The following is a 115,343-nucleotide window of genomic DNA, read 5'->3' as shown; positions in this document are numbered from 1 at the left end:
CCAGGCAATGATCCTGCTCCCCCGCTCGGATGTTCGGGTTGAGGACACCTGGTATGTCGCCGGCATGCGCGCCTCGGGTAGCAACACCATTGTCGCCGAGGACGTGTTCGTACCCGACCATCGATTGATCTCCATGCTCCCGGTGATGTCGGGTACGTACATGGCCGACCATCCCGACTCTGCGTTCTACCGGTCTGCGTTTGGCCCGATGCTGGTGCTCGTGCTGGTCGGGCCTCAACTGGGCCTGGGCCGCGCTGCGCTCGATCTCGCGGTGACCAAGGCGGCCACCAAGACATTGGCCTACACCAACATTGAACGTCAAGCGGATTCGGTGGCGTTTCAACTGCTCATCGCCGATGCTGCCACGAAGATCGATACTGCCCACCTTCACGCATACCGGGCGACGGCTGACGTGCAGCGTTACGCCGAACAGAACATCTACCCCGACTTTGCCGCCAGGGCCAGAATGCGCGCGGATTCCGCTGTGGCGTTGCGCAGCATCAACAGCGCCATCAACACACTTCTCGATGCTTCTGGTGCCGGGAGCTTCGCCGAAGTCAACGCCATGCAACGTATCTGGCGCGATTCGAACGTCGGTGCGCGCCATGCGGTCATGCTGCCGCAGGTGTCGATGGAAACCTACGGCAAAGCACTGCTCGGCCAACGCGACCACATCACCGCCATCATCTGACCCATGCCGTCGTGCGCGGATCTCCCCGCCGGCAGACACGTCATCATCCGTCAGTCACAGACATCCAGGAGTAGCGATGCCCGAGATCACCACCACCAGAACACTTCACACCAGCCAAGAAAAGGCCTGGGCGGTGATCTCTGACCCCTCCCGATTCGAGGAATGGAACACGCTGCACACCCGGTGGGGCGCCGAGCCACCTACAGAACTGGGCCTTGGTACCAAAATCGTGGAGGTGGTCACCATCAAAGGTGTCGTGGACACCATCGACTTCACCACGTCCGCCTACGACGCACCCCGTTATGTGCAATTGGAAGGGTCCGGGAGCACTGGGTCGACGGTGCAGCTCGATTTCACCGTCGAACCCAACGGTGACAATGCCTGCAACGCAACGCTGCACATTATTTTCGACAGCTCAATCCTGTTCGGCCCTCTCGGAAAAATCATCCAGAAGGCGTTCAGCAAACAGCTCGACAAGTCGCTGGACAAGCTCAGCGAACTGGTCGAATAACACACTGCTGACGGATTCGCGGGACGATGCCCGCCAGCGAAAGGGTCACAGCCATGAAGACTCGACTCAGGTGGATTGCCGCGCACGGCGTTGTGCGCCGTATGTTGACCAGTGCGGCGCGTGGCGGCGATGTGCAGGCGATGCTGCTTGCCGATCCAGTCGCCCGAGCGAATCCACAACAGGTGTTCGAAACAATCAGAGCCTCAGGGCCACTGGTCAAAACGCGGATCAACTACATCTCGGTGTCTCATCGCCTCGCACACGACCTCCTGCGATCAGATGACTTTCGGGTGACGGAACTCGGCGCCAATCTGCCAGGACCGCTGCGGTGGGTCGAGACAAGGACCCGTTCGACTGCCCTTCACCCGCTCAAACCGCCCTCGCTGCTGGCGGTCGAACCACCCGAGCACACCCGGTACCGGAAATTGGTCTCCTCGGTGTTCACCCCACGAGCGGTTGCCAGGATGCGCGAGATGGTGCAGGGCAACGCAGACAGCCTCCTGGACGAAATCGGTTCCGGCGCCGGCCAGATCGACATCATCAGCAAGTACTGCGCGCAGCTCCCGATCGCCGTGATCAGCACCATTCTGGGCGTCCCAGACAACGAACGTCAGCGCGTTCTGGAGTTCGGAGAACAGGCAGCTCCCAGCCTTGATATCGGATTGTCCTGGGATCAGTTCAGGCGTGTCGAAGTCGGCCTGGAGCGCTTTGACGCATGGTTGGCCGACCACCTCGCTGAGCTGCGCCGCAACCCTGGCGACGATCTGATGAGCGAGCTGATCATGGCAACCGAGGAGGGCGTCGGGCTCACCGACGAAGAGCTTCGCGCCACCGCGGGGCTGGTTCTGGCCGCGGGCTTCGAGACCACTGTCAACCTGCTCGCAAACGGCATTCGCCTCCTCCTCGACAACCCTGACCAGCTCAGCATTCTGCGGCAAGATCCTGCACTGTGGCCGAACGCGGTCGAGGAGATGCTCCGTCTGGAATCCCCGGTCCAACTGACCGCTCGCAGGGCGAAACATGATCTGACGCTCGAAGGCCGATCTCTGGGGCAAGGCGACCATGTCGTTCTCATTCTCGCCGGAGCCAACCGCGACCCCGAGGTGTTCGACGATCCATACAGCTTCGAGGTCACCCGCGAGAACGCCAACAAACACCTGTCGTTCTCAGGCGGCCGCCACTACTGTCTCGGCGCCTCGCTGGCAAAAGCGGAGACAGAGGTAGGCCTAAAAACCCTGTTCGAACGGTTTCCCCACATCACCTCGGCAGGCGACGCAATCCGACGCGACACCCGTGTGCTGCACGGCTGGTCGAGACTCCCCGTGGATCTGGGGCCGGGAACGCTTCGAGAACCGGTTTAGTCTGGCCCTCAGATCCACCGGCCGACGTAGGCAGTACGCGCAACGTGCAGGGCTCGTCGCCCGGGGATGTCTGATGATGCGCCCTATCGATGGCGCGGCGTTGCCACCCGCTGTCCCGTTAGGATCGGTGGTGTCTGGGGGCGTGGGCAACAATGGTGTGCCACGCCGCGGACGTGACAGCCGCACTGAGGCGAAGACGCTGGCGCTCAAGGAGAACTGATGGAGGTATGTGGTGTCCCAACCTTCAGCTGTCAAACTCGGTAAGCGCGCGGCCCAGAAGGCGGAAACAAAACAGCGGCTGATCTCGATCGCCGTCGAGGTGTTCGCCGAGAACGACTACGACCAGGTGACAGTGGCCGACATTGCCGAGCGGGCAGGGGTTGCCCATGGACTGCTCTTTCACTATTTCAAGAGCAAGCGCGGCATCTACCTCGAGGCAGTACGTGCCTCGGCGGAGCAGATGAACGCCGCTTTTGCTGCAGTGACCGGAACCTCTGCAGGCGAACTGCTGCGGTCGGCCCTCGAACAGCACCTGACGTACTTACGGGACCACCGAGGCCTGGCTCTGCGCCTGGTGCTGGGCGGTCGCAGCGCGGACCCTCAAGCGTGGGAGATCTATGAGGCCGCTCGTTGGGATGTGCTCGGCGGGCTCGCGATGCTGCTCGGCCTCGATCAGAACAACCGTGCACTGCGGTTCGTTGGGCGTGTGACGGTCGGCGCGATTGATGAAGCGAGCATCCAGTGGCTCAACAACCCCGACGATTTCGATCTCCCCCAGCTGGTGAAATGGATGGAATCGCTCATTGTTGCGTGTCTGTCGTCGGCGAGCGTGCTCGACCCAGGCGCGGATATCGCGGCCGCGCTGGCGTCCTTGAAGTAGCCCCCGCCCCCATTCGTTGACGTTCCGTTCCCCTCTGATCACCACGCGCGGTCGCCGCCTGGTTTGCTATCCGATCAGCGGGATGCGGTTGGCCGTCATCGCGGTGAGCTCTTGATCCATCACTGCATGAACACGTCGGCTGAGGACTTCGGCATTCTCTCCATCTTCAGCACGCATCACTGGGAGCACGGTGGTTGTGATCTTCGTGGGCAAAGGCAGATACGGCACTAACCCGACGAACCCAGCATTGAGGCCCCACGGCACTGAGACGGTGACAGGAAAGGTCTTCAGCCGCAACACCTTGTCGAGACCAACTCTTTGTGCAGCGCTTCGTCCGCTACTCAGGACGAACAACGACTCCCCCGCGCCGGCGGTGACCACGGGAACAATCGGGACATCGGCGTCGATGGCCAGCCGCGCGAAGCCGGTCCGACCTTCGAACATGATCTTGTTGCGATTCCTCCATGACTTGAAGCCGTCGACGTCACCCCCGGGGAAGACGAGGACGTGATCACCCGAGTCCAGCGCGCGCAATGCTGTGTCGTGGTCGGCGGGTATCCCATCGAACATGTTGACCAGCTTGCCGACACCGAGCTTCCAGGCAATGGCGTGGGTCAGGACCGAGACTCGACGACGCTCACCTAGCCGTTCATACGCCGCGGCGAAAGCCAGCACGTTGAGGTCGAACACTCCGCCGAACCCGTGATTGGCCACGAACAGTACCGGCCCTTCAGGCATGTGGCAGCGCTGATCGATCTCCATTCGATGATATCGACGCGCAAGAGCGACAGTCATCCCCACGAGATGTCTCGGTACAACGTCCATCCCCAGAGCTTAAGGTCGATTGCTCTGCACCACCGGCTTTTTCGGCACCTGGCGCCACTCGTCGGCGACGACGCAATCGCCCGGTAGACCGGGCTGATGGAATGGGGGTCGACGGCTACGCGTCGGGGATCAGCTGGCCTACCCGGTGTTCGATGAGCTCACGCATCACCAGCGAGGTGGTGGTTCGTTTCACACCCTTGATGTCGAGGATGGTTCCGGCGATGCGGTAGAGGTCATCGGCGTCTCTGGCCACCACCTGGATGAGCAGATCGCTACCTCCGCTGAGCCCGTCGACCGACGTGACCTCGGGAACCTCTCGCAGAGCCTCAGCCACAGGCGCCAGACGTCGCTGCTTCACCTTTGTGAAGACATACGCCCGCAGCGGATATCCGAGGAACGCCGGCGCGACACGGCGATCAAACCCCCACAATGCGGCCTGACTGTCCCATTTGTTGAAGCGTGCCTGCACGGTATTGCGTGATACCCCGACCCGCTGCGCCAAGGTCACAGCAGCAGCCCGTGGATCGCTGATGACCGCGCGTAGCAAACGACCGTCGATGTCGTCGGCGATCACCGTCGTTGCCATATTGCCCACGTTTCCCTACTCCGACGAGGCACTGGCTGTGCAATGTGCATAGCGGCCGGGCGGATGTTTGCACAATTCTAACCCCCGTGATCGACTTGGTCGACGGTTTTGCACACCCCTGGCCGTCGCAGATGACCGCAATCCGGTCCATGGCGCTGCCGCGCGGCACGTGCTCGCCTTGGCAGTGGTTCGGCAACGTCGATAACAACCATCTCCTGTTCTCGACTGCCGGATCACTGTCAGGGGACCCCACTGCTGTCGTCCCCAGGAGGACCTTGACGTGACCGAACACCCCCGAAATGACACCGCAGGCACCCCCGACGATCCGCTCTCGCTGATTGCGCAGCGTGTGCTCTGGACCTCGACAGCCATCATCCACCACGCCAATCATGTTCGTCCGAACACTTCGGGCCTCAAGGTCGGTGGCCACCAAGCATCTTCAGCGTCCATGGTGACAATCATGACCTCGTTGTGGTTCGAGCAACTACGCGCCGACGACCGGGTGTCTGTCAAACCGCACGCCTCACCGGTCCTGCACAGCATCAACTACCTTCTCGGTCTTCTCGACGAGGAGTACCTGTCCACGCTGCGCGAGTTCGGTGGCCTGCAAAGCTACCCGAGCCGAGCCAAAGACCCCGATCCGGTCGACTATTCCACCGGGTCGGTGGGAATCAGTGCGACAGCACCGATCTGGGGAGCGATTGCTCGACGCTACGTCGACACGACCCTGGCAACCACCGGCACCGGGCGTCAGTATTCCTTGGTCGGCGACGCCGAACTCGACGAAGGCGCGGTGTGGGAAGCAATCCTGGATCCTTCTGTCGAAGCCCTCGGCGAGATCGTATGGATCGTCGACATGAACCGACAGTCTCTCGACCGCGTGGTGCCCAACATCGCCGCCAATCGGCTCGAAGCGATGTTCGCCGCGGCAGGCTGGCAGGTAATCACGGTCAGATTCGGCCGGTTGCTTGAGGAACTGTTCAGCCGTGACGGCGGTGATGCACTACGAACCCGCATCCTGCAGATGCCCAACGCCGAATACCAACGCCTGCTGCGGTGTGACGCCGACGAGATCCGCACTCGACTGCCCGGCAACTCACCCGAGGCGGGCTCAATCGCCGGCCTCATCGGCGAATTGGACAACACCACCTTGGTGCAAGCGATAGCGAACTTGGGCGGGCACGACTTCGAATCGATGCGCCAGGCCTACAACCAGATCGACGACAACCGACCAACCGTAATCATCGCCTACACCATCAAGGGCCACGGGCTACCCACACAAGGCCATCCCCAAAACCACTCCTCGTTGTTGAGCCCCGCCCAGTTCACCGCACTGGCCAAGCAACTCGGCGAAGACCCGACCCACCCGTGGCGCCGATTCGACGAACAATCACCCGCCGGGATCGTGTGCCGGGAGGCAGCGAAACGGTTGCAGCGCAGACCTGTTCCCGTCCCATCCGAGCTCGGATTCCCCTCTGATATGGGTCGAACCCCGACCACGAAATCCACCACCCAGGCTGCTCTGGGACGAGCCCTGCTCGACCTCTCACGCGAAGCGCCGGATGTGGCCAAACGCGTGGTCACAGTCAGTCCTGATGTCAGCTCCACGACGAACCTGGCGGGCTGGCTGAACAAGGTCGGGGTGTGGTCTCCCTCCGAGCGACGAAACTGGTTCGACGACGACGGTGAAACCATCATGCATTGGCGGGAGAACCCGACGGGCCAGCACATGGAGTTGGGGATCGCCGAAACCAACCTGGTCGGTCTGATCGGGGAGTTGGGTACGACCTGGAGCCGGTGGGGTGAGCGCCTGTTTCCGATCGGCGTGCTCTACGACCCTTTCGTTGAGCGCGCGCTGGAGCCTTGGTCGTACGGGATTTACGCTGGGGGTCAATCGATTCTGGTCGGCACGCCCTCTGGGGTGAGTCTGGCCGCCGAGGGCGGGGCCCATCAGTCGATCAAGACGCCGTCAATCGGCCTCGAACAACCTGGATGTGTCAGCTACGAGCCCGCGTTCGCCATCGACGTGGAATGGATTCTGCTCAAGTGCATCTCGCAGTTGGGTACACCCGAGGGACGATCGGCGTACCTTCGGCTGTCAACTCGTCCGGTGGAACAGGCTCTGGCCGAAGTGCCCTCAGATCCTGCGGCCCGCGAACGCCGCCGTGCGCACGTACTTGCCGGCGCCTACACGCTACGGGCTCAACGTAACCCGGCGGCAACGATCGTGACCATGGGCGCCATGGTCTCCGAGGCGATCGCTGCGGCAGACCGACTCGCCGATATGGGAACGGCCGCCGAGATCGTGTGCGTCACCAGTCTGAGCCTGCTGTTCGAGGCCAAACAGGCCCGCCGCGGACAAAGTGCTGGTCCTTCCTGGATCCTGGATCAGGTGTTCCCCCCGGACAAGGCGGCCCCGATGGTCACCGTCCTGGATGGACATCCGAACGCAATGTCGTTCCTACCATCGATCAATCACGTCAAGAGCATCGCTCTGGGCGTCTCGGGCTTCGGCCAAGCCGGTTCCCTCGAGGATGTGTATCGCTATCACCACATCGACTCCGATGCCATCGTGGCCGCAGTACTCGACATCGCATCCTGAAGGGTCCGGCAGCCGCACCCGGAACCAACTGCCCCGGTCACCCAGAGAGCGCAGTTCGCTCATGACTAAGCGGGTGGGTAACACCGCCCACCCGCCAAAGTCGTATCAGCGGCGAAGGCCGTGCGACCAATTGCTGAGCCGATTGACGCCACCTTCGGTCAGCGCCCTGCGGGCCGCAAACGCAAGAGGTGCACGGCTTCCGACGGCGTAGAAGGAGCGCGGGCGTCGATGTTGAACCGCCGAGACTATTGTCTGCGCAACGCGTTCGGCGGAAATCCCACGCTTTTCATTCCGATCGAGGGCGTCGAGCACCCTCTCGAAAGCCGGGCGATACACCGAGTCGTCGGCGATGTACTTGGTGCGGCGCTCACTGATGCCTGTGTTGATCGAGCCCGGCTCCACGGTGATGAATCTGACGCCGAACGGGGCGACTTCACCCCTCGCTGCCGTCGAGAAGGCCTTCAATGCGGCCTTGGATGCCACGTACGACGACCGGTACGCCAGCGGGAAGCTGGCCAACATCGATCCGACCATCACCACCCGCCCGTATCCGCGTTGTCGCATCCCGGGTAGCACAAGCTGCGTCAGCCGCACCGGCGCAAGCACATTGACGGTGAAGAGGCGCTCGATCGCGTCCATCGGCAAATCTTCGAGCGGACCGTTCTGGCTCTCACCGGCATTGTTGATCAACACGTCCACCGCGCCCACCTCTGCGATGCACTGCTCCGCGCTGTCGACGCTTCCCAACTCGAGCCGCACATAACGCACGCCCTCGATACGCGCGCCATCGGGAATCTCAGCGGGGTTCCGGCTGGTGCCGTACACCCGAAAGCCCTCTGCGACCAATCGTTCGGCGGTGGCCTGACCAATACCCGAGGATGCCCCGGTTACCAAAGCAGTACGGACATTCACAACTATCTCCTAAATCGGGGAACCCGAAATGTAAAACTGACGAGGACGCAGTGGCTCTTGTCGCGTCCGGTGGGTCAGCCGACTATCCAGCCGGCAGCGACGAAGGCCGCGAGGGCGCCGCACAGTACAGCTGGCGCAGCGGGTTTGACACTCTTGTCCACGTGCAGATGCAGAATGGCTGCTCCGACCAGAAGCAGCAGGATGGCCAGGGCGCTGATCACCCCGAGTGCGGTCCACCAGTTTCCTGCGATGAGACCGATTGCGCCCGCAATCTCCGCCAGGCCCAGCAACTTGAACGCTTGCATACTGAAACCGAAGTGCTCGGCGTTGTCCCGCATAGATTCGTGCCCAACAACTTTGAGAATGCCGGTGACCGCCACCACGACTGCCAACAACCCCGACGCGATCGCAACAATCACTGACATCGAATCCCCCGTCTCCGAGCCTTGCCTACAACGACCGAACGAGCTCGGTCCGGCCCGCCCGCGTGCCAAAGCTGAGGTCACCGGATGACATTGGTTTGCGTTCCGAGGTCGATGTCGCCGTCAGCGGTCGCGATACGTGCGGTGACCACGTCGTCCGTGGACAGGTATTTTGGGTTGCGTGCCTGGCGGGAGAAGAACAATTTCCACTTGATCGTCGCGGGCAGTAGTTCGCCGATCTTCTGCACGATGGCGGGAGGCGCCGAGATTGCCGTTCCGATGGGTGTTCCTGTGAGCAGCAGGTCCCCGGGTGACAATGTCTGGAAGCGTGCGAGCCGGGTCAGCGCAGCCGCAGGTGGGGTGAGAAGGTCGTCACCGATGAGTTGATCTTGTCGTACCTCGCCGTTGACTGAGAGCGTCATCCGAAGTTCGGGGATGCGGGCGAACTCATCTGGTCCCAGCAGCACCAGACGTGGGCCGACAGGGGTGAATGTCGGGTACGACTTGCTCTCGTAGACCTGCACCTTCGTCAGCTGTATCTCCCGGGCGCTTACGTCGTTGGTCACGACGATCCCGGCCACGAACTCGCTCAACGACTCCGGGGTCACCACCTGGTTGATCGGAACGTGCGCGCCGATCACGAGACCCAATTCGATCTCGTAGTCGAGCAATCCGACCTCGGGTGGTCGACAGATCGGGTCGGTGGGGCCGCTGATCGATGCGGACGATTTGCGAAAGAAGGTCGGCTGCAGGTTGTCCACGTCGGCGCCGGCATCGATGGCGTGTGACCGGTAGTTCAGCAACTGAGCAACCACCCGGCACGGCGCGGTGACCGGTGACACCGGCGCTAGCGTGCCGACAGGTGTGTCCCCGCCGACCGCAGCTTCTACCGCCGGACGGTCTTCCAGCAGCTCGGCCGTCGTGGTTGCGGCCGTGTCCACGCGAGTCGCGACCTCACCCTCGACCCGCCACCAATCCTCGGCTGTGCGTATCACGCTTGTGCTCAACGGACTTCGACCTCCACCAGCTCTTGTTTACTCACAACGTCCTGAAGTTCAGTGTTTTCTTGTTTGCGACGATTTTGCGACCGGGACGGACCCCCGCCTCGCGGCGCCTCAAAGATTCCTGCGTGGCGCCGTTTCGGAGCTGACTGAGCAGATAGTCAGGGTCGATGTTCACACCGATCGGGTTCTCGCTGAACTCGTTGCTGGAGAAGAACTCGGCCGTCTCTTCTGGCGTTGGGAAGTTCTCGACCTGGAACTCAAGACGCACGCCGTCAGGATCCTCGTAGTACAACGAGATCGTGGGCCCGTGATTGATCGCCCAAACAGGCCTGACGCCCTGCCTTTTGAGCCGGACGTAATCTTCCAGGAGTCCCTCGAGGGTGGGAACGGTGAAAGCGATGTGGTCGAGACCAAGCACTTTGCGTCGCAGCTTGGCGAACGGGAACAGGTACCGGACCACGGTGGGAACCGAGACGATGGCGAGGCGATGAGACTCATCATCCCAGGTCAGAAAAGTCACCTGCCCATCGTCATGGACCACGCGTGCACCGAAAACCCGGCCATACCAGTCAATCAGCTCAGTTCGCCTGGTGGACTTGACTACCCAATGCGCGATCAGAGCAGGCGCGATGCGACCGGCTTCCACACCATATTGAGCAGGACGAGTAGCCACTGTCATCTCCTACCTACGTAGACGTAAATCGGAATCGGCGAACGTAAGTGCTCGCACGCGATCGCCTGCGACTCCGATGCCCCTTCAGAGTAGGACATTGGTTGACTAACAGTCAACGAATTGTTTGCTGGCCCGGATCAGCCACAGCGGCGGTCGTTATCAATCCTGGTCGCGGACCGCTACCGCGAAGTGCTCTCGACGGCAAGGCTCGTCGGGTTACTTGCCACTTGGACTTGAATCTCTTGTGCCGCCGGTCGTTAGAGCCATGGTCAGCCTGTGGATCGGTTTGCCGACCACATATCGTGGGCACCGAATGCGGGACTACCAGCGCCACATAGCGTCAGGTGCCGCAGAGCACATCTGTCCCTGGCCAGGGTTTCGCCGTCTAACCTAGCGGCCCGACGTACTGTTCGTGCCGTTGTCGAATTGCTTCTGTTTGACAGGCAGGCGAGTGGTGTTTTGCTGCGGCAAACTGGGGGGTAAGAGATTGGTGATGATTCCCTCGAACCAGTGACCGTTACCCAGTACGTTGGCATACAACCGGAACATTGGTGCCATGTACGTGAGCGATTGACGCAGGTTCTCGTTCTGGTCGTTGAGGATCTCGATCACCTGACGCAGAGTTTCCAGCGTCGGGCCGATCTGCTCCTGGTTGTCCTTGACGATTCCGCTGAGGGCATCGGAGAGCGTGATCGTGCTCGAGAGCAGCCGTGAGATCGACTGCTGACGATTGTTCAGTTCCTCGAGCAACTGGCCCGCACCGTTGATCAACCGCTCGAACTCCTGGTTGCGGTCGGCGAGGATCTTGGAGGTGTCCTTGGTCGCCTCCAACAGTTCCTGGACCTTCTGGTCGCGGCTCGCGATGGTCTCCGACAGCCGGGTGAGCCCGTCGAGCGAGGCACGCAGGTCGGCCGGCGTGCCCGAGAAGGCATCCGACAACGTGCGCATGCTGGTCGCCAGCTGGTTGGTGTCGACTTCCTCGATCTGATCGGCGGCGTCGGAGAACGCCTCGATCACGTCATACGGCGAGGTGGTACGACTCAGCGGGATGACGTCCTTGGGATCGGCGAGTTCACTGCCCTGCGGATCGAGCGCAATGTACTTCTGGCCCAGGACAGTCTTGATCTGGATCGACGCCGTGGTCTGGTTGCCGATCCAGGCCTTGCTGACCTGCATGTCGACGCGGACCTTCTCGCCGTCGAGTTCGACGGCGCGCACGTTGCCGACCTTGACCCCGGCCACTCGCACCTCGGCGTCCGGTTTGAGACCGGCTGCTTCGGAGAAGTCGGCGGAGTAGATGACACCGGCACCGATCATCGGCAGCGAGTTGAGGAAGAACGCAGAGGTCGACAGCATCAGCAGCACGAGGATGCCGATGAAACCCACGGTGACCGGACTACGTCCGGAACTGGAACGGTCGCTCACTTGCTCACCTCCCCTTCTCGCCTTGCATGGTGGGTCATCTCGTTCACGGTGGATCCTCGTTCGCCCAGCAGCGGGTAGCTGCGCTGGTGTACAGGACGTGGTTGATGTCGGGTAGCGGGATCAGCGGCTGCGTCAGCAAGCTGCTGGTGCCGTTCCCCGCGGTGACATCCAGTCCACAGAGGTAGAACTGGAACCACGAACCGAATGTGGCTGCCCGCCCGATCTTCTGGAGCTTCACCGGCAGGTTGGTCAATGTTTGCTTGATCTCGTCCTGGCGCTGCACAACGGTCTGCCCGAGATCGTTGAGCGCAGCGATCGAGCCCTGGATGGACGGGCGCGTCGGCTGCAGGATCGAGGCCGTCACCGCCGTCAGGTTGGACAGCGAAGTGATCGCCGATCCGACCGAACCACGCTGTGCCGCAAGGCCGGTGACGAACTTCTCGGTGTTCGTCAGCAACGCGGTGAACTGGTCGTCGTGGTCGTTGAGGTTCTTGAGCACCACGGTCAGGTTGTCGATCAGTGTGCCGATCACCTGGTCGCGGTCGGCGATCGTGTTGGTGAGGCTGGCGGTGTCGCGGACCAGCTCCGAGATCGTGCCGCTCTCACCCTGGAACACCTGGATGATCTCTGCCGACAGCTTGTTGACGTCGTCGGCGGTGAGCTGCTGGAACAACGGCCGGAAACCGTTGAACAGCTCGGTGAGGTTGATGGCCTCGGTGGTGTTCGGCAGACCGATGGTGCTGCCGCCGCCGATGGTGTCGTCGGGGTCGCCCGGCCCCTTCTCGAGGGACAGGTACCGCTGGCCGGTGAGGTTACGGAGCTTGATCGCGACCCGCACGCCGGCAGGCAGCCGGCCACGGTCGACGGAGAAGCTGACCTGGGCCTCGTCGCGGTTGACGATCTCCACTCCGCTGACCTGTCCCACCCGGACGCCGGCGATGCGGACGTCGTCGCCCTTGGCGACCTGGGTGGCGTCGGTGAAGATCGCCTTGAAATCGGTGCCGCCACCGCCACCACCGTTGGCCACCGCAAAGGCGAGGACCGAGGTGGCGAGAACCGTGATGACGGAGAAGACGATCAGCTTGACGAGGGGTCCGACAAGACTCTTCATCGAATGCTCACCTGCTGTCCCTGCATCGTCGGTGCCGCGACCATCGTGATCCATCCCGGTATCTCGGCCGGGTCCTTGCCGGATGACGCCGCAACGATGGCGCGCACCTGGAGTTTGTTCCTCGGATCGCTGTAGTTGGTCGGCGGATCCTGCTGCTGCTCGGCCTCACCGATCGTCCCCGAGGGGATACCGGAGAACTGCGGCTCGGGCAGGACGGGCAGGTCTCGAGGACCGGCGTTCCGCGACGGGGGCTGGTACGAACCGTCATTGACCGACCCGTAGGGGTACTGCGGGAACGGCCGGCCGTTGCGGGCCTGCGGGTAGCAGATCGGTCCGCGCTGGTCGAACAGTCGTGGTTCGTCCTGGTTCGGAAGGTAACGACCACGCGGGTTGACGAACTGGAGGTTCACGCGCACACCGGGGTTCTCGGTGTCCTTGCCCGTGATGACGTTCGCCTCGGGGACCAATCCCGCGAAGTTCTTGAACGTGCAGCCGAAGGTCGGCGAGTACCTCGCCAGCGCGGTCAGCAGCGGCTCAGACTGAATTGCCAAGTCCACGAGGTCTTTCCGGTTTGTGGTCAGGAAGTTCGTGCCGTCCACCGCAACCTGGGTCACCGAGGCGATCAGTGTGCGGAGGTCGCCCTGACGCTCATAGAGCGTGTTGGTGGTCGTGCGCAGGTTGTCCAGCGAGTCCACCAGATCGGGCAGTGCCTCGGAATAGGTCTCAGAGAAGCTGGCCAGGCCACGCAGCGTGCCCTGCAGTTCAGGCATGTTCGCGTTGATGTCCTTGAAGATCGTGTTGAGCTGCTCGAAGCTCGTGCCCAGACGTTCGCCGTTGCCCGACAACGCCTTCGACAGCGCCGACAGCGTGATGTTGAGGTCGGCCGGCGGGATCGCGTCGAGCACCGGCAGCAACTGGTCGAACAGCTGTTGCAGTTCCACCGCGTTACCCGACACATCCTCGTCGATGGTGTCGCCGTTGGTCAGGTGATTGCTCGGCGATCCCTCTTGACCGTCGGGCACCTGCAGCGCGACATAGCGTTCACCGAAGAGGGTCTTCGGCAAGATCCTGGCCGTGGTGTCGGTGGGCAGCATCTTGACCTTGTCCGGCTGCAGCCCGAGGGTCACCACAACCGAGCCGTCCTTGATGTCCGGTTCGACACTGCGTACCTGCCCCACGATCAGGCCACGAGCCTTGACGTCGGCGTTGGCCGGCAACGCATTTCCGGCCGAACTGGTCGCCAGCTTGATGTCGACGAACTTCGTGAACGACTTGTTGTACTGCATGATCGTCAACGTCAGGAACAAGATGACAACGATGAAGAACACCAGACCCAGAGCCCGGCGGCGAAGAGCTTTCATCGGTTATCCCCCTACTCGCACGGAGGTGGTGGTCCCCCAGATTGCGAGGCCCAGGAAGAAGTCGAGCACCGCGATGATCACCAGAGCCGCACGCACCGCGTGACCCACCGCCACGCCGACGCCGGCCGGACCACCGGTGGCGTAGTAGCCGTAGTAGCAGTGCACCAGGATGATCACGAACGCGAAGATCATGACCTTGCCGAACGACCAGAGGACGTCCGCAGGTGGCAAGAACAGATTGAAGTAGTGGTCGTACGAGCCCGACGACTGCCCGGTGAACTGCGTGGCTATCAGCCGTGAGGCGAAGTAGGCCGACAGCAGACCCAGCACGTACAGCGGGATGACGGCGATGAAGCCGGCCAGCACGCGGGTGGTGACAAGGAACGGAATGGACGGCACGGCCATGGTCTCGAGTGCGTCGATCTCCTCGGAGATGCGCATGGCGCCGAGCTGAGCGGTGAAACCACAACCGACAGTTGCGGAGAGAGCAAGTCCGGCGACGAGCGGGGCGACCTCACGGGTGTTGGCATAGGCCGCCAGGAACCCGGTGAGGGCCTGAGACCCGAGCTGATCGAGCGCGTTGGCGCCCTGCAGACCGACGACGACACCGGTGAATCCCGACATCAGCACCATCACACCGATGGTGCCGCCGATGACCGCGAGTCCACCGGACCCGAATGCCACCTCGGCGAGAAGCCGGAGCAGCTCTTTGGGGTAACGGCGAATGGTGCGCGGCGACCAGCCGATCGCGCGGCCATAGAACGACATCTGGTCGCCCGCGCCGTCGAGGACGCGCAGAGGAACACGCGCGACTTTGGCCGCCCGATATCCCAGGTCTCCCCGACCTTTGGCGATGGTCACTTCCGAAGTCCTCCTATGAACCCTTGGCGGGAACGATCTGCAAGTAGACCGCGGTGATGATCAAGTTCGCGAAGAACAACAACAAAAATGTGATGACGACACTCTGATTGACCGCATCACCAACGCCTTTGGGGCCACCCTTGGGGTGCAGGCCCTTGTAGGCAGCGACCACGCCGGCGATCACACCGAAGACGGCAGCCTTCACCTCGGCGACGTAGATGTCGGGCAACTGCGCCAGTGCACTGAACGACGCCAGATACGCGCCTGGCGTTCCGTCTTGGATGATCACGTTGAAGAAGTAACCGCCGCCGATACCGACCACCGAGACCAGCCCGCACAGCAGCACGGCCACGAGGACCATGGCGAGCACTCGCGGAACCACAAGTCGCTGAACCGGATTGATGCCGAGCACTTCCATCGCGTCGATCTCTTCGCGAATGGTGCGGGCACCGAGGTCGGCAGCCACCGCTGATCCTGCCGCGCCCGCGACCAACAGCGAGGTCACGAGCGGCGCACCCTGCTGGATGACCACCAGGACGCTGGCCGCACCGGTGAAGGATTCGGCACCGAGCTGGCGGATCAGCGACCCGGTCTGCAGCGAGACGATCGCGCCGAACGGGATGGCGACGAGCGCCGTCGGCAGGATCGTGACGCTGGCGATGAACCAGGCCTGCTGGATGAACTCACGCCACTGAAAAGGGCGCACGAAAGTCTGGCGTGCGACGTCGATGAACAACTGGACGATGTTGCCGGTCTGAGAAAGTGCCCCGGAGCCGGCTTTCGCCACCCTGTCGACGCCACGTGTGGTGGCACTGGTCATCTAGAGAGCCTTGTCACCGGCGCGGTATGCGGGGAACTGCTCTGTCTGAGCGTCCGAACCCTGGTAACTGGAGTCGTCGTAGGAAGAGGATGTGGAGGCGGTGCCGGAACCGGCGCCCACCTTCTGTGTCTTACGCGCAGCTTCGCGCCCGTTCTCCTGAGCTCGCTCCTCTTCGAGGAAGCTCTCCTCGATCGCGCGTTGGGCGGGCTCGGGCAGGGTGTGCAGGATCTCGCGGACACGGGCCTGACGGCGTCCGACCGCCTTGCGCTCGGGCAGTCCGGGTGTGGCCTGCAGCTGCGGGACGATACCGCGGACATCTTCCGCGGTGCCACCGTCGGAGTGGCCGGCATCGACCATCTCCTGCTCCCGGCGTTGCTGAGCGTCGTCCTTCTCCTCGGACATACCGATCGGTCCGATGCGGCGACCGTTGAGGAACTGATCCACCACCGGCTCGTCCGAGGTCAGCAGCACCTCACGCGGACCGAACATGACCAGTTCCTTGCGGAACAGCATGCCGATGTTGTCCGGGACGGTACGAGCGACCTGAATGTTGTGGGTCACGATCAGAATCGTGGCATCGATCTGCGCGTTGATGTCGATCAACAGCTGCGACAGATACGCGGTACGGACCGGGTCTAGACCGGAGTCCGGCTCATCACACAGGATGATCTGCGGATCCAAGACCAGAGCACGGGCCAGGCCGGCGCGCTTGCGCATACCACCGGAGATCTCACCGGGAAGCTTGTTCTCCGCGCCCGTCAGACCCACCAACTCGATCTTGTCCATGACGATCTGGCGGATCTCGTCTTCCTTCTTCTTGGTGTGCTCACGAAGAGGGAAGGCGATGTTGTCGAACAAGCTCATCGAACCGAACAGCGCGCCGTCCTGGAACAGGACACCGAACAACTTGCGGATCTCGTACAGCTCGCGGCTGGAACATTTGGTGATGTCGGTGCCGTCGATGATGACCGAGCCCTGCTCCGGATGGAGCAGACCGATCAACGACTTCAGGAACACCGACTTGCCCGTACCCGACGGGCCGAGCAACACGCTGACCTCACCCTGGGGCAGGGTCAGCGACACATCACGCCAAATATTCTGCGAGCCGAACGACTTCGTCAGATTCTCGACACTGACCTCAACGCCCACTGATTTAGTCCCTCCAAAACGAAGTCCGCCCCCGCGCGGAGCCTGTGGTTCGGCTCACTCTAACGCACACAGCGTGACGAATATACGAGCTGTCGATCTTTCTCAGTTTCGTCGCACCCTCGCCGACCCACCTGCCCGAAGGCTTCTTCCCGATCGCCGCAGGTAGATCAAACGAACAGTTACTCGCGAGTAACTTGGATCACCGTAAAAAGTTTTTCCGCGCGACGCAAATCCAGGTCGGAGCGGGTTCTACTCGTCAGTAGCCAGGGCCGCCGACACCCGATCTGTGGCACCACACCCCCACCCGAGACGCAACGATGGCCCGTAGCTGTCGCTACGGGCCATCGTTGTGGAGCGATCGACCCCTACGCAGGGATCAACAATCGCTTTTGACGTGCTTGTCTTACTTGACCGAGACCTTGGCGCCGGCTTCTTCGAGTTTGGTCTTGGCAGCCTCGGCAGCGTCCTTGTCGATCTTCTCGAGGATGGCCTTGGGAGCCGACTCGACGAGATCCTTGGCTTCCTTCAGACCCAGTCCGGAGACGACTTCGCGGACGACCTTGATGACCTGGATCTTCTTGTCGCCGGCCGATTCGAGGACGACGTCGAACTCGTCCTGCTCGACAGCGGCTTCGGCGGCAGCGGGTGCACCGGCGGCGGCAACGGCGACCGGAGCAGCAGCGGTGACCTCGAAGACCTCTTCGAACTTCTTCACGAAGTCGCTGAGTTCCAGCAGGGTGAGTTCTTTGAACTGATCGATGAGCTCGTCAGCGGAGAGCTTTGCCATGGTGGCAATCCTTTCTGTCTTCCCGTCGGCCACGAGGTGATGTGACAGACGGAGGTTTGTGGGGTTTTATTCGGCCGCTTCTGCGGGTGCGCCCGCGGCTTGCTTTTCCTGCAGTGCGGCCGCAAGACGTGCGACCTGCGAAGCGGGCTGACTGAACAGACCCGCGGCCTTTGCCAAGTTGCCCTTCATGGCACCGGCGAGCTTTGCAAGGAGAATCTCGCGTGTTTCAAGGTCGGCGATCTGGTTGACCTCGTCCACGGACAGCGCGCGGCCGTCCATGTACCCGCCCTTGATGATGAGAGCCTTGTTGTCCTTGGCGAAATTCTTGATCGCCTTGGCAGCCACCACGGGTTCGCCCTCGATGAAGGCAATTGCGGTGGGGCCAGTGAACAGCTCGTCCAGACCGGCCACGCCCGCATCGGCAGCAGCGCGCTTGACCAGGGTGTTCTTGGCGACGGAGTAAACAGCGCCTTCGCCCAGTGAGCGACGCAGCTCGGAGATCTGCTTGACGGTCAGGCCACGGTATTCCGTGACGACTGCCGCAGTGGCTTCCTTGAACTGCTCGGTGATCTCCGCAACCGCGGTGACCTTTTCACTATTTGCCATACTTCGCCTCCTCTCATGACGTGTCGGTTGGCACCTCGTCCGACTCGTACGATCGGCCGCGGGCCCCACCAACGACAAACGCCCCGGCACAGGGCACGGGGCGCACACGAGCAAAGCGACTGTGACGCCGCTTCGAAAGCGAATCCTCGTTCTCCCTGCGTGGGCCGCCGACGTGTGTCGGGCCTTCGGCCGGTCGCGCGATGCGTACCGGTGACCAACGGTCTCTGGTTGAACTGACGCTCGCAGGCCGATGACCTGCGAACACCAAGACACAACAGTACCGGCACGGCGGACCGGATCACAAATCAGGCACATCGGGGTCAAGGACCGGCGGCTGTTCTGGCCCGACAGTCGCGACCGAGCACCCGCTCGGCTACATTGACATCAAACCATCCGGTGTGAGGTCGGTCACGAATACCTTCTGACTCACCCGGTACCGCAGCACGACGGAGTGTTGCCACAGTTTTCAGGATATGCCCTGTTCAGAAGGGGTATTGCTGGAAGGCGTGGCCTCGCTCGACGCAGAGAGGGGAACGCCGTGGTCTACCAGATCAACCCGTTCGAGAACACCGAGCCGCGGATGAGCGCGGTTCCACACTCTGCACCAACTCTTCCGTTCGGCGACCCGACCGGCGGCGCCAATGCCCGTTGGTGGCGCGAACAGGTCGACGGCCGTCCTGCGTTTCCCAAGGTGACGATCGACCGTTCGCTGGAACTGACCATGTCCGACGGCGTCCGATTGCGAGCCACCCTCGTACGACCGGTGAAGATGTCGGGCGAACCGGTGCAGACGCCGTTGCCGACGGTGGTGACCATCAACCCGTACAACCGCGCCCTGCTCGACGCGATCGATCAGGCCACCCATCGCCTTCCCCTCCCCCCACTGTCCGGTGGCGCCCTCGACGTCTTCGGCATCAACCGCAAGCTCGTGCAGAGCGGATACACCCAGCTCGTGGTCGACGTCCGCGGCACCGGTGCCTCGCACGGACGCTGGCAGATCCTGGGTGAACGCGAGCAACGCGACTCGATCGAGGTCATCGACTGGGCCGCTGCGCAGAGCTGGAGCAACGGCAACATCGGGATGGCCGGCTGGTCGTACTCGGCGATCAACTCTCTGCAGGCCGCCGGCAACGGTTCACCGCACCTCAAGGCGGTGTTCGCCATCGAGGGATGTGAGGACATCGTCCGCGACATCTACATCACCGGCGGCGCGCCGTCGGCGTTCATCCCGATCTGGCTCTCCGCGGTGAATCTGCTCAAGTGGCTGCCCAACCCGTCCACAGCGGTGGGTGATGCCCTCAGCACCAACGGCGTCCGATGGCTGAAGGACCGGGTCGGCTCCCCCGCCACCGAGATCGGCTCGCTGGCCTGGGGTTTCCTCACCGGGCGCGATCCACGGATCTACGACGATCCCTATTTCGACGAGCGCGACCCCAAGATCGACGAGATCACCGCCCCGACATTCGTCTTCGGTGGGTGGCACGACCTCTTCGGCCGCAGCGCAACCCGCATCTACAACCAGCTCAATCTGCCGCCCGGGCAGAAGCAGCTGATCATGGCCGACGGCTACCACCTCGATGCCGGGCTCGGCTTCGGCGGCCGGGTCAGCCCGCCGCGCGTCGACGTGCTCGAACGCGCGTGGTTCGACAAGTGGCTCAAGGGCCTCGACAACGGCGTGGACGAATACGGCCCGGTGACCCTGCAGCAACAGGGCGGTATGTGGACCTCGGGCCAGAGCTTCCCCCGCCCCGAGGCGCGGGTCCGGCGGCTGTACCTGTCGCCCGACGGCTCGGACACCGCTGGGCACTGTGTGCACGACGGCAGTCTGGGGGTGGAGGCGAACATCTCGCGCGCCGAACTGAAGGTGAAGCCGGGCGTGCGCGGCTTCATCTCCCGGGACATGACCCAGGTGACCGCCGGCGCCACCATGGTTCTCGGCAAGGCCTTCACCACCGATGCCCGGTTCCAGGAACGGGGCGCTCTCTCGTTCACGACGGCACCGGTCACCGAACAGGTACAGATCTCCGGCGCGCTCAATCTGCACCTGCACGCGACCTGCGCCGGTAGCGACGCCCTGTGGGCGGTGACCCTCAATGATGTTGCGCCGGACGGAACCTCGACCGTGCTCACCAACGGCTCACTGACCGCGTCCAACCGATCTCTGGACCCAGAACTCAGCGATTACGCCGAGGACGGCTCGCTGCTCGTCGCCCACCACCCGCTCAGCCGCAAACGCAAACTGAAGGTGATCCCGAACGTACCCATCGACCTCGACATCGACCTGGTGTCCACAGATGCGCTACTGGACGTCGGGCATCGGCTGCGGGTAGACGTCTACGCGGCGAGCATGCCCCGTTTCCTTGCCGTGGTCCCCGATCTGGTGAAGTCCGGATTCCGTTCGCAGAGAATCGTTCTCGACCCGTTCCACCAGAGCCACCTCACGTTCCTGGCGGTGGGCGAGCCAGGCTGGTAGCCGGGCACCGGCCTCTCAACCGACCGCGATACCGCTGTCGCCGAAGGTCACCCGGTAGATCAGTGCGGCTTCAGGTCCGAGCACCAGCCCCACCAGGTCGATGAGGGTGCCCGCGAATCGTGGGCCGTGCTTGTCCTGCGCCGACCCCGGACTCAGGTGGTGGGCTATCTCGTGGAGCACCACCAGCTCGCGCATCGCCCAGCGCCCCTCGGCTGCATCGGGTACCGCGATCACGCCGTCGTCATCGGCTGACCGGTACTCGTAGTGGGCTTCGCGCTGCCCCCGGCGGGATCGAACCCTCACCGGAACCGCGGCCCGCGGAAACCTGTTGATCACGCTGTCCAGCGACAGCACCCGGTCCACGTAGTCGCGTACCGAGTCAACCGAGCCGAACCGAGCCTCCGGAGGCAGTGTCACCGAGGTGCCGGCGATCTCCAGAGTGGAGCCACCGCGTGCGGCGCGCTCGAAAAACGTTGTGCACCAGCGCTTCTGCGGAGTACAAGGCCGAACGCTGGCTGTCACGCTGCGTCAACGCGCCCACTCACGGTTCAGCACGCCCACTCACGCCTCTAGGGCCCCACGTGCAGCACCCAACTGGTTGTCCTCGCCGATACGTGCCCGGCGTCCGGCCCGGTCCCCTGCCCGCCGCGCGCCCTCCGAGTAGCCGGCCGACGCGCTCTGCGACCGCCAGGTGCCCCGTGCGGTGGACGTCTCCTTGTGGAAATCCCGGACCTCTACCTCTTTGTTACGCAGGACCAGCGCCGTTCCCGAGTCGGAACGGCCCCCGTCGGCGGCGACCGCAGCCGCACGCGCCTCATTGCGGGCTTGCGTCAAACGCTTGCCGATCCGTTCGGCGAACGCCGACTGGAAGTTCAGCCGGGCCGTGATCGGTGACAGCGGCTTCTCCTCGACCACCCTGCGCTGAACCCAGCCGCGGCGTTCGGTGACCACACGAGCAAAGGTCTCGCCTTTGTACGCACCCGACTTCAGATAGCTGTCGCTGGCGGCGACCATCTGGACCACCAGCGAGCTGTACAACGCTTCACAGGTGTCGATGTCGCCGGGGAATCCGTAGGCGTAGACAAACGTCGAGTTGCTCGCGACGTCACAGGTGATGTCGTTGGCGTGAGCGATGGCCACGAACAGCTGGACATATGTGCGCAGCCCTCGCTTGCCGGCCGTTCCGATCGCGATGTTGCGTTGCACCGGGGACGTGCGCTGTTCGGGCTTTCCATGGGCCCGCGCCACGGCCAGATCGATGGACGCTGCGGTGGCCAACCGTTGCGCCGCCTGCATGAAGGCTTGCGCCTCGTGCTCGTTGTCGGTGCCTTCTGCCTGCCTGAGCAAACCGGAGATGCGGGTCAGGAGTTTGTCGTCTTGCACGCTCACAACCCTAAGGCGTCGGTGTGACTGCTCCCCCGCCTGCGGCCACGTCATGTGCACAACGCGGCTTCTGTGGACAGACCACTCGTTGGCAGAATTAGGAAATGGTGATTTACTAACTGCGTGGCGCGTCCTCGAGTGAACTCAGATGATCACCTGCTCGATGCAGCCGACGCCGTCCTGTCGCAGACCGGCTCGGCCCGGTTCACCCTCGAGATGGCTGCCCGGGCGGCCGGCGTCTCGGCGGCGACCTTCGTCAAAACGTTTCGGATCCAAACGCGGGTTGCTCATCGCCTCCTCACAGCGCTGGGTCGACGCGATCGATCTCGACGACGCCGGACGCCCGGGCGAACCGATCCTGGCGGCGCTTCGCCGGTTGTCGGTCGAGTCCTACACCGACAGCGACGACCCCGACCAGGCCGGCAACCACGTGTCCTCCCTGGCGATGGATCTCGGTGATCCGGAACTGACTCGACTGCTTGCTGCCGGCTGGGACAAGAAGCGCCGACAACTGCAAGCCGTCATAGCCCGGGCGGTCGACAGCGGTGAACTACCCGGCGCGCCGCTTCCGCCGGCCGCAGCCCGAACATTGTTCGCGCTTCTGGAGGGCACGTTCCTCGGCTGGACCGTGCAACCGCACGGCTCCCTCATCGATGCCCTCGGAGACGAATTCGACCGACTCATCACCACCTGGACATGAAAGGACAACAATGACCACATCCCCTTCCCCCGCACCGAGTCCTGTCACCGGGGCGGTGTTCATCGCCACCAGCGTCGACGGTTACATCGCCCGCACAGACGGCGGTATCGATTGGCTGCTCAGTCGCGACGAGAACCTCGGCGAGACCGGTTACGACGCCTTCATCGCGACCACGGATGCGATTGTCATGGGCCGCAACACATACGAGGTCGGGTGCAGTTTCGACACGTGGCCGTACGAGGGAATGCGCGTGTTCGTGGTCAGTACCACCCTCGAGCCCGGAGCCGACGACCGGATCTCCGTGCACCGGGGTCTCGACGAACTCTTCGAGGCTGCCCACGACGAGGGTGTGCGCCATGTCTATGCCGACGGCGGCCGTCTGATCACCAGCTTTCTCCAGCGCGGCCTGATCACCGAGATCACGATCACCACGGCACCGGTGATCATCGGATCCGGTCTGCCGTTGTTCGGTGCCATCGATCACGACATCCCGCTCGATCACGTGCGCACCACGACCCTCGGCAACGGGATGACCCAGAGCGTCTACCGGGTGTCGGCCGGATGAGCCACGTCTGAGCGCAGGACACCAGCCGCACGACGCCGTCGTGCGGCTGGTGGAATGCTGGACGAGTGAATCGAGATCTCGACGAAACCCTGGCCGGTCGAACGCTGTTCGACCACTCCAACACCTCCACGCGTGACTTCTACAAGCTGATCACCGCCGCGATCGTCCCGCGGCCGATCGCTGGGTGTCCTCGCGCGGCGCCGGAGGCGTGGACAACCTCGCACCCTTCAGCTTCTTCTCCGTCAGCTCCACCGATCCGATGGTTGTGCAATTCACGGCGGTCGGCGGCAAACACAGCGCGGACAACGCGGCGGCCACCGGTCAGTTTGTCGTCAACATCGCCACGGAGTCGATGATGGACCAGGTCAATGCCACATCAGCCGGTTTTGCCGAGGACGTCAATGAGTTCACGGCTGTGGGCGTCGCCTCGGCACCGGCCACGGTCGTCGACTGCCTGAGGGTCCGCGACAGCCCGGTGGCCATCGAATGCGAACTCCACCAGATCATCGAGGTCGGCAACTCGCAGGTGGTGATGGGGCGGGTGGTCGCGGTGACGGTCGACCCCGCTGTCGCGGCCGCCGATGGCCATCCGGACTTCACGAGGCTCGCACCGGTCAGTCGCCTGGGCCGGACCGAATGGGGTCTGCCGGGCCGGGTGGTCGAACGCGAACGACCCTGACGCTGCTCTGGCTGCGCAGTCCGGACGGGTTTTGATCGGTTTCGGGAAGGTAGTGGCGCGCTCAGGCGTTGTTGCACACGTACAACTATTTCGCGTGATGACTACTTTCCAGCAGTGAAGAAGGCCCGTCTATGTCCTTGACCCTGTCGATTCTCGATCTTGCACCGATTGCGCCCGGCGAGTCCGCTCGCGCGAGCTTCGAGGCGAGTGTTGCGCTGGCCCAGGCCGCAGAACGCAACGGCTACAAGCGAGTCTGGTACGCCGAGCACCACAACATGGAGTCGATCGCGTCATCGGCCACCAGTGTGCTGATCGCTCATATCGCCGCGCACACCGAGACCATCCGTCTGGGTGCCGGCGGCATCATGCTCCCCAACCATGCTCCGCTGACGATCGCCGAGCAGTTCGGAACCCTGGAGACGCTGCACCCCGGTCGGATCGATCTGGGTCTGGGTCGCGCACCCGGTAGCGACCAGGCAACGATGCGCGCGCTGCGCCGAGACCACAGCTCGGCCGAGAGCTTCCCGCAGGATGTCCTCGAACTGCAGGCCTACCTGCGCGGCCAGTCCCGGATCCCCGGAGTTCAAGCCGTTCCCGGCGCGGGCACGGACGTTCCGCTCTACATCCTTGGTTCGTCACTGTTCGGCGCTCAACTGGCCGCTGCGCTCGGGCTCCCCTACGCCTTCGCGTCGCACTTCTCGCCCGATGCCCTGGAGCAGGCGGTGACGCTCTATCGTCGCGAGTTCAAGCCCTCGGCTCAGCTGTCAGAGCCCTACGTGATCGCGGGCGCGAACGTTGTCGCGGCCGAGGATGCCGACGAGGCGGCGCGGGACTTCGAGGCGTTGCGGCGGATCCGGGTGCGGATGTTCATCTCCCGCGGCCCGTCGACGCCCGAGTACAGCGATGAGGAGATCGATGCGTTCCTCACCACCCGCGAGGGCCGCGGTATCGCCCACATGATGAAGTACACCGGCGTCGGAACGGGTGCGGACGTCCGCGGCTTCTTGGAGGACTTCGCCGAGTTGGCCCAGGCCGATGAGGTCATCGTGGCCCACCAGTCGGTGACGAGTGCGGGACGTATCCGTTCTCTCGAACTCACCGCCGACGCCATGAAGGCCACCAGCGTCTGACCGCACAAAGCACAAAAACCGGGACTCCCTGCGGAGTCCCGGTTTTGTTGTGCCTGGCCTAGAGGAAGACTTCAGTCCTCTTCGAGGTAGTTGCGGTTCACCGCAGGATCCACCGGGATGCCCGGTCCGGTGGTGGTCGAAACGGTGACCTTCTTCAGGTACCGGCCTTTTGCTGCTGACGGCTTCACACGCAGGATCTCGTCGACGGCTGCTCCGTAATTCTCGACCAGCTTCTTCTCGTCGAAGGAAGCCTTGCCGATGACGAAGTGCAGGTTGGCTGCCTTGTCGACGCGGAAGTTGATCTTTCCGCCCTTGATCTCGTTGACGGCCTTGGTCACGTCGGTGGTGACCGTGCCCGTCTTCGGGTTCGGCATCAGGCCACGCGGTCCGAGGACACGCGCGATCCGGCCGACCTTGGCCATCTGGTCAGGGGTGGCGATCGCGGCGTCGAAGTCGAGCCAGCCGCCCTGGATCCGCTCGATCAGATCCTCGGCGCCCACTTCGTCGGCTCCGGCGGCGACGGCCTCGTTGGCCTTGTCGCCGGCGGCGAACACGATGACGCGGGCGGTCTTGCCGGTGCCGTGGGGCAGGTTGACGGTGCCGCGCACCATCTGGTCTGCCTTACGGGGATCGACGCCGAGACGGACGGCGACCTCGACGGTTGCGTCTGTCTTGGTGGAAGCGGTCTCCTTGGCAAGCTTGGCAGCCTCCAGCGGGCTGTAGAGCTTGGACTTGTCGACCTTTTCCGCAGCGGCTTTGTAGGCCTTACTGGTTTTACTCATGTTTGCTCTGTCTTTCTCCGCAACTCATGCGGGTTGGTGGTGCGGACCGAGCCGGCCCTCCCACGTGATGTCTGTTCGAGGAAGAGACTCAGGCCTCGACCGTGATGCCCATGGAGCGGGCGGTTCCGGCGATGATCTTGGCGGCCTGTTCAACGTCGTTGGCGTTGAGGTCTTCCTGCTTGGTCTTGGCGATCTCGCGGACCTGGTCCATCGTGACCTTGCCGACCTTGGTCTTGTGCGGCTCTCCCGAACCCTTCTGCAGACCGGCGGCCTTCAGCAGCAGTTTGGCGGCCGGCGGGGTCTTCAACTTGAAGTCGAAGGAGCGATCTTCGTAAACGTAGATCTCCACGGGCACGACATTGCCGCGCTGGCTTTCTGTCGCGGCGTTGTAGGCCTTGCAGAACTCCATGATGTTCACGCCATGCTGGCCGAGTGCCGGACCCACGGGGGGTGCGGGGTTGGCTGCGCCGGCCTGGATCTGAAGCTTGATGATCCCGGACAGCTTCTTTTTCTTCTTGGGGGGCATCCTTTTCCCTGTTTCTGATTGATTGCGTTTGGGCTGACAACACTCCGTCAGCCCGGTTTCGCGCCCGCTGGAGACGCGAAAGTCTTAGATCTTCTCGACCTGGTTGAAGGCGAGTTCGACCGGGGTCTCGCGACCGAAGATCGAGACGAGCACCTTCACCTTGCGCTGCTCGGCGTTGACCTCGCTGATCGATGCGGGCAACGTCGCGAACGGGCCGTCCATGACGGTGACCGACTCGCCGACCGCGAAGTCGACCTCGACCACCGGTGCGGAGGCGGCTGCCAGATCGGAACCGGCGTCGCTGCCGGACTTCGCCGACGACTTCTTCGGCTCGGCACGGGGCAGCAGGAACTTGAGCACGTCATCCATGGACAACGGCGAAGGACGCGAGGTCAATCCCACGAAGCCCGTGACGCCGGGGGTGTTGCGCACCGCGCCCCACGATTCGTCGTTGAGGTCCATGCGCACGAGGATGTAACCCGGCAGCACCTTGCGGTTGACCTTCTTGGGCTGGCCGTTCTTGATCTCGGTGACTTCTTCGGTGGGTACCTCGACCTGGAAGATGTAGTCGCCCACATCCAGGTTCTGCACGCGGGTCTCGAGGTTGGCCTTCACCTTGTTCTCGTAGCCGGCGTAGGAGTGGATCACGTACCAGTCGCCTGCCGCGCGCTTGAGGGACTTCTTGAGGGCCTCGACCGGGTCCTCTTCTTCCTCGGGTTCGACGACCTCGGGGGCCGCGTCCTCATCGGAGACGTCCTGGTCGCTGCTGTCGGAATCAGCCGGCGCTTCGGGGTCGGAGATGCCACTGTCAACAGCCTCCGAATCACCGACCGTCTGATCGGTGACGTCGGTTTCGGTCTCGCTGATCTCAGCGTCGTTCTCGGGGGTGCTCACTGCAGCCCACGCTCCCTTTCCTCGAAGCGGCCGTGCGGGTGATTACCCGAACAACCACAAAACGGCCTTTGCGAAGAGCAGATCCAGCCCGGAGATGAACGCGACCATGATGATCACGAAGATCAGCACGACGATCGTGTACTGAATCAGCTGCTTGCGAGTAGGCCAGATGACCTTCTTGAGCTCGCTGACAACCTGCTTGAGGAAGATCCACAACCGGATGAAGGGATTGTGGCTGTCCTCGGGCCGGACTCGCTTGCGTTTGCCGTCTTTCTTTTTGTCTTTGGTCTTTTCCTTGGTGGCGACGGCCGATCCCGCTGAATCGTCGTCGTCGCTCTTTGTCAGGTTCGTCCGTTTGCCACGCGGCGAACGCTTACCCGTCGGGCGAGCCGCCGTCTGAGTGTCCCCGTCGGAGACGTTCTCAGCATCGGACTCGTCCACCGAACCGGCTTCGCCGTCGACTGAGGTGTCGACCTCGACCTCGTCGTTCGACTCGGCCGCGCTCTTGGCGCGTTCGGCACGGTCGCGCTTGCTCAACTTGATCCTCTCGTGGCTGAAGTCGGATGTTCGGCGGCAGGCGATGTGCCTGGGCACCGAACAGCTGACATCGGGTGCCCTGAGGTGCCGACGTGCACACCGTCAAGGGCAGGGGCGACAGGACTTGAACCTGCAACCTGCGGTTTTGGAGACCGCTGCTCTGCCAGTTGAGCTACGCCCCTTTGGGACGGCGAGTTACTCGGTGACCACCTTGCGATGATCTCGAGGCCACGTCGACCCGGTGTCTGCACTACACAAAACCAACGCGCCACCCTCAGGGCAGCGCGCAAGTGTGAGTAGAACTCAGACTATTGAAGTGTACGTCACCGGGCGGGTTGAACTCCAACTCGGTGTTGACCCGCGGAAACCGCAGGTCATCCGTACCGACGATCAATTGAACTGCACGCTGACGAGTGCTCGTCCGAAAATCTTGCGGTCACCCTGCTTCGCGACGATCGAGATCTGGCCGCGGCGGGTGTCGGGATCAAGCGACTTCACCTTGCCGGTCAAGTCGACGGCCGCGAAGTCATCAGCCGGTACGTATACCGGGCTGGTGAACCTCACGTTGTATTCATAGATAGCCGCCGGGTCGCCGATGAACTCGCCGATGAAACTGGCTCCGAGACCCATGGTCTGCATGCCGTGGGCCACCACGTCCTGCAGGCCGGCCACCTTGGCGACCTCGTCGCTGTAGTGGATCGGGTTCGGATCGCCTGCCACACCCGCGTAGTTGATCAGGTTTCCGCGGGTCAGCTTGAATGTCCGCGCGGGGAGTTCTTGTCCGACCGTCAGCGTGTCGAAATCGATTGCGGCATAGGGCTTTGGATCAACAGCCGGGTCCGGGTCGGTGTAGCGGGCGAATGGGCCGTTGACGGTCTTGCCCGGGTCGATGCCGGGGGGCTCGCTCATCATCACGTGTTCGATCTTGTCGACCAGCGCAGGGTCGACCTCGATGGCGGCCCTCGCGGCAAGGCTCGTCCACGTGGTCATCACGGGCTCGTTGTGCTGATTCCAGACGACGTTCTTGGTGACCATCAGGTCGGTGCCCGACATCTGTCGGAACGAGTCGAGGGACACGTCGCAGATCAGGTGGTCACCGACCTTGATGGGCCGGTGGAACACCAGCCGCTGATCGCTCTGCATGATCTGCCAGAGGTCGTAGCCGGTGATGACGTCTTCGAAGAGGCGCCGCTGGGCGATGATCCCGAGGACGGATACGAACGTGGGCGCGGCAACGAGGGTGTCGTGACCCATCTCACGGGCCTTGGCCTCGTTCCAGTGGACGGGGTTGGTGTCCTGGACCGCGCGGGCATGCTCGCGCACCTTCTCGCGGCCGACCTCGTAGTAGTCGTCGACGGTGTACTTGTACCCCACCAGCGCCTGCGTGTGTTCGGCGATTTCTTCGGGGGTCAGCTTGACCCCGTCCCGGATCGCCTGGATGCGCTCGGCAGCTTGGGCTTCGCTCACATTCGTCACTAAACCGACCTCTGACTTTCGACTTTTCGTCGACTCCGGCGGCTTGTCGATGTGGGCCGCGCCGCGGGTGCCGTGGCTACTCCCGGACAAATCGTCGGCTGGGAAGAGCCGACTTCGTTGGGGTGCCGCAGTGGCCCCCGCTGCGCAGGCGGCCTAGAACGGCCGCCCGGCGTGGGAGTTAGCGCGATTCCTTGTGGTTCTGGTGCTTGCCGCAGTTCGGGCAGAACTTCTTGATCTCGAGGCGATCGGGATCGTTGCGACGGTTCTTCTTGGTGATGTAGTTGCGGTGTTTGCAAACCTCGCAGGCCAAGGTGATCTTGGGGCGCACGTCTGTTGAGGAGGCCACGGGATTGCCTTTCAGGTGGATCGTGTGGTGTACCACCGTGAGGCGGTACTTGTGGCGCATCGTCGTAAGACGACACTTCGTAGCGCATCGTCGTAAGACGACACTTCGTAGCGCGTCGTCGGAGACGACACTTCGTAGCGCGTCGTCGGAGACGACACTTCGTAGCGCGTCGTCGGAGACGACACTTCGTAGCGATGGCCGGACTCGAACCGGCGACCTAACGATTATGAGTCGTTCGCTCTAACCAACTGAGCTACACCGCCATGGCCCCGATTCCAGGTCCGACAGCGCGTCTGGCATCAGCTGCGCCGCTGCCCAGGATCTGAGTCCAGCGAGCCCCCTGACGGAATCGAACCGTCGACCTTTTCCTTACCATGGAAACGCTCTACCGACTGAGCTAAGGGGGCGTTCGCTTTCCATGTGCTGCCTATCTGGCAACGCACGAAGAGCCTTAACGAGATTACACAGCGGCGCTGGTACACGCCAAATCGCCTCTGTAGTTGTCTCGCCGCACCAAACGACCTCGGGCCGGTTCACCCAGCTCGAGGCCCCCCGTTCTCGAGGTCACTGTCTGGTGCTGTGGCAGGTATAGGATTCGAACCTATGTAGCTTGCGCGACGGATTTACAGTCCGCTCCCTTTGGCCGCTCGGGCAACCTGCCGGGCTACTTTCCGTAGTCTTTTGGACCGGCGGAAAGCAACGCCGCAAAGAATACAACGGGCATGGCCCCTGAGCACAAATGCCCTGCGTATGGGCGCCTGTTTCGGCCCCGGAGACCATCGGGCCCATCACTGCCGAGCGCGGCGACTAGGCTTGTCGGTTATGGCAGATTCATCGTTCGACGTGGTCAGCAAGCTCGATCGGCAGGAAGTCGACAACGCCCTCAATCAGGCGGCGAAAGAGTTGTCGCAGCGGTACGACTTCCGGGGCACCAACACCAAGATCGAGTGGTCGGGTGAAGAGAACATCGTGATCACCTCCGACGCCGAGGAGCGCGCCCAGGCGGGCCTGGAGGTTTTCAAGGAGAAGCTCATCCGGCGCGACATCTCTTTGAAGGCTTTCGACGCCGGCGAGGTCGTCGCTTCGGGCAAGACCTACAAGATCACCGGGACCCTGGTGCAGGGCATCGACTCGGAGAAGGCCAAGAAGATCACCAAGGCGATCCGCGACGAGGGACCCAAGGGCGTCAAGGCGCAGATTCAGGGCGAGGAGCTGCGCGTCTCCAGCAAGAAGCGCGACGACCTGCAGGCCGTGATCACGCTCCTGAAGAACAAGGATTTCGAGATCGCCCTGCAGTTCGTGAATTACCGCTAGTCCCACGCACCGACATCGTCCCGCTTTCAGGGCGCAGAGGGTACATACCCCTTACGCTGCCACCGGCGGGACGATTGTGGTGCTCTCGACGTCGTCAGCGGTGTGGGCCGGCCATCTCTTCCAGACGCCTGATGCGGTCTTGCATCGGAGGGTGCGTGGAGAACAGCTTGCCCACCCGCTCGCCGGCCCGGAACGGGTTGGCGATCATCAGGTGGGACTGGGCGGCGAGGTCGGGATTCGGCGGGAGCGGGGCGACCTGCACCCCGCCGGAGATCTTGCGCAGCGCGGACGCAAGGGCCAGTGGGTCGCCGGTGAGCTCTGCACCCGAGGCATCGGCCTGGTATTCGCGTGACCGCGACACCGCGAGTTTGATCACCGTTGCTGCGATCGGGCCCAGAAATGTGATGAGCAACAACATGATCGGGTTGGCGCCGCCCTCACGGTTGCTGCCGAAGAAGAACGCGAAGTTGGCGATGCCGCTGATCACCGCAGCCATCGCACCTGCCACCGACGAGATGAGAATGTCGCGGTTGTAGACGTGTGACAGTTCGTGGCCGAGGACGGCCCGGAGCTCGCGTTCGTCGAGGATCTGCAGGATTCCTGCGGTGCAGCAGACTGCGGCGTTCTTCGGATTACGTCCTGTGGCAAAGGCGTTCGGCGCCTCGGTGGGACTCACGTACAAGGCGGGCATGGGCTGACGCGCCACCGTCGCCAGTTCGCGGACGATCCGGTACAGCGCCGGCGCCTGCACCTCTGTGACGGGCTGTGCGTGCATGGCTTTGAGCGCCATCTTCGCGCTGTTGAAGTAGATGTAGGCGTTGAATCCGACCGCAGCCACCACGGCGACGAACAGGATGGCGGGACTGCGAAACGCTGCCCCGATCCCGACGATGATCGCCGACATGAAACCGAGCAGCAGGACGGTCTTCAGGCCGTTGGCATGACCACTCATCCATCACTCCCGTCTGTACACACGGCAGCACAACGATCGGGCCCGACCTCACGGTTCCCGACCCCGGGCCGGTCAGAGCCGGACCACGGAGCAGATCAGCCGATTCGGTCGATGGTGTAGCGAACCAGCGAGCTCATCGCATCGTGTGCGGGCCCTTCGGGGAGTTGGGCCAGTTCGGCATCGGCCGCGTCGGCATACCCCTGGAGGGTGGCTCGGGCCTTGGCCAGGCCTGCCGATTTGTTCAGGAGTTCGAGTGCTTCGGCGACCTCGGCGTCGTCGGTGAGCGGCCGGGGCGTGCCGTCGGCGGCGAGGACCAACTCGCGCAACCGGGTTTCGTCGGGGTCTGCGATGGCGTAGAGCACCGGCAAGGTGTGCACGCCTTCGCGCAGATCGGTTCCCGGGTTCTTGCCCGAGTCGCCGGCCACCGAGCTGATGTCGATGATGTCGTCGCTGACCTGGAAAGCGGTCCCGATCGAGTCTCCGAGCCGGGACAGGCGTTCGATCTGCTCTTCGTCCGCACCCGAGGACATCGCCCCGAACCGTCCACTCGCCGCGATCAGCGAACCGGTCTTCTCCCAGACCACTTTCAGGTAGTGGTCGACGGGGTCGAGCCTGCCCTGCGAGCCCACGGTTTCACGCATCTGTCCGGTGACCAGCTCGGCGAAGGTGTCGGCGATTATGCGGACGGCGTGCGGCCCGAGGGTGGAGACCAGGCGCGAAGCCCGCGCGAACAGGAAATCCCCGGACAGGATGGCAACACTGTTGCCCCACCGGCTGTTGGCGCTGACGGCACCGCGCCGCAGCTCGGCCTCGTCCATCACGTCGTCGTGGTACAGCGTCGCCAGGTGGATCATCTCCACCACGGTCGCCGAGATGATGACCTCGTGGGCGTGTGGGTTGGGGCCGAAATGGGCCGACAGGATCGAGAAGATCGGCCGGAACCGTTTGCCACCGGCCTTGGCCAGATGCGTGGCCGCCTCGGTCAGGAAGTCCTCACCAGAGGACAACTCCTCGAGCAGCAGCTTCTCGACGCTTTCCAGCGACCTGCCCACATCTGCGGCGAAGTCTTCCGAACCCATATCCAGACCCGCGAACGTCGTCTTCACGCCTGACCAGCTCCTGTCATAGGACGAGCCTAATGGTGCGCGATACTTGCCGGGTGAGTGCACCCATCCCATGTCCGTCGCGCACCCAGGTGCTTGTGGTCGGCGCAGGTCCCGGCGGCTCGGCCGCGGCGTATGCGGCAGTCCGGGCGGGATACGAGGTGACTCTGCTCGACTCGGCGGTGTTCCCGCGGGACAAGACGTGCGGCGACGGACTGACGCCTCGCGCCATTGCCGAACTCGAGGCCCTCGGCCTCGGCGACGCGTTCTCGGGTCCACGAATTCTCGGACTTGACATGCAGGGCTGGGGCGGCCGTCAACTCGTCCGCTGGCCGTCGAAGTCGGACCATTTCCCCGATTACGGCAGCGCTGTCGCCCGCACCGAACTCGACGACCGGATCCGCGTTCATGCCGTGGAGGCGGGAGCGACGATGGTGTCGGGCACCAAAGCGGTCGGTGCCACGGTCGTCGACGGCAAAGTCACTGCCGTACAGGTCAATACAGACGACGGCCCCACAGAGATCAAGGTCGACAAGCTCATTGTCGCCGATGGGGTGCGCTCGGCGTTGGGCAATGCGCTGGGACGGTCGTGGCACCGCACCACCGCTTACGGCGTGGCCGCGCGGGCCTACGTGCAGTCCGAACGCTGCAACGACCCCTGGATGGGGTCGCACCTGGAATTGCGCGGCACCGATTCCGAACTGCTGCCCGGATACGGCTGGGTCTTCCCACTGGGCTCGGAGACCGGGCTGGTCAACATCGGAGTGGGTGCCCTTGCGACGGACAAACGCCCGGCGAGCATGGCCCTGCGCCCGATCATCGAGCACTACACCTACTCTCAGCGTGAGGACTGGCGGCTCAGCGGCGAGCCGATGCGCATCGCCTCGGCGCTGTTGCCGATGGGCGGAGCGGTCAGCAACGTCGCGGGCGCCAACTGGGTATTGATCGGCGATGCGGCCGCCTGCGTCAACCCACTCAACGGCGAGGGCATCGACTACGCGCTGGAGACCGCCCGACTGGCCGTCGAAGTACTTGACCAGCAAGACCTTTCGGCTCTCTGGCCGGACCTCCTCCGGTCCCGGTATGCGTTGCATTCTCCGCCGCGCGCCGACTCGCCGCCGTCCTGACCGTGCCGCGGGTGGTGCCCGTCCTGGGCCGCCCGGGCATCCGTTCGGCAGCGCTGATGTCGATGGTGGTGCGGGTGATGGGAAATCTGATCACCGAGGACGACAGCGACCTGATCGCCCGGGCCTGGCGCGTTGCCGGCATGACCAGCAGCGCACTCGACTCCCGCCCGCCTTTCACCTGACCGCCCGGGCCCGATTTTGGTGGGTTCGGGTGAGTGTTTGCCCAGGTGGGACTCACCCGAACCCACCAATTCCGGGCTAGCGGGGCTTGGTGCCTCGGTGGAGGGCGGTGATACCGAAGGTGAGGTTGCGCCAGCGGACGTGCTCGAAACCGGCGGACTTCATCCGCTGCGCGAGAGCGGCCTGATCGGGCCATTCGCGGATCGACTCCGCAAGGTACACATAGGCATCCGGATTGCTGGACACCTTCCTGGCAACCGAGGGCAGCGCCTTCATCAGGTATTCCATGTACACCACGCGCATCGGTGCGAACACGGGTGTGGAGAACTCGCAGATCACCACTCGCCCACCGGGTTTGAGAACCCGGAACAGTTCTGCGAACGCCTGGTCGACGTCGTTCACGTTGCGCAGACCGAAGGAGATGGTCGCGGCATCGAAGGACTCGTCTCCGAACGGCAGATGCAACGCATCGGCCCCGACCTTCGGTACCGACCGCCGGGCGCCGGCCTTGAGCATGCCCATGGAGAAATCGGCGGCCACACAGTCCGCGCCCGAGCGGGCGAGCTCTTCGGTGGACACCGCGGTACCGGCGGCGAGATCGAGCACCACATCGCCGGGACCAAGGGCAAGCGCCTTGCGGGTGGCGACCCGCCATCCCCTGTCCTGACCGAACGAGAGCACCGTGTTCGTCAGGTCGTAGCGGCCGGCCACTCCGTCGAACATGGCCGCGACGTCGGCGGGATCCTTGGCCAGCGATGCACGAGACATAACGGCCACCGTACCGGCTGGAGAAGAGTCCCCGTGAACCTCTATGCCGACCGCCGACGCAACAGGTCGTCGCGGCCGAGGACGTCGTCGTAATGCCAGATCAGCTGGTCGGCAATGGCCGACCAGGTGCGTCCGCGCACGCTGCGCCGGGCTGCGGCGCCGAACTCGTCACGGGTCCTCTTGTCCTGCAATGTCGCGATGGCGTCGACGAGCCGGGGCGAGAAGTCTTCGACGCCGAGCAGGTACCCGGTCCGGCAGTGGGTGATCAGGTCTCGCGGACCGCCGGCGTCGGGCCCGATCGCGGGAACACCACTGGCCAGGGCCTCCTGCACCGCCTGGCAGAACGTCTCGTGTTCGCCCGCGTGCACGAAGACGTCGAGGCTGGCGTAGGCGCGGGCGAGGTCGAGACCGCCCAGTTCCCCGGTGAACACCGCGTCGGGCATCAGCTTGCCGAGCCGATCGCGCTCGGGTCCCCCGCCCACGATCACCAGCTGCACATCCGAACGCCCGGACAGCACCGCGAGGCGCTCGACGTGCTTTTCGGGCGCCAATCTGCCGACGAAACCGACGATCAACTTGCCCTGCGGGCTCCACCGCGACCGCAAGGATTCGTCCCGTCGACTGGGATGGAACCGTTCGGCATCAACACCTCTGCCCCACTGGAACACCCGTGGGATCCCGTGATCTCGAAGGGCTTTCACCGACACGGTGGACGGCGCAAGAGTGCGGTCGCAGGCGGTGTGGAGTTTACGGGTCCACGCCCAGGCAGCGCGGGTGCCCAGTTTCATCCCGTAGCTCGCCGCAAAGCCTGCGACATCGGTCTGGAACACGGCCACCGACGGCACGTCGAGGCGCCGTGCTGCGGCAGCCCCCGCGGCCCCGACCACAAACGGCGATGCCAGGTGCACCACGTCCGGCTCGAAATCGGCGAGTGCGCGGAACATCGACGGCGCGGGCACACCGACGGGAAGTGAACTGACCTTCGGGACCATCACCGAAGGGATGTAGTGGACAGGAGCGCCGGAGACCTCATCCGGCCCACGCGACTGCTTGTCGCCCTTGCTCGCCGACCGAGGAAGGGCCGGCGCGATGATCATGACTTCGTGCCCGGTGTGCTCAAAATGCTCGGCCACCCGCAGCACGGAGTTCACCACGCCGTTCATGTTCGGGAGAAAGCTCTCCGCGACGATTGCGACTCGCACGGTGCCAGTGTGGGCACCGGACCTGTCAGGAGGTCTGCGACGCCGTGACCGGAGGCCGAACCGTAGGTGAACGTCCATTGGCGCGGCGACGGTGTGTTTCGGCCAGCAGCACCATGATCGCCGCGATGGCGAGCCACGAATACACCAGTACCGACAGTGCGGGCAGGATGGACAGGCTCGCGTCGCGTCCGGCCACCCGGACCAGCTCGGGATTGGTCGAGGAGTATTCGATGCTGATCCGCTGCCCCTCGGTCAGCCGTCCGGGGTAGAACACCCCGAGCCTGGGACTGCGGAATATGCCGTCCGGCGTCGAGAAGCTGACGGTGGCCTTGGTGGGGCTGGCGCTGACCACATCGGCCACGGCGGTGGCCTTGTCGTCGTCGATCAGCGCATCGTCGCGGTACGACCCGGCGACCATCACGGCCATCATGATGGTCACCAGGACCCCGACCGTGAGTAGTCCGATCTGTACTCGGCGCAGCACGGTAGCGGACATGCAGGCCACAATAGCGACCCCGGCCGCCTCCCCACCGAACCGTGTGACCGCCGACTCATCAGGGCAACAATGTTGTTCATCCAACATTGAGCCCGAGTTACCCGTAATATTCCGGGACCAGTGGCCGCTGCGCTGAAACCCTCGGGCGTTGGTTGCGGTCGCTCAGTCTCGTTGATTGGACCTTTCATGGCCGACCTCAAGCCCTATTTCGACGACGTCCAAGCTCATTACGATCTGTCGGACGACTTCTTCGCACTGTTCCTCGATCCGACGCGGACGTACAGCTGCGCCTACTTCGAGCAGGACGACTACACGCTGGAGCAGGCTCAGCGAGCGAAAGTCGATCTAGCACTGGGCAAATGCGACCTCCAGCCGGGCATGCGCCTGCTCGACATCGGTTGCGGATGGGGCGCACAGTGATGCGGGCAGTGGAGGGGTACGGCGTCGACGCGGTGGGACTCACGTTGTCGCAGAATCAATTCGAGTATGTCGAAGGGCTCATCGACGACCGCGGTTGGCCCTCGGAACGGGCTTCGGTGCGCTTGCAGGGATGGGAAGAGTTCGACGAACCGGTCGACCGCATCGTCAGCATCGGCGCGTTCGAACACTTTCGGAAGGAACGGTACGACGCGTTCTTCGAGAAGTCGTTCTCACTCCTGCCCTCGGGCGGTCGAATGTTGTTGCACACCATCGTCGGTCACAATCGGCACGACATCCGAGACAAGGGTCTGCCGATCGACCGCAAGCTCCTCGAGTTCACGCGGTTCATCACCCGGGAGATCTTCCCGGGCGGGCAGCTGCCGGAACCGAAGTGGGTTGTCGAGGGCGCCGAGCGTGTCGGGTACACCGTCGACCGGGTGCACCCACTGCAGCTGCACTACGCACGAACGCTCGACCTCTGGTCGGCCGCGTTGGAACGCCGACATGACGAAGCGGTCGAGATCGCCTCGCAGGAAACGTTCGACACGTACATGAAGTACCTCACCGGGTGCGCGGAGCTGTTCCGGCAGGGCTACGTCGACGTCATGCAGTTCACCCTGCTCAAGCCGTGACCCACCACCGGCGAACCGAAAGGGCCCGATCGGTCTAGAGGCGCGCCTTGATGGCGGCATGCACCGACCGCAGCGACGCGCGGTCGGTGCGTACCTCCACCACGTCGATGCCCTGGCCGGCAGCGCTCAGTGCCGCGGGTAGCTCGGCCGGCGTCACCAGCGAATGCCTCGTACCGAAGCCCGCGCAGACCGACGCGAGGTCGGTGCGGTGTGGAGTACCGAACACCCGCTCGTGCGCGCCGAGGTAGTCGGGCCCGTCGAAGCGGGGGTCGCCCTGTTCGAGCAACCCGAAGATCCCGCCGCCGTCGTCGTTGGCCACCACGATGGTCAGCCGGCCCGGTCGCGGCTCGGCCGGGCCGATCAACAGACCCGTCGCGTCGTGTACGAACGTCAGATCACCCATCAACGCCACGGTGCGTACATCACGGGCCAACGCGGCCCCGATCGCCGTGGAGACGTTGCCGTCGATGCCTGCCACGCCCCGATTGGACAGCACCCGGACGTCTGGTCCCACCCGGCCGGCCAGGGCGACGTCGCGGATCGGGTTCGATGCTCCGACCACGAGCTGCTCACCCGGCGACATCGCGGCACTGACAACCCGGGCCACGTGTAACCCGGTGGGCAGGTCGGTGGCATCGAGGACAGCGTCCACCGCCCCGACCGCTCGTTGATGTGCGGCGGCGCAGTCCTTCAGCCAGTCCTCGTCGGGCTCACCGGTGGTGATGGCTCGCGAACCCGTCGCCAGGACATTGCCGGAGACGTCCGGCCACCGCGGTCCGGTTGTCAGCGCATACACCCTGATAGACGGGTCGGCGAGCAGCGTCGACACCTGGCGGTGCAGGGTGGGCCGGCCGCAGATGATGGCCTGGGTGGGCCGTACCGCGGTGAGAGCCAGCGGATGCAGCGGGTTCTCGGGGGCAGGTGCGGTCGGTTCGGCGACCGTGGGCAACGCTGCGAGTTCGGGACGGTGTCCGGCACCGTGCCCGGAGACCACCACAGTCGGCTCGGTGAGGTCGATCTCCACCGGTACGTCCAGCTTCCCGACGGCTGTCGCGGTCCACGGCGCGTTGCCGGGTCGGCCGCTGTAGGTGCCGAGGTCGTCGTGCGGTCCGACGCCGGGTTCGGGCACGAGCGGTTCGCGCAACGGGATGTCGAATTGGACGGGGCCCGCGTTGCCGGTGCGGGCTCCGCGCGCCGCGGCCAGCACGCGTCCGACGGCCGAGCGCCACTGACTGTTGGTGTCGAGGTTCTGTTCGGCGAGGCCCAGGCTGATGGCGGCACGCACCTGCGTGCCGAAGATCCCGAACTGTTCGATGGTCTGGTTGGCACCCGAGCCGAGGAGTTCATACGGCCTGTTGGCGCTGACCACCACCAGCGGCACACGTGCATAGTTGGCCTCGAACACCGCCGGGCTCATGTTGGCGACCGCGGTGCCGCTGGTCATCACGATGGGCACCGGCTGCCCGGAGGCGACAGCCAGACCCAGTGCGAGGTAGCCGGCCGTGCGCTCGTCCACCCGGACGTGGAGCCGCAGTCGGCCCGCTGCGTCGGCGGCGTGCAGGGCGAAGGCGAACGGTGCATTACGTGAACCGGGGCACAGCACCGCCTCGCGTACGCCGCCGCGGATCATCTCGTCGACGATCACTCGGGCCTGCAGAGTCGAGGGATTCATTACTTCAGGCTAACCGCGGTCGGGGCGGCGGTCCCGGCCCGATCGGATGCGCCACACGGCCGGTGCTGTCGGGAGAGCACGGGTAGCGTCGGGGCGGTGATTGGATTACCGAGCTCGGTCACTGCGCTGCTGTTCGATCTCGACGGGGTGCTCACCAGTACCGCAGTCATCCACAGCCAGGCGTGGAAGCAGGCATTCGACGCCTTCCTCCAGACCTATCCGGCCGGTGACGCCACCCAGAAGCGGCCGTTCGACCAGAACGATTACCTGCAATACGTGGACGGCCGCTCCCGGGACGATGGCATCACCACGTTCTTGCGGTCACGGAACATAACGTTGCCACCGGGCAGCCCTGACGACGGCCCGCACGACGCCACCGTCGCCGGCATCGGCAACACCAAGAACGCCCTGTTCCTCGACATACTCAAAACCACAGGCGCACAGGCGTATCCCGATGCCGTCGCATATCTGAAAGCAGCCCAGGAGGCACAGTTGGCCATCGCCGTCGTGACGTCGTCGAAGAACGGCGCGGAGATCCTGCGTGCGACGGGGCTCGAGTCCTACGTGCAGGCCCGCGTGGACGGCGTGGTGATCGCCGAACAGGGGCTGGCGGGCAAGCCGGCGCCGGACTCGTTTCTCGCCGGGGCGAAGGCGCTCGGCGTGGCCCCCGCTCAGGCGGCCGTCTTCGAGGACGCCGTCTCCGGCGTGCAGGCCGGCCATGCCGGGGCTTTCGGTCATGTGGTGGGCGTCGACCGCACCGAGGGTGACACTCACCGGCACGAACTGAAGCAGGCGGGGGCCGACGTGGTTGTCGATGCCCTGACCGAACTGCTGGATCCCCGATGACCCAGGGCGGCGGCCTGGAGGTCGCGCCGTGGCAGCTGATCTGGCGCGGAACGAAGGCCGACGAGCTCGCACACATCGAGTCGATCTTCGCGCTCTCCAACGGCCACATCGGTTTACGCGCCTGTCTCGAGGAGGCCGAGCCGGTGTTCAATCCCGGCACCTACCTCAACGGCTATTACGAACGGCGCGAATTGCCCTATGCCGAAGCCGGTTACGGCTATCCCGAGGACGGGCAGACCGTGGTCAACGTGACCAACGGGAAGATCATCCGTCTGCTCGTCGAGGACGAGCCGATGGATCTGCGGTACGGCAGCACTCAGGAACACGAGTGGACCCTCGACTTCCGTGCCGGAACCCTGCAGCGGGTCACCGAATGGACCTCGCCCACCGGGCGACGGGTGCGGGTGCGCACCGAACGACTCGTATCGTTCACCGAGCGTGCGGTCGCGGCCATCCGCTACGAGGTCGAACCCCTCGACCACGACATGGAGCTGGTGCTGCAGTCGGATCTGCTCGCCAACGAGTCGACGCCACAACAGGGTAAGGACCCGCGGGTCTCCGCGGCGCTCGATCGTCCTCTGGTGGCCGACTTTGCCGAAGCGCACGGGCATCGTGCCGTACTCGGGCATCACACCAGGGAGTCCGGGCTGCGTATGGCAGCCGCCATGGACCATGAACTCGATGCACCGAACTCGGTGAGCTGCGAGGTCCTCAGCGGCGACCTGGCCCGTCTCACGGTCACCGCCAACGTGGAGGTGGGGCACAAGATCACGCTCACCAAATACCTGGCCTATGGCTGGTCCAGTCAGAGGTCGCCGTCTGCTCTACGGGCCCAGGTCGACGCTGCCCTGGCCACCGCGCTCGACAACGGCTGGGACGAGCTGCTCGCACGCCAGCGCCGGTACCTCGACGACTTCTGGTCCGCCGCCGACGTCAAGATCGACGGCGATGCCGAACTCCAGCAGGCGATCCGGTTTGCTCTCTTCCACGTGCTGCAGGCCGGGGCGCGCGGCGAAACCCGGGCCATCCCAGGCAAGGGACTCACCGGCCCCGGTTACGACGGTCACGCGTTCTGGGACACCGAGACGTATGTGCTGCCGGTACTCACCTACACGGTTCCCGCCGCAGCGGCCGACGCCCTGCGATGGCGGCACTCCACGCTCGACAAGGCCAAGAGCCGCGCCCGCGAACTCGGTCAGGTCGGCGCGATGTTCCCGTGGCGTTCGATCAATGGCGAGGAATGCTCGAGCTATTGGCCGGCAGGCAGTGCCGCCGTGCACGTCAACGCCGACATCGCCTATGCCGTGGCGCAGTACGTCGCGGCGACCGGTGACGTGCAGTTCGAGGTCGACCACGGCCTCGAATTGCTTGTGGAAACCGCTCGTTCGTGGGTGTCGCTCGGACATCACGACCTGCACGGCCACTTCCGGATCGACGGGGTGACCGGCCCCGACGAGTACTCTGCGGTCGCCAACAACAACCTGTTCACGAATCTGATGGCGCAGAAGAACTTTCGCGATGCAGCGGAGGCGTGTACCCGGCACCCCTCGGATGCGCGGCGACTCGGGGTGAACGACGAGGAGACGGCGCACTGGAAGGACTGCGCGGCCAGGATGTCCATTCCGTACGATTCGTCGCTCGAAGTGCACCAGCAGAGCGAGTCCTTCACCCGACAGGCACTGTGGGACTTCGACAACACCCCGGCAGAGAATTATCCGCTGTTGTTGCACTACCCCTACCAGGACCTGTACCGCAAACAGGTTGTGAAGCAGGCAGATCTGGTACTCGCGATGTACCTGCGCGGGGATGCGTTCACCCCCGAACAGAAGAAGCGGAACTTCGACTACTACGAGTCGCTCACCGTGCGCGATTCATCGCTGTCAGCCTGCGCACAATCGGTGATCGCGGCCGAGGTGGGCTATCTCGACCTGGCCTTCGATTACCTGGTGGAGGCTGCGCTCACCGATCTGCATGACCTGCACCAGAACTCGTCGAGTGGGCTTCACATCGCCTCACTCGCGGGCACCTGGCTCTGCTGCGTCGCCGGGTTCGGCGGCATGCGCGACCACCACGGGACAATCTCGTTCGCACCGCGATTGCCCTCACGCCTGAACCGGATGGTGTTCCGCTTGGCGGTGGGCACAGGGTGCATCGAAGTCCAGATCGATGCCGACGAGGCGACTTACCAACTGGTGCACGGCGACAAGATGGAACTGGTGCATCACGGCGAGGCATTCGTCTTGAACGATGAGCCGATCACACTGGCCATTCCACCGACCCGCGCCGGCGAGCCTCCGACGCAACCCGTGGGACGCGAACCGTATCGGCGGTCATCGCCGGTCTGACGCGAGGGTCGCACGGTCGTCACTCTGCCGACATCGCGACCTTCTCGAGGACCGGCACGCAGAGCATCAGCAGCCCACGTTCGGTGTCGGACAAGTGGTTGACGGCCTCGGCCAGCCACTCGTCGCGTTGCCGGCGGTCGGCTTCGAGCAGGGGCCCGGCGGCCTCGGTCAGTTCGACCAATTGCCTGCGACGATCCACGGTGTCGGTGCGCCGGGTGATGAGCCCGAGGTCTTCGAGACGGTTCATGCTCAACGTCAGTGACTGCACCTTAACCTGCGCTCGTTCCGCCAACTCGGCGACTGTGCTCACCCCGTTGCGGTCGAGGTCGCCGAGGAGGGCCACCTGCGTCATCGTGAGCCCGTGGGCGGGCCGATGTCTGCGCGCCTGTCGGGTGACCGCCATCATCGCCTCCCGAAGACGCGTCGCATCCGCGGTATCCAACACTCGTGCCGCCTGGTCAGCTCTGGACATACCAAGATCATACTTGGTTTTCACACTGTTCTTCCTGAGTAGAGATACAAAAATCGCAAGCGTAAACTTGCAATCGTGATGCGGTGGATCGGATTGATGATGTTCACCGCCGTGGCGAGTGTCGGCCTGTCCGTGGCCGGGGTCCCCTCGGCGGCGTTGTTCGCCGGCCTCGTGGTGGCAGCAATCCTGGCCGTCGTCGGGTGGGCACCGCGGGCCCGTGGCGACAAACCTCCCATGCCCCGGCCGATCGGGCTGGCGGCCCAGGGAGTGCTCGGTGTGTACATCGGCACGTTGATCTCCATCGACACCCTCTCGGGCATCGGCTCGGATTGGCCTGCCGTGCTGTCCATGGCCCTTGCAACACTTGTACTCTCGGTGGTCGGCGGGGCACTGCTCGGACTGCATCGCAATGTCGATTCGCTGACCGGGTCGCTTGCCCTGGTGGCAGGCGGGGCTTCGGGCCTGGTGGCCCTGGCCAGAGAACTGGGTGGGGACGAGCGCATCGTTGCCGTTGTCCAATATCTTCGCGTCGCGATCATCACGATGTCGATGCCGCTCGTGGCGATCTTCGTCTACGGGAAGTCGGTGTCCGGTGGCGAAGGCGAGTTCTCGGAGAATCACGGCAACCCATGGTGGGGTCTACTCGTCCTCGCGGTGTGCATGGTCGTCGGCTATGGGGGCGGCCGAGTCATCCGATTGCCTGCGGCGGGGCTGCTTGGCCCGCTCATCTTGTCGGTCGCCGGAGAATTGCTCGGGATCACCACCGCCGCCGCAATTCCGGTTGTCCTGGTGCAGATCGCCTATGCGGTGATCGGTTGGCAGGCCGGCCTCGGTTTCACCAAGTCGGCCCTGGTGGCCATCGCCAGAATCCTGCCGTTCGCCACCGTACTCATCGTTGCGATCGCCGCGGCGTCAGCTGGGCTGGGCGCATTGCTGAGTCTGTGGACGGGCGAGTCGATGTTCGACAGCTACCTCGCCACCACTCCCGGCGGCATCTATGCAGTGCTCGCGACGGCGTCGGCCACCGGCGGAAATCTGGCCTTCATCGTCGCGGCCCAAATGCTTCGAGTACTCATCATGTTGTTCGTCGCGCCGTTCGCTGCGCGCGCGTATCAATGGTGGCTTCGGCGCCGTCATCCTGCCGCCGCATCAGAGGCCGTGTCGGTGTAGTCACACCTAACCGTCCTCACGGCCCAGGTCACAGCCTATTTGTTTAGCGTTTTGCAACAAGGGTATTCGATCTCATGCGGCTCCCTGGCGCACGAACGGCCAAAACAGCGGGAGACGTGAGTTCGGCCGATCGTCGAAGACATCGACGGGGCATGCCGGGCTGGTACGGGGGCGTAATGGAGCCAAAATGATCATTCTGGGACTGCTTCTGCTGATTCTGGGTCTTGTATTCAGCATCAACATTCTCTACATCGTCGGAGCCATCTTGATCGTGGTCGGGGCTGTGCTCTGGATCCTCGGCGCGACCGGTCGCAAGGTCGGTGGACGAGCGCACTACTACTGACGTCTGCAGCGGCTCTGCCGCCAGACACCACAACTGACGAGACGCGGTTGGCGAGATCTTTCGCCGGCCGCGTCTCGCGTCAGTAAGGTCGGGGTCATGAGTGATCGGGAGTTCGACGTCATCGTTTTCGGGGCCACGGGATTTGTCGGCAAGCTGACTGCCGCCTACCTGGCCGAGCTCGCACCGGCGGGCACCAAGATCGCCCTTGCCGGCCGCAGTGAACACAAGTTGGCCCAGGTGCGCTTCGACCTCCCGGCACCGGCAGATACCTGGCCCCTCGTGGTCGCCGACATCAACTCCCCCGCCTCCCTCGATGCGATGGCCGCTCGCACTCGCGTCATCTGCACCACGGTCGGCCCCTACCTCAAGTTCGGCGAGAGCGTGCTGGCCGCTGCCGCCAACGCGGGTACCGATTACGTCGACCTCACCGGCGAGGTGCCCTTCGTACGCCTGTCGATCGACAAGTACGGCGAGCAGGCCGAGGCGAGCGGTGCACGAATCGTCCACTCCTGCGGGTTCGACTCCGTGCCATCGGATCTCGGCGTCTATCTCCTTCACAAGCGCATCACCGCAGACCAGGCTGGCTCGATGGGTGACACCACCATGGTCGTCCGCAGTTTCCGCGGCGGCGTCAGCGGCGGCACGGTGGACTCCATGCGGGTCATCGCCAAAGAAGCCGCAGACCCCGAGACCCGGCGAACGCTGCTCGACCCTCACGCCCTTTCGACGGCCCCGGGTGAGAGAGCAGGCATCAAACGCAGCGCAGAGCCCAGCGATATGGCAATGATCAACGGTTCCAAAGTTGATCCATCCCTCAAGGGAACGCTGGCGCCGTTCTTCATGGCGAGCTACAACACCCGCATCGTCCGTCGATCCAACGCCCTGCTCGACGGCGCCTACGGCGACGACTTCCACTACGGCGAAGCGATGTACGTGGGCGGAATCCCCGGCGTCTCGACCGCTGTTGCCGGTGCCGTCAGCGCCGGGACGGTGGCCTTCCTCGGCGCCATGTCCGTGGGACCGGTACGCAGCGTACTCGACCGGATCCTTCCCAAACCAGGCGAGGGACCGAGTGAAAAGGTCCGCGAGACAGGTCATTTCACCACCGAGACCTACACCACCACCAGTACCGGCAGGCGTTACCGGTCGCGGATGCGAGCCAAAGGCGACCCAGGGTACAAGGCCACAGCTGTCATGCTCGCCGAGAGTGCACTTTCCCTGGCATTGCACCGGGACGTGCTGCCGAATCGGACCGGCGTGCTGACCCCCGCCGCGGCGATCGGCGACGTTCTCATCGACCGCCTCGAGTCGGCCGGTTTCGTCTTGGAGACCGAAGAACTCACCTGACGGCGCAGCTCGTCACGCCCGGCGAAACGTCAGTCCCAACGGGGGCTTGCTCGGCGGACGAGGTCGAGGATGCTGGTGCTGCGCTCGCTGGTGAACTCACCCTCCGGTTCGCTGGGCCCTCCGGGCACCCACGCGATCTGCGGCACCTCGCAGGACATGACGCGGTCGCGACCGCCGGTCTTCGCCGAGTACACGCATTTGTCCGCGGAACGGGTGAGACCGTCGATGACCAGGTCGATGTTCGGCAATCCTTGAGCTGACCGCGTCACAGGGGCGAAGACCGCCCCGACGCTGATGGTCACCAGGCAGTCGCGCGCAACACCTTCGCGCATCCGTTCGGCCGAGCGCACGAGGTCGTCGATGCCGGACACGGCACACATCACCACGAACTCCTCGCCCCCGAACCGACTGGTCAGAGCCGACGGTCCCGCCTGGCGATCGATGGCGGCCGCAGTATCACGTAACACCGAGTCACCGAATGCATGTCCATGGGTGTCGTTGACGGTCTTGAAATTGTCGACGTCGATCATCATGAAACCGACAGCGTTTCCACCCTTGGTCACCGTGTCGAGCAGTCCACCGCTGCGTGAGAGCAGCCCGCGCCGATTCAAAAGGTCTGTCAACGGGTCTGTTTCGCTGAGTCGGGCCACCTTGTCCATCGCCAACCTCAGGGACGCCCGCAGCGCAGCCACCATGGACACCGGCACGATGACCGTGATGATCGCCGCGGTGGCCGCTACCAAGAGAGCGGTGGACGACGTCACCTCGACGATTGACGACGTGACCGCAAATGCCACCGCGATCAACGTGAACGCTGCCGTCACCCACCTCGATGACCCCATGGCGGCGATCGCCGGGATCACCGCAAGCAACGACACGATCGCGCGGGCGGCCGCCGGATCGGTCACCACCAGCGACGCCCCGAAGATGCACAGCAGGGCGCCCAGACCGATGACCATGAACTCCCGGTCACCCAAACGACCCTGGCGAAGGGTGACCGCGAGGCTCCCGACGGTGAACACCCAGATGACGGCGACGTAGACCATCTCGCCGTCGTTGATGAACGACGGGGCGAAAAAGCGAACAGGGGCAGGCGGGGACACGCCGGCAGTACTCACCAGAACAGCTGTGGACCGAGCGTCAAAACGCCCCCAGAAATGCCTCACGACAAGCGTTTACCAGCCTAACGAAACAACGGCGCCCGGTGAGAGCCGCAACTCCAAGAGTGGACAGCGATGCACCCAGAGCGCGCTCCCCCGCACGGCCCCTGATGCACTGCTGGATGAACGATTTGCAACCAGCTCCGATCACTGTAGTCAAACTTCGCCACACTCGGCGACGGTGATCAGAAACCCGTCCTGGTCGCTGTACAGTGATCCCATCTGACGCATGGGTAAGACCCGTGTGTTCACGTCCAAACCGGGCTGGCAGGGAGGTTCTCGGGTGCCGCGTCCTCCAGTGGTGTCGGGTCGCTCGCTCGACACGGACCCCGACTTCCGGAACGCGGTCGACAGTGTCGGAATGGAGCGCCTCGGGGTTGTCGTCATCGGCCTCGATCCCACCGGCCTCCTCGCCGCTGCAGAAGGCTGGGAGCTGACCGAGCGTCTCCGACCCGCGATGGGTACTGCGATCCGCGAACTGCTCAGCCCCAGGGCAGACGTGTTCCTGGGTCCGTACGACCACAAGTTGCTTGTCGTCTTCGACGCGGTGGCGAACGCTCCGGACAAGGTCGTCACCGAACTCACCGAGCGGATGAGCAGGCCCACCAAGGTCGACGCCGACGAGTACTTCGTGCAGGCCCGTCTAGGCGTCGCGACCACGGCCGATGTCCCGACCGCAGCAAGCCCGAGCCAGCTCGTACAGGCTGGCCTCGCGGCCGTGCACTGCGCCCTCGTGACCGACGTCGCGGTGAGCTATGCAGATTCGGAGTCGATCGGACGACTGCATCGTGAGGTGACGCGCACCACCGAGCTGTCCAAGTCCGTGGGTAGCGATTTCGAACTCTTCTACCAGCCGATCGTCGACATCAACTCGCTCGAGGCGGTGGGGTACGAATCTCTCCTGCGGTGGCGGGTCGGTGGCGAGATCAGGCCGCCTGCCGACTTCTTGGATGCAGCCGAGGAGACGTCGCTGATCGTGCCCATCGGACGCCTCGGGGTGATTGCCGCGCTGCATCAGTTGGCCAAATGGCATGCCGAGTCGGGTGACCCCAATCTCTTTGTGTCGGTGAACTTCTCGGTCCGGCAGTTGAGTGACCCCGGTCTTGTGAAGCTCATCCAGGCAGGTCTCGATGCCACCGGCGTTCCACCGTCCACCCTGTGGATCGAGGTCACCGAACGCGACCTGATCCGGATCGGATCCCCGGCAACCCAGACGCTCGTCGAGCTGGACGAATTGGGTTGCATCGTGTGTGTCGATGACCTCGGAACCGGTTATGCCGCACTGCGTTACATGGTGGAGCAGCCTGTCAAGGTGGTCAAGGTCGACAGATCGCTGATCAACAAGGTCGGTACGGACAACACCATCAGAACCATCGTCCGGGCAGTGTGCTCGTTGTCCGATTCACTCGGGATCACCACAGTCGCCGAAGGCGTGGAGCACGACTCCGAGCTGCAAGGATTACGCGAGTTGGGTTTCACCACGGTTCAGGGGTACCTCTTCGGCAAACCCGCACCTGCCGCCGACGTCTCGAAGTGAACGTCGTGATCGCAGCCTTCAAAGACTTTCGAGAAGAGTTCGCCAGCTAGGGGCGCTCCGATCACGGTCGGAGACGTGCGTGGGTTGTAGGGGCCAATTGATGTCAAGGTCGGGATCATTGAAGGCGACGCTGATGTCCTCAGAAGGATCGTGCGGGCGGTCGATTCGATAGCAGACGTCCGCCGTGTTCGTGAGGGCCTGAAATCCGTGCAGAAACCCGGGCGGGACGTAGAGGTGCCTGAACTCATCGTCATTTAGTTCGAAACTCTGTTGGCGGCCGAATGTGTCTGATTCTGGGCGGATATCCACGAGCACATCGAGAACGGCTCCGTTGGCACACCGCACCAGTTTTTGCCTCACCGCGCCCCGACCGGCCATGCATTCCTCGGACGACTCCTTGAACGGAGCGTGATTGTGAATCTTGAACGAACTCTTTCGCGCGGCCGACTTCACCCAATGCCGCGTCGAAGATCTCGGTGTCGAACGTTCGGGTGAACAACCCTCGCTCGTCCAGATGCGGACGCGGCACCATGAGCAGGACGTCGCGTAGTTCGGTAGTTTCAATGCGCACACCACCAATGCTGCCTTAGAAACGGGGATTCGCGAGATGACTTGCCGAAGCTGCGGCAGCACCATCACCGACCGTGTCCTCGATCTCGGCAATCAACCTGCCGCGGACAACTTTCCGCCGGTGGACGAGCCCATCACGGCGACCGAAACCGACCACCCGCTTGCGATGGATCTGTGCCCAGTCTGCGGTCTCGCCCAGCTGGCCGACGACGACACAGTTGCCGACGAACCGCGCGGGGTGGAACCTCGGGCGCTCATCGAACAGGCGATGGATGCAATTGAGATGGTCGCCACCGAGGGCTGGTTGGACGGGCGCACGTCGGTGGCAGAGTTCACGAGCCCGCATGGCGGGTCATGGCTGCCCCATCTGGTGGACCGCGGTCTGGTTGCTGCAGGGCCCGGGACCGCGGCGGATGTGGTGGTCGACTCGTTCTCTGTCATGCACGACTTCAATCAGTCTGCGGCGTTCACCGCCAGGGCGCGGGCGGTGGCCGACGGCGGTGTGCTGCTGTTGCAATTCCACTCCCTGGCCACCATCGTCGAACTGGGACAGTGGAATGCGCTGCGTCATGGGCACTTTGCCTACTACTCGATGACTGCCCTCGAGCGCCTGCTGAATGGCGCGGGGATGTCGATCGTCGAAGCATGGAGCTTTGCCCTCTACGGCGGAACCCACCTCATCGCTGCAGCCCATGGGAGCCACGAATCCGAATCGCCCAGGGTCGAGGCGATTCTCGATCACGAAGCTGGACTCGCCATCACCGAACCCACGGCCCTGGCGACCCTGCAGGCCGCGGCCGACGGTCACGTCAATCGACTACGCGAATGGTTGCACTCGCAAAAGCGCGCGGGCGTCACCGTGTGCGCGTATGGAGCGGCGTCTCGCGCCAGTTCGGTGTTCTACCGGGCGGGAGTGGACTCATCGCTGATCGCAGCGGTGGCTGATGCGTCAACCGCCAAGCACGGGCGCCGAATGCCCGGGACCGACATACCGATTATTTCACCGGCGGCGTTGGTCGAAATCCGGCCCGATCGGGTGTTGTTGATGTTGCCCGACCTCCTCGAAGAAGTTTCGACGCAGTTTCCGGAACTCGCCGGGAGATGGGTCCTCGACGATCCGGACGGCCGATGACCGGAGGTGATCTTGCCCCGAAGTCACCCCATTGTCCGACTTTGGGGTTAACTGTTCTTGGTCGAGGGTCGGTTCATGTCGGTCTCGGCCGGGCAAGGGAAGGAACTAACCGTTGACGTGCCGTCTGTGTGGCAGCGAGTCCTTGACGAGCGTCTTGGATCTCGGTGCCACCCCGCCATGCGAGAAGTTCCTGCTGGTAGCCGAGCTCGATGAACCCGAGGCGACATTTCCGCTTCACATGCGGATCTGCGAGAAGTGCTTACTCCTCCAGATCCCGGCACTGATCACGCCTGAAGACACTTTCACCGACTACGCCTACTTTGCGTCGTACTCGGACAGCTGGGTTGAACACGCGCGGCAGTTCGTTGACAGCGCGGTCACGCGCGTCGGCCTCGGCGCCGACTCGCTGGTGGTCGAGGTGGCGAGCAACGACGGATATCTGCTACAGCATGTGGTTGCAGCCGGTATCAGGTGCCTGGGGATCGAGCCCTCGGTGAACGTAGGCGCCGCAGCACGGGAACGCGGTGTACCGACCACCACCGCATTCCTCACACCCGAGTCCGCTGACGCCACGCGCGCCGAACACGGGCCGGCCGCCCTCGTGGTTGCGAACAACGTGTACGCACACATCCCAGATCTGTTGGGTTTCACCAAAGGACTACGCACACTCCTGGCGGACGACGGCTGGTTGAGCATTGAGGTGCACCACGCCCTCAATCTTGTTGCCCTGGCCCAATTCGACACCGTTTACCACGAGCACTTTCAGTACTACACGGTTCTCGCAGCGAGCCGAGCACTCAACACTGCCGGACTCACCCTGGTCGATGTCGAACTCCTCCCGACCCACGGGGGATCGATTCGTTTGTGGGCCAGACCGGAGACCGCTCAAGCCACACCTCAGCCGTCGGTCGAACAGGCTCTTGCCCTCGAACGCGACGCCGGGTTGCATGTTCTCGATGGCTACCGGGCGCTTCAGGAACGGACTGACGTGATTCGCAGGGAGCTACTCAAATATCTTCTGGCACAGAAGGATCTCGGTAAACGAGTCGTCGCGTACGGCGCTCCAGGCAAAGGCAACACCCTCTTGAACTACAGCGGAATCCGGCCCGACCTCATCGAGTACATCGTCGACCGGAATCCGTATAAACACGGGCGATTCACGCCAGGAACGCGGATACCGATCTTCCACCCGGATCGGCTCGAAGAAGACAAGCCCGACGTGGTTGTGGTCTTGCCGTGGAACCTGCGTACCGAGCTCACCGCCCAGTTGCAGTACGTACTCAATTGGGGCGGCGAACTCGTCTATCCCCTACCAGAACTCATCGTGATCGGACCGAAATGAACTGGGGAATGACGATATGAAGGTAGTTCTGTTCTGCGGGGGCTACGGCATGCGGATGCGGAACGATGTGGGGGAAGGTCTACCCAAGCCAATGCAGATGGTAGGTTCTAGGCCCCTGCTGTGGCATGTGATGCGGTACTACGCACACTTCGGCCACAACGAGTTCATCCTGTGCCTGGGTTACGGGGCCAAATACATAAAAGAGTACTTTCTGAACTACTCGGAGACAGAGTCCAACGATTTTGTACTCTCCGACGGCACAGTCGAATTGTTGTCCTCGGACATCAGTGACTGGTCAATCACCTTCGCCGACACGGGCCTGGAGTCGCCGATCGGGGAACGCCTACGGCGGGTCCGTAAACACCTGGGCGACGACGAGGTCTTCCTCGCCAACTACGCCGATGTGCTCACCGACGCGCCGATGGACGACATCATCAACCGATTCCATGCCTCCGGCGCTTTGGCGTCCATGATGGTCGTTCCACCACAGTCGTCGTTCCACTGCGTCGAACTCGGCGAAGGCAGCACGGTTCAGGGCATCACTCCGGTCAGCGAGTTCCCGATCTGGGAGAACGCCGGGTTCTTTGTGCTGTCACAGGAGATTTTCGACCTCTTACCTCCGGGCGGCGACCTCGTCGCCGATGTGTGCGGCAGTCTGGCCGGCACGGGGAAACTCTACGCCTACCAGCATCTCGGCTTCTGGAAGCCGGCGGACACCTTCAAAGAGCGAGCCGAACTCGACGAGTCCTACCACCGCGGTGATCGGCCATGGGTGTTGTGGGACCGGCCCGGCACCGACACCTGATGAACCCTCTGTTGGCCTCGGTGTCGGAGGTGGCACTGATCGGTGCCCATTGCGATGACATCGCGATCGGCATGGGTGGAACACTGCTGACGCTGGCCGAACAGAATCCGGGGTTGAAGGCCCGAGCCCTGGTCATGACCGGTGGCGCCACCGAACGGGAATTGGAGGAGCGCGCAGCTTTGGCCGCGCTGTGTCCCGGCGGATCGGTGGAGGTGATGGTGCACGACTTCCCGGACGGGCGACTGCCGGCGCGCTGGAACGACGTGAAAGACGCTGTTGCCGCTTTCGCGCGAACTTCTTCTGCGGACGCCGTTTTCGCACCTCAACGTCACGATGCGCATCAAGATCACCGCCTGCTCGCGGAGATCGTCCCGACCGAGTTCCGCAATCACCTGATCTTCGGTTACGAAATTCTCAAGTGGGAGACCGACACCCCTCAGCCGCAGCTTTTTGTCCCTCTCGAGACTGAGCTCGCCGAGCGCAAGGTCGCCATGCTCGTCGAGCACTACCCGTCGCAGATAGGGCACGATTGGTTCGGCGACGGTTCGGCGTTTCTGGCGCTTTCCCGACTACGTGGAGTGCAGTGCCGATCGCCGCATGCCGAAGCTTTGATCTTGGAAAAGGCACAACTCAGTTTCGGAAGGCCATGACATGCGTGTACTGATCACCGGCAACCTGGGCTATCTGGGTACCGTGATGACCGAAGTCCTCACTGCAGAGGGCCATTCCATCACTGGACTCGACTCCGGATACTTTGCCGATTGCGTGATGGGTTCGGCGCCTGATGACCCCGTCACCAACGCCAAAGATCTGCGTGACGTGACCGCAGAAGATCTGGTCGGCATCGAGGCCGTCATCCATCTGGCCGCCCTGTCCAATGACCCCTTGGGTCACCTCGAACCCGAGATCACGCACGACATCAACCATCACGCGTCTGTCCGGCTGGCACGGGCGGCCAAAGAGGCAGGCGTGAAACGCTATCTGTACGCCTCGACATGCTCGGTGTACGGGGCAGCCGGCGACGGGTTGGTCACCGAGGATGCTGCGCTCAACCCCCTCACGCCGTACGCGGAGAGCAAGGTACGGGTTGAAGCCGATGTCGCTGCGCTGGCCGATTCCTCGTTCTCGCCCGTGTTCCTGCGGAACGCAACCGCATTTGGGTTCTCGCCGCGCCTACGCGCGGACATCGTCCTGAACAATCTCGTAGGCACGCGGTCTACACCGGAGACGTTCGTGTCATGTCCGACGGCACGCCCTGGCGACCACTCGTCCATGCGCGCGACATCGCCCTGGCGTTCTCCCTCGCGTTGTCCGCCCCGGTCGAGACCATCCACTGCGCCGCGTTCAATGTCGGGTCAGAGATCAACAACGTCACCGTCGCCGAGATCGCCGAGGCGGTTGTCGAAGCGGTTCCCGGCTCGAAGCTGTTGATCACCGGCGAAAGTGGCGCTGACCCTCGCTCCTACCGGGTCGACTTCAGCGCCATACGCAAAGCCCTTGGATACGAGGCGAAATGGAGCATCGCGGACGGCGCTGCTGAGTTGACCCGGGAGTATCAGGCCGCCGGCATCACCGGCGACGAGTTCTTCACCCGCTTCACGAGACTGACGCATCTCGAAGAGCTGCGAGCGGCAGGAGTGCTCGACGACTCGATGCGTCGCCTGCCGACCGGTTCCTGATCATGGGTCGTTCCTTCGCACTCTCGACGGAGATGCAGACCCGTCTTCACGCGGTGATTCCCGGCGGGGCGCACACCTATGCCAGAGGGTCTGACCAGTATCCAGAACAGATGGCGCCAGTCCTCGTGCGCGGACAAGGCGCTCGCGTCTGGGATGTCGACGGCAATGAGTACGTCGAGTACGGGATGGGTCTGCGTTCGGTCACGCTCGGACACGGCTATGGTCCCGTGGTCGATGCGGTTTGCGCTGCAATTGTCGATGGGGTCAATTTCTCCCGGCCCACCGAGATGGAACTCGCTGCGGCCGAGGATTTCCTGGAACTGGTGCCGACCGCCGACATGGTGAAGTTCGCCAAGAATGGTTCCGACGTCACCACGGCGGCGATCCGATTGGCCCGGGCCGTGACCGGCCGGGAGGGTGTCGCGATGTGCGCTCAACCGTTCTTCTCGGTCGACGACTGGTTCATCGGTACCACCGCGATGAGAGGCGGCATCCCGGCTTCGCAGACGGCCAATTCCTTTCAATTCGGTTACAACGACCTCGATTCCCTTCGCCGCGTCTTGCGGGAGCAGTCAATCGCCTGCGTCATCCTCGAAGCGGCGACCGCGTTGGCCGAACCGGCGCCGGGCTTTCTCGAAGGCGTCAGAGCCGAATGCGACTCCCACGGCGCCCTTCTCGTCTTCGATGAGATGATCACCGGATTTCGCTGGTCGGAGCACGGGGCACAATCGGTCTACGGTGTCACCCCCGATCTTTCGACGTGGGGCAAAGGCATGGGCAACGGCTTTCCCGTGGCCGCGCTCGCCGGACGACGGGAGTTCATGGAGCGCGGTGGTCTGCGTACCGACTCCGAGCGTGTCTTTCTGCTGTCGACAACCCAGGGACCCGAACGCGGATCGCTCGCTGCATTCCGCGCTGTTGTCGCGGCATACCGCGATGGTGACCCCATTTCCGAAATGGCGCGCGCTGGAACGCTTTTGGCCGGCGGGGTGAACGATGCGGCCCGTGAGGCAGGAATCGGGAGCTTCGTCGAAGTGGTCGGGCGACCGTCATGCCAGGTGTTCGTGACAAGAGATCCCGATGGCCACCCGTCCCAACCGTTCCGCACGTTGTTCATGCAAGAACTTCTCGAACGAGGAGTTCTCGGACAATCGTTCGTGACCTCGGCGGCCCATACCAACACCGACATCGAGGTGACTGTCGAGGCCTGCGTGCAGGCCCTGCGGGTATACCGCCGCGCCCTCGATGCCGGCAGCACCGACGGTCTGCTCCGGGGTCGACCGGTTGCCCCGGCCATCCGCCCTTACGCGGCGCCGCGTCGGCTGCCCGACTCGCAGTGACGGTCAGGCAGTCCGGCGGGCGAGGACTCCGTCGACCACGCGTGACATCCGTTCTCTGAAGTTCGTACGAGAGAAGTTCTCGGCCCACTCGCGGATTGCCCGCGAGTCGAGATCGCGAGCTGTGAACGCCGACATCGCTTCGGCGAGCCCCATCACGACGGCCTCGTCGTCACCGGGAGTTACGAGAACACCTGTCGATCCCGGGATAACCGTGTCCAGCGCACCCCCTTCGCCCAGTGCGATCACCGGCGCACCGCATGCCATCGCCTCCACCGGCACTATTCCGAAATCCTCGACTCCTGGCATCAGCAGAGCCCGTGTCCGTCGATAGAGATCTAGTAACTGATCATGCGGTACCCGGCCGACGAATACCGTGTCTTCAGCCGCCAGTTCCCGGCACGCGTCCATCGACCGGCCGTCGCCCACCACGACCAGACGCTTACCGGCACGCCGCGCGGCTCTGACTGCGAGATCCGGGCGTTTGTAGGGCACCATCCGGCCCGCGAGCAGGAAGAAGTCCTCCCGTTCGACGTCGAAGTCCGGGGTGAAGCCAGCGGTGTCGACGGGTGGATGAACAACCACCGCTTCTCGCCCCCACCAACGCATGATGCGGTCGGCAACGGCAGTGGAGTTCGCAACGATCTGATCGAGTTGATCGACGGCCGCCAATTCGCCGCGTCGCGCAATCCGTGAGAGCGCAGACAACACGGCCGCACCCGCCAGACCGCCGGCCTCCTGTGCCCGAAACGTGGGATCCCACGCCCAGCGCGCTGGACTGTGCACGTAGGCGATCACAGGGGCGTCGGTTGCGAAAGCAACCTGCGTCGCAAACGCATGGTGGCTGACGACCACCGCGTCCACCTCGCCCAGGTCCATGCCGCGGAAAGCACGCGGGAGCAACGGGGCCAGCGGCGCGTAGGACCTGTGTCCGAGCATCCGGTAGGCGCTGTCGACCCAGGTGGTCACGGGCGCTGACGCCAGACCCGAAGGGACTCCAGATGGCCGGGCGATCGGGACATGAACGATCGCCTCGGGCCACGTCTTCGAGAATTGTTCGACGACATGCTCAGAACCCGCAACCTCGGTGAACCGTTCGTGCACTATTGCCATTCGAGGATTGCTCATGTGTGCACCACGCGGCTTGACCCTTTCTGGCCTGGCGATCCCGGCGCCGACGGCACAGGTCCTTTTGCCGAACTTACCACCCTGGTTTGCTGCCGGCAGGATGCTCATCTATCGCCTGACATGCGCAAACTCCACGGCCTGAGCCGAACATCGCAGCGACTGGAAGGATGGACGACGTGCCTTTGCCTCTGCCCCGGGAATCGCGAGACGACGCCGTCACGCAGGTCGATGTGTTGTTCGACGCGCGCCACATCCAGCAGAGCGGCATAGGCACCTACATCCGGACTCAGATTCGTCATCTCGAGAACGTGTCGGCCATGCGCGGCCTGCGGCTCGCGGTCCTCGCCGATCGGAGCACCGCTCCCACCGTGAGCGAGGAGACCATGCTGATCTTCGCCGACCCAGCTGACGCCGCGATGTATTCACCAGGCGAACAGCGCGCATGGGACCGTGCCCTGATCGCGCTGCGACCCAGCGCGTTCTGGGTCCCCCACTACCCATTCCCGCTCGCGTTGCTCCGTCGCCGACATCGCGGCGTCAAGTTCTTCTCAACCGTTCACGACACGCTCCATATCGAGGGCAAGGCGCTCAGCAATCAAGGTCTCGCTCGGAGCTCATACGCCCGCCTGATGCTCCGGCTGACCGCCCGGCGGAGTGCGACCGTGTTCACACCGTCGCAAGCCACGGCGCAGGCACTGACCCGGTTCACGCCATCGGCAGAGGTATTGGTGACACCTATTCCCGTCGACGAGGTGTGGCTGACGCCGGTGGACGGGTCTACGCCATCACCGACTCCACCGCCTTACCTGTTGTATGTCGGAAACATCAAGCGTCACAAGAACCTCCCGGTGCTCCTCGAAGCGTTCACCGAGATCATGGATTCGGTGCCGCATTCGTTGGTGATAGCGGGAAGCGGGGAGTCGCTGCGAACTCTCGACGAGCGGGTCGACCGCCTTGTCAACACGATCGGTGGGCGTGTGAAAGTACCGGGCAGACTGCCGTTCGAACAATTGCGTGCGTTGGTCGCGGGCGCCGACCTGCTGATCATGCCATCCCTATACGAGGGAGCGGGCCTTCCGCCGCTCGAGGCGATGGCGTCTCACACCGCTGTCCTGTCGTCGAACATTGCTGTGCTGCAGGAGACCTGCGGCAAGGGTGCAGAGTACTTCGATCCGCACGACGCCAACGCTCTTGCCCATATGATCCGCAAGTTCGCGGCCGACGAGCCAGCCCGGGCCGCATTGCGTGAACGCGGTTGGTTGCATGTGATCGAACGCCAGGCCGCGACGGACCCGACGGCAACCGCCGAAGCGATATGCCGAGCATTGGCGGACAAGACCTCGTGAACGACGACGGGACGACGCCACGATTGTCGCGGCGATCATTCCTCGGAGCACTCCCTGTCGCAGCGATCGTGGCCGCCTGCTCCAGCGCTCCTGGCGGCGCCACACACAACGTCCTCGATCACGGCGCGCTGGGGAACGGCATCCACGATGATGCAGGTGCCATCGGGCGAGCCGTTGAAAAGCTCAAGTCCGGTGACACACTGCGGTTTCCGCAGGGAACATACCGTTTCGCCCTTCAGAACCCTGCAGGTGGCGCCGCGATCTCCCTCCGCGGATTATCGAACGTGGCGATTGAATTCGAGTCCGGGGCTGAACTCCTGATGGACAACCTCGACCAGAACGGGCTCGGCACAAGTCACGGTGTCGTGGTCCGCGGGCCGGCATCTGGAGTATCTCTTCGCGGCGTAGTCGTGCGATGGACGACACAGCCGAGCGAGAGGTCGATGGGCGACGGTATACGCATCGTCGGCTACCCATCGGAGTCACGTGAGGTGCCTGGTGATTGGACCGGCTCGATGGGCCCGGTATCGGGAGTGACACTACGCAACTGCAGTATTCGTTCCAGCCCCCAGGCCGGCGTGATCATGATGGGTGTATCTGACATCGCGGTCACTGACCTACAGGTACAGGACACCTTGGCGGACGGGCTGCATTTCAACGCCTGCCGGGACGGTGAGGTCAAGGACTACGTCGCGACGAACACCGGCGACGACGGACTCGCTCTGGTCACTTATCACGCGAACGAAGACGCCTTCGACAACAACGCCGAGACCTTTTCCCTGTCCGAACTCACGGAGTGGTCCGACGCAGACCTGACGGTGAACAACGTTGTCGTGAACGGCAGCAACGCAAATGGTGTGCGACTGGCCGGCGCGAATCGGGTGACCCTGACCGATATAAAAGTGCAAGGCGTGCGCTCTGGGGCCGGAGTAATCATCGACTCGGCCGCTCCAGGTTCTGACGCCGAGTGGGACTATTTGGCGTCTCGCGCCATCAAGGTGCAGGGTCTTGTCGTGGATGAATCAGACAGCGGTTTTCATGTACTGGCTCGGCCGAACGGGTCGACCGACGACCGGTTCAGCCGTTTCGACCTCGACGCGTCTGATGTGACCGTTCGCAGTTGTCCTCGGTGGTCGGTACTCGTCGAATCAGTTGCCGACGAACCGGTCACCGGCGTCCGATTGCGGGACTGCACCGTGTCCACCCGCGCGGTCGACACTGAGACGGGCATCGTCGGCCTACAAACAACTCAGGGCGTCTCGCTCGGGAAGTTCATTATCGACTGCACCGAACCCGCCATTGCGTTCTCCGCAAACAACTCTACGGAGTTCGAGCTCGATGAACTTCGCGTTTCGGTGTCCGGTCCGGGGCCCGATCCCGGATCGGCCGAACCGCTCGCGTTGTTCCAAGACTCCGCAGGCACAGTGGCATCTGTGCAGATGTCGTGGCCACAAGCGCCGTCGCCATGGACTCCGATCTCGGTCGACGGCGCGGCGTGCAACGACTCGCCAGACGCCGGCGACTCACCCGTGCGGATCAGCCGATTGACCACAACGCCGTCGGCAGCTGTTATCGCCGCGGCAGACGAAGGTTGCCGATAGCCGTCGATCTCTCCAAGAGCCGGTGTCATCGCGCAGCGGTGCACACGATTCGGAGTCATTGCTGACACGTTTGCGTAACTAACCGAATGAACGTAGTACTGACCCGGGTAGGTTTTGATCGTGGCGATCACTCCTGTCGCCAGCCGGTCACCTCTCACAACGACGGTCGAGGCAGTATGCGCAATGCTGGAAAGCTCGTGAACGTGCCCGCAGGTTCCATTACTCGTATGTCACGCCGCGGATTCCTCGGAATAGTCACGACAGCAGGGGTTCTCGCCGCATTCCCGGCTGTGGCGTCGGGAGCAACCCGGGCCATCCGTGACTTCGGCGCAGTAGGTGACGGCGTGACAGACGACTCCGCTGCGATCAGAAACGCCGTGTCTCAGTTACGTTCCGGGGATACGCTGCGATTCCCTCCTGGCAAATACCGCTTTGCGCAACGAAATCCACCCGGCGGGGCCGCGATGACGATCGCCGGGCTGTCGAACATCACGATCGAGTTCGATCCGGGCGCAGAGTTGTTGATGGACAACCTCGCCGCCGACGGGGCCGGGACCAGCCACGGAATAGTCGTCCGCGGGCCGGCATCGAGAATCACCCTCCGCGGTGTCGTGGTCCGTTGGAAGACCCAGCCCGCCCTTCGGTCGATGGGCGACGGAATCCGCATCGTGGGCTTTCCGTCCACGTCGACGAGGGTGCCATCGGGATGGACTGGCTCGAAAGGGCCCGCATCGTTTGTCTCCCTTCTCAATTGCGCCGTCTTCTCGAGCCCGCAGGCTGGGGTGATCATGATGGGCGTTGCCGATATCACCGTCACCGGGCTCCGGATAACAAACACGATGGCGGATGGACTCCATTTCAATGCGTGCCGGCGAGGGCAGGTCACCGACTACGTCGCCACCAACCCCGGTGACGACGGGCTGGCGCTCGTCACCTACTACTCGCCGACCGGCGGCTACGACAATGCGGCCCAGACCTTCTCGATATCCCAGTTGACGGATTGGTCGGATGCAGACTTCACGATCTCCGGGGTCACCGTCACAGGTGGCCATGCGAACGGAGTGCGTCTCGCAGGTGTCAACAGGTCCTCACTCACCGGGGTCACCGTTCGGAACGTCCAGAGCGGGGCCGGCGTCGTGTTCGACTCCGCGTCTCCCGGCGCCGGCGCCGGCTGGCAATACGTGGCGTCGCGCGGCGTCCGTATGGATCAGATCACCATCGAGAACTCGCAGACCTGACTGCAGGTCCTCGCTCGCCCCAACGGGTCCACGGGCGACAAGTTCAGCCGTTTCGGTATCGACATATCCGGGCTGACGGTCCGGAACAGCCCTCGGTGGTCTGCGATCATCGAATCACTCGGCGCCGCGGTGTCCGGGGTGCAGATACGCGACTGCACTGTGACTGCGGGCCAAATCGCCTCGGGGACCGGAATATTCGGGTTACAGAAGACCCAGGGCGTCGTACTGGGAACCATCGCGATCACCACCCCAGCACCGGTGGTTGCCTTCTCGGGAGACAACTCGGGTCAAATCACCGCAAGTCAGATCCGCGTGACGGTGACAGGTCCCGCCGTCTCATCGGCCGGGCCGGTGATCCAGTTCCAAGGGTCGGATGGAGCGGTCACCACAGCAGAGGCGAACTGGGCCGCCGCACCGCTGTCGTGGACCCCTGTTGTGATAGTCGGCCGTGTCGGCAGCACCTGCTCTCCGACAATTCACCCCGTGAAGATCAGCACTCTGCGGGTCGTACCCACCAATCTGACCAGGCCCAGGGAAATCCGGTGCCCGTGACACCGATGACAGCGCCCGCCGGACGACTCAGACCTGGCCTCCGGGCGGGGACCACACTCCCCGCCGGCGCCCCTCACCGGCGGTGGACTGAAATGCGCCGGCCTCTGAGGTATTTACCGGCGGGTTGGCGGCGAGCAACTCGCTGACGGAGGTTCTGACTCGTCCACGACGTCTTCCCGAGACCGAGGATCCTCTGGAATCGCCGTTGAGAACCACACCCAACACCGGTACGTCGGCCAGCGACAGCCGCTCGATCGCGACGCCGAGATCGTTGTATTTCGTGCGGTTCGAGCGAGCAACAACGAGTACACCGTCAGCTGCACGCCCCAGGACGATCGAATCCGATCTCGTGAGGGAGGTCGAGTCGACGATGACGTAGTCACTACGCGTCGCGAGTTCGGCGAGTCCGGAGCGCATTCGATTCGAACCGAGCAACGAGGACGGATTGTTCACGGCGGCGCCCGCAGGCACTATCCACAACTTCGATTGCCAACTCGGAGAGGCATATTCACCGATGTCACGGCCGCCCTCGAGGTAGCCGGACAGCCCGGCCGATGTATCGCCCCTACCTCTGTTACCGCTCTCCGATCTCGAACCGAGTACGACCAAAGAAGCATCGACGAATACGACGCCGAAACCGGCTTCAGCCAGCGCTACGGCCAGGTTGATTGCCGTCGTCGTCTTTCCGTCGCCGTCGGTTGCACTGGTGACCACGATCGTCCGGTAATTCCGCTGATCGGAGTGGTGCCCGGTGATCACCGTCCGAAGCCTGCGGAACGCCTCAGCGGCGGCGCCAGCAGGTTCGGTGAAGTCCACGAGACCGGATTCCTTCAACGACTTGACGACCGGGATGCTGGCCAGCACCGGACCCGACAGGTAGTCGGTCAGGGCACCCTCGTCCTGCACGCGACGGCTCAGGAGCGAGCGGAAGTAAGACACCAAGAGCCCGACGAGCAGTCCAGCAGCTATGCCGACAGCGATGTTTCGTCCATAGTTTCGTCCGCCTTCGGCATCGTCTGGTGTCGCGGGGGTGATCACCGACAGGCGGGTGGAATCCGCTACGGGACCTCCGGTGCGGCCACTCGGCGTCTGCGCCCCATCAAGCGCGGCAACGGTGGCGGGCAGGGCATTGGCAAGTGCGTTGGCAAGATTCGCCGACTTTTCCGCGCTGTCGGTCCGCACGGTCACGGTGAGGATCGCACTGCCCTCGTTTGCTCCCGCGCTGGTCGCCTGCCGTACGTCCGATACCGACATTTGTATGCCGCTCTCCTCGAGCGCGTCGGTGATGAGACGATCTGACGTCAGCAGTTCGGTGTAAGCCTCGGTGCGTTGCCGGCTCGTGCTTTCGCTGTCACTCACCCGCGGAGTTTGATAGATCACCGCCGACGACTCGTAAGCCGGAGTCTGCTGCGTGGTCAAGATGAGCCCCAAAAAACCTCCCACCAACACACTGACCAGCAGAATGATCCAGCTGTTTCGCAGTGCTCCCAGCGTCGAACGGAGCCATTCGTTGCCGCCATCGTCCGGCCGGTAGGTTATTCCCACTTGATTGTTGTCGCTCACTCGACTTCAGGTCCCCTCTCGAAGCGCGGATTCCCCGCGCCTCCCCGTACTGAGGCCCGAGGCTGCAAACAGCGCGCAGACGAGGGTCAGCAGTACGAGGAATACAACAATTCCTTGGGTCAACAACTGGATCCGCCACACCTCGGCGAAGCAGTAGGCAATCACTCCCGCGGACCCCGCGAGGAGCGGGCCGTACGTCAAGAAGCGACCGAAGACGTAGCCCGCAAGCGGGAACAGCAGGAGCGTGTACAGCCAGCCCCAGGCGCCGAACTCAGAATAAGTATCCGCGAACTCGGAGTTGGTTGTGAAGTTCGGAGAAGACGACACCGTGAAGTCGTAGGCATCCGCGCTCAATGATTCCTTGGATCTGTTGGCCTCATCTGGTGCGACAAAACTCGGCAGGGCCGCAACGATCGATTCGACTGGGCCACCTGATCTCTCGAAGCTGCCTCTCATGACGGCGTCCGAGACGCCCAGCGACACCTGCGCCGGTACCGCGAGGTAGGCGCCGGATTGATAGAGATTCATCGCCACGGGGTTGGAGACCCCGGCGTCGCGGTAGTAATTGCCGTTCCGGACGTAATTGAGTGCCGTCAGAAGGCTGAACAACACCAGGACCAGAAGCGCCAGATGCCATGGCCGGACGGACCCTTTCCCGACCGGCTTCGATTGGCGGGATGCCACAGCCCAGATGAAGACATACACGACGATCGCCATCAGAAGCGAGAGACGAGAAGCGATCAGCGAGTTCAGTAGGAGGAGAACTACAGCAACAAGCATGTAGATCACACCGACAACTCGCTTGCGCCACAGATAGACAGCAATCGGTGCGGCCAAGATCGATGCGTAGCGAAGCGTCGGGATGCCTGCCGAGTCCGGCAGGGCTTCGGTGAACGAGTTGCCGGTCTGCGAGGTCAGAGAACCGATGATCGAGGTGGTCCCCGCGATTCGATAGAACGAGTACCCCACGCCGATCACCGCGGCAGCGAGTATGAGAAAGAAGTAGCGACGCTCGAACCGCCGATTGTCCATCCGCTCTTTCAATTCTGGCGCAGGGCGAGCTGCAGACCCCAGGCGCCAGCCGACCGTCGCCAGTACGACCACCGCGCCGTACCAGACGAAAAGCAAGGTGACCCCGGGCACGGTGACGGGAGCCGGCTCCAAGAATCCCCGAAGTTGAAGCACCGATCCCGCCGGGCATCCGCCGACCGAACACCAGGCAATCAAAGTCATCCAGGATGCGAGTGACATCGCGACCGGGATCAAGATCAAAAAGGCCGGCGTCAGCAGTCGCAGCAGACCGGTGGTTCGCCCACTCGGGTCCTCGAGAAATGTCGAAGGCAGCGCCCGCACTTGCTGAGTCAGCACAACATCATTCCGGAGAACCAGGGAACGACGAAGTGGGCCTGGATGCATGAGCTGCGTCCATCGGCCGAGGCCTCCTCCATGATCGAACTAAAATGGCTCAATCCTCGCGGGCGGGACCCCACCCCGTGACATACACTATCGCCGTGAAGCGCATCCTACGGCACGGATCAGCGAGGCTGCGCGCTGTGCACAACGGCAACACTGGAATGCCACGTTGTCATCAATGCGTTCGGTAACGGAACGCGACGGGACGACGACGCATCAAAGTGAGATGACTGAGCGCATGACGAAACCTGCCCACCCCGTTCGGCCCGCTTCCGGCGGCCACGGTCCCGCGTTCGGTATGGCCATCACAACGGTCGGCCGGTGGGACCACATCTTCCAACTGCTCGATGATCTTGCAGCCCAAACTTATCCGCCGCACATGGTGGCAATTGCCTACGATGACAACGAAGACGCTGCGGCCGGACTGCAGCGAGTCATGCAAGACTTCTCTCACCGGCTGACAATTCGAACGGTGGTCAAACACGGTGGCAGCACCGCAGGCCACAACACCGCGGTGTCCTTGCTCTCCGACGAAATCGATTGGGTGTATCTGCTCACCGACAACTGCCGTCTCGAACCCGATCTCCTCCAACGGTTGGCGCCCCACTGCGTGCCCCCTGCGACGCTCTGCGCGATGCGGCTCGTGGACGCCGACGGCAACAGGAACAAGGTCCCTCCACCAGGCACGCCTTTCACGAGGCGTAACGCGTGGTCGGCAGTGGTCCCGGCCATGGTGATCAGCCATGAGCACTACGCAGCGATCGGCGGATTCGACACAACGATCGGGTCCGGTTCGCAGTCGCCCTGGCAGAGTGGCGACGAGACGGACTTGGTGTTGAAATTGTCGATGCTCGAGGATTTCTCGGTGCGGTGGATTCCTGACATCGTCGTCACCGGCCACACCGACTTCACCCACCTCACACCTGAAGAACGGCGCCGCAAACTGCGCAACTACGGCCGCGGTACCGGCTACATGTTCCGCAGGTGGAACTACTCGAAACGGGAGAAAATGCGCTTCCTGGCCGGAGCGGCAAGCCTGCCTCTACGGGAGCCCCGCAAGTATCGCCTTAGGGACGGCCTCGTACTGCTCATCGGGCGCAGCGAGGGCATTCTCGGCCGGAAGTTCACGAGAGATTCGGACAATCGCGCTGTACTCCGGTAAACACCGCGCCCCAGTCGAACGTAAGGGTGGCGTGTTGTCCCGGCTGCCCTCGTTCGGGCTCTCCGCAAAACACTTGCAGGCTGCTACGCAAATTGCGGCCGGACTCGCTCTCAACGTCTTCCCGGCAATCTTCATCGCGGTGTTCGCTCGGGTCGCGCCGATCGAACAACAGGGCCACCTGGCGGTGTCACTGACGATCGGGACGTATGTAGCTCAACTTCTCTCGGCTTTCGTCGTGGAATCGCGTCTGGCCACTCCGGACGCCGACCACAACCTGTCGATGCCGTGGTGGATGGCCCTCCTGAGCGTAGGAGGCGGAGCTCTGCTCATCGCGGGCCCGACAGTCCCCCCTACCCCGGTCATCTTGATCGGCGTCCTGGGGTTGTCATCCGGATTGCTGATGGCCCGCACGATCGGCGTTGTCAGAGGGACATGGAAACTCGAGTCGGCCGCTGCCTTCCTCCTCGTGGCAGGGTGCCTTGCGGCTCTAATCCTGGCAATCTACGACAATCCGAACTGCGTACGCGTACTGGCGGCGAGTGCCGTCGTCGCAATTCTGGTGCGGTTCTGGCCGCGTCCCGCGGTTCGCGACTCAGGCATGCCACCCGATCTTCGCCGCGCCGCCTGGGTGACAGGCGAGACCGCGACGGTCGGCAGCGTCCAACCAACACTGCAGGCGTTCATCCTCGTCCTTCTCGGACCCGCAGCCTCCGTCGGTTTCCGTGTCATCTCGACGATTTCCGGCATCCTCGAGCCGATTCTCGCGTACGGCCGTGTCCGGCAGCTCGCACACGGACACAAAGGCGAGGTCGCTCAGGTCACGCTGATCTTCGTCGTCGGGACGGCTGCGATCTTTCTCGCGGCCTACGTTGGATTGTGGCAGTTGATCTTTGGTCCGGCGTGGAGCAGCACCCTGCTGGCCGGTCTGGCCGTGGCCTGCTTGTGGAAGGCGACGATGCTCTTCTCGACGATCCCTTTCGCGGCACTCCGCCGAGCCGGTCAGACAAAACAGGTGTTCTGGCTCCGCGCCGCGAACACCGCCTTGTACGTCGGATTCGGCCTGGGTTTCCTGTTCTTGTTCGACAGTGGTCTTGCGGTGTTTTCGTCGTTCGTGGTGACCGAGCTGGTCATGTTCGTCCCCTACCACCTCTATGCCCGCAAGTTCGCACCTGACTACCGGGCGAGCACCAACCTTCGGCGACTGAGGACGGCAGGGAAAGTCGAAGACGAACCGGCCATATAGGCTCTTAACTGGCGGTTCCGAAAGAACTATCAGTACAGTGATGACGCCATCAGAAGCATCCACGTTGCTTGGCCGGGGAGTAAACGGGTGCGCCGCGACCGCCGTCCCTCAGGACTCGTAGCCGGAAAGCAAACGTGAATTTGCCGAACTTCACTCCCGAGCGGGGTCAACAGGACAGTGGCGGTGCGCGCGCCACGGAGCAGCGATCGTGGATGGCCACTCCGAGGTACCGAGTCGACGTGGTGCTGGCCGCGTTGGACTTCCTGCTCGTGGCCGCGGGTCTCAGTGTTCTATGGCATTCGAAGATCGAGGCCTTGATCGCGGGCGCAATAGTTGTCCTGCTGGTCGAACTGACAGGCCACTACCAGAAGCAGATCACACTGTCCGCTCTCGACGAGATACCGAAACTGGCCGGCACCTGCATCATCGCGATCTTCCTCATCACGGTTTTGTTCGACGTTGAGACGAGCACGATGGAAATCATCGTGCGGGCCTCTCTGCTGTTTGTCGCCTTGTTCGTTCTTCGGGTGATCTACTACGCGATCCGCCGATTTCGGCGGGCCCGTGTCGTCGGGGCCCGCAGCCGCACCGTGATCATCGGCGGCGGCATGGTTGCTGCTGAGTTGATCGAACGGCTCGCCGAGCATCCCCAGTTCGGACTCGAACCGGTCGCGGTGATCGACAAGGATCCGTTGTTCGACACGAGATTGCTGACCATTCCGGTGGTGGCCGATGTGCCGTTGCGCGAACTCGTCGAGCGCGAACGCGCTGGGACCGTGATCGTCGCCTTCACGAACACACCCGACTCTGCGCTCGTTTCACCACTTCGCGAGTGCGGCCAACTCAACTGCGAGATCTACATTGTTCCGCGGCTCTTCGAGTTCACGCATCTGAGCGCCGACATGGATCGCGTGCACACCATCCCGTTGATGCGAGTACGCCGCAACGCGTACCGCAGTTGGTACTGGAGGTGCAAACGTCTCTTCGATTGCGTGACCGCCTCGCTGGCGCTGCTTCTCCTGTCACCCCTGATGGCCGTTGCAGCCCTAGCGGTGTACTCGGGGAACCGCAAGGCTCCGATCATCTTTCGACAGGTGCGCGTCGGTCGGCACAACGAAGAGTTCACCCTGTACAAGTTCCGTTCGATGAACCCGGTGGCGGAATCGGCGTCGGACAAAGATTGGAACCCGGGGTCGGCATCGCCGCGGCTCAACGCGGTGGGCCGAGTGCTCCGCAAAACCTCGATCGACGAACTTCCACAGCTCTGGAATGTCGTTCGCGGCGACATGTCTCTTGTGGGGCCTCGGCCTGAGCGCCCTCACTTTGTCGAACAGTTCCGCGAGTCAGTGTCTTCCTATGGTGACCGCCACCGCGTCGATGTGGGCCTCACGGGCTGGGCCGCAATCAATGGGCTTCGCGGCGACACCAGCATTCGCGACCGAGCGCTCTACGACAACTTCTACATCGAGAACTGGTCGGTATGGCTCGACATCAAGATCATCATCCTGACCCTCCGCGCCGTCGTCGGCGGTACCGGGTCGTGAGCGAGGCCCCGGGCTTGCGCTGGTTAGCTAGCTAACGTGCGCCCGACAAGCGCCGGGGTGCTGTGTTGCTGTTGAAAACCACGCTGTGCCCGCCTCCCGCGGACTTGGCCTGATACATCGCGGTGTCCGCTGCGCGGACCACTTCTTCGGCACTGCGCATGTCACTCGGGGTGACCTCCACGATGCCGACGCTCGCGCGGATACGAAGAAGTCGGCCCTGGATGATCACGGGTTCCACGAGCGCATCGTGAACACGCTTGGACAGCACAGCGATTCTGTCCGCTCCGGAGATACCTGAGAGGACAGCTACAAACTCGTCACCGCCAAATCGTCCGACTATGCCGTACTCGTTCAGGATGCCGCGCAGGCGGTTTGCCGCAGTCACCAGTGCAACGTCGCCGCCGCCGTGACCCAGCGAATCGTTCACCTGTTTGAGGCTGTCGAGATCGATGAACATCACGACGGTCGACTCGGCCGGTTCGCAGCGCTGCGAGTTCGCGACCACCTCGTTCAATCGACGCATCAGGCATGAACGGTTCGGCAGCTCGGTCATCATGTCGTGGTCGACCGCGTATTGGAGCATCTCGCGGCCCACGTGCTGCGCGGTGACGTCGGTGAACGACGCCGCGATTGCTGAGTTGGCCGGGTCCGCCGGGTTGACCAGGCCGACGTTGCAGGTGACCCACACCCTTTGCCCGTCGGTGCGGTCGAAACCGACGACCATGCCGGAAACTGCACGCCCGGTGCGCGCAACGATCTTGTCCGGGTGCTCTTCGGGCGCGAGTTCGCGGCCGTCGGCGTCGACGAGAGGAAAGTGATCGTTCGCGTTTTTCGGGCCTTCGGCGGTGCGGATGTCCACTTCGAATATGCGCCTTGCGCTTGCATTCGCGGCCTGCAATTCGCCGCTTGCAGAAATGACCAGAACACCGGTGCCCAGCGAGTCGACAATTGATGCGAGATCGACGGCGGTTGACTCGCCGTCACTTCCCTTGGCCTCGAACATCCCGCCTCCACGCTGTTGGTGAGCGCCTGTCATTGCAACAGAAACGAGCATGCGGTCTATTTGACCGAGGCGCAAGGCGGCGACCAGGGATATTACGAATATCAAAGATGATCTTAACGTTCAGATTGGAGCGGGACGTGCCCACTTCAGAGCCGATTCATACCGGGCGGTAACTTGTCTCACTGCTTTGCGGCCTCGGTTGGGGAATACCTCACCCGCACCACCGGTTTACTGTGAGTAAACTCACACGCCTAATGCCGCGCGATCCACGATAGTAAAGGCTGCCGTCCCACCTAGCGGGACAATACGCCTTCATTTACGCGGACAGATTTCTTTGACACCCGCCCAAAGATGGTGTTGCAGCTGGGCTTACGAGAGGTGTTCGCGTTTGGCTGCTTCTGTCCACGCGCCTCTACCGATTGCTCAGAGCAGTGTTTTGACGATTCGCGCGGCCTCGTCGAAGTCCCCGGCGAGATGGGTGCCCGGAGCAGATCCGAGATAGTCCCGGTAGATGGCCGAGATCTTCTTGTTGGCGTTGTCCACCATCACCACCGGCTTGTCGAGCAGAACCGAGAAGACAGCTGCGTGGAGCCGGTCGGTGACCACCACCTTGCCCTCGGACAGGATGTCCACTGCGTTGCGGATGATCAGATCGCACTGGTAATCGAACGCCCACCGGGCGTACGGGTAGGCCCGCGGCCGGACCCGCGGCACCTTGTGGATCGCCGAGTTCGCGAGGCTGACCGGCCACCACTTGAAGTTGTCCGCCACCGATGCATGCCATTCGGTCCTCGGGACGCCCGGGAACGCCCGGCCGACATCGTCTTTCTCGTGCATCGATTCTTGATCCCGGCGTTTGAGCATTACCACGTCGCGGCTCGGTTCCCTTAGCGGTGGCAGTGGCCGGGCTCCGAATGCCAGGTCCGGACAGTAGACCACCCGATTGTCGGGAAACAATTCGCGGGTCATTTCACAGCCCGCCCTGTCGCGGATCATCAGAGTCAAATCCGGATGCCGGGAGTACACGGCCTGCGCACGCTCGAGCGCAGACTTGTCGAGGAAATCGATCGTCTGCGGCATCTGGATGATTTTTCGGTCCGGATTCTCCTCGATCACCCGTTCACGAAATAGCTGGAATCGGTCATACCGATCGCCGAAATTCCCACCACCCTGCAGCAACAGCGGGCCCGTCGGCAGTCGACGCGAAAGGGCGGCGCGGTCATATGTATGGGTCGCGCAGACATATGCGGGGTCGATCCCCAGCCGATCGAGGTACGCCAGTTGTCCGCGATAGATGAGAAGGTCGCCGGAATTGAAGTGATTGGGATAGTCCAGGACGGCCACCCGATCACCCGGGATCTCCGCCCGCAGGATGTGTGCGGTCTCCTGTTCGATCTGGTCTACAGCTGTCGTCACGCGTACATCCTTCTGTCAGGGGCCTGCCCCATCGGGCGGCGCCCGAGTGGACGGTTCGGCATCAGGCGATCGGCCGGTCTTCTCTACGGGCAAACAGCCGTCTGATGCTGTGCTTTCGCGTCATCGGATCGTACGTACGGGTGGGTACCCAGAACGCGAGATACATCGTCCGCGCGATCCACACATTGATCCACGCGCCCGGGCTCGTGAGGTGTCCCCGTGCAGCTCCCAGGTGCGGGGAACGCCCCGGGTGAACTGCCAGTACAACTTTCGGCTCGTCAGCATCCGCCGGCCGGACACCTGCACCCGCATACCCTCGATCACGGCGATCTTCCGACCGACAGCGCGCAACGCGATCGAAATGTCCAGATCCTCCCAGATCCCCGGCTCGTCATGGGTCAGCGACTCGATCTGCTCCCACACGTCCCGGCGGATCGCCATATTCGCTCCGTAGACGCCAGGAGATTGCTTGACCTCGTCACTCTCCCCTTTCCGCGACGTGGTCGCGATCCGCATCAGAGCGCGGTGCACCCCTTGAAGAGGCATGTCGTACTGGGTGAACGGGCCTACGGCCGCGCCGAACTCGGGGCCCGCGGACGAGAAGAAGGTGTCGATCGCGGCGGCCCACCCCGGCTGAACTATGGTGTCCGCGTCGATCCGTGCGATGACGTCGCTCGTGGCCGACGCCAGGCCACGGTTGCGAGCGGGCACGATTCCCTGACGACTCTCGTCGAGCAGTCGTATCTTTTGGACGGTCGCTTGATGAGCGGCCACTATGTCGGCTGTTTTATCGGTCGAATTGTTATTGACCACAACTATCTCCGCGATGTCGTCGATTTGTTCGACGAGATTGTCGAGACACCGACCGATCGAAACTTCTTCGTTGAATGCTGGTATGACCACTGAAATGGACATGGGATCCTCTTTGCTCGATGGTACCGCCCGGTGACGTTACTCCCAGCGCCTCAAGAACATTAAACAACTGGCCATGGACTGAACGCACCAGGGTATTTATCTGTGGTATTCAACTCTTCCCGATTCCAGGCCATCGAGGACTTGCCACATGCAGGATATGCAAATGGCTTTTCGTTCGGCGGCCCGTAGTTGGGCGTTTGTCCTGAATCAGTCCGTCGGCCGCGCCCCAAAGTTCTCGGTCGCGGCCGACGTCGTTGTTGCTGCGTTCAGGCGACGAGGTCTTTGTTCAGCGCCGGCCGGTAGAGACCGATCAGGAATCGCACACCTTGCGGTGTGAGGATGTTCTTCACACCGATTGCCACGAACTTCGCCATCGTCGTGAAGTCCTTGAACTTCGACCTGTCGAGAACCCGTTGTAGCGCCGCTTCGAGCTCCGGATCGTCGATGCCGCCGGCCCGCAGTTCGGCAAGATTCTCTGCCACGAAAAGTTTCGCATCGCGATTGAAGTGCAACCGGTCGATCGCCTCGATGGAGATCTTGTCGGGTAACGTGGCGCACCGCTCGAGACCACCAGCGATGTAAAGATTGATCATGGTGCGCAGGCATTTCTCACATTCACCGCAGTTGTACGCGTTGCCTTGGTTCCACCAGCACACTCGCAGATTGTTCATCGCGGCGTCTTCCTCGATGAACTTCTCCATCTTCGCCGCCCGACTTGCCTCGACCCCGTCGTGGATGAACTCGACCGCGTCGCTGGACCAATGCCCATCCAAGTCGGGATGGGTACCCCATGGGTGCAACTGGTCGGCGGTGTAACTCGAAGGGACGTAAATCTTTTCGACCACGGTCGACAACGCGATCCCGACGTGCGCCAGCAGCGCACCGTGGCCCTGCAATCCCCAGTTGAGCCGGTTGCGGTCCAATCGGCCGCGCAGATCGGTCTTCACCTCGATGAGCTCTTTACCCAGTTCGGCCGCCGATTTCCGCAAGGCGTCGAGGGTACGTTCGGCGAGATCGTTGTTGGACAGATCGATGTCGAAACCGTGGATGAAGATGAGATGCGTGATCTCGTCGACGTGTTTGAGCGTGGTGTAGTACGAATCCACGCCACCAGAGAAGAAGGCACCCACCCCGCGCCGACCGGAGGACCTGGTGGTCTCGACCGCCATCGGGGTCGTGATCGTCACCTCGTCCAAGATGTCCGGAAACCACGAACCGAGGATTCCCTGGGCTTTCACGCTGCCCTGCACCGCTGTCTCGCTGACCTCGCCGTACACCACCACGTCACGTTTGTTCCGCATCCCGATCAGGGTTGCGGGCGCCAGCCACGGCGTCGCATCACCCGCCAAGGGAACGTTTGCCGTGGTCGCAACCCTGACAGTGCGTTCACCGTTGACCAGCAACGCGCTGATGCGGCGGGCGTCGTCCGAGTCCGGCGATGGAACGACAGTGACGGGGCTGGGCATTTATCACCTTTTCTTTCGCTGATAGTTCGTGATCGATCGTGCCAGCCCTTCGATGCCACCCACAAGGGTATAGCCGCCTGCCGGGACGAGTTCATACGTTTAGACTCCCCCGCCTTTTGGACTTTAAATGAAATCGATACCGCGGTTACCGTCGACCGCCACATATCATCGACTGGTCGCGATTACCAGGAACACACAAGTCTGTCGATTGGGCCACCCCCTGAAAAGGGCGCCCCCGCCCATCCGCCTACGAAGCTTTGTCTTCCGAATCGCTCGGACCATTCGTGTGTGGTCTCGCGTCGCGTTTTTTCTCTCAGACGTGCCGCACGTCCCACCAGGACGGCGACGACAGCCCCGATCGCCACCCAGGCGACCACCACGAGGGTGATCCACAGCGCTGTCATGGGCGCCATTGTGCCAAAGAAAGCTGTGGAGGCTCGGTAACTATCGCTGGGAGCGGTTCAGAACCAGTGCGGCTGCCGGTACGGCCACCGCCAAGATCACCACACAGGCCAGCACCGAGTACAGGTGTGCGTGCTCAGAGGCCCAAGTGACCGGTTCTGGCAGAAGCGGATTGACCGATGTCGGATTGCCGAAACTCTCGCGCAGGCTCTGGGCCACCGATGTCACAGGATTCCAATTGGCGATGATCCGCAACGGCGTCGGGAGCGTCTGAGCTGGCACGAATGCCGACGAAATGAACGAGAGCGGAAAAAGGATGCTGGCCATGAGGCTCTGGGCTGCTTCGGCCGACGCCGAGATCAACCCAATTACCGTGCCAACCCAAGACATCGCGAATCCGAACAACAGCACGATCAAATAGCCACCGACGATGCTCCAGAATGATCCGTGCAACCGCCAGCCGATCGCCAGGCCGGTCAAAGACATCACCGACAGGCTGACGACGTTGACCGCGACGTCCGACAAGGTGCGCCCGACGACAATTGCCAGCCGCGACATCGGGAGCAGCAGAAACCGGTCGATTATGCCGCGGTTGAGCTCGGTCGCCACACCCAAGGCAGTGAAGCCCGCGTTGAAGGCCACGGATTGGGTCATGATCCCGCCGATGAGAAATTCGCGGTAACGGTCACCGCCGAGCGCCTCTCCGAAAACGTATGAGAACAGCAAGACGAACATCAGCGGTTGGAGCACCATACCGAGCACCATTTGGGGCATCCGAACCAGAACTCGGAGGTTGCGAACAGCAACCACCCGGCAGTCCACCATGAGTTCGGCTGCCCCGCGTTTTCTCGGCGGGGGCATCGCTACCGTCAGTGTGCTTGTGCTTTCCCTCATCGTCATCGCTCTTCGGTCAAGCTGACGAACACGTCATCGAGCGTGGGGGTCTGCACCGAAGCATCAACGATTGCAACGCCTTCGCCGGTCAACGTAGCGATCATCGTCGCCATTGCACTGCTGCCCTCTTGCGCGCTGAAGCTCACGACACCGCCGTCGACTACTGCGTCGGTAACGCCGGCTGACGCCATCACCCCGACTGCGCGATCGGCTGCCCCGACATCGGCCAGCGTCAGCCGGACCACCGAACTACCTACGCTCTGTTTGAGCTCGTCGGGCGTTCCCCGGGCCGCAACCTTGCCCCGGAGGAGAACCGTCACCTGATCGGCGAGCTGATCGGCCTCTTCGAGGTACTGAGTGGTGAGCAAGACCGAGGTGCCGTCGTTGGTCAGGTCGCGGACCGCCTTCCACAGCACCGTCCGACTGACCGGGTCCAGCCCGGCCGTCGGCTCGTCGAGAATTACCACCGGCGGCTTTGCCACGATTGCACCGGCAAGGTCCAGGCGACGCCGAGTACCGCCGGAGTACGAGCCGACTCGCCGCTTGCCAGCGTGCGCGATGTCGAACTGGTCGAGTAGTTCAGCGGCCCGGCGCTTGGCCGCTGCCCTGTTGAATCCGGCCAGCCGCGCAACCATCGTGAGCTGCTCGAGACCGGTCAGCATGTCGTCGACCGCCACGTTCTGGCCAGACACACCCATCCGGCTACGGGCATCGTGCGGATTCGATACGCCATCGATTCCGGCAACCGTGATCGAACCCGACGTCGGCTTGATGAGGGTACTGATCATTCGCACGACTGTTGTCTTACCGGCGCCGTTGGGTCCGAGCAGAGCGAGAACAGTGCCCGCAGGCACGTCGAGGTCAACGTGATCAACCGCCAGCACATCACCGAACCGCTTGATCAATTGCGACACCGATATTGCGTTATCGGGTGCCTCGTTCACGGTGCGGCCAGGAACGTGACGACCATCAACGGCACTCGGGAACATCGACTCGCACCACCGGGTCGTCGACCAACGGTTGCACCGGAACCACCGCAGGTCCGGTGGCGCTGGTGGGTTCGGTGAATTGGAATTCCACCGTGACCGACTTGCCCGGCGGAATCATCACTTGCGAAAAGCTGACGGGATGCCCGAGCTCCGTCCCCGAAGAGAAGAAGTTGCTCTGTCCGTCCACCAGTACCGAGTTGAGCGTGGCGCCGGCGGTCCCGTCGATCTGCACTACCGCGATGTTGGTGCCGTTCGGAACATTCTGGACGTTGCCCAGGTGGCCGATCACGTACGGCGGCAACGTCATGTCTTCCACAGTGTTGGTCAATTTCACCTTGACGGTGCTCTCACGGGTATCGGCGTCACACTCGCCTGCGGTGTAGGTGATCTCGCGTTTGAGGTAGTAATCGATCTTGTTTCCGGCTGCGTTCTGCACCACCACATTGGCGTACGGGGATGTGGTTTCGGCTACCTGATGACCGAGATTGGTCGATTCCAGCAGCTTCTGTTCGTCGGGCGTCGAGCTGTAGATCATGATTCGTCGCTCATGAACCGCTTGGCCAAGTCCTTCGAGGATCTGTCCGGCATCGCCGCGCACCGACGACAGACTCGTCACTGCTGTGCGTGCGATCTCCTGTAGGTACGCCTTGCGTGCAGCATTGTCCCCGCCAAAGCGTTCGTATGACGTCGACAACGTGATGGGAACAACGTTCTCTGCGGTGATCTTCTCTCCGTCGGGCAGGGTGATCGGGCCGGTGCCCTTGAGGATGTAGCTCAACGCCACTGGATCAAGTGCAATCGCTCCGTCGAGTTGCTGACCACTTTGCTGCTGCCACATGTTCATCCAAATCTGGGCGGCGTAAGGAAAGTGGGCGCTGATATTGCTGTTTCGCGAATCGGTGTACGGCTTGTTGAAGCCGAACATCTGGTTGAACTCGGGGCCGAAGTTCGACGGCGTCCTCGGTGGCCGCAATTCGGCGTTTGTACCGATGTCTTCGACACTGACTTGACCGTCGCGCGCATTGACAATGCCGAACGCCCCCACCAGTCCACCGGTAGCCCGTGCCTCCGACGGTGTCTGGAAGGCGAGGAAGTAGGAGCGATCGCCGCCGGCACCCAGCATCGGCGGCAGGAGGCGAGCCGCGGTGTCGGTGCCTCGGACAAATCGCGCGGTCTCATCCGTCTGGTCGAACAATTCGGTTTTGGCGTCGCCGACCATGCCGAGCCAGCTGCTGTCTATGCCTCGTACGTCCTCGTTGATCGACTCTGCGCTGTCAGCGATTGGTGCAAGCTGTGCTTGCGCGTTGGCCAGCGCTCCGACGTTGATGCCGCTGTCAGTGTTGCGCAGCGAATCTGGGTTGATCACCTCGGATAGCTCCGCGGTGGGCACGAGGACATCGCTTGTCAGGTCGTGCACGGCATCGGTCATCTCCCGCACCGAGTCGAGCGGGCTTCCCAGCCAGGGCACCGCTGCGGCGACCGCCCACACCGGATTGTGGGACTTTGACGTCGCGCTCTCCGCCTTGTCATCGGCCGCCGCCGCCGCTGCGGTCGCTTTCGCAACGTCGCCGTCGAGGATCGCCTCGCGGGCTTGAGTCGCCTGGGACCGCGCAGCTTCGATGTCGTCCTTGACCTTCATGGCCAGGTAGCCGACGTAGATTCCTGCAGCCACGATGATCAACAACAGGAGCAGGATCGCGCCGACAATCCAGCGCCGACGACCACCGCGCCGTGGTTTGACTTCATCGTTGTCGCGTGGCGTCTCGCCGGCTACGGTCACCGTTTCCCCTTGTTGTGTATGAACATGTCGGGCATCAACAATGCCAACCGTTCGGCGATTTCGAGCATTGCGTTCGGATTTCCCAAATCTGCGTGATCGTAGCTGACCTTTTCGTACACCATCGGCGTGCCGGAGACTCGCTCCCATCGAGAGATCTGCTTGTTGTCTTGGGCCGCAAAATAGATCGCCGTGCCCACCTGTACGGGTTCGGGTCGATACGCCGCCGCGGCGTGCAGAAGGGTGGTCCGTCGACGCTGATAGTCGTCGAAGAGAACAGGGTCGATGCCACGCAGTGCTGTGGCGAGGACTGGGTCCAACGCGATCGCTGCTTCGACCGTCTCACTCGATTCATCCACAATTGGGTTGACGTCGAGCAATACCAGAAGTTCGACCTCTAGGCCTTGTCGCGACATCTGGGAGGCCATCTCGTGAGCAACGGTGCCTCCCAACGACCAGCCGAGAAGGCGGTACGGGCCCTCGGGTTGCACGGTCAGCACAGCGTCGATGTGACGTGCTGCCAGCTGCTCCAACGAGGCCATCGTCGGAGCGTTGGGGTCGGCTAAACCTGGCATCTGCAAACCGAATACGGCCACGGGTTCGACGGACTGCGCGAAGGCTCGGTAGTCGGCCGCGAGGCCACTGGCGGGATGCACGCACCAGATGGGCGGCACACCCACGTCAGCGGCGTCGGAGAGCGGCAATATCTGTCCGAGAGATTCCGACAGATCCCGGGCAGAGTCGATCGCCGCGGCAAGCATGGCCGGCGACGGGTGGTCGAACAAGGTCGCGACCGGCGCCGGTACACCGAGTCGTTCGGTGATCCCGCGAGCAATGTCCAGCAGTAGCAGCGAATTGCCGCCGGCATCGAAAAAACTGTCGTGCACGCCGATGTCATTGTGTCCGATGACGTCTCGGAATATCTCCACGACCGTCTTCTCGGTCGGCGTGCGCGGTTCTCCCCCGGCCGCGGCTTCCCTCACCGGCTGTGGCAATGCATCGGTGTCGAGCTTGCCTGCCGGAGTTCTGGGCAGCGAGTCGACGATCGTGATGGTGGACGGAATCATGTGATGCGGAAGCACCCGTTCGCATCGGTCACGCAGTTGACGGACGATCGCATCAGCTTGGTCAGCAACCACATAGGAAGCGAGTTCCCGCCGGCCGGCAGCACCGAGCACCAGGGTGACCGCCTGTTGTGCCCCGGCCGCCATCAACACCGAATCAATTTCGGACAGTTCCACGCGCTGCCCGCGGATCTTGACCTGTCTATCTGTCCGACCGAGGTATTCGATTCCGAGCGGAGTACGCCGTACGAGGTCGCCGGTGCGATAGAGGCGGCTGCCGTGCCGATCGGCGACGAAGCGGGACGCGGTCAGTTTCGCATTTCGCCAATATCCTTGCGCGAGAGCGGGGCCACCGAGGTAGAGCTCGCCGGCGACGCCGTCGGGAACCAGACGTAGATGCGTGTCGAGGACCACGGCGGTGACGTCGTCGAGTGGCGACCCGATCAGTACCGGACCATCGAGGTCACAGCGGAAAATCGTCGCGCACATCGACGCTTCGGTCGGACCATATCCGTTCAGCAGTTGGCGGCCGCGGGCCCACCGTGATGCCAGATCTGGGCTCAGCGGTTCTCCACCGACAACAATGCCTCGCACATTGGCCAAACGCTGTTCATCGAGTGTCGCCAAGACAGTCGGCGTGGAGAACATCCAGGTGATGTTTCGCGCGGCCAGTTGTTCAGTGGCCGACTGTCCGGCAACCGCTGCTGCATCGATGATTTCGAGCGTGGCACCGGGACCGACGGCCAGCAAGATCTCGAAGAGCGAAGCGTCGAAGCTGACACTGGTGGCATGGGCGACGCGGTCGTCCGGGCCGATGTACAGAACGGTGCCGTCCGTGAACTTCGACAATCCACGGTGTGTCACAGCAACGCCGTTGGGAGCGCCGGTGGTTCCAGAGGTGAACAGCAGGTACGCCGGGGCGTCAGGAGGCACAACGGCGTAGTCGGTGCGCGTGACCGGTCCGATAGGCTGCGGCATCAGCGTGTCTGTCGACAACACTGTGGTGACCCTGCTGGTCTCGAGCATGCGGTTGATTCGAGCTGTGGGATATCCGGGGTCGATCGGCACATACACCGCACCAACCCTGACGATCGCCCACAGCGCGACCACCGATTCCACCGATCGGTGGATCATCATCGCCACGCTGTCGCCCGAACGAACGCCGGTGGCCACCAGCGTCTCGGCGACCACCGCAGCCCAATCATCGAGTTCCCGGTAGGTCAACGTCCGTGAGTCGTCCGTGACGGCGATCCCGCCCGGGTTCGCAGTCACGGCGGACTCGAAGATTTGACCGAGTGTCCGCACAGTCGCGCCAGTGGCGGCGGTTCCTATCTGTGGCTGCAGGAAGGATCGAATGTCGAAGTGATCGAGGGACATCGGTGCGCTGGCGGACACCAGATCAAGTGCTGCGTGGAAGAGTTGGGCGAACTGTTCAATCTGCGCGGAATCGAACAGCGCCGTCCCATAGGTGAACGTCACCGCAAGTCCCCCAGGCTCGCGTACGGCCGTCACCTGCAGATCGAACTCGCTGTCTGGACTTGGCAGCCCGACATTACTAGCGCTCTGCCCGGCAGCGAACGACAACGCGACCTGGACGAGCGGATGCCTGCCGGGGTCGCGTGGCGGGTCGACCTCTGCAACCACCTCATCGAAGGGAACGAGTGCATTCTCAAGCGCAGCGACGTCGGCATCGCGCACGGCGTTGACGAGATCGTGTGAGGTCATACCAGTTCGGAGGACCGTCCTGAGCACCACAGTGGAGACGAACATGCCGACCATGTCCGCGACGTCGATGTGCCGACGCATCGACGCAGGTGTGCCTATGGCGACGTCATCGGTGCCACTCTGGATCGACAGCGCCAGAGCAAGTGCTGCGTGGACTACATGGAACTCGGTCACCGACAGGCGCTCGAGGATTGTCGAAATCCGTTCGAATACAGCAGAATCGACATCGGTCGTCATCGACGCGGTCGCGAGTGAGCGCACACGCGGCCGGTGAGGTGTGAGGTCGAGAACACCGGGATACCCGGCCAGCGTATGCGTCCAGAACTGCAGCTGTTCCTCTCGCACTTCGGCATTCACGGCCGCCTGCCATCGGGCGACCTGTGGGAACTCAACAGTGAGCGGTCGCAACTGTTCACCTCGCAGCAGCGCGGTGAGGTCAGCCGCGATCACCTGCGCCGAGTCGCCGTCCACACCGATGTGATGAACAACGAACAGCACACCGCGTGCATCTGGGTGATGGAACACCACCACGCGAACCGGTGGTTCGGTGTGCAGATCGAATGGGGCAGTGACCTCGTCGAATGTCACCCGTGCCGCATTTTCGTCCTCGGTCACGTGCCAAATTCGGGGCCTGAAGTCTTCGTGCACCACCTGTCGCGGACCAGCAGGCGTCGCTGGGTAGCTGGTTCGCAGCGGCGCGTGGCGACGAATCAGGGTCTCGATGGCGGGCACGATGGCGGCGTTGTCGGCCTCAGGCGGCACCGGAACATAGATCGGAACGGTGTAGAGAGACGATCCGGCGAGCATCTCGTGGACGTACCAGAGTCGACGTTGGTTGGGCGCCAACGGGATATCGCCCTCATCGGAGAATGAGCCCAGAGCCGGAAGCACCCGGCGGTCTTCACGGGGCAGCTTCTCGAGAAGCTGAGCAAGCCACGTGGAGTTGGTTGTTCGAAAAAAAACGCGCGCACCGGAATTCGTCGGCCGAGTTGTTCCTCGAGTGCAGCTGCCACCCGAGTCGCGAGCAGCGAATCGCCACCCGCAACGAAGAAGTCGTCGTCCACACCGATCGCGTCAACCGAGAGGTGCTCGCGGAAGGTCCGGACGATGATGTGCTCGAGCTCGGTGGTCGGCTGACCCCCGATCTGGGAGTCCCAGTCGGGAGCCGGCAGCCTCGATGTATCGAGTTTGCCGGCGCCGGTGCGGGGCAATTCATCGACCACAACGATGCGGGCGGGAATCATCACGCTCGGCAATGTAGCCGCGCAGTGTGCACGCAGTCGCCGCACATCGTCATCGGCGACACCGACGACGTACGAGACGAGCACTGACCCGGTGGGTCGTTCGATCACCACCGTCGCCGCGTATTTTGCACCGGCGCTCATGAGGACGAGATCGATCTCGGCGGGCTCGATTCGTTGTCCTCGGATCTTGACCTGATGATCGATCCTGCCGAGATACTGCAGACCCTCGCTTCTTCGACGCACGAGATCTCCGGTGCGATACCACCGCCGGCCACCTGGTCCTGCGACGAAACGTGTTGCGGTCAGCGGGTTGTCATTGAAGTAGCCTTGTGCCAGCGCTGGTCCGCCGAGGTAGAGCTCACCGGCGACACCGTCCGGGACCTGACGCAGATGAGTGTCCAAGACCTCTGCCACTACATCTTCGAGCGGGTTGCCGATGAGTATGGGGGCGCCTGGGGTCAGCTCGTGCACGGTGACGCACATCGTGGTTTCGGTCGGACCGTACCCGTTGATCAATCTCCGTCCAGGCGACCACCGACGCACGAGTTCACCGGTGCACGCCTCGCCACCGATGACGATGTCTCGCAGGTCGGGCAACTGGTTCTCGTCGAGTGTTGCCAGCACCGAGGGGGTGGCGAACATCCAGGTGGCATGGCGCGTGGCGAGTTCCGCAGTGGCGCCAGGACCACCGCTGACGTCAGGATCGACGATTGACAGCGTGGCGCCCGGCCCCACGGCCAGCAGCATCTCGAAGATCGAGGCGTCGAAGCTGATATTGGCCGCGTGAGCGACCCGATCGTCATGGTGAATGTCGAACACACTGCCGTCGGTGAACTTCTCCATCCCCCTATGGGTCAGTGCCACGGGGTTCGGCTGACCCAAGGTGCCCGACGTGAACAGGATGGCAACCGAGTCGTCGAGCGAAGACGTCGACCTGGACCGGATCTCCGTGTCGAGCAAGACGTCGGTCGAAATGTTCGGCACGGCGCCTTCACGAATCACGAGGTCGGCATCGGCGCGCCGGAGCATCTGTTCAACGCGGTCGGGTGGATAGTGCGGGTCGATGGGGACATACACCGCACCGGCTTTCACCGCTCCCCAGAACATCGCCACCGATTGCTTTGATCGAGGCAAGACCACCGCGACACGGCCACCACGCGGAACGCCGTTGCTCCGCAGATGGGTGGCGATGCGCGACGTCCACAGGTCCAGCTCCCGGTAAGTCATGGAACCCGACGGTGAGTCGATCGCGACCGCAGACGGATGTGCGCGCACCGTGGATGCGAAGATCTCGCTCAGAGTGCGCCGGGAAGGATTCGTCGGCTCAGAAGTCTCCCGGCGCTCCGCGCCCAAACGCAGATCGATCCGGTCCAGAAGCACCGGCGCGGGTGTGGCGATCGACTCCAGGGCCAGCTCCCACCGTTTACCGATGGTCTCGATGGTTGCCGCGTCGAAAAGATCCGTGGCATAGGTGAAGACCGCACGCAGACCATCACCCGAATTGCCCACCGTCAGCTGCAGGTCGAACTCGCTCGCGGGGCTTCCGATCACTCCGGCCAACTCCGAACCCATCGCGGAGACCGCAGCGCTGTCGGCCAAGTACGACAACGCGACCTGCACCAGGGGGTGGCGACCCGGATCACGAGGCGGATCGACAAGCGCAACCACATCGTCAAAAGGCACCAATGCGTTGTCCAGTGCGTCAAGGTCAGTGCGCCGCACCAGATGTAAAAGTTCGTCGGTGCTCATGCCCGGCTCGATCACCGTGCGAAGAACGATGGTCGAGACGAACATTCCGACCATGTCAGACGTCTCCACGTGCTGACGGAGCGATCCGGGCGTGCCGATCGCTATGTCGTCGGTGCCCGCCTGAATCGACAACGCCATGACGAAAGCAGCATGAACAACGTGGAACTCGGTGACATTCAGGCGCGCACTCACTGCCGCCACCTGCCCGGCAGTCATCGGGCTGATCTCCAGCGAATGCGAAGCCGTCACCGTTGTCCGCTCAAGGGGCCGGTTCGCGGTGAGATCGAGGACCCCTGGGTATCCCGCGAGCTGCCGAGCCCAGAACGCCTGCTGTCGCTCTCCGACCCGCGCCTGGGCAGCCAGTTGCCATGCAGTGACTTGTGCGTAGTCGACTACCAAAGGCGGTGATCGGACTCCGTCGAGAGCGCGTGTCAGATCTTGCGAAAGGATTCGCGCGGAGCTGCCGTCCACGGCGATGTGGTGCGCAACGACGAGCAGCGCGCGATTTCCCGATGAGTCCGACAAGAGCGACCAACGGATCGGCGGCGCAGCCTGCAGATCAAACCGGGTCGAAAGTTGTTCGTTGGCAATATCTTCGGGTTCGACCCCGCCGATGGTCACCTCATGTACAACGACGTCATAGTCTTGGTGGACCCGTTGCACGGGGCCACTCGGCGACGTGGGATAGCTCGTTCGCAGTGGCGCGTGCCGGTCCACTACGTACTGAACGGCCGCGCGCACATCGGCGTCGTTGATGCCATCGGGAACCGGCACCAAGATCGGAACAAGGTATATCGACGTCTCGGGCTCGAGTTGCTGCACCACCCACAGCCGCCGCTGGGTCGGTGCCAACGGCAAAGGATCCGGGACATCCACCGCGCCGAGGCCCGTCAGCGGTGGGAGCATGCTCGCCACGTTGTCGGCTTCGACGCTCAGCGCGGCCGCCAGAGCCAGCGGACTCGGAGCATCGAACAACAACCGCACGGGAACGGTGTGCCCCAGCCGTTGACCGAGCAGCGCCGTCACCTGGGTGGCCGACAGCGACGTGCCACCGAGGGAGAAGAAGTCGTCACCAATCCGGACCTCGTCGGTCGCCACCCCGAGGGTTGATGCCATCGCATCGGCGACCTCGAGGGCAAGGCTGCGGTCGACGGTCGGGCTCGCGAGCGCCGCTCTGTGAGTGGTCGCCGGAGCGTCGGTCTGCGCTATACCGGGGGCGGCAAACGGAACATCGGCGTCGGTGGCCGCGGCGCTCAGCATGTCTACAAGTGCGTGCAGTAACCCGAGCACGTAAGCACCGTCGACGTTCTCGGAATGGATCATCGTGACTGTGAACGGTTGACCTGGACGATGTGACAGCAGCACTTCGAGATCGAACTTGGCCCCCACCAAGGCATCTGGACGACCAAGCAGTTCGACATCGACCCCCGGAATCTTCAGCTCCGCACCGGGGTCGAGCATCGACGCGTAGTCCTGGTCCACGAGCAGCACTGAGATAAGCGGATCGGCCGCACCGTGGTGTTCTGGGCGCACGGCGCGGGCGACCGCGTCGTAGGGCACATCGCCATGACTGGCGGCAGCAAGGGCGACGTCGCGAACCTCGCGAAGCACCTGCCGTACGGTGAACGATTTGCTCGTCCGCGTTCGCAGAGCAATTGTATTCACGAACATGCCGACCACAGGCTCCCAGGCCGGGTGCGGGCGTCCGAGCACCGGCGACCCGATCACCACGTCGTCGCGCCCAGTGGCGTAACCCATCAAAACCGCGAGTGCGGCGTGGGCGACGTGAAAGACAGTCGCCGATTCCTCGGCACCTAGCGACGTCAGGCCTTCGATCACGTAGTCACCGATGGTCTTTTGATGCCTACCACCCGACCGCCGGGGACCGGTACCAGAGGGAAGAGCGATGGGCTCGCCTGCCCCGTCCAGCGTGGTTTGCCAGAACTCGAGCTGGCGGTGGTAGCGGCTCGTCGGATCGTCCGGTTCGCCGAGCCAATCGAGCTGCCACAGGGTGTAGTCACCGTAGGTAAGTTCCGCAGGAGCAACACGGCCGGGACCATACTGATAGATCTGCACCAAATCGGCCAGCAGGGTGCGCATCGACCAGCCGTCGATGGCCACGTGATGCATCACCATCAACAACAGCCATTCGTTCCGTCCGGCGATCTCGACCACTTCGGCGCGAAACGCCGGGGCGGTGGTCAGGTCGAAAGGTGCTGACACCAGCTCCCTTTCAAGGTCAGCAAGTTGATCGGGGGCGATGCTCGTGAAGGCAGTCATCTCGACGGCTTCGGGCGAGAGCACGCGTTGGTAGGGCCCGGCGGGTGTCTCGGGGTAGACGGTGCGCAGCGACTCGTGCCGCCGGGCGAGTTCGGTGACTGCGGTCAGCAAAGCATCGACGTCGAGCGACCCGTTGATGCGTAGGGCCACCGGCACCGTGTACGCGGTCGACTCAGGATCGAGCCGGTTGAGGATCCACATCCTTCTCTGAGAGTAGGAAAGCGGTAGGTCGACAGCGTCTGGACGATGCACCGGAACAATTGCCTCGTTGGTCGGCACCAACTCGTCGATCATCGAGGCGACCTCGACTACGGTGCGCGCTTCGAACAAGTGGCGCACCACAACCGCACGTCCGGTGTGCTCGGTCAATCGGCTCACGGCCCGCGTGGCCGACAGCGACGTTCCACCGAGTTCGAAGAAGTCTGTATGCAGACCGATCTTTTCGACGCCAACACCGACTACGTCTGCGAAGACCTTCGCGACCATCAGCTCGGTGGGGGTTCCCGGCGAACGCATTGCTCTGTTGACCGACTCTGGACGCGGAAGCGCGTGCCGATCGACTTTGCCATTGACCGTCACCGGGAACTCGTCGATCACTATCACCGACGACGGAACCAGTCGTTGTGGCAGTAGCGCTTTCAACTGCTTGCGAAGTGTGCCGGACTCAATCTCGACGTCACGCTCGGCGGTGACCCACGTGGCCAGGACGTGCTCTCCGGCGGAGTTCTTGATCACGCCGGTGTAGGCGCCTCGCACACCATCGAGTGCCAAGAGCGCAGCGTTGATCTCGGCGGGTTCCAGGCGCATACCGCGAAGTTTGATCTGATCGTCGACGCGACCGTGGATGACGATCCGGCCATCGCCGCGGCGGTGTACGAGGTCACCAGTGCGGTACAAGCGTTCCCCAGCAACCGAATAGGGGTTCGCGACGAACCGGAGCGATGTTGAAACGCTGTCGCCCACATAGCCTCGAGCCAAGCCCGGTGTTGCGAGGTACAGCTCGCCGATCGTGTCAGGCGGTACCGGCCGTAAATGGCTGTCGAGGATCAGGGTGGACACCCCGGACAACCCGACGCCTATGGTGATCGGAGTTGTCGGATCGACCGGCGCGTCACCGGTCGCAGCCACCGTCGTTTCCGTAGGCCCGTAGAAGTTCACCAGCCGGGTGCGTGTTGCCCACTGCTCAGCAAGGTTGTGTGACAGTGCTTCTCCCCCGACGATCACGCATTCCAATCCCGGGACGGTGGTCGCGCTGATGGTGGCGAGCACTGACGGGGTGGAGAAAAACACCGTGATGGCGCGGTCGATCAGTATGTCCCGAAGCTCTGTGCCGGCGACGATGCCGGGTGGGCAGATGACAACAGTAGCTCCCGCCATCATCGTGGGAATCAACTCGATGAGGTGGGCGTCGAAGGTGAGGTTGTAGTTGTGCAGCACCCGACTGTCGGGGCGCAGGCCAACGCGCTCGACAACGTCGTTCGCGAAGGGGGCCACACCTCGGTGGGTGATCATTACGCCCTTGGGCGTGCCGGTGGTGCCAGACGTGAAAGTCACGTAGGCCACGTCGTCAATGTTCCCACGCCGGGTGCGCTCGTCTACCGAAAACGGTTCGCCGGCAGCTGCAGAGAGAGACTCGACGGAGACATCTAACCATTCGATGTCGATTCCTCCGGCCGCGATGCCGGGTCCTCGGATGCCGAGGAGCACCCCCGCGGTCTCGGTGATGAGCGCGTTGCGGGCTGACGGATCGTTCGGGTTCAACTGAAGGAACGCTGCGCCGCACTTCACCACCGCCCACATCGCAACAACCGACACCGCGGATCGACCGGTCAGAATGGCAACGCTGTCACCGGGTCCTGCACCGCGATTGATCAGCGCGCGAGCCAAAGCGGAGCTCGCACCATCCAGGTCGCGGTATCGCAGCGAGAGACCCAACTCCTGGTCTTCGAGTGCGACCGAGTCAGCGAAGGTCCGCACCGACCGGGCAATCAGGTCGTACATCGACTCGACATGTGCCGTGGTCGGTGCAGGCGCGACGTTCTGTGTTCCGACAAAGTGTTCATACAAGGGCAGTTCGGGGGCGTGGACGGCATTCGCCAGCAGGTCGACGACGCTGCTCAGCAGCGCCTGCGCGCGATCGGTATCGGTCACTCCGGTAGGAAAACTCAGCCGAAACTCGTATGCGTCTTCCCCTGCTTCGCGAACCAGCGAGAAGTCGAGGCCGAATCGCGCCGGGGGCAGCGGAACGTAGGCGCCGGGCGGGACAGTATCGGCGTCGATGTCTGCGAGAAAGACATCGAACAGCTGGGCGTCAGTGGCGTCACGGTGGGGGTCGACGATGTACGCCAACTGCGACGGTGACAGGTCGGCATGCGCAAAAGCGTCGAGGTCGCGCCCGGTGACATCGGCGACGAGAGCGTTGAAGGATTGTTCGATGTCGACGCGGGTGCGCAGCGGGACTGTCCGTGCGAACATTCCGACCACATCAGCGACTTCTGCGGTGCGGCCCGAAGTTGCAGTTCCGATGACGATGTCAGGGTTGCCACTTTGCCGGCTCAGAACAGCAGCGAGAGCTGAATGAATCGTGATGAACGGGGTGGTTCGTGACCTGGCGGCGAACTTTGTAAGCGCCCCGTACAGATCTGAGTCGAGGGTGACGGCGACGCTGTTGGTGCCGCGCACCCCCGATATGCGCGGCTGCACGCCGGGAAGCCGCAGTGGCGACGGCGGGTCGATGAACACTGTCTGCCAGAAGCGTTCGAGTTCGGTTGCCGCACCCGCGCCGATATCTCGGTGCCAGAGGGCGTAATCGGGGTACCCGATGATGGCGGAGTCATCTCGATCGTCGCCGGCGAGGTAGTGGGCGAGGTCGCTTTGGATGATGTGCACTGATCGACCGTCGGCCGCGATGTGATGAACGACGATCCCGAGCCACAGCTCGCCGTTCACATCGAACAGGGCTATGCGCCACGGCAGCTCGCTTGCCAAATCGAGCGGCCTACCGAGTTTTCCCATTGCGTCAGGCAGATTGCCGACCGGGGTCGGGCTGAGATCGTTTGTGACATCACCCGGTTCCGTGACGGATTGGTACGGACCGGCGTCGTCGTGCGGGAAATATGTACGTAGTGCTTCATGTCTGCGCACAATCCACGTGATAGCCGCCGGCAGCTCTTCCGCCACCGCGGCATCGATGCGAATGGCCGCCGACAAGTTGTAGCTGGTATCGGCCGGGTCGAGCTGCCATCGCAGCCACAGTGCTACCTGCTGTGGCGTCAACGGGATCCGCTGAATGCCGCTCTGCCGCGGAACGAGAGCGGGGCCCGTTTGCGGCCCTGCCACGGGTGCTTGGCGTAATTGATCGGCAACGGCGACCAGGTCTGGCGCTTCCACGAGCGATCGGACAGACACCGGATGGCCGGTACGCCGTCCCAGTGCCAACGAAACATTCATTGCGCCAAGTGAATTGACGCCGGAGGCGAAGATGCCCACCGCGGGATCAACAGTGGTGGAGTCCACGCCGAGTTCCTCTGCGACAGCGCTCACGACTGTGGCAAGGACCGGGTCGAGGTCAACTGGCGTGGTGACGTGATGGCGTTCACCAGCGGGCAGCGCAGCGGTGTCGACCTTGCCAGAGGGGGTGAGGGGAAATTCCGCCAAGGCCATCAAGTGGTCGGGGACCTCGAAGGCGGGAAGGACAGTGGCACACCATCTGCGAACGGCGTCCAGGTCCATGTCGGTGCCGCGAACAAAGCCGGTGAGCACACCACCGCCGGTTCCGCCGGAATCACGAACAACAGCAACAGCATCGGTGACACCTGGTGCTGATCGCAGAGCTGCGGCCACCCCGTCGAGCTCCACGCGGTAGCCGCGTAGTTGCACCTGATTGTCTGCGCGGCCACGATACTCGAGGTTTCCGTCGTGCGTTCTCCGGACCACATCGCCGGTCCGATACCACCGGCTACCGTCGGCGGCGGCGACAAAACGGGCTGCGGTGAGTGCGCCGTTATCCCAATATCCTTGCGCGATCTGCTCGCCCATGACGTACATCTCGCCCCAGACCCCAACAGGACTGGGGCGCAACCACTGATCGAATACCTCGATGTGCAGTCCGCCGAGGGGTTGTCCGATCAAGGAGCGGCCGCCGGGTCCACCGACCCGCTGCGCGGTGACGTGCACTGTCGCCTCGGTCAGCCCATACATATTGGTGAGCGCAACTCGATCGCCGTATCGGCCGAACCACGTCTGCAGTGAGTTTGGATGCAGTGCTTCCCCACCGAATACGATGTGACGCAACGATTCGGGAGCATTTGATTCGGCCGCGACCTCGGCAAGTGGAATGAAGGCGGACGGCGTCTGCGACAACACCGTTACGTTGCCCGCCACCAACGACTGCCACAGCCGATGAGGATCGCGAACTGTCTCGCTGTCGATCAGAAGTACGCCGGCGCCGGCAGTCCAAGCTGCAAAGATCTCGAAGATCGAGAAGTCGAATGCTGTGGAATGCGTGCAGCTGAAGATGTCGCCGGCACCCGGCTCATAGATGCTGGCGCACGCGTCCAGCATCGCGCGGACCGACCGATGGCTGACGGCAACACCTTTGGGCCGTCCCGTGGAGCCCGACGTGTAGATGATGTAGGCCAGATCGTCCTTCTTCATGCGACCTGGCAGCCACGAGGACTGCGGATAGTCGACGTCTACGCGGACTCGCTCCACTCTCGGATCGGCAAGGTGCGCGGTTTCCTCGGTGACCAGCACCATGCTGGGTGCACTGTCTTCGAGGATCATCGAGACACGAGCCGCCGGGTAGTCCGGGTCGACGGGGACAAATGCGGCACCCGCCATCAAAACCGCCAGCTGTGCGATGAGAGTGCGGTCACTCCGCGGCACCACTACGGCTACCCGGGTGCCGGGGCCGGCTCCCCGCGTCTGCAGTTCCGCAGCGATGGCCATTGCGCGGGCTACGAGTTGGCGGTAGTCGGTGGTGTTCGAGCCAGAGACGATCGCCGGATGAACGGGGTATCGGTCCGCCATGGCCAGCACACGATCGACGACGGTGTGCGGCTCCGAGTGGGATTGCGTCGACGCCTGATGTGGACGGTTCTCGCGGCGAGGTGGTGCGGCAGACCCGTTGGCAGCCTGGGTTGAGCCTACGAGCGGCAAGGCGGAGATCACCGAGTCGGGTTCGTGTGCAAGCGCATCCACAAACGTGCCCATCATGGCGAGCAGTTGCTGATGGATGTCTTCGACTTCGGGGCGGGTGTACCGATTCGGATTGGCCTGAATGTCGAAGCGCAGGTTCTCAGGGGCGATGGCACCTGAGTAGTACAGGCTGAAGGCGATGTCTTCGACTGGGCCTGTGGTCAGCACGTGGAATGTGCCGACACAGTCGCCGAAGTTCATCGTCCGGTCGAACAGCATGAGGTTGATCGGTGGACCGCCGTAACCGGCCAGGCTCAGAACGCTTCCGTTGGGTCGGCGTGTGGCAGTGTCGAGCCGGATGTCTTCAAATCGGTAGCGCTGGTGCCGAAGGGCACCGATGAGCGCGGCCTGTGTGGTTGCCAGTGCGTCGCCGACGGTGGTATCTGAGCTCACCCGGGTCCGCAGTGGAAGCACATTGCTGACGGGCAAGGGTGTGTCTCGCAGCGCCGCGGTTGTACGCGCTGCGACAGGAAGACTCAGGGTGACGTCGTCGATATTGCGCAATCGCGCGACATATGCGGCGATCGCCGCTGTCGCCACGGCAGGCAACGTGGTTCGTCGGGACGCCTCGACTGCCTTGATCTGTTCGCTCGTGGGCAGCGGTAATGCACCGGTGATGCGATGGCTCACCGGGTGCGGCGGTCCCGGGCGCAGTGCCAAAACCGTAGCTTTTTCCAGACCGTCGAGCTCGCCAAGCCAATATTCTCGGTCGGTGTGGAACCGTCGGGAGTTGCGGTAGTCGGCGTCGGCTCGGTCGGGCACGGACAGGTCTGGCCGGGGCGGAAGCGGATCTACCCGACCGGCCTGGAGTGCGGTGTATCGGGCCGCCTGTTTGTTGCGTAGCGACGTGGCCGACGCGCCGTCCCAACTGAGGTGGTGACCGCGCTCGTAAAAGAAGTGGCGATCATCAGCTATCTGGAAGAGGACGGCCTCGGCGGTCCTGTCCCGGGTCGGATCGGTTGGACGGGTGTAGTCGTCCTCCATCCACTTCAGTGCTTTGGCAATGGGGTCTGCCTCGGCCCGCAGGTCGAAGTAATGCGGACGATCGCGCAGTGAGTGATCGATGAGCATGACGGGGCCATCGGCGGTGTGCTCGTACCGGGTGAAGAGCATCTGTTGCCAGTGGCCGAGTTCCACGCCGGTAGACATGAACAACTCATGGTCAAGCGGGCCACGCAGGTCCATGTACTGCGCAACGTTGACCGCTATTCCCGGCTGGGTCTCTTGAACGAGCCATAGAGCGAGCTGGGCGCGGGTCAGTGGTTGGCGTAAGTCCTCGCCCATCACTCGCCCCCACGTTTCCGGGCGACCTGTGCGAAACATGACGATCTGGCCGCCTGCGCCTCCCACAGTGCAGACCGCACCCGAACTACCGCCCCTGCAGGGTGTTCGATGACCTACCCTTCCGCGTTGGGATCGAGCACGGTCTCGATGGCCTTGTGTTTGGGCTTCCTACGGAACCGACTGAAGGGACCGCTCTTCGTTTCGGGGGTGGCGGCGTAGGTGTAGCCGTATTTGTAGGCGCCACCGCGGGTGGGAACGTCGGTGAGAATTAGACCGATCAAGGTGGACTGGACCGCGTCGAGTTGTTCGATACTCGAGGCGATGTTCGGCAATCGAGTCTGATTGGCGCGGGCCACCAGCAGTACTCCGTCAGCCCACCGCGCGATCACCGCGGCATCGGTAACCGGCAGCAGGGGTGGAGTATCGATGATGACGTAATCGAAGTGGGCTGAGAGCTCTTCGATGCCCTCACCAGCACGTTTTGAGCCGAGCAACTCAGCCGGGTTCGGAGGCTTTGGTCCCGAGGCGAGTACCCAGAAGTTCTCGACATCCGTGGGCTGCAGCAGGTCATTCATGCCGCCGTCACCCTTGAGGTAGTTGGTGAAACCAACGTCGCCCATGCGGCCGGTCCGATGATTCACCTGAGGCCGGCGAAGATCAGCGTCAACCAGCACAACCCGTTGCCCGGTCTCGGCAAGCGCTGCTGCAAGGTTGATGGCGGTTGTGGTCTTGCCCTCAGCCTCCAGTGCACTGGTGACGATGATCCGGCGGAATGGTCGATCAACGCTGGTGAACGAGAGATTCGTCCGCAGTTTGCGATATGACTCTGCAGCCAGGGTTGCTCCTGAACTGAAGTCGATCAGTCCGCGTTCTTTAAGAAGTCCGTCGCTGGGCACCGAAGCCAACACGGGCGCGTCGGTAGCACCCCCCATGTCAGCCTCGTCCCGAACTCTGTTGTTGAAGCGATTGTAGACAAGCACTGCCCCCAGCCCGACTAACAAACCCAGCGCCAGCGCCAATGCGGTATTCCGCTCGGTACGTGGCGCGATCGCGGTCTCAGACTGACTCGCCGGCGTCACCACGGTGACCTTCGCTAGGGGAGCGCCCCCGCCACTCGGTGCTTCGAGCCGACTTACATAGGCAGTCATCGATTCAGCTACTGCGTTAGCGAGTTTCGCGGCCGTCGCGCGATCTGTACTTTCCGCAGAAATGTTGAGCAATACCGTTTCCGGCGTCGTGGTAGCACTCAACGCTTCCTTCGCACTACTCATGGATAGACCCATGGGGACATCCTTGAGAGCTGCGCCAACGACCGCATCCGAGTCAACAAGCTTTGTGTATGACATAACGCGCTGCTCCGACGCCAGCGAACCCTGGTAAGCAGTTTGGGCACTGTTTTCGCTGCCGGACGTCACATAGAGCGTCGCAGTCGACTGGTAAACGGGCTTCTGCAGGATGCTGTACATCACGCTCACCGCACCGAAAATTAGGGTCACCGCTAGTATGGTGATCCACCCTCGTTTAATGGCTCGCACGGCGGATCGCAGCGAATCCTTCCCCGCGTCCTGGAAGTCTTGGCTTGTTTCAGTCATTTGTTCACTTCCCGTGGTTGCCGAGCATTCGCTCAGTCGTAGACGTCACTAGCGGTTTCTGCGGTGGGACGTCCAAGCTAAATATCAAAAGGCCCTGCCCCTCGTGCCGCTCCCAGTGCCGCCAGGCCCAACATCGAGCACCCTGTGAGGATTATGCAGCAAGAAACCAATTTCCGCGCCGTCAGACCCTGCAGCCCCACCTCCTGAGGCAACCCGCACTCGCCATCGCATGAGTCCCATCACCACCGCGCTTCCTAGCTAGACGTACTGAGCAAACCGAACGATTGAGCCGTCGAAGAGAACCCAATCGGAAGAACCATAATCCACTAGTAAAAGTACTGACCGACCCAAATGATAGCCACTACCAGAAGTGCCCCAAACATCAGCACGAAAGCGGCCCGGCTTCGAAGCATAAAAAGGAACATCACACCAGTTAGAGCATCAAGACCCGCGTAGGCCGCAACCAACATTTCGGCATTAAACTCAGAGGACGACGCAGACATGACCGCGAGAAGAGAAACTAACGAAACCGCTCCGATGGAAAGGCGCGAAGTACTGGCGGGCAAAAATCTGAAGGCCATCCTCTGAGCGACCGCGGCGGTTGTTGCAACAAGAACCCATACGGAACCAAGAAGCGCTAGCGACACTTGCAGCCCTTCAAGCGGCAAAGCCAGGGCAGTGACTAGGACACCTATCGGAAAGAGGAAGCACCAGAGGACGAGGATAAATTTGTTAGCCGCTGCGGCATCTTTAGTCGACTGATTGATGAAACGCGGAATAAGCGCGTTAACGAATATTGATGAGAATGCGCCTACGAACTTACTCGCTACGCTGACAACCGTAAGCGTCGCTGCAGGCAGCAATACCGCAGTAGATTGAATTACTACCAGAGCGAGTTGGCCAGATCCCGCTCGAAAAAAGAACCACACAAACGTGGCCTTGGTCGCGGGTAGGAGGTCTTCACCGCCGCGTATCGCCGATGCTCCTACTTCTAGTCGTACCATCGCAAGGTAGAGGCCAACGTTGCCAACGAATAGCGCGGCGATCATAAAAGTCACAACTTGCACAGCGCTGCCCAAAGGTAAGGCCAAAACAAACACGGCGAGAACGTTCGACGGCAGTGCGACGGCGCACATCCATCGCGGCTCACCAACAGCCTCAGAAAGCACCGCACGATGCCACACTAGCGCTTGCGCAGCGGCATTCCCTGCACTGGCTATTGCGATTGGCAAAATTACAGAGACGGGCCGGTCATTCAGGGCAAACCATGTGGCTCCTATTGCAACCGTAACGACGGACATCACCGGCGTCACGGCTGCGATGCGTGTCACACCCGGCCCGCCAATCCTCGAATTATTTAAGAGCATCGGGTACATCACGCCGACGATAAGCGTGAGCGTCGGTAACATACCCAACGTCCACAAGTAAAAGTAGGCGTCGGTCGCGTTATTTGCGCCGGTTCGCCAGAGTAGTAACGCCAGCTGTATGAGCCCGACTGCCTGCGATGATAAGGATAAAAGCGGCCCCTGCACTGCTGCGCGACCACCTAAAACGCGTGAGCGCCTTCCAACCTCGCAGACTTTTGCCTTCAACTTGACAGATCTCGGTTCTTCGGGACCCGACAGCAAATCGCGATGGGCGGCCGCGGCGTGCCGGCCGTACGCGTGAGCGTCTACTCTGCCTTCCCTAGTCATTAGAGATCGTAGCCAAAAACGTCAAACGCCGATCGAAGGCGCACGACATATCCGTTGAGACTGAATTTCAGCATCCAATATTCGCGAATGCGATCGCGCTCAGCCGACATCGCCGTAGCGGTGTCTATGAGTGTTGACAAGTGATCCGCAACTGGATCAACAACTCGAACAAAATTGCCGTCAATATACCCGCCGACGCCCTGGACCGGGGTTGTCACTACCGGGAGACCGCATTCGAGGGCGCCAACTAAAACCATGTGACCAGCAGATCGACTGGAGTCGACCAAAGGAATAAACACTACGTCCGCTTGACTCATTCGCCGCCCGAACTCAGGCTGACTCACACGGCCTAACCATTCAATGCTGGCTACCACGCCGTCCCACCGAGCTGGCCCAGTCCCGTCGGCGATTACCAATTGCACCCGGGTCACATCTCGACGAATCTCTGATATCAGACGATCCACGACAGCTAGGTCTCTGTCCGACGTTCCCCCGATGAAAATCCTCGGGCCGTCGGCTTGAACTTCGGCCGGAGGATAGCCGAAGGTGTTCCCGTACAGAACTGATGTCGCCCGACCGCCGTCTGAACACCACGCCTGGGCCTCAGAGTCGACGAGACACACCACCGGCCGGTTGCCTATGGCCTTCCTGAGAATTTGCCAACTGCGGGATCCAGGAACCGCGTAGATACCGGTAACTACGAAGTCTGAAAAGCCAAGCAGCCTGACTGCAACCGCAATCCATGGATTCGCACAGATCAAAGATGCTCTTCTCACCGTGAGTCGAGCCTTCATCGCCACAATCATCGCGTCGAGTCCAAGACCCAGAATTCGGCTGCCGCGGCGCCTTCCCAAAGGGGCGGCCTGGGAGAATCTCACCTCACCGGCGACTTTGCCGGCAGATCGCCACACGCGATCCGAGTGCGCCGATGACCTGCCGAGCGCAACTAGGTACGAGGGCTTCACCTACGACCTCCCACGTTCAGCCAACGAGACCAAGAATCGTTCGACCTACGAGCGAAGTCACTGTAAGCCTCAGCAATTACGTTCGCTTCTGCAGCCATGCCGAATTCGATGGCCCGGACCCAGTCGTCAGGGCCGTCACTTCCCGCGAGGAGCGGTGAACCGTGTCCGAGCAGACCCACCAAACTCGATTGTGCGGGGCCCACCACAGCAGTTCCGACCTCAAGACAACGTATGGCCACACCGCTTTGGTAGAAACGCCGGTACGGGATCAAGACGACGTCAGCAGAAGCCAACACGCCGTCTACGTCAGATTCGACAACAAAGTCTGGGCTCACACGCCAACCCGCAACTGCGGGCCAGCCCTTACCGACGACTTCAAGGTCATACTTGCCGCCCAGGCGCTGAGCAATCTGGACGAGCAGTTCGGTATCGCGATCCGCCTTATATTGTCCGAAGACCCGAATTACGCGACGGTTATCCTGACGGCGGCCCAGTCTCCCAATGGTGTCCGAAGCTGGATATGTTGGATGTTCGAGAAAGTATGCCGCATGCCCAGTAAGACGAAAGACTGAATCTCCCGCCACTTCGCTATGGACAACAAGATTGCTGGTGCCAAAACGACGTGCAAACCACAGCGCCCATTTTCCGTTACCTACCGAGCGCACCAGCGGTTCAGGATCATGTACCACCAGCCAGCTTGCCGATCCTCCTAGGAAGCGAACCAATACGGTGTCGAGAGCGCCAAGCGCCGGCCAGACGAAGAGAATCTTCGATGAGGGCTTTGTCACGCGCGCGCGGACCAGCGTGGCGTAAGTGCGAACCAACCAGCTCAGTCGGCCATATTCCGCATGAGAGGGTTCACTAAGCTCCATAACCGTACAAGCCGCGCCGACCGTCGACAATTGCCTCCGTGAAACTGCACTATAATGGTGCAACATCGCACCGACTGGGTTCACGATTCTCACAGAGGTCGGTAAAACTGCTCGTTCGAGCCGCCTTCCGGAGATCCAACCGCTGAATAGATCTTTCGTGTCGCCGTGTGCACCCCCTTTGGTAGCCCTGGAGAGTACCCGACGCACGATCTCATAAGGCACTGCAAAAGCCGCACTGAATCTAGTCCCATTAAGATCCTGATATATTTGCATATTACGGGCCAGATAATAATCCGGGATACCCGAAGAGCTCTGAGACACAATCGCCTGGGGGACCCAAATTGTCTCTTTGCTGAGTCTTTTCAACCTTTGGTGGAGGTCAACTTCCTCCATATACATGAAGTACGTCTCGTTTATCGGATGTTCGAGTAGGTCCGCAGCGCGGTAAAGAACGAATGCCCCGTCGACCCATTCACACTTCTGCGGCTTTAAGGCGACAGTATCTCGAACAAATCCGTGCATTGTGTGCCGCGGCAACCGTAGATACTTGGTCAAGTAACCTCCGGCCGACCAGACAATCTGGCGGGATTCGCCGACAACGAGTGTGGGGCCCGCTACGCTCGCAGATGGATTCTCTTCTAGAGCCGCAACAAGGAGCTCCACAGCCCCCACGTCGGGCAACACTTCGTGGGTAGCTACGAGAACATAGTCCGCAGTCGAATTGCGCTCCGCATGGAACCGAACACCAGCGTTGCAAGCGGCCCCGTATCCTCTATTCTCGTCAAATAGTACATGAACCCCGGGATGAAGAAGTGCGAGAAGTTCGTCTCGACGATCGGGTTCCATGCTGTTATCAACCACGCAAATGTTCCCGCTGCGGATGCCGCTTGAAACGAGTGCTGCAACCGTAGACCCGATTGTTTCGTAGCTACGATAGTGAACAACAACCGCTGACAATCGGTTATCAATGGGGACAGTCATATCCTTGCCCCTGACGCAGAAGATCGAACTTCGCGCTCCGCAGCGTTCAACCAACGGTCGGCGGCGATCCGTCCAGCTATCGCCGGAATACTTGAGCGAACGGCCGCGGGTTCGAGCGGGTGAGCCATCGCATCCAGGAGCGCTTGAGCGAACTCTTCGGGCTCAACTGGGCTAGGCACGACTCGGTGCCCGTTCTGTCGAAGCCAGTCAGCGAGGGACGTCTCGTCCGTGGTCACAACAGTCTTTCCGTAAGCCAATGCTTCCGTGATTGGAAGACCTACCTGCTCACGCCACCGTCCGAATCGCACCGATGGCGCAACGAGGACCGTCGATCTTCCAATCTCGCGCACCGCCTCGTCATGGGGAAGCCTGCCCCTGTATCTCCGTCGCGAGGGATTTCCGAAACACCAGTCTCAACGAGCTGAGAAAGGGATCCGTCGCCAACTATCGACAGTTGGCCGATGGTGGTTTGTTTCTCAACGAGGTCCCATGCCGCGGTCAACAGATGGATGCCCTTCCGCGCTCGACGACGCCGACAAAAACGACCTGAACGTCTGTCGCACTCCTCTCGGCACTAACCCGATCGATCCGTTCCGCCGACGGAAGGGGCTCGAACACCGCTGATTCAATTCGACCGACGAGAGGCAGTCGTTCATAGCCACGTTGAGCACCGCGGCCTCCGTACGCAATCCTTGAGTAGCAAGCCCAGATACAGACGCCGACGCCAGCACGAACGACAGATGCGAACCAGGCTGGCACCTGCCTCATCCCAAAGGCAACCTGCTCGAAGTCATTGTTCTCGATCGCATAGGCCACTACCGGTCTCCTCGCCCGTCGCCGAAGATTTGCCAACTTCCACAACGCTGAGAGCACCAGGCTGTAGGGCAAATATCTCACCCACAGCGGCTCTGGTAACTCCAACACGGCCTCTTTCGCCTCAAATGTCCGCCTACATGCTGCGACAATGCTGGTGCGGGCCATCGACTGTGGGATTGCGGTGCCCGCCAGGTCCGGATTCTCCGCGAAATACAACGTCACGCCGTCGGTCAGCCGGCTATTCCGCTTGACATGGTCGCTGCGCAAAACAGGAATGATGCGCAAAACAGGGACGGCACCCACTTCCGGTTCAGCCCGGCGGGCAATTCCGCGAAGTCTCATGCGCGCACGCCAATAGCCGACCTCGCAGCCGCCTCGTAGGATGCGCATACTGCGTCCCACGAGTAGAAGGATGCAGCGCGCTCTCGGGCGGCGACCCTCAACGAGCGCAGCCGATTGTCATCAGAAAGAGCCAACTCAATCGCTTCACGGATGCTTTCGGAATCGGGGCGTGTAAACGAGCCCGCGTCACCTAGAACTTCCCGGTTATACGGCGTGTCTCGCGCGACTATCGGTGCACCGCAGGCCATCGCTTGGACCAGCGCTGGGTTGGTACCACCGACGCTGTGACCGTGAAAATACACACCAGCATGTTGCCAGAGACCGAACAACTTCTGGTCGTCGTTGATATGGCCATACCATTTCACGTTCGAGTTTTTCGCGGCGAGACCCTCGACAGCCTCTTCCAAAGGTCCCCCGTACCCAGACGATCCGACAATCACTACTACGCTATTATCCGAGAGGGACTCAGCAGCTGCCAAAAACTCCGGAACAGTGTTCTCGGGAACAAACCGCGCAACCATTAAAATATACTTACCAGCGGGCAGACCATCCGGTGGTGGCAACTCGCTGTGTACGGTCCCGCCGTAGGGGATATACTTCCCCTCTCGACCGAAGTTCTGAGCCCAGTAGTCTTTGATTACAACGGAGTCGCAGATAATAGACGACGAATACTTCGCGGTCATTCTTGCGCCTAAGCGAAATACGCTACGGGCCAATCTTCCCCATTTTGCGCGTTCCCACTCGATTCCGTCTACATTAACAATTGCCGGTATATCTTTCGCTCGAAGGAATGGCAACCAGTAGCCGTTGGCGACGTTCATAATCAAGGCCACATCGGGGCGGATTTTACGTGCATCAAGAGCAGATGTCAGGCCGTAAGACAAAGTGCTTAGCGATTTGGTTTCCAGACCACGCGTCACCCTGACAACCACTGATTCCTCTGTAGAGGCATCCGCGTCCCGTGTCCTGCCATAAACAACCACGTCCCAGCCACATTCGACCATGTACGGGACAAGCTGCCTAACCAATGTCTCGAATCCGCCGTAAAAACTCGGGTAACCGCGAGTACCAAGTATCGCAACCGTTGGTCGGCTCATAGAAAATCCCTTCGTCTCGCGCGTGTGGACTATCTGCCACCGACCCCAGTGAAGATCCAACCCTCGGACCGCCAGTCGTGTGGATTTAAACAGTTCCGGCCATCAATTATGTTCTTTGCACGAACGACCATCTCTAAATCCCCCGGCTTCAGCTCAATGAACTCTTGCCATTCCGTAAGTACCAGCACAACGTCCGAGCCAGAACAGGCCTCTATGGCCGATTCGCAGTAGGTTAGGGTTGGGAAGTTTTTTCTCGAGTTTTCCATCGCTTTGGGATCAAAGACGCTTACTGATGCACCCTGCAGCTGAATCTGGCCGGCAACATTCAGCGCCGGCGAATCTCGGACGTCGTCTGAATCCGGTTTGAATGCTGCACCGAGCACGGCAACCTGAGCTCCAAGAAGTGAACCTCCACACGAGGTACGCGCGGTCTCAACCATTATAGAACGGCGACGCATGTTAATAGAGTCGACCTCGCGAAGGAAGGTCAGTGCCTCGTTGGCACCCAATTCACCAGCACGCGCCATAAAGGCACGGATGTCCTTCGGAAGGCAGCCTCCACCGAAGCCGATTCCTGCGTTCAAGAACTTTCGGCCTATTCGCTCGTCATAGCCCAAGGCATCGGCGAGTTGAGTGACGTCGGCGCCAGCGACCTCGCAGACCTCGGAGACTGCGTTGATGAACGATATCTTCGTGGCAAGAAATGCATTCGCGGCCGTCTTGACAAGCTCCGCAGTTGCAAGATTAGTAGTGATGAAGGGAATGCCTGCAGCGATTTGCGGCGCGTAGATTTCCCTCGCAATTGACTCTGCATGCCCGTGCATCGAGTCCGCAAACCCGACAACAATTCGATCAGGTCGCAGGGTATCCTCAATGGCCCTCCCCTCGCGTAAGAATTCTGGATTCCAGGCTACCTCAAGTACCGAACCTTCCGGTGACAAATTGTGCGCTCGCGCCGCTAGTCGTTCCGCCGTACCGACAGGCACGGTCGACTTGCCGAAGATCACCGAGGATCCAGTAATTAAGGGTGCAAGTCGTTCGACCACAGCGTCGACGTACTTGATGTCCGCGGCGTACTCGCCCTTCTTCTGGGGAGTGCCAACCGCAAGAAAATACACATTCGCAAAGTCTGCGGCTTCTTCGTACGAATCTGAGAACCTTAAGCGTCCCGAATGAATATTGGATTGCAGCAGCCGCTCCAGACCAGGTTCATAAAAAGGAACTTCACCTTCGCGAAGCCTTGCAATCTTCGAAGGGTCAACGTCCACACCGAGGACTTCGTGACCTAGCTCCGCCATACAGGCAGCGTGTGTGGCGCCGAGGTACCCCGTGCCGAAAATGCTGACTCGCAAACTTCCTCCAAGCTAATATTGGACAGAGCACAGAATCAAGAATAGACAAGTCTATTTTTGGTAGATAAAACAGCCCGGAGAACAATAAATACTGCTTCGTTATCGCCCCTCGAGCTCTACCCAATAGCCCACACTACTGGCAGTACGAATCGTGCTTTACAAGTCGAGCCCGGTGGACTGCAAGTACTGAAATGGCCTCCAATGACACACGCTGAGCTGACACTCCACCCGCTGAGAAGTTTACTGCACCGGGGCCTTCCGCGCGCGCCGCCGAAGGCGCGACTAACCTGGATAGGCCATGCGGACCGACGTCTCAGGTCTGGCGAGAGGTTCTTGAGTAGTCATTGTAAGATTGGGTACTTGACGGACCGGCTGGAAGTTGAGATTTTCACGGCCGCTAGTTGCAGATCGCCAGATTGCTTCCCTGTCGGGAGGCTGGCGCGTCCCTAGGCGGGACGCGTATGGCGACGCTCCGACCGACTCGACGTTACCCGTGCGTTCGCCGGCGCGTCGGGGAACGGGCGTGGAGAACAGGCTCTCTGACTAGCCATCGATCCGCCGATATGCGGCCGTGCGTCTCCGGAAGTTGGGCAAGAATCACGGCTGGGTCTCTGGGTGACTGCAAAAGCAGATTTATGGAGGCTCCTAGTTCAGCTGGGGACGCGTGCGCCTCGAGCACCGCGTGGCCGTTGTTCTGCAACCAGCCCGCGAGTCCCGATTCTGCGCTGGCAATTACCTCTGCACCGTGCGCGACAGCCTCGAAAATTGGCAGTCCTAGCTGCTCACGCCAACGCTCGTTCGGCTGGGACAACAGCACCCCAATCTCCGCGAACCGAAAGGCACGATGTATTTCGACTCGCGGCGGATCATAAACAACCTCTACATTCGAAAGCCGACCCGACAGCCGCTCGACCTCTGTAGCAAGCGGTCCCTGACCCATGATCGTAAGGAACGCATCCGGGTTACTTTCCTGAACATGGGACCAGGACTCCAAAAGTTGCGTCACACCCTTACGATCGTCAAATGTGCCGACAAACACCACCGACCCTGGTGTCTTAATCGGATCTCCACATTCACACGGACTAGGCAATTCCGGCATCAGGAGATGTTCAACAGGACCAAAGTTCAGTATGTGCTTTGAGTACTCGTTCAGCGCGGACTCCGTTCCGAACGCGGCTCTGTCGAGGGTTCTGAATATATAACCACCTACTACAGCAGCAAGGAACATGCTTATGGCAACTGGCGTTCGCAGCTTCGAACTTAACGCTCTTGCGATGTCGGTGTTCTCGATACAGTACGCAACTACAACTGTCTCGCGCCGTAGGACACGTCGTCGAACTCGCAGGACACAAGTGTATGCCACCAGCTTTGGCCAGAGCCCGACGGCCAGTGGTTCATTTAGCTCAAATACCGTCGATCGTGACGTTAGGAGGATGTATATCGTTCGCAAAAACTTGGCCGCTACAATGTCGCCTACAAGATTCTGCGTTGCATCAAAGTCATACGACTCTCTACGATAAAACGACGCAGCTCGCTTCCATTTCAGCTAGAGTTTCCAGATGATAGGAACGCAGTTCATTCCATACGCGTGTTACTCTACGACTGGTGTGGTACGACTTAGACATGTAGAGTCTACTTTCCATATTCCGCATTCACGTTGATCGGAAAGGACGGACTCCCCCAAGTACATCCGTGTGCCGGTCAGCGAGCGCAGAGATCGTGGCTGCTCGAAGTTCGAAGCTGAGAGTGACGGTAGCTTCCGTACCTCGATAACGTGCATACGGCCGCGATCGACCGGACGAACACAACCAGAACCGATTTTCTTAAGCATCCGCGATATTCAGCTCGTTTGATGAGCGTATGCCACACACGGACGGTTTGTACCAGTGGTGACGTAGCCCGAACGTACGAATTCTGGCCGCCAAACTGCTTCTTCGCCGATGCTGTACGGACCGCTGCTGGCTCGGCGACCGCGTGAGCGTCCGCTAGACGCTAGAACGCAACCGAGCATCCTTGATTCGCTATACCACATCTCAATCCGGCGGCATGACGCGCATCGCTAGCCTTCGTACTCTTCAGACCGCCTTGAGTACTAGCTTCGGCTGACTGCTACCAGCTTCGCGGAACACCTATCCGACAGCGTCAGGAATGGAGCCGGCCGCCTCTGCTTTCTAAGTACGAGCGGCTGGCGCCGCCCGGTGGGCGGGTTGCGCTGCCGAATGCGCAGGACACGGGTATAATCCGAGAATGCCGACCGATCCACTTTTGATGGCCACTGTTGCTTTGTGCTCAGCGGCCGGAATCGCCATCATTCTTTCTTTGTCGCCGGCGAAGCGCAATTGGGTCATCTTGACCTCCGTAGGTTCTGCAGCGTCATTGGTCAATTTGCAGTTCGGCAGCATTCATGTGTTTACGATCCTCATATTCGGGTGGTCCTTGCTACAGCTTTCACGCCGTGTCTCAATGACCTTCCCAATAACGTTCCTCCTGCTCACGGTAGCGTTCGTGGCAACGTCGGTGATAGCCGGCGATCTCGCAACTAATCCCCTGCTCGCCGTGCAGATGTTGTTGCTCGCCACTTCGGCGGTTCTGCTAGCTCTCTTTACTACGAGCGCTGAACGACTGACTGTCATGAAGGGGGCGCTCGGGATGATTGTCTTGTCAGGTTCCTACGGCATTGGTCAACTCGCTGGAATATTTCCCTCCCGAGAACACGTTTTGCATCTCGACGTTTCCGAAATTGGACGCCCTTCAGGATTCTGGCCTGAGCCGGATTGGCTTGGCATGTATTGCGCGATTGGCCTGGTTCTCGCCTGGCGACTCCCGTTGGCAAGGTGGCAGCGTGTCATTGCGCTCCCGATTTGCGGATTGATGTGGGTGCTCTCATTTGCGCGTGCTGCATGGATTGCGTTAATTGTAACTGCCATTGTGGGTGCGATAGTCGTCGTTATCTCTCGTAATGGCAAGGCGAAACATGGCAGGGGTAGGATTGCCGCTCTTGTGGTAACCGCGGCAGCGTTGGCTGCACCGATTTATTTCCTGCCGTCGTTGACCGACAACTTGATCGTACGGCTACAGCGGACCTTAACTGTTCGACAGGATGATATATCGGGAGAGGCGCGTCTTCAACAGCTAGATGGGCTCTGGTATTTAGCGAGGCATTCACCTTGGCATGGTCATGGTTTGAGTGCGGCTGGTCGAGTGGGCGTCTCAGGTAATTTGTATCTTGACGAGGCGGGTTCCGCCAATAGCGTGGCCAGCAATTGGGTGCTCGGGCTCTGGGTAGACGCACGACTACTGGCGGTTCCTTTTATTTTGCTCATATTTGCACTCACTGTATTTTGTCTTCAGCACACTGCTGGTCAAGTTCTTTCGATCATCATTGTCAGTAGTTTTTTCTCGAATGCGACGTTCGTACCGATATTCTGGCTTGCGGTTGGGCTGTGCCTTGCTGTCGTATCCAACGACAGACAAGTCTATTCGATAGCTGGTAGCAACCAGTTGAGCCGGAAGCGGGAGGTCCGATCGGACGTCAGGCATGCAGATCCCGGCCGTATCCGGCAAAATCTCTAGGATGCTCACACGCATCAGAACGATTGTCCGCAACATCCTCTTCAACGGCATAATCGCAACGACACTCATCCCGTCGGAAATTAGGTGGCTCTTTTACCGCCTAGCCGGGTTGGACATCCAGCGCTGCGGCATCCAGTCGAACTGCTTCATTGGTGGGACCAAACTGGTCGTCGAACGCGCTGTATTTATCAATCATGGCGCGTTCATCGATGCCATTGCACCAGTGACAATCGGTTCACAAACCGCCTTTGGCATGAACGTCACGGTGATTACCACGTCCCATGAGACCGGATCCACCAAACGCAGGGCAGGCAAAGGAACTGCCGCCCCCGTATCCATCGGACGCGGCGTGTGGATCGGCGCAGGAAGCACTATCTGCCCTGGGGTGTGCATTGGCGATGGCGTCGTCATTGGGGCCGGTTCGCTCGTTTTAGAGGACTGTGAAGCAGACAGTCTCTACTTCGGAAGCCCAGCGAAGTTTGTGCGGAAGCTACCGTGACCGCCGTAACATGCTCTATCTGAGGGCGACTCATCGGTCGCAGATCCAGTATCGACCGAGTCGCGTTACTCCGCTCATGATTGCCGTGGGCTGATGTGGCCGGGGAGACCCGCAAAAAATTGCAAATGATTGATTACCGGGGTTTCGCACGATGTACGCGACCAGGTCTCTGACTTCACCGCGTTCTACGCCGATCTTCGGCGATGACGTGCACCGAGATCTGTCGGTTAATGGAACGGGTCCACTCAGCCGAACATCGAAAGATAAGGCACAGTTGTAGTTGAAGCGCGCGACGCCAGAGCACTTGGGGTAGTACCGTCTTCGCACTCGCAGCAACGTTTGCTGGGTTACTCGTATATGCGGGCAATCGCAGAAACCCGCCCGCGAACACCTCGGACAGTCAGCAAGGTGTCGCCCCTTTCACCCGGTTCGCAATTTCGCGGGCGCCGTACTCGGGGACTCCTACAAAGTCGGGGTTGATCGACCATCAGTACCCGATGGGTACAACCTTTCTCGTCACAGCCTTCCAAAAATTGCCCTGAGTGGCTAGCCCTCGATCGGATACGTCAGCGATTGACCAGACCGAGGGCAGCCGGCGTTTCGAGGAACGAATAGCTGACGCATCAGATAGCGATCCCGAGTCGGCCATTGTGCGTGTAAGAAGGGGCCGCGAATGATGTCAAACCCGACGTCCCGGCGCGCCACCACGCACAGAAAGCTGCGGGCAACCGGTCCGGATGCAAACATCGTTGTGGTAGGAATCATGACCTCACACAAGCTGTCTCGTGGGCTGTCTCCGGGCTCGTGACGCTACCCACCGGCCGCCGCTGCTGCTGGGGTAGTCCCATGATCCGGCCGATAAGCAGGCTCGGAACCCCGGCTCTACGCCTCCACAACCTTCATCTCACCAGTGCAGACTAGCGTCGATACGCAGACGAACTTCGCCCAGCCCTCACCGCGTAGTTTGCCGATTCGAGACGGCTCCGAGTACATGGGTAGCGCAGGACTTAGGCCCGTAGAATGCGTCGACGGCCGGAATTTGCGACTTGACCATATGGCCGACGTTTCTGCGTCACACTCTTGTTATGGCACCAATACCTCCGAATCAAGTCCGCAGTTTGAAGAGCATCGGGTCGTACTACTGGCGTCGACCCCACCGTATTGGCGAAGTGCTGACATGGTCACGCCAACACCGTAGTTCGACCCTCGCTCTTCGGCTACCATGGTGGAACTACCAGGTCATCAAATCCGTAGAGGCCCGATTGCCCCGGGGAGCAAATGTCTTCGAGTACGGTGGCGGGGGATCTACTCTCTGGCTGCACGATCTCGGCGCGAGCCTCATCTCAGTAGAGCACGACCCAGTCTGGTTCGAGGTTTTGCGCGAGAAGCTTCCGAACGAATGCAGAGTTATCCACCAACCGGTTCAGTCCGAGGGCGCGTGCGAAGCCGAGACTGCACCCGGTGAGTTTTACGACAACTACGTTCATTCAATCGATGGAGTGGCAAACGACTCGCTTGACCTCGTAGTTGTAGATGGACGGACGCGGGTCGACTGTGTTCGGGCAGCCCGAGCCAAAGTCGCGCCCGGCGGGATTCTTCTGCTCGATGACTCCGACCGTTCTAATTATCGCAAGGCCGGAGCCATCCTGCAGGGGTGGATGCGGACGGATTACCGCGGGCTCAAGCCCGGAGGTGGCGGTACTGTCCAGACAAGCATATTTGAGAAGCCGGACATCTAAATCTGCCTCGAAATCGCGGGATGCAAATGTATTCTATTTCGAGGCCTAAATTATTCAGCGTTAAAACATACCGACGACCGCTCCCCCGCGGCCTGTACATACAACGGATACGGGCATTGCGGACGGAAAAGATTACTTTAACTTTCGCCATTCGGAAGTTGTGCATGTTATGGGAGTCACTTAGCGCGCCCAAGTGATAGATGCCATCAACACCAACCAACCAGATTTTGCCCGTGCGTCTAGACTTGGCCATATGCCACGACGCGGAACCTTCGACGGCGGCGAGTTCATGTGTGCGGCATCGGGAGGGGCGGTTGGAGCCGCAGGACGTCACCTTCTCGATGAGATCTACATTGGTCCCCGCCATGACTTCGTGGTCTGCTTGGTAGCAATCACAACGTCCTGTCTGATTGTTGGCGCGATCATGCCACGGTCTATTGACATGCCGAAGCTACGCTGGTTCGCGATCGGTCTCAGCAGCGGACTGGGTGCGCTTTGCGTGGCTGTTATGGTTGCCGCCACCTCGACCGATGTGTGGCTGTCGGTCGCATACCTAGTCGTCGTCGCTCTTCTTGCGGTGGTAGCGCTAACAGCTGGCCAAATCATAGCTAGATTTCGATCACATTGACTCCTGTCTACCAGCTCGCTCTCGGTGGTGCCGCGGGAAGCGCGGTTGCCTACGCCGCCCTCACCCTATTGCGGTGGCAACACAATCGGATTGTCGTCGCCCTGAACGCCTTTGGGACAAACTTGCTCACAGTCGTACTGTCCGCTGACTATCTTTTTGCGTTGCTACCGGCCACCATCGCCGTTGGCTTCGCTGGAGGCTGCACCTCAATCGCTGCGCTCGCCAGCACCTCGGGCCGAGTTGCGATACGGGACCTGCGTGAGATCGTGACTGCGGTCACGTTGAACATCGGAATCTGCGTCGTAGCGGCACTAAACACCTATCTTTTTAGCCATGTCTTTTTTTCCATTTATCAGAAGATCTGCCCCTTTCACTGAGAAGAGCCGCACCCAACAACTGCCGCTTTGACGAAGCCTGCAACCTGATAGGCGTAGATACTTTCCCACTTCGCGAACGAGAAATCATACGCACGAGGAACTGCCGTCACTGTTGCTCTGCCGCCAAAGCATTGCGAGAATATGTATCGGGTCCTCTGCAAGTGGTAGCGCCAAGTGACAACAATGACGTGGCCCCAACCAAATCGTTCCGCCATCTGCTGGGTAAAGATTGCTTCACCCCGCGTTGTCCCAGGATTCGGTAGAAAGCAAACGACTTTGACTTGTCGAGTAGAGGACGAGCAGGCTTGCTTCATCAGACCATCTCCGGCCTGGTACGGGTTCGAAAGCAGAACGATGTCGGCATATCCTTGCGTCGCAAGTTGCAGACCATACTTTTCGCGGCCGTCGTGTTCGCCTCCGAGGACAACGATTGCGTCCGCGGCGCTCAAACGGTCCATATGAGCCTTGGTGAACAGAAAGTAGCCAGAAATGCCCAGAACCATAGGTAGAAAAACGAGGATTACACAGACCACTATCAATAAGCGTCGGATTGTTTTCATTTTCAGTAAAGGCAGACCAACCTGCGGGCTTCCGCAGGGTTGCACAGTATTAGCCGGTCGCCATAGTCATCCCGTCCGTTTCGGATCTCCTGGGCTCGGATATCGGACGCAGAATTGCTGCAGTCTCCATTGCTGCGGCCTTTCATTTTAGTTAGTGTGCCGTTAGCTAGTATGCACCTTCACTCTTTGTCACCGCTCGAGCTGTGCGCCACAAAATCATGGCATCCTGCATGATCGACCAATTCTCTACGTATGTGAGGTCCAGGCGAACTGACTCTTCCCACGAAAGGTCTGATCGCCCCGAGACTTGCCACAGTCCAGTCATACCGGGACGAACTAGCATCCGGCGCGTAACCATGCCCGAGTACTTCTCCACCTCATCACGAAGAGGCGGTCGCGGACCAACCAAGCTCATTGTGCCACCGAGGACGTTAAAGAGCTGCGGTAGTTCGTCAAGACTGTAGCGGCGCAGAAACTTTCCAGTCGCCGTCACCCGCGGGTCGTCGCGAAGCTTGAACAGCACACCGGACCCTTCGTTCTTCTGGGCGAGTGCCGCCTTCCGTTGGTCCGCGCCGTCGACCATCGTCCTGAACTTCCACATGTCGAATGGCATGTTGCTAACACCGATACGCTCGGCACGATAAAAGATGGGGCCCTTAGAGCCACACTTGACCGCAATCGCGCACGCCAGCATAACCGGTGTCAACACGACGATTAACGCGAGTGCACCCAGCCTGTCGAACGCCGCTTTGAGGAAGCGGTTCGCGCCGTCGTAACGGGGCTTGTCGATGTGTAGTAGTGGCAAGCCCGCTACCGGGCGCACCATCATCCGCGGCCCAGCGACGTCGACGACGCCAGGTGAGACGAGCATATCTACGTTCATTCCCTCAAGGTCCCATGAGAGTTCCCGCATCGCAGAGTGTCCAAGAGCCTCTGCCGATGTGACGGCGACGGTCGTTGCTCCGCAAAGGGCGACCGCGTCGCGGGCCTCACCGAAGGTCCCGTATACAGGGACGGATTTGCCTTCTACTGTGACCGGACGGTGTTCGCTACCGGGCGGCACGCACACACCCACCACTTCGTAGCCAAGTCCGGGGTTACGCCCGAGATGCTGAATGAACGGTACTGCTGATGCTTGGCCTCCAACGACCAGTACTTGGCTGAGGTTGCGGCGGCGAAGCCGGCTTCGATGCAGCGCCTTGCGCCACCCCCATCGAGATAGTAGAAGCCCAATCGTCCCGAGCGGCAATGCAATAGCGATGAATCCGCGAGCCAAACTTAGGCGGAACGCAAGGTCGACGATGGCCAGCAAGCCGAAGACGATGAAACAGGCATTGAGGACGCGACTGTACTCGGCCGGTCCGTCACCGACAATGCGTCGGTCGCTGCTCTGCGTGGCACGCAACGCGAAAGTCCAGGCGACAAAAAGACAGAACGTCAAAACGAACGACGTCAGCGACATGCCCGCGGCGAGGGTGTCAGTGCCGCCGAACCGGATCTGCTGTGCGACGAGAACAGCGGCCGCGACAATTACGGCATCCGTCCAGCGAACCCGGGTCACATATTTACTAGCCCAATGATCCTCACGGGGTTTGACAACCCGCGAAGGAAGCTGACTGGCTCCCTCAGCAGGTCTCCACGCAGTCCTAGGTAACCCCTGGCGTCTAGACATGCGGACCTCCCCTAGCACTGCGTGTACTACCGACATAGGCGTCAGTGACTAAACTTTTGGTAACGAATCGTTCGTGAAGAATGCGTGCGCCTTGTTCGTGACGCGCCAACCCTTCCGCGTACATTGCGTGATCAGAACGTTACTGCACTAAGCCGCATTTTGCGTAACTTAGTCACGGAACGATTCGGTGCCGGCCCACCGTCTAAACCAGGACCTTGAATACCTAGCAGCGATCCTGCGCCCGCCACAGCAAGTTTGCTTCGCTCTACTTGACGGCCGGTGCAGGGTCGCGAGAGCATCATCTAGACGACGGGATTCCGAATCAGACTGTTCTGCAATCTATCTGGCGGGAATCACGGCGTCATTCGAACGAGCCGACCCGAGAGAAAGATGGACCACGTCTCTCCTTTTGAGTGATTAATATCACTACAAATCTGCAGTTTGCAACTGCGTAACGAACGGTGTGTCTTTTAACAGTCATGCACTCACGGTTTACCTGTATGTAACACAACGCCCGCCCTGTGACCTCGCGAGGACCGGTTCTGCATCGTTTACCTGGCCACGCCTTGACAACAGGTCGCAACGCGCTTCTGGAAAGTCAATACCTAGCAAAGCTGTCTCTATATAAAATTCGCGCGTTCGGACTCTATAATTTTCTGCGCAAGTATGGTCACAAAACTTGGCTGCGCTCAGACCGCGACCTAGCAGCGAGCCAGCACAAAGCAGATGTGACAACCCAGGCTGCCGGGCCGATGTCTGGGGTGCCAACGATCAAGCAGTCGGGTGTTAGGGACGCTTCCCGATGCCGCCGGCGACGACTGTCGAGGACTTCTAAAGCCTTACCTTTCGCGTCGACGACGCCCAGAGTTGGTTCGTTCGGTCGAGAGCATCACGGGGTGACACGCTAGATCCTCCTGCCCGAGCATCTCGCCCAGTACGACATCCGCTTGAACCAATCGGCGGCCAGCTGGCACCAGCGGCGCGATGGTTTCGCGCCAGGCCAGCAACCAGGTACTGATTGCCAGCAGTCCGTTCATACAGCATGCGCGGATAGAGGTCTTCGACGTCGGGCCCGCCTTCGGCAAGGACCCGCCGACTCTGCGGGTGCATCGGGCGACCAAGACGCCAACGGGTGCCTGCGCTGGAGACGTCGAGGCCGAGGTCGTGAGCGCCACTGCGCTCCTGCAGTAACCGCTCAGCGGTCGGGGAGCGGAGATGCTGCCGCGGCGCATCCGAACAGAACCTTCATCGCGTGGTCTGATAGAAGGTTGCTCGCAGCAGGTCGTCTGACCATCTTTCGATTGATAGTCATGTCGAATCGAACTTGGCTAGGCGCCTGGCCACCATCCGCATTCCAGATCATGCGCGCCTAACCTTACGCGGCGCCTCAGCTTTTCCACCGCCACGTTGTCTCATGAACGGCCGAGACCGCGTCTCAGCTGCGTCGACATCAAGGTCCCCGCGCTGCCGGAGGTATCGATACGAAACAGAAAGACTCCTGATCACTTTCACTAGTGAATGCTGACTAAGCCTGGCCTTGGAACTTCAGAGCACTACGCGTTCTGTCGTGGCGTATTTGTTTTCGACGCGGTTCTTCAGTGGTTGCCACCATTCGGGGTTGTTGCGGTACCAGGCAATGGTCTCGGTGAGCCCGCTGCGAAAGTCGGTGAAGTGGGGTTGCCAGCCAAGTTCGGTGCGTAGACGGGTGGAGTCGATTGCGTAGCGCAGGTCGTGGCCGGGACGGTCGGTGACGAAGTCGAAGGCGTCGATGGGTTGGTCGGAGAGTTCGAGGATGGTTTCCAGGACGGTGCGATTGTCGACTTCACCATCGGCGCCGATGAGGTAGGTCTCGCCGATGGTGCCTTTGTCGATGACGGTCCAGACGGCGTCGTTGTGGTCGTGGACGTGGATCCAGTCTCGGACGTTCGTGCCTTGGCCGTACAGTTTGGGCCGGATTCCGGCCAGTACGTTGGTGATCTGACGGGGGATGAACTTTTCGATGTGCTGGTAGGGCCCATAATTGTTGGAGCAGTTGGAAATGGTGGCTTGTACACCGAAGGAGCGAACCCAGGCGCGCACGAGCAGATCGCTGCCGGCTTTGGTGGAGGAGTAGGGGCTCGACGGGTTGTAGGCGGTGGCCTCGGTGAATCGTTGGGGGTCGTCGAGGGTCAGGTCGCCGTATACCTCGTCGGTGCTGATGTGGTGGTAGCGAACATCGTGGGTGCGGACGGCTTCGAGCAGGGAGAAGGTACCGACAAGGTTGGTGTGAACGAATGCCGAGGGATCGGCCAGGGAGTTGTCGTTGTGGGATTCGGCGGCGAAGTGGATGACAACGTCGGTGTCGGCGACGAGGCGGTCGACCAGGGTGGTGTCGGCTATGTCACCTTTGAGGAATTCGATGCGGTCGGCGACGGACGCCAGTGATTGCGCGTTGGCGGCGTATGTCATCTTGTCGAGTACGCGGACCTGCACGTCTGGGCGAGTGGCCAGAGTTCGGTGCACAAAATTTGCGCCGATGAATCCGGCTCCACCAGTGATCAGTACCCGCATGATTTACTCCCTGTTTAGTTAAGCGAACATTACCCGACTTATTGTCACTAAGCCGAACGAGCCCACAACCCTTATGCTGAAACCCATGCGCGGAATTATCCTGGCCGGCGGAACCGGATCACGGCTACACCCCATCACTCAGGGCGTCAGCAAACAGCTCGTGCCGGTTTATGACAAACCCATGATTTACTATCCGCTGACCACTTTGATGTTGGCGGACATAACCGATATTCTGATTATAACGACTCCTCATGACGAGCAGGCATTCAAAGCGCTACTCGGCGACGGAAGTCAGTTCGGCCTGACGCTGACCTACCAGGTTCAAAAGAGCCCAAATGGGTTGGCGCAGGCCTTCGTACTGGGTGCTGACCACATCGGGCGCGAGTCGGTGGCACTGGTCCTAGGCGACAACATCTTCTACGGGCCAGGGCTTGGCGAGCAGCTTAACCGTTTTCACGACATCGAGGGTGGCGCGGTATTCGCCTATTGGGTCCGTAATCCCGAAGCCTATGGCGTCGTCGATTTCAACAGCGATGGAAAAGCAATCGATTTGCAAGAGAAGCCAATAAACCGACGTCGAACTTTGCTGTCCCGGGACTTTATTTTTATGACAACAACGTCGTCGAGATCGCTGCCGGCCTGCAACCCAGTGCCCGCGGTGAGTACGAGATCACCGACGTCAATCGCGCCTACCTCGATATGGGCCACCTGCACGTCGAGGTGCTGCCCCGAGGCACGGCCTGGCTCGACACCGGAACCTTCGATTCACTGCTCGACGCCGGCAACTTCGTCCGCACCGTCGAACAGCGCCAAGGACTGAAAATCGCAGTTCCCGAAGAAGTTGCCTGGCGACGCGGGTTCATCGACGACGAACAACTTCGAATCTGTGCAAAAAGGCTTGCAAAGTCAGGATACGGCTCCTACCTGCTTGATTTGCTCGACCGTGGGAAGCAAACCTGACGACAAGCTCGGCCTCTTCGCAGAGGATGAGTGTTTAGCGCGTCCTGGCCCGTCTCTGCCAACCGGTACGCAAGGGCTCGTGATTACGCTGGCCGGGTGGTGCGAACACCGACCCTCCTAGCGAATGTGGGGCCGCGGTTCCGTGGCCGTTTTGGGCTCGCGCCGACGGCGACAGTGCTGCGGTCTTTCGCAGTCAGTCGATGCGCGGTCCTCTTCTACGACACGGGGGGGGGTGGATACGGGAACGAAAAACCGCGGCCTCTCTGTCAAGCTCTTTGCCGTCTGCATGTTACGTGCATTCATGATCGTAAGTGTCATTCGTCTGGCTAACACATGTAGTACGAATATATGAAGTATCGATGCCTGGATAACGGCGGCCATTCAATGGCCGATGCTGTCTACATGACGTCACTGTCGCGAGCGGCCCGCCTCTCACGCCGAGTGCTGTCAACGACCACCCGCCGCAACAACAATTGCGTTCCCCAAGCGGATGTGCTCGGATGTGGATACGGCTGCGGCTCAATCAGCACTGCTTACGATGGGTATCACTGCTCGAGAGAATGCGCCGACCAAGTCGCTGACGGCGCTCATTGAAATTCCCCAGTAACGCTCACTGAAATTCCCCACCCGTGTGGCACCGCCAACGAGGGCGGGTCTCCCTCGATGCTGATGGTCTCTGACCACTCATCAGCTACTCGAAGGAGACCCGCTTTCTCATGCTTACATGGGAGGACGATATGGAAGTACACGCCCTGCACAAACGAGGGTTGACGATCTCGGCGATCGCCCGCCACACCGGCCGAGACCGCAAAACGGTCCGCGCCTATCTCAACGGCACCCGCTCGCCC

General features: G+C 61.9%; 84 protein-coding genes, 4 tRNA genes and 9 pseudogenes (1 of these 97 running past the window's edge). 36 read left to right on the top strand and 61 right to left on the bottom strand.

Annotation, left to right across the window (positions count from 1 at the left end; genetic code table 11):
- The 4 genes from W823_RS53050 to W823_RS53035 all read left to right on the top strand — a co-directional run.
- Window positions 1-691: the 3' portion of an oxidoreductase gene (locus tag W823_RS53050; RefSeq protein WP_023962353.1), read on the top strand. The gene continues 506 nt to the left of window position 1, outside the view; 691 of the gene's 1,197 nt are visible here — the last part of the coding sequence; its start codon lies beyond the left edge, outside the window; its stop codon occupies window positions 689-691.
- Window positions 692-767: 76 nt separating this feature from the next.
- The gene (locus tag W823_RS53045; protein ID WP_023962351.1) at window positions 768-1,202 is read left to right on the top strand and encodes an SRPBCC family protein; all 435 of its coding nucleotides are present in this window, start codon (window positions 768-770) and stop codon (window positions 1,200-1,202) included.
- Window positions 1,203-1,255: 53 nt separating this feature from the next.
- On the top strand, window positions 1,256-2,563 hold the full coding sequence (locus tag W823_RS53040; RefSeq protein WP_031333376.1) for a cytochrome P450: 1,308 nt from the start codon (window positions 1,256-1,258) through the stop codon (window positions 2,561-2,563).
- Between the two features lie 232 nt (window positions 2,564-2,795).
- A complete protein-coding gene (locus W823_RS53035; protein ID WP_161634047.1) occupies window positions 2,796-3,443 on the top strand; it encodes a TetR/AcrR family transcriptional regulator in 648 nt (215 codons plus the stop codon).
- A gap of 66 nt (window positions 3,444-3,509) precedes the next feature.
- Here the strand turns inward: W823_RS53035 and W823_RS53030 are convergent, their stop codons facing one another.
- Both W823_RS53030 and W823_RS53025 read right to left on the bottom strand, forming a co-directional pair.
- Window positions 3,510-4,181 carry a 1-acyl-sn-glycerol-3-phosphate acyltransferase gene (locus W823_RS53030; protein WP_235189664.1) on the bottom strand — a complete coding sequence of 224 codons (672 nt, stop codon included), beginning with the start codon at window positions 4,179-4,181 and terminating at the stop codon, window positions 3,510-3,512.
- 202 nt (window positions 4,182-4,383) lie between these two features.
- On the bottom strand, window positions 4,384-4,854 hold the full coding sequence (locus W823_RS53025) for an Lrp/AsnC family transcriptional regulator (protein WP_023962343.1): 471 nt from the start codon (window positions 4,852-4,854) through the stop codon (window positions 4,384-4,386).
- Window positions 4,855-5,134: 280 nt separating this feature from the next.
- On the opposite strand from W823_RS53025, the gene W823_RS53020 reads away from it, so the two are divergent.
- Entirely contained in the window at window positions 5,135-7,456 is a 2,322-nt protein-coding gene (locus W823_RS53020; RefSeq protein ID WP_023962341.1) for a pyruvate dehydrogenase E1, read from the top strand.
- 105 nt (window positions 7,457-7,561) lie between these two features.
- On the opposite strand, the gene W823_RS53015 is transcribed toward W823_RS53020, so the two are convergent.
- The 12 genes from W823_RS53015 to rplJ form a co-directional block, all read right to left on the bottom strand.
- Window positions 7,562-8,368, bottom strand: coding sequence for an SDR family oxidoreductase (locus W823_RS53015; RefSeq protein WP_023962339.1), 807 nt, complete (start codon window positions 8,366-8,368; stop codon window positions 7,562-7,564).
- 74 nt (window positions 8,369-8,442) lie between these two features.
- Entirely contained in the window at window positions 8,443-8,793 is a 351-nt protein-coding gene (locus W823_RS53010; protein WP_023962337.1) for a DoxX family protein, read from the bottom strand.
- A 77-nt stretch (window positions 8,794-8,870) separates the two neighbouring features.
- A complete protein-coding gene (locus W823_RS53005) occupies window positions 8,871-9,797 on the bottom strand; it encodes a fumarylacetoacetate hydrolase family protein (RefSeq protein WP_023962335.1) in 927 nt (308 codons plus the stop codon).
- Between the two features lie 31 nt (window positions 9,798-9,828).
- Entirely contained in the window at window positions 9,829-10,473 is a 645-nt protein-coding gene (locus W823_RS53000) for a VOC family protein (RefSeq protein WP_081729925.1), read from the bottom strand.
- Window positions 10,474-10,857: 384 nt separating this feature from the next.
- Complete coding sequence (locus W823_RS52995; protein WP_023962331.1) at window positions 10,858-11,892, bottom strand: MCE family protein; 1,035 nt, start codon at window positions 11,890-11,892, stop codon at window positions 10,858-10,860.
- Between the two features lie 43 nt (window positions 11,893-11,935).
- Window positions 11,936-13,003, bottom strand: coding sequence for an MCE family protein (locus W823_RS52990; protein ID WP_023962329.1), 1,068 nt, complete (start codon window positions 13,001-13,003; stop codon window positions 11,936-11,938).
- Window positions 13,000-14,364, bottom strand: coding sequence for an MCE family protein (locus tag W823_RS52985; RefSeq protein WP_023962327.1), 1,365 nt, complete (start codon window positions 14,362-14,364; stop codon window positions 13,000-13,002). The genes W823_RS52990 and W823_RS52985 overlap by 4 nt, the downstream gene beginning before the upstream one ends.
- Window positions 14,365-14,367: 3 nt before the next feature.
- Window positions 14,368-15,225, bottom strand: coding sequence for an ABC transporter permease (locus tag W823_RS52980; RefSeq protein WP_023962325.1), 858 nt, complete (start codon window positions 15,223-15,225; stop codon window positions 14,368-14,370).
- 13 nt (window positions 15,226-15,238) lie between these two features.
- Window positions 15,239-16,045, bottom strand: a complete 807-nt coding sequence (locus W823_RS52975; RefSeq protein WP_023962323.1) for an ABC transporter permease — start codon at window positions 16,043-16,045, stop codon at window positions 15,239-15,241.
- Complete coding sequence (locus W823_RS52970) at window positions 16,046-17,194, bottom strand: ABC transporter ATP-binding protein (RefSeq protein WP_023962321.1); 1,149 nt, start codon at window positions 17,192-17,194, stop codon at window positions 16,046-16,048.
- 403 nt (window positions 17,195-17,597) lie between these two features.
- A complete protein-coding gene (gene rplL / locus W823_RS52965) occupies window positions 17,598-17,981 on the bottom strand; it encodes a 50S ribosomal protein L7/L12 (RefSeq protein WP_030165235.1) in 384 nt (127 codons plus the stop codon).
- Between the two features lie 66 nt (window positions 17,982-18,047).
- Complete coding sequence (gene rplJ, locus W823_RS52960; protein ID WP_023962317.1) at window positions 18,048-18,587, bottom strand: 50S ribosomal protein L10; 540 nt, start codon at window positions 18,585-18,587, stop codon at window positions 18,048-18,050.
- Window positions 18,588-19,125: 538 nt separating this feature from the next.
- Here rplJ and W823_RS52955 point away from each other — a divergent pair.
- The gene (locus W823_RS52955; protein WP_023962315.1) at window positions 19,126-21,060 is read left to right on the top strand and encodes a CocE/NonD family hydrolase; all 1,935 of its coding nucleotides are present in this window, start codon (window positions 19,126-19,128) and stop codon (window positions 21,058-21,060) included.
- Window positions 21,061-21,075: 15 nt separating this feature from the next.
- Here W823_RS52955 and W823_RS52950 read toward each other — a convergent pair.
- The 3 genes and pseudogenes from W823_RS52950 to W823_RS59140 all read right to left on the bottom strand — a co-directional run bounded on the left by W823_RS52950 (window position 21,076) and on the right by W823_RS59140 (window position 22,734).
- Window positions 21,076-21,592: pseudogene (locus W823_RS52950) on the bottom strand (TIGR04338 family metallohydrolase).
- A 29-nt stretch (window positions 21,593-21,621) separates the two neighbouring features.
- On the bottom strand, window positions 21,622-22,443 hold the full coding sequence (locus W823_RS52945; protein WP_031333370.1) for a DUF2786 domain-containing protein: 822 nt from the start codon (window positions 22,441-22,443) through the stop codon (window positions 21,622-21,624).
- Between the two features lie 144 nt (window positions 22,444-22,587).
- The gene (locus W823_RS59140; protein ID WP_023962311.1) at window positions 22,588-22,734 is read right to left on the bottom strand and encodes a hypothetical protein; all 147 of its coding nucleotides are present in this window, start codon (window positions 22,732-22,734) and stop codon (window positions 22,588-22,590) included.
- Here W823_RS59140 and W823_RS59135 point away from each other — a divergent pair.
- The 4 genes and pseudogenes from W823_RS59135 (at window position 22,727) to W823_RS52935 (ending at window position 25,517) form a co-directional block, all read left to right on the top strand.
- Window positions 22,727-23,143, top strand: a complete 417-nt coding sequence (locus W823_RS59135; RefSeq protein ID WP_031333369.1) for a TetR family transcriptional regulator C-terminal domain-containing protein — start codon at window positions 22,727-22,729, stop codon at window positions 23,141-23,143. The two genes, W823_RS59140 and W823_RS59135, sit on opposite strands and share 8 nt — an antisense overlap.
- 10 nt (window positions 23,144-23,153) lie before the next feature.
- Entirely contained in the window at window positions 23,154-23,708 is a 555-nt protein-coding gene (locus tag W823_RS0130755) for a dihydrofolate reductase family protein (protein ID WP_051406687.1), read from the top strand.
- Between the two features lie 65 nt (window positions 23,709-23,773).
- Window positions 23,774-24,387 (top strand): annotated as a pseudogene (locus W823_RS52940) (flavin reductase family protein).
- A 131-nt stretch (window positions 24,388-24,518) separates the two neighbouring features.
- The gene (locus W823_RS52935; protein WP_023962305.1) at window positions 24,519-25,517 is read left to right on the top strand and encodes an LLM class flavin-dependent oxidoreductase; all 999 of its coding nucleotides are present in this window, start codon (window positions 24,519-24,521) and stop codon (window positions 25,515-25,517) included.
- A 71-nt stretch (window positions 25,518-25,588) separates the two neighbouring features.
- Here the strand turns inward: W823_RS52935 and rplA are convergent, their stop codons facing one another.
- From rplA to W823_RS52890, 10 genes are all read right to left on the bottom strand, one after another.
- Window positions 25,589-26,299, bottom strand: a complete 711-nt coding sequence (gene rplA / locus W823_RS52930) for a 50S ribosomal protein L1 (RefSeq protein ID WP_023962303.1) — start codon at window positions 26,297-26,299, stop codon at window positions 25,589-25,591.
- Between the two features lie 88 nt (window positions 26,300-26,387).
- Window positions 26,388-26,825 (bottom strand): 50S ribosomal protein L11, encoded by a 438-nt coding sequence (gene rplK / locus W823_RS52925; RefSeq protein WP_023962301.1) that lies wholly within the window; start codon window positions 26,823-26,825, stop codon window positions 26,388-26,390.
- 84 nt (window positions 26,826-26,909) lie between these two features.
- Window positions 26,910-27,719 (bottom strand): transcription termination/antitermination protein NusG, encoded by an 810-nt coding sequence (gene nusG, locus W823_RS52920; RefSeq protein ID WP_023962299.1) that lies wholly within the window; start codon window positions 27,717-27,719, stop codon window positions 26,910-26,912.
- 42 nt (window positions 27,720-27,761) lie between these two features.
- The gene (secE, locus tag W823_RS52915; RefSeq protein ID WP_031333367.1) at window positions 27,762-28,256 is read right to left on the bottom strand and encodes a preprotein translocase subunit SecE; all 495 of its coding nucleotides are present in this window, start codon (window positions 28,254-28,256) and stop codon (window positions 27,762-27,764) included.
- A 109-nt stretch (window positions 28,257-28,365) separates the two neighbouring features.
- Window positions 28,366-28,438, bottom strand: a tRNA-Trp gene (locus W823_RS52910).
- 208 nt (window positions 28,439-28,646) lie between these two features.
- Window positions 28,647-29,732: a fused (3R)-hydroxyacyl-ACP dehydratase subunits HadA/HadB gene (locus W823_RS52905; protein WP_031333366.1), complete on the bottom strand. Its 1,086-nt coding sequence runs from the start codon at window positions 29,730-29,732 to the stop codon at window positions 28,647-28,649.
- A 178-nt stretch (window positions 29,733-29,910) separates the two neighbouring features.
- The gene (rpmG, locus tag W823_RS0130745; protein ID WP_030165273.1) at window positions 29,911-30,078 is read right to left on the bottom strand and encodes a 50S ribosomal protein L33; all 168 of its coding nucleotides are present in this window, start codon (window positions 30,076-30,078) and stop codon (window positions 29,911-29,913) included.
- 189 nt (window positions 30,079-30,267) lie between these two features.
- Window positions 30,268-30,341: transfer RNA gene (locus W823_RS52900), tRNA-Met, on the bottom strand.
- A gap of 71 nt (window positions 30,342-30,412) precedes the next feature.
- Window positions 30,413-30,485: transfer RNA gene (locus W823_RS52895), tRNA-Thr, on the bottom strand.
- 173 nt (window positions 30,486-30,658) lie between these two features.
- Window positions 30,659-30,739, bottom strand: a tRNA-Tyr gene (locus tag W823_RS52890).
- 161 nt (window positions 30,740-30,900) lie between these two features.
- On the opposite strand from W823_RS52890, the gene W823_RS52885 reads away from it, so the two are divergent.
- A complete protein-coding gene (locus tag W823_RS52885; protein ID WP_023962292.1) occupies window positions 30,901-31,392 on the top strand; it encodes a YajQ family cyclic di-GMP-binding protein in 492 nt (163 codons plus the stop codon).
- A gap of 94 nt (window positions 31,393-31,486) precedes the next feature.
- Here the strand turns inward: W823_RS52885 and htpX are convergent, their stop codons facing one another.
- Together htpX and W823_RS52875 are read right to left on the bottom strand one after the other, a co-directional pair.
- Window positions 31,487-32,344, bottom strand: coding sequence for a zinc metalloprotease HtpX (gene htpX / locus W823_RS52880; protein ID WP_023962289.1), 858 nt, complete (start codon window positions 32,342-32,344; stop codon window positions 31,487-31,489).
- A 95-nt stretch (window positions 32,345-32,439) separates the two neighbouring features.
- Entirely contained in the window at window positions 32,440-33,450 is a 1,011-nt protein-coding gene (locus tag W823_RS52875) for a polyprenyl synthetase family protein (RefSeq protein ID WP_023962287.1), read from the bottom strand.
- 32 nt (window positions 33,451-33,482) lie between these two features.
- Here W823_RS52875 and W823_RS52870 point away from each other — a divergent pair.
- Window positions 33,483-34,756 (top strand): annotated as a pseudogene (locus W823_RS52870) (geranylgeranyl reductase family protein).
- Window positions 34,757-34,832: 76 nt separating this feature from the next.
- Here W823_RS52870 and W823_RS52865 read toward each other — a convergent pair.
- From W823_RS52865 to W823_RS52855, 3 genes are read right to left on the bottom strand one after another with little or no spacing between them, the layout of a single operon-like run.
- Entirely contained in the window at window positions 34,833-35,522 is a 690-nt protein-coding gene (locus W823_RS52865) for a demethylmenaquinone methyltransferase (RefSeq protein WP_023962285.1), read from the bottom strand.
- Window positions 35,523-35,563: 41 nt separating this feature from the next.
- Window positions 35,564-36,724 (bottom strand): glycosyltransferase family 1 protein, encoded by a 1,161-nt coding sequence (locus W823_RS52860; RefSeq protein ID WP_023962283.1) that lies wholly within the window; start codon window positions 36,722-36,724, stop codon window positions 35,564-35,566.
- Window positions 36,725-36,749: 25 nt separating this feature from the next.
- Window positions 36,750-37,220, bottom strand: a complete 471-nt coding sequence (locus W823_RS52855) for a DUF3592 domain-containing protein (protein WP_023962281.1) — start codon at window positions 37,218-37,220, stop codon at window positions 36,750-36,752.
- A gap of 186 nt (window positions 37,221-37,406) precedes the next feature.
- Between W823_RS52855 and W823_RS52850 the strand changes: the two are divergent.
- Window positions 37,407-38,272, top strand: a pseudogene (locus tag W823_RS52850) (cyclopropane mycolic acid synthase family methyltransferase).
- A 34-nt stretch (window positions 38,273-38,306) separates the two neighbouring features.
- Here W823_RS52850 and menD read toward each other — a convergent pair.
- On the bottom strand, window positions 38,307-39,944 hold the full coding sequence (menD, locus tag W823_RS52845) for a 2-succinyl-5-enolpyruvyl-6-hydroxy-3-cyclohexene-1-carboxylic-acid synthase (RefSeq protein ID WP_023962279.1): 1,638 nt from the start codon (window positions 39,942-39,944) through the stop codon (window positions 38,307-38,309).
- A 96-nt stretch (window positions 39,945-40,040) separates the two neighbouring features.
- Between menD and W823_RS52840 the strand changes: the two genes are divergently transcribed.
- Together W823_RS52840 and W823_RS52835 are read left to right on the top strand one after the other, a co-directional pair.
- Window positions 40,041-40,790: an HAD family phosphatase gene (locus W823_RS52840; protein ID WP_023962277.1), complete on the top strand. Its 750-nt coding sequence runs from the start codon at window positions 40,041-40,043 to the stop codon at window positions 40,788-40,790.
- Complete coding sequence (locus W823_RS52835) at window positions 40,787-43,135, top strand: glycoside hydrolase family 65 protein (protein ID WP_023962275.1); 2,349 nt, start codon at window positions 40,787-40,789, stop codon at window positions 43,133-43,135. Before W823_RS52840 ends, W823_RS52835 begins: the two co-directional genes overlap by 4 nt.
- A gap of 19 nt (window positions 43,136-43,154) precedes the next feature.
- On the opposite strand, the gene W823_RS52830 is transcribed toward W823_RS52835, so the two are convergent.
- Entirely contained in the window at window positions 43,155-43,607 is a 453-nt protein-coding gene (locus W823_RS52830; RefSeq protein WP_023962273.1) for a MarR family winged helix-turn-helix transcriptional regulator, read from the bottom strand.
- A 75-nt stretch (window positions 43,608-43,682) separates the two neighbouring features.
- Here W823_RS52830 and W823_RS52825 point away from each other — a divergent pair, with 75 nt between their 5' ends.
- From W823_RS52825 to W823_RS52820, 3 genes are all read left to right on the top strand, one after another.
- Window positions 43,683-44,777 (top strand): AbrB family transcriptional regulator, encoded by a 1,095-nt coding sequence (locus W823_RS52825; protein ID WP_023962271.1) that lies wholly within the window; start codon window positions 43,683-43,685, stop codon window positions 44,775-44,777.
- A 187-nt stretch (window positions 44,778-44,964) separates the two neighbouring features.
- Complete coding sequence (locus W823_RS58530; protein WP_023962269.1) at window positions 44,965-45,120, top strand: DUF6131 family protein; 156 nt, start codon at window positions 44,965-44,967, stop codon at window positions 45,118-45,120.
- Window positions 45,121-45,216: 96 nt separating this feature from the next.
- Complete coding sequence (locus W823_RS52820) at window positions 45,217-46,467, top strand: trans-acting enoyl reductase family protein (RefSeq protein WP_023962267.1); 1,251 nt, start codon at window positions 45,217-45,219, stop codon at window positions 46,465-46,467.
- A 29-nt stretch (window positions 46,468-46,496) separates the two neighbouring features.
- On the opposite strand, the gene W823_RS52815 is transcribed toward W823_RS52820, so the two are convergent.
- On the bottom strand, window positions 46,497-47,585 hold the full coding sequence (locus W823_RS52815; protein WP_235189663.1) for a GGDEF domain-containing protein: 1,089 nt from the start codon (window positions 47,583-47,585) through the stop codon (window positions 46,497-46,499).
- Between the two features lie 325 nt (window positions 47,586-47,910).
- Here W823_RS52815 and W823_RS0130730 point away from each other — a divergent pair, with 325 nt between their 5' ends.
- Window positions 47,911-49,164, top strand: a complete 1,254-nt coding sequence (locus tag W823_RS0130730; RefSeq protein ID WP_161634045.1) for an EAL domain-containing protein — start codon at window positions 47,911-47,913, stop codon at window positions 49,162-49,164.
- A gap of 18 nt (window positions 49,165-49,182) precedes the next feature.
- On the opposite strand, the pseudogene rfbC reads toward W823_RS0130730, so the two are convergent.
- Window positions 49,183-49,735 (bottom strand): annotated as a pseudogene (gene rfbC, locus W823_RS52810) (dTDP-4-dehydrorhamnose 3,5-epimerase).
- A 36-nt stretch (window positions 49,736-49,771) separates the two neighbouring features.
- On the opposite strand from rfbC, the gene W823_RS52805 reads away from it, so the two are divergent.
- From W823_RS52805 to W823_RS52780, 6 genes and pseudogenes are all read left to right on the top strand, one after another.
- A complete protein-coding gene (locus W823_RS52805; protein ID WP_023962260.1) occupies window positions 49,772-50,866 on the top strand; it encodes a class I SAM-dependent methyltransferase in 1,095 nt (364 codons plus the stop codon).
- Between the two features lie 112 nt (window positions 50,867-50,978).
- Entirely contained in the window at window positions 50,979-52,208 is a 1,230-nt protein-coding gene (locus tag W823_RS52800) for a class I SAM-dependent methyltransferase (protein WP_031333361.1), read from the top strand.
- A 16-nt stretch (window positions 52,209-52,224) separates the two neighbouring features.
- Window positions 52,225-53,013: a glucose-1-phosphate cytidylyltransferase gene (locus W823_RS52795; RefSeq protein ID WP_023962256.1), complete on the top strand. Its 789-nt coding sequence runs from the start codon at window positions 52,225-52,227 to the stop codon at window positions 53,011-53,013.
- Entirely contained in the window at window positions 53,013-53,663 is a 651-nt protein-coding gene (locus W823_RS52790) for a PIG-L deacetylase family protein (protein WP_152538178.1), read from the top strand. Before W823_RS52795 ends, W823_RS52790 begins: the two co-directional genes overlap by 1 nt.
- A gap of 1 nt (window position 53,664) precedes the next feature.
- A pseudogene (locus W823_RS52785) lies at window positions 53,665-54,692 on the top strand (NAD-dependent epimerase/dehydratase family protein).
- Between the two features lie 2 nt (window positions 54,693-54,694).
- On the top strand, window positions 54,695-56,032 hold the full coding sequence (locus W823_RS52780) for a glutamate-1-semialdehyde 2,1-aminomutase (protein WP_023962252.1): 1,338 nt from the start codon (window positions 54,695-54,697) through the stop codon (window positions 56,030-56,032).
- Window positions 56,033-56,035: 3 nt separating this feature from the next.
- Here W823_RS52780 and W823_RS52775 read toward each other — a convergent pair whose 3' ends face one another.
- Window positions 56,036-57,157, bottom strand: a complete 1,122-nt coding sequence (locus W823_RS52775) for a glycosyltransferase (protein WP_023962251.1) — start codon at window positions 57,155-57,157, stop codon at window positions 56,036-56,038.
- 176 nt (window positions 57,158-57,333) lie between these two features.
- Between W823_RS52775 and W823_RS52770 the strand changes: the two genes are divergently transcribed.
- The 4 genes from W823_RS52770 (at window position 57,334) to W823_RS56925 (ending at window position 61,894) form a co-directional block, all read left to right on the top strand.
- Window positions 57,334-58,503, top strand: a complete 1,170-nt coding sequence (locus W823_RS52770; RefSeq protein WP_235189662.1) for a glycosyltransferase family 1 protein — start codon at window positions 57,334-57,336, stop codon at window positions 58,501-58,503.
- Entirely contained in the window at window positions 58,473-60,104 is a 1,632-nt protein-coding gene (locus W823_RS52765; RefSeq protein WP_152538177.1) for a hypothetical protein, read from the top strand. Before W823_RS52770 ends, W823_RS52765 begins: the two co-directional genes overlap by 31 nt.
- Before the next feature lie 227 nt (window positions 60,105-60,331).
- A complete protein-coding gene (locus W823_RS52760; protein ID WP_051406686.1) occupies window positions 60,332-61,342 on the top strand; it encodes a glycosyl hydrolase family 28-related protein in 1,011 nt (336 codons plus the stop codon).
- Between the two features lie 159 nt (window positions 61,343-61,501).
- On the top strand, window positions 61,502-61,894 hold the full coding sequence (locus tag W823_RS56925; protein ID WP_152538176.1) for a hypothetical protein: 393 nt from the start codon (window positions 61,502-61,504) through the stop codon (window positions 61,892-61,894).
- 27 nt (window positions 61,895-61,921) lie between these two features.
- Here W823_RS56925 and W823_RS52755 read toward each other — a convergent pair whose 3' ends face one another.
- Window positions 61,922-63,457 (bottom strand): polysaccharide biosynthesis tyrosine autokinase, encoded by a 1,536-nt coding sequence (locus W823_RS52755; RefSeq protein ID WP_023962245.1) that lies wholly within the window; start codon window positions 63,455-63,457, stop codon window positions 61,922-61,924.
- Window positions 63,458-63,463: 6 nt separating this feature from the next.
- Entirely contained in the window at window positions 63,464-64,825 is a 1,362-nt protein-coding gene (locus W823_RS52750) for a hypothetical protein (protein WP_152538175.1), read from the bottom strand.
- 283 nt (window positions 64,826-65,108) lie between these two features.
- Here W823_RS52750 and W823_RS52745 point away from each other — a divergent pair, with 283 nt between their 5' ends.
- The 3 genes from W823_RS52745 to W823_RS52735 all read left to right on the top strand — a co-directional run bounded on the left by W823_RS52745 (window position 65,109) and on the right by W823_RS52735 (window position 68,819).
- On the top strand, window positions 65,109-66,032 hold the full coding sequence (locus tag W823_RS52745) for a glycosyltransferase family 2 protein (RefSeq protein ID WP_023962240.1): 924 nt from the start codon (window positions 65,109-65,111) through the stop codon (window positions 66,030-66,032).
- A 34-nt stretch (window positions 66,033-66,066) separates the two neighbouring features.
- Window positions 66,067-67,275, top strand: coding sequence for a hypothetical protein (locus W823_RS52740; RefSeq protein WP_369792670.1), 1,209 nt, complete (start codon window positions 66,067-66,069; stop codon window positions 67,273-67,275).
- Window positions 67,276-67,487: 212 nt separating this feature from the next.
- Window positions 67,488-68,819, top strand: coding sequence for a sugar transferase (locus tag W823_RS52735; RefSeq protein WP_023962238.1), 1,332 nt, complete (start codon window positions 67,488-67,490; stop codon window positions 68,817-68,819).
- Window positions 68,820-68,850: 31 nt separating this feature from the next.
- Here W823_RS52735 and W823_RS52730 read toward each other — a convergent pair whose 3' ends face one another.
- From W823_RS52730 to W823_RS59755, 18 genes and pseudogenes are all read right to left on the bottom strand, one after another.
- The gene (locus tag W823_RS52730) at window positions 68,851-69,822 is read right to left on the bottom strand and encodes a sensor domain-containing diguanylate cyclase (protein ID WP_023962237.1); all 972 of its coding nucleotides are present in this window, start codon (window positions 69,820-69,822) and stop codon (window positions 68,851-68,853) included.
- A gap of 423 nt (window positions 69,823-70,245) precedes the next feature.
- On the bottom strand, window positions 70,246-71,238 hold the full coding sequence (locus W823_RS52725) for a polysaccharide pyruvyl transferase family protein (RefSeq protein ID WP_023962236.1): 993 nt from the start codon (window positions 71,236-71,238) through the stop codon (window positions 70,246-70,248).
- A gap of 120 nt (window positions 71,239-71,358) precedes the next feature.
- Window positions 71,359-72,153 (bottom strand): glycosyltransferase family 2 protein, encoded by a 795-nt coding sequence (locus tag W823_RS0130710; RefSeq protein WP_051406684.1) that lies wholly within the window; start codon window positions 72,151-72,153, stop codon window positions 71,359-71,361.
- 266 nt (window positions 72,154-72,419) lie between these two features.
- Window positions 72,420-73,619, bottom strand: coding sequence for a hypothetical protein (locus W823_RS52720; protein ID WP_023962235.1), 1,200 nt, complete (start codon window positions 73,617-73,619; stop codon window positions 72,420-72,422).
- A gap of 444 nt (window positions 73,620-74,063) precedes the next feature.
- Window positions 74,064-74,846 carry an ABC transporter permease gene (locus W823_RS52715; protein ID WP_031333344.1) on the bottom strand — a complete coding sequence of 261 codons (783 nt, stop codon included), beginning with the start codon at window positions 74,844-74,846 and terminating at the stop codon, window positions 74,064-74,066.
- A gap of 71 nt (window positions 74,847-74,917) precedes the next feature.
- Window positions 74,918-75,829, bottom strand: a complete 912-nt coding sequence (locus W823_RS52710) for an ATP-binding cassette domain-containing protein (protein ID WP_235189661.1) — start codon at window positions 75,827-75,829, stop codon at window positions 74,918-74,920.
- A gap of 55 nt (window positions 75,830-75,884) precedes the next feature.
- Window positions 75,885-77,684, bottom strand: coding sequence for a DUF4012 domain-containing protein (locus W823_RS52705; protein ID WP_023962228.1), 1,800 nt, complete (start codon window positions 77,682-77,684; stop codon window positions 75,885-75,887).
- Window positions 77,681-81,277: a non-ribosomal peptide synthetase gene (locus W823_RS52700; RefSeq protein WP_023962226.1), complete on the bottom strand. Its 3,597-nt coding sequence runs from the start codon at window positions 81,275-81,277 to the stop codon at window positions 77,681-77,683. Before W823_RS52700 ends, W823_RS52705 begins: the two co-directional genes overlap by 4 nt.
- Complete coding sequence (locus tag W823_RS59130) at window positions 81,181-92,226, bottom strand: non-ribosomal peptide synthetase (protein WP_161634044.1); 11,046 nt, start codon at window positions 92,224-92,226, stop codon at window positions 81,181-81,183. The genes W823_RS52700 and W823_RS59130 overlap by 97 nt, the downstream gene beginning before the upstream one ends.
- A 113-nt stretch (window positions 92,227-92,339) precedes the next feature.
- Entirely contained in the window at window positions 92,340-93,818 is a 1,479-nt protein-coding gene (locus W823_RS56920; protein ID WP_023962222.1) for a polysaccharide biosynthesis tyrosine autokinase, read from the bottom strand.
- Window positions 93,819-94,144: 326 nt separating this feature from the next.
- Window positions 94,145-95,227, bottom strand: coding sequence for a hypothetical protein (locus tag W823_RS52685; RefSeq protein WP_152538173.1), 1,083 nt, complete (start codon window positions 95,225-95,227; stop codon window positions 94,145-94,147).
- Window positions 95,228-95,511: 284 nt separating this feature from the next.
- Complete coding sequence (locus W823_RS57535) at window positions 95,512-96,318, bottom strand: glycosyltransferase (protein WP_152538172.1); 807 nt, start codon at window positions 96,316-96,318, stop codon at window positions 95,512-95,514.
- A 155-nt stretch (window positions 96,319-96,473) separates the two neighbouring features.
- Window positions 96,474-98,330, bottom strand: a complete 1,857-nt coding sequence (locus W823_RS57530; RefSeq protein WP_081729915.1) for a glycosyltransferase family 2 protein — start codon at window positions 98,328-98,330, stop codon at window positions 96,474-96,476.
- Window positions 98,327-98,698: pseudogene (locus W823_RS59760) on the bottom strand (glycosyltransferase family 4 protein); the annotation flags it as partial. The pseudogene W823_RS59760 and the gene W823_RS57530, both read right to left, overlap by 4 nt.
- Window positions 98,699-98,828: 130 nt before the next feature.
- Window positions 98,829-99,488 carry a hypothetical protein gene (locus W823_RS52670; RefSeq protein ID WP_023962209.1) on the bottom strand — a complete coding sequence of 220 codons (660 nt, stop codon included), beginning with the start codon at window positions 99,486-99,488 and terminating at the stop codon, window positions 98,829-98,831.
- Entirely contained in the window at window positions 99,485-100,585 is a 1,101-nt protein-coding gene (locus tag W823_RS52665) for a glycosyltransferase (RefSeq protein ID WP_023962207.1), read from the bottom strand. The genes W823_RS52670 and W823_RS52665 overlap by 4 nt, the downstream gene beginning before the upstream one ends.
- Before the next feature lie 29 nt (window positions 100,586-100,614).
- A complete protein-coding gene (locus W823_RS52660; protein WP_023962205.1) occupies window positions 100,615-101,937 on the bottom strand; it encodes a UDP-glucose/GDP-mannose dehydrogenase family protein in 1,323 nt (440 codons plus the stop codon).
- Window positions 101,938-102,424: 487 nt separating this feature from the next.
- A complete protein-coding gene (locus W823_RS59755) occupies window positions 102,425-103,036 on the bottom strand; it encodes a glycosyltransferase (RefSeq protein ID WP_369792675.1) in 612 nt (203 codons plus the stop codon).
- 1,148 nt (window positions 103,037-104,184) lie between these two features.
- Between W823_RS59755 and W823_RS57515 the strand changes: the two genes are divergently transcribed.
- Window positions 104,185-105,510 carry an O-antigen ligase family protein gene (locus W823_RS57515; RefSeq protein ID WP_023962203.1) on the top strand — a complete coding sequence of 442 codons (1,326 nt, stop codon included), beginning with the start codon at window positions 104,185-104,187 and terminating at the stop codon, window positions 105,508-105,510.
- Between the two features lies 1 nt (window position 105,511).
- A complete protein-coding gene (locus W823_RS52655; protein ID WP_038254523.1) occupies window positions 105,512-106,009 on the top strand; it encodes a DapH/DapD/GlmU-related protein in 498 nt (165 codons plus the stop codon).
- A 2,737-nt stretch (window positions 106,010-108,746) separates the two neighbouring features.
- Here the strand turns inward: W823_RS52655 and W823_RS52640 are convergent.
- The 4 genes from W823_RS52640 to rfbB form a co-directional block, all read right to left on the bottom strand.
- Window positions 108,747-109,256 (bottom strand): YdcF family protein, encoded by a 510-nt coding sequence (locus tag W823_RS52640; protein ID WP_023962195.1) that lies wholly within the window; start codon window positions 109,254-109,256, stop codon window positions 108,747-108,749.
- A 223-nt stretch (window positions 109,257-109,479) separates the two neighbouring features.
- Complete coding sequence (locus tag W823_RS52635) at window positions 109,480-110,985, bottom strand: sugar transferase (protein ID WP_031333337.1); 1,506 nt, start codon at window positions 110,983-110,985, stop codon at window positions 109,480-109,482.
- A gap of 831 nt (window positions 110,986-111,816) precedes the next feature.
- Entirely contained in the window at window positions 111,817-112,173 is a 357-nt protein-coding gene (locus W823_RS57510; protein WP_081729911.1) for a hypothetical protein, read from the bottom strand.
- A gap of 357 nt (window positions 112,174-112,530) precedes the next feature.
- Window positions 112,531-113,535, bottom strand: coding sequence for a dTDP-glucose 4,6-dehydratase (gene rfbB, locus W823_RS52625; protein WP_023962190.1), 1,005 nt, complete (start codon window positions 113,533-113,535; stop codon window positions 112,531-112,533).
- An 85-nt stretch (window positions 113,536-113,620) separates the two neighbouring features.
- Between rfbB and rfbA the strand changes: the two are divergent.
- Both rfbA and W823_RS57910 read left to right on the top strand, forming a co-directional pair.
- Window positions 113,621-114,495: pseudogene (rfbA, locus tag W823_RS52620) on the top strand (glucose-1-phosphate thymidylyltransferase RfbA).
- 716 nt (window positions 114,496-115,211) lie between these two features.
- Window positions 115,212-115,343: pseudogene (locus tag W823_RS57910) on the top strand (helix-turn-helix domain-containing protein); the annotation flags it as partial.

Source organism: Williamsia sp. D3, assembly GCF_000506245.1.
Classification (GTDB): domain Bacteria; phylum Actinomycetota; class Actinomycetes; order Mycobacteriales; family Mycobacteriaceae; genus Williamsia; species Williamsia muralis.
The sequence above is the reverse complement of the archived record's forward strand: the minus strand, read 5'-3'. Positions and strand labels throughout refer to the sequence as shown.

Excerpts from the sequence above, each read along its gene's own strand:
- W823_RS52700 (WP_023962226.1), bottom strand. The coding sequence starts at position 81,277 with ATGCTCGCCGGATCGTCTCTCTACACCGTTCCGATCTATGTTCCGGTG.
- rfbB (WP_023962190.1), bottom strand. The coding sequence starts at position 113,535 with ATGCGGGTACTGATCACTGGTGGAGCCGGATTCATCGGCGCAAATTTT.
- rplA (WP_023962303.1), bottom strand. The coding sequence starts at position 26,299 with ATGAGTAAAACCAGTAAGGCCTACAAAGCCGCTGCGGAAAAGGTCGAC.
- W823_RS53010 (WP_023962337.1), bottom strand. The coding sequence starts at position 8,793 with ATGTCAGTGATTGTTGCGATCGCGTCGGGGTTGTTGGCAGTCGTGGTG.
- W823_RS53000 (WP_081729925.1), bottom strand. The coding sequence starts at position 10,473 with ATGACAGTGGCTACTCGTCCTGCTCAATATGGTGTGGAAGCCGGTCGC.
- W823_RS52985 (WP_023962327.1), bottom strand. The coding sequence starts at position 14,364 with ATGAAAGCTCTTCGCCGCCGGGCTCTGGGTCTGGTGTTCTTCATCGTT.
- menD (WP_023962279.1), bottom strand. The coding sequence starts at position 39,944 with ATGAATCCCTCGACTCTGCAGGCCCGAGTGATCGTCGACGAGATGATC.
- W823_RS0130755 (WP_051406687.1), top strand. The coding sequence starts at position 23,154 with ATGACCACATCCCCTTCCCCCGCACCGAGTCCTGTCACCGGGGCGGTG.
- W823_RS59755 (WP_369792675.1), bottom strand. The coding sequence starts at position 103,036 with ATGCCGGAATTGCCTAGTCCGTGTGAATGTGGAGATCCGATTAAGACA.
- W823_RS59130 (WP_161634044.1), bottom strand. The coding sequence starts at position 92,226 with ATGGGCGAGGACTTACGCCAACCACTGACCCGCGCCCAGCTCGCTCTA.
- W823_RS52855 (WP_023962281.1), bottom strand. The coding sequence starts at position 37,220 with ATGTCCGCTACCGTGCTGCGCCGAGTACAGATCGGACTACTCACGGTC.
- W823_RS52935 (WP_023962305.1), top strand. The coding sequence starts at position 24,519 with ATGTCCTTGACCCTGTCGATTCTCGATCTTGCACCGATTGCGCCCGGC.
- W823_RS52975 (WP_023962323.1), bottom strand. The coding sequence starts at position 16,045 with ATGACCAGTGCCACCACACGTGGCGTCGACAGGGTGGCGAAAGCCGGC.
- W823_RS52795 (WP_023962256.1), top strand. The coding sequence starts at position 52,225 with ATGAAGGTAGTTCTGTTCTGCGGGGGCTACGGCATGCGGATGCGGAAC.
- W823_RS52720 (WP_023962235.1), bottom strand. The coding sequence starts at position 73,619 with ATGCCCAGCCCCGTCACTGTCGTTCCATCGCCGGACTCGGACGACGCC.
- W823_RS57535 (WP_152538172.1), bottom strand. The coding sequence starts at position 96,318 with ATGATTGTGGCGATGAAGGCTCGACTCACGGTGAGAAGAGCATCTTTG.
- W823_RS52885 (WP_023962292.1), top strand. The coding sequence starts at position 30,901 with ATGGCAGATTCATCGTTCGACGTGGTCAGCAAGCTCGATCGGCAGGAA.
- W823_RS52715 (WP_031333344.1), bottom strand. The coding sequence starts at position 74,846 with ATGGTGGACTGCCGGGTGGTTGCTGTTCGCAACCTCCGAGTTCTGGTT.
- W823_RS52745 (WP_023962240.1), top strand. The coding sequence starts at position 65,109 with ATGACGAAACCTGCCCACCCCGTTCGGCCCGCTTCCGGCGGCCACGGT.
- W823_RS52790 (WP_152538178.1), top strand. The coding sequence starts at position 53,013 with ATGAACCCTCTGTTGGCCTCGGTGTCGGAGGTGGCACTGATCGGTGCC.
- W823_RS52735 (WP_023962238.1), top strand. The coding sequence starts at position 67,488 with ATGGCCACTCCGAGGTACCGAGTCGACGTGGTGCTGGCCGCGTTGGAC.
- W823_RS53025 (WP_023962343.1), bottom strand. The coding sequence starts at position 4,854 with ATGGCAACGACGGTGATCGCCGACGACATCGACGGTCGTTTGCTACGC.
- W823_RS52665 (WP_023962207.1), bottom strand. The coding sequence starts at position 100,585 with ATGAGCCGACCAACGGTTGCGATACTTGGTACTCGCGGTTACCCGAGT.
- W823_RS52775 (WP_023962251.1), bottom strand. The coding sequence starts at position 57,157 with ATGAGCAATCCTCGAATGGCAATAGTGCACGAACGGTTCACCGAGGTT.
- W823_RS52780 (WP_023962252.1), top strand. The coding sequence starts at position 54,695 with ATGGGTCGTTCCTTCGCACTCTCGACGGAGATGCAGACCCGTCTTCAC.
- W823_RS53040 (WP_031333376.1), top strand. The coding sequence starts at position 1,256 with ATGAAGACTCGACTCAGGTGGATTGCCGCGCACGGCGTTGTGCGCCGT.
- W823_RS52685 (WP_152538173.1), bottom strand. The coding sequence starts at position 95,227 with ATGTTACCGACGCTCACGCTTATCGTCGGCGTGATGTACCCGATGCTC.
- W823_RS53030 (WP_235189664.1), bottom strand. The coding sequence starts at position 4,181 with ATGCCTGAAGGGCCGGTACTGTTCGTGGCCAATCACGGGTTCGGCGGA.
- W823_RS52730 (WP_023962237.1), bottom strand. The coding sequence starts at position 69,822 with ATGTTCGAGGCCAAGGGAAGTGACGGCGAGTCAACCGCCGTCGATCTC.
- W823_RS57530 (WP_081729915.1), bottom strand. The coding sequence starts at position 98,330 with ATGACTGTCCCCATTGATAACCGATTGTCAGCGGTTGTTGTTCACTAT.
- W823_RS52765 (WP_152538177.1), top strand. The coding sequence starts at position 58,473 with ATGCCGAGCATTGGCGGACAAGACCTCGTGAACGACGACGGGACGACG.
- W823_RS52820 (WP_023962267.1), top strand. The coding sequence starts at position 45,217 with ATGAGTGATCGGGAGTTCGACGTCATCGTTTTCGGGGCCACGGGATTT.
- W823_RS52655 (WP_038254523.1), top strand. The coding sequence starts at position 105,512 with ATGCTCACACGCATCAGAACGATTGTCCGCAACATCCTCTTCAACGGC.
- W823_RS52670 (WP_023962209.1), bottom strand. The coding sequence starts at position 99,488 with ATGAGACTTCGCGGAATTGCCCGCCGGGCTGAACCGGAAGTGGGTGCC.
- W823_RS53045 (WP_023962351.1), top strand. The coding sequence starts at position 768 with ATGCCCGAGATCACCACCACCAGAACACTTCACACCAGCCAAGAAAAG.
- rplL (WP_030165235.1), bottom strand. The coding sequence starts at position 17,981 with ATGGCAAAGCTCTCCGCTGACGAGCTCATCGATCAGTTCAAAGAACTC.
- W823_RS0130710 (WP_051406684.1), bottom strand. The coding sequence starts at position 72,153 with ATGTCCATTTCAGTGGTCATACCAGCATTCAACGAAGAAGTTTCGATC.
- W823_RS52865 (WP_023962285.1), bottom strand. The coding sequence starts at position 35,522 with ATGTCTCGTGCATCGCTGGCCAAGGATCCCGCCGACGTCGCGGCCATG.
- htpX (WP_023962289.1), bottom strand. The coding sequence starts at position 32,344 with ATGAGTGGTCATGCCAACGGCCTGAAGACCGTCCTGCTGCTCGGTTTC.
- W823_RS52635 (WP_031333337.1), bottom strand. The coding sequence starts at position 110,985 with ATGTCTAGACGCCAGGGGTTACCTAGGACTGCGTGGAGACCTGCTGAG.
- W823_RS52990 (WP_023962329.1), bottom strand. The coding sequence starts at position 13,003 with ATGAAGAGTCTTGTCGGACCCCTCGTCAAGCTGATCGTCTTCTCCGTC.
- rplK (WP_023962301.1), bottom strand. The coding sequence starts at position 26,825 with ATGCCCCCCAAGAAGAAAAAGAAGCTGTCCGGGATCATCAAGCTTCAG.
- rplJ (WP_023962317.1), bottom strand. The coding sequence starts at position 18,587 with ATGGCAAATAGTGAAAAGGTCACCGCGGTTGCGGAGATCACCGAGCAG.
- W823_RS56920 (WP_023962222.1), bottom strand. The coding sequence starts at position 93,818 with ATGACTGAAACAAGCCAAGACTTCCAGGACGCGGGGAAGGATTCGCTG.
- W823_RS52830 (WP_023962273.1), bottom strand. The coding sequence starts at position 43,607 with ATGTCCAGAGCTGACCAGGCGGCACGAGTGTTGGATACCGCGGATGCG.
- W823_RS52835 (WP_023962275.1), top strand. The coding sequence starts at position 40,787 with ATGACCCAGGGCGGCGGCCTGGAGGTCGCGCCGTGGCAGCTGATCTGG.
- W823_RS52760 (WP_051406686.1), top strand. The coding sequence starts at position 60,332 with ATGTCACGCCGCGGATTCCTCGGAATAGTCACGACAGCAGGGGTTCTC.
- W823_RS57515 (WP_023962203.1), top strand. The coding sequence starts at position 104,185 with ATGCCGACCGATCCACTTTTGATGGCCACTGTTGCTTTGTGCTCAGCG.
- W823_RS52805 (WP_023962260.1), top strand. The coding sequence starts at position 49,772 with ATGACTTGCCGAAGCTGCGGCAGCACCATCACCGACCGTGTCCTCGAT.
- W823_RS52640 (WP_023962195.1), bottom strand. The coding sequence starts at position 109,256 with ATGGTTCTGGGCATTTCTGGCTACTTTCTGTTCACCAAGGCTCATATG.
- W823_RS59140 (WP_023962311.1), bottom strand. The coding sequence starts at position 22,734 with ATGAGCAACCCGCGTTTGGATCCGAAACGTTTTGACGAAGGTCGCCGC.
- W823_RS58530 (WP_023962269.1), top strand. The coding sequence starts at position 44,965 with ATGATCATTCTGGGACTGCTTCTGCTGATTCTGGGTCTTGTATTCAGC.